Annotated in this window: 114 protein-coding genes and 3 pseudogenes; 59 read left to right on the forward strand and 58 right to left on the reverse strand. The window is 64.9% G+C overall.

All coding sequences use genetic code 11. The features are described 5' to 3' along the window. Positions 1-3 precede the first annotated feature (3 nt). Positions 4-306 (reverse strand): hypothetical protein, encoded by a 303-nt coding sequence (locus D3242_RS30080; protein WP_019859569.1) that lies wholly within the window; start codon positions 304-306, stop codon positions 4-6. A 173-nt stretch (positions 307-479) separates the two neighbouring features. Here D3242_RS30080 and D3242_RS30085 point away from each other — a divergent pair, with 173 nt between their 5' ends. The 4 genes from D3242_RS30085 to D3242_RS30100 all read left to right on the forward strand — a co-directional run bounded on the left by D3242_RS30085 (position 480) and on the right by D3242_RS30100 (position 2,694). Next, positions 480-842, forward strand: coding sequence for a hypothetical protein (locus tag D3242_RS30085; RefSeq protein WP_081296215.1), 363 nt, complete (start codon positions 480-482; stop codon positions 840-842). Positions 843-941: 99 nt separating this feature from the next. After that, positions 942-1,523, forward strand: a complete 582-nt coding sequence (locus D3242_RS30090) for a hypothetical protein (protein ID WP_064985844.1) — start codon at positions 942-944, stop codon at positions 1,521-1,523. Beyond that, complete coding sequence (locus D3242_RS30095) at positions 1,520-2,116, forward strand: hypothetical protein (RefSeq protein ID WP_064985846.1); 597 nt, start codon at positions 1,520-1,522, stop codon at positions 2,114-2,116. The genes D3242_RS30090 and D3242_RS30095 overlap by 4 nt, the downstream gene beginning before the upstream one ends. Beyond that, the gene (locus tag D3242_RS30100) at positions 2,113-2,694 is read left to right on the forward strand and encodes a hypothetical protein (RefSeq protein ID WP_038648300.1); all 582 of its coding nucleotides are present in this window, start codon (positions 2,113-2,115) and stop codon (positions 2,692-2,694) included. The genes D3242_RS30095 and D3242_RS30100 overlap by 4 nt, the downstream gene beginning before the upstream one ends. Positions 2,695-2,893: 199 nt before the next feature. Here D3242_RS30100 and D3242_RS30105 read toward each other — a convergent pair whose 3' ends face one another. After that, positions 2,894-4,159: a hypothetical protein gene (locus D3242_RS30105; RefSeq protein ID WP_064985848.1), complete on the reverse strand. Its 1,266-nt coding sequence runs from the start codon at positions 4,157-4,159 to the stop codon at positions 2,894-2,896. 185 nt (positions 4,160-4,344) lie between these two features. Here D3242_RS30105 and D3242_RS30110 point away from each other — a divergent pair, with 185 nt between their 5' ends. Then, positions 4,345-4,923 carry a flagellar basal body-associated protein FliL gene (locus D3242_RS30110; protein ID WP_223217901.1) on the forward strand — a complete coding sequence of 193 codons (579 nt, stop codon included), beginning with the start codon at positions 4,345-4,347 and terminating at the stop codon, positions 4,921-4,923. Between the two features lie 150 nt (positions 4,924-5,073). On the opposite strand, the gene D3242_RS30115 is transcribed toward D3242_RS30110, so the two are convergent. The 3 genes from D3242_RS30115 to D3242_RS30130 all read right to left on the reverse strand — a co-directional run bounded on the left by D3242_RS30115 (position 5,074) and on the right by D3242_RS30130 (position 8,862). Then, entirely contained in the window at positions 5,074-6,090 is a 1,017-nt protein-coding gene (locus D3242_RS30115; RefSeq protein ID WP_019859575.1) for an ABC transporter permease, read from the reverse strand. Next, a complete protein-coding gene (locus D3242_RS30120) occupies positions 6,087-7,682 on the reverse strand; it encodes a sugar ABC transporter ATP-binding protein (protein ID WP_019859576.1) in 1,596 nt (531 codons plus the stop codon). The genes D3242_RS30115 and D3242_RS30120 overlap by 4 nt, the downstream gene beginning before the upstream one ends. A gap of 232 nt (positions 7,683-7,914) precedes the next feature. Continuing rightward, positions 7,915-8,862, reverse strand: a complete 948-nt coding sequence (locus tag D3242_RS30130; protein ID WP_027047106.1) for a substrate-binding domain-containing protein — start codon at positions 8,860-8,862, stop codon at positions 7,915-7,917. A 340-nt stretch (positions 8,863-9,202) separates the two neighbouring features. Between D3242_RS30130 and D3242_RS30135 the strand changes: the two genes are divergently transcribed. After that, a complete protein-coding gene (locus D3242_RS30135) occupies positions 9,203-9,901 on the forward strand; it encodes a RibD family protein (protein WP_019859577.1) in 699 nt (232 codons plus the stop codon). A gap of 12 nt (positions 9,902-9,913) precedes the next feature. Here D3242_RS30135 and D3242_RS30140 read toward each other — a convergent pair whose 3' ends face one another. Beyond that, entirely contained in the window at positions 9,914-10,798 is an 885-nt protein-coding gene (locus tag D3242_RS30140; protein WP_038648317.1) for an SDR family oxidoreductase, read from the reverse strand. Positions 10,799-10,888: 90 nt separating this feature from the next. Between D3242_RS30140 and D3242_RS30145 the strand changes: the two genes are divergently transcribed. After that, positions 10,889-11,716, forward strand: a complete 828-nt coding sequence (locus D3242_RS30145; RefSeq protein WP_032920671.1) for a helix-turn-helix transcriptional regulator — start codon at positions 10,889-10,891, stop codon at positions 11,714-11,716. Between the two features lie 28 nt (positions 11,717-11,744). Here D3242_RS30145 and D3242_RS34185 read toward each other — a convergent pair whose 3' ends face one another. After that, positions 11,745-11,912, reverse strand: a complete 168-nt coding sequence (locus D3242_RS34185) for an SRPBCC family protein (protein WP_223217965.1) — start codon at positions 11,910-11,912, stop codon at positions 11,745-11,747. Between the two features lie 85 nt (positions 11,913-11,997). Then, a pseudogene (locus tag D3242_RS34190) lies at positions 11,998-12,105 on the reverse strand (SRPBCC family protein); the annotation flags it as partial. 302 nt (positions 12,106-12,407) lie between these two features. Here D3242_RS34190 and D3242_RS30155 point away from each other — a divergent pair. Continuing rightward, positions 12,408-13,034, forward strand: coding sequence for a class I SAM-dependent methyltransferase (locus D3242_RS30155; protein WP_064985849.1), 627 nt, complete (start codon positions 12,408-12,410; stop codon positions 13,032-13,034). Here the strand turns inward: D3242_RS30155 and arsK are convergent. The 8 genes from arsK to D3242_RS30195 form a co-directional block, all read right to left on the reverse strand. Then, positions 12,998-14,293 (reverse strand): arsenite efflux MFS transporter ArsK, encoded by a 1,296-nt coding sequence (gene arsK / locus D3242_RS30160; protein WP_064985851.1) that lies wholly within the window; start codon positions 14,291-14,293, stop codon positions 12,998-13,000. The genes D3242_RS30155 and arsK overlap by 37 nt on opposite strands. After that, the gene (locus D3242_RS30165) at positions 14,290-15,675 is read right to left on the reverse strand and encodes an NAD(P)-binding protein (RefSeq protein WP_064985853.1); all 1,386 of its coding nucleotides are present in this window, start codon (positions 15,673-15,675) and stop codon (positions 14,290-14,292) included. The genes arsK and D3242_RS30165 overlap by 4 nt, the downstream gene beginning before the upstream one ends. Before the next feature lie 44 nt (positions 15,676-15,719). After that, positions 15,720-16,040 (reverse strand): ArsR/SmtB family transcription factor, encoded by a 321-nt coding sequence (locus D3242_RS30170; protein WP_064985856.1) that lies wholly within the window; start codon positions 16,038-16,040, stop codon positions 15,720-15,722. Between the two features lie 65 nt (positions 16,041-16,105). After that, complete coding sequence (arsC, locus tag D3242_RS30175) at positions 16,106-16,528, reverse strand: arsenate reductase (glutaredoxin) (protein ID WP_064985858.1); 423 nt, start codon at positions 16,526-16,528, stop codon at positions 16,106-16,108. Next, complete coding sequence (locus D3242_RS30180; RefSeq protein ID WP_038648338.1) at positions 16,525-17,211, reverse strand: aquaporin; 687 nt, start codon at positions 17,209-17,211, stop codon at positions 16,525-16,527. The genes arsC and D3242_RS30180 overlap by 4 nt, the downstream gene beginning before the upstream one ends. Positions 17,212-17,218: 7 nt before the next feature. After that, entirely contained in the window at positions 17,219-17,551 is a 333-nt protein-coding gene (locus tag D3242_RS30185) for an ArsR/SmtB family transcription factor (RefSeq protein ID WP_064985860.1), read from the reverse strand. Positions 17,552-17,617: 66 nt separating this feature from the next. Further along, positions 17,618-19,531 carry a diguanylate cyclase gene (locus D3242_RS30190; RefSeq protein ID WP_064985862.1) on the reverse strand — a complete coding sequence of 638 codons (1,914 nt, stop codon included), beginning with the start codon at positions 19,529-19,531 and terminating at the stop codon, positions 17,618-17,620. A 159-nt stretch (positions 19,532-19,690) separates the two neighbouring features. Continuing rightward, entirely contained in the window at positions 19,691-20,596 is a 906-nt protein-coding gene (locus D3242_RS30195; protein ID WP_019859592.1) for a LysR family transcriptional regulator, read from the reverse strand. A gap of 93 nt (positions 20,597-20,689) precedes the next feature. On the opposite strand from D3242_RS30195, the gene D3242_RS30200 reads away from it, so the two are divergent. Beyond that, positions 20,690-21,574 (forward strand): aldo/keto reductase family oxidoreductase, encoded by an 885-nt coding sequence (locus D3242_RS30200; protein WP_064985865.1) that lies wholly within the window; start codon positions 20,690-20,692, stop codon positions 21,572-21,574. 24 nt (positions 21,575-21,598) lie between these two features. On the opposite strand, the gene D3242_RS30205 is transcribed toward D3242_RS30200, so the two are convergent. Next, positions 21,599-21,934: an ArsR/SmtB family transcription factor gene (locus tag D3242_RS30205; RefSeq protein WP_038648344.1), complete on the reverse strand. Its 336-nt coding sequence runs from the start codon at positions 21,932-21,934 to the stop codon at positions 21,599-21,601. Positions 21,935-22,146: 212 nt separating this feature from the next. On the opposite strand from D3242_RS30205, the gene D3242_RS30210 reads away from it, so the two are divergent. The 4 genes from D3242_RS30210 to D3242_RS30225 all read left to right on the forward strand — a co-directional run bounded on the left by D3242_RS30210 (position 22,147) and on the right by D3242_RS30225 (position 27,953). Further along, the gene (locus D3242_RS30210) at positions 22,147-23,454 is read left to right on the forward strand and encodes an NAD(P)/FAD-dependent oxidoreductase (RefSeq protein WP_064985866.1); all 1,308 of its coding nucleotides are present in this window, start codon (positions 22,147-22,149) and stop codon (positions 23,452-23,454) included. A 130-nt stretch (positions 23,455-23,584) separates the two neighbouring features. Further along, entirely contained in the window at positions 23,585-23,785 is a 201-nt protein-coding gene (locus D3242_RS30215) for a YgaP family membrane protein (RefSeq protein ID WP_027047108.1), read from the forward strand. 11 nt (positions 23,786-23,796) lie between these two features. Beyond that, positions 23,797-24,759, forward strand: coding sequence for an efflux RND transporter periplasmic adaptor subunit (locus D3242_RS30220; RefSeq protein ID WP_064986100.1), 963 nt, complete (start codon positions 23,797-23,799; stop codon positions 24,757-24,759). After that, positions 24,756-27,953: an efflux RND transporter permease subunit gene (locus D3242_RS30225; protein ID WP_064985868.1), complete on the forward strand. Its 3,198-nt coding sequence runs from the start codon at positions 24,756-24,758 to the stop codon at positions 27,951-27,953. Before D3242_RS30220 ends, D3242_RS30225 begins: the two co-directional genes overlap by 4 nt. Positions 27,954-28,064: 111 nt before the next feature. Here the strand turns inward: D3242_RS30225 and D3242_RS30230 are convergent, their stop codons facing one another. After that, positions 28,065-28,472 (reverse strand): hypothetical protein, encoded by a 408-nt coding sequence (locus D3242_RS30230; RefSeq protein WP_223217900.1) that lies wholly within the window; start codon positions 28,470-28,472, stop codon positions 28,065-28,067. A 194-nt stretch (positions 28,473-28,666) separates the two neighbouring features. Between D3242_RS30230 and D3242_RS33735 the strand changes: the two are divergent. The 8 genes and pseudogenes from D3242_RS33735 to D3242_RS30265 all read left to right on the forward strand — a co-directional run. Then, positions 28,667-28,859: pseudogene (locus D3242_RS33735) on the forward strand (hypothetical protein); the annotation flags it as partial. Between the two features lie 210 nt (positions 28,860-29,069). Further along, positions 29,070-29,405 carry an ArsR/SmtB family transcription factor gene (locus tag D3242_RS30235; protein ID WP_064985872.1) on the forward strand — a complete coding sequence of 112 codons (336 nt, stop codon included), beginning with the start codon at positions 29,070-29,072 and terminating at the stop codon, positions 29,403-29,405. Continuing rightward, positions 29,402-29,896 carry an SRPBCC family protein gene (locus D3242_RS30240; RefSeq protein WP_064985874.1) on the forward strand — a complete coding sequence of 165 codons (495 nt, stop codon included), beginning with the start codon at positions 29,402-29,404 and terminating at the stop codon, positions 29,894-29,896. The genes D3242_RS30235 and D3242_RS30240 overlap by 4 nt, the downstream gene beginning before the upstream one ends. Next, positions 29,886-30,710 carry an alpha/beta fold hydrolase gene (locus D3242_RS30245; RefSeq protein ID WP_019859604.1) on the forward strand — a complete coding sequence of 275 codons (825 nt, stop codon included), beginning with the start codon at positions 29,886-29,888 and terminating at the stop codon, positions 30,708-30,710. Before D3242_RS30240 ends, D3242_RS30245 begins: the two co-directional genes overlap by 11 nt. A gap of 41 nt (positions 30,711-30,751) precedes the next feature. Continuing rightward, positions 30,752-31,141: a VOC family protein gene (locus tag D3242_RS30250; RefSeq protein WP_064985877.1), complete on the forward strand. Its 390-nt coding sequence runs from the start codon at positions 30,752-30,754 to the stop codon at positions 31,139-31,141. Positions 31,142-31,308: 167 nt separating this feature from the next. Further along, complete coding sequence (locus D3242_RS30255) at positions 31,309-31,713, forward strand: OsmC family protein (RefSeq protein WP_019859606.1); 405 nt, start codon at positions 31,309-31,311, stop codon at positions 31,711-31,713. Beyond that, a complete protein-coding gene (locus D3242_RS30260) occupies positions 31,710-32,405 on the forward strand; it encodes a VIT1/CCC1 transporter family protein (RefSeq protein ID WP_019859607.1) in 696 nt (231 codons plus the stop codon). Before D3242_RS30255 ends, D3242_RS30260 begins: the two co-directional genes overlap by 4 nt. Before the next feature lie 133 nt (positions 32,406-32,538). Beyond that, positions 32,539-33,285 (forward strand): pseudouridine synthase, encoded by a 747-nt coding sequence (locus tag D3242_RS30265; protein ID WP_019859608.1) that lies wholly within the window; start codon positions 32,539-32,541, stop codon positions 33,283-33,285. 90 nt (positions 33,286-33,375) lie between these two features. Here D3242_RS30265 and D3242_RS30270 read toward each other — a convergent pair whose 3' ends face one another. Beyond that, positions 33,376-33,645 carry a hypothetical protein gene (locus tag D3242_RS30270; protein ID WP_019859609.1) on the reverse strand — a complete coding sequence of 90 codons (270 nt, stop codon included), beginning with the start codon at positions 33,643-33,645 and terminating at the stop codon, positions 33,376-33,378. A 218-nt stretch (positions 33,646-33,863) separates the two neighbouring features. Here D3242_RS30270 and D3242_RS34315 point away from each other — a divergent pair, with 218 nt between their 5' ends. The 3 genes from D3242_RS34315 to D3242_RS30285 all read left to right on the forward strand — a co-directional run bounded on the left by D3242_RS34315 (position 33,864) and on the right by D3242_RS30285 (position 35,102). Then, positions 33,864-33,992: a hypothetical protein gene (locus D3242_RS34315; protein WP_257784443.1), complete on the forward strand. Its 129-nt coding sequence runs from the start codon at positions 33,864-33,866 to the stop codon at positions 33,990-33,992. A gap of 74 nt (positions 33,993-34,066) precedes the next feature. Further along, positions 34,067-34,603, forward strand: a complete 537-nt coding sequence (locus D3242_RS30275; protein ID WP_342634148.1) for a hypothetical protein — start codon at positions 34,067-34,069, stop codon at positions 34,601-34,603. 97 nt (positions 34,604-34,700) lie between these two features. Further along, entirely contained in the window at positions 34,701-35,102 is a 402-nt protein-coding gene (locus D3242_RS30285) for a VOC family protein (protein ID WP_064985879.1), read from the forward strand. Between the two features lie 167 nt (positions 35,103-35,269). Here D3242_RS30285 and D3242_RS30290 read toward each other — a convergent pair whose 3' ends face one another. After that, positions 35,270-35,851: a histidine phosphatase family protein gene (locus D3242_RS30290; protein ID WP_064985881.1), complete on the reverse strand. Its 582-nt coding sequence runs from the start codon at positions 35,849-35,851 to the stop codon at positions 35,270-35,272. Between the two features lie 251 nt (positions 35,852-36,102). On the opposite strand from D3242_RS30290, the gene D3242_RS30295 reads away from it, so the two are divergent. After that, entirely contained in the window at positions 36,103-37,635 is a 1,533-nt protein-coding gene (locus tag D3242_RS30295) for an alkaline phosphatase family protein (RefSeq protein ID WP_064985882.1), read from the forward strand. Positions 37,636-37,738: 103 nt separating this feature from the next. Here the strand turns inward: D3242_RS30295 and D3242_RS30300 are convergent, their stop codons facing one another. Beyond that, positions 37,739-38,683 (reverse strand): VirK/YbjX family protein, encoded by a 945-nt coding sequence (locus tag D3242_RS30300; RefSeq protein WP_223217899.1) that lies wholly within the window; start codon positions 38,681-38,683, stop codon positions 37,739-37,741. Between the two features lie 360 nt (positions 38,684-39,043). On the opposite strand from D3242_RS30300, the gene D3242_RS30310 reads away from it, so the two are divergent. Together D3242_RS30310 and D3242_RS30315 are read left to right on the forward strand one after the other, a co-directional pair. Next, on the forward strand, positions 39,044-39,493 hold the full coding sequence (locus D3242_RS30310; RefSeq protein ID WP_064985884.1) for a universal stress protein: 450 nt from the start codon (positions 39,044-39,046) through the stop codon (positions 39,491-39,493). Positions 39,494-39,784: 291 nt separating this feature from the next. Continuing rightward, positions 39,785-40,261, forward strand: coding sequence for a sugar O-acetyltransferase (locus tag D3242_RS30315; protein ID WP_223217898.1), 477 nt, complete (start codon positions 39,785-39,787; stop codon positions 40,259-40,261). An 8-nt stretch (positions 40,262-40,269) separates the two neighbouring features. On the opposite strand, the gene D3242_RS30320 is transcribed toward D3242_RS30315, so the two are convergent. Further along, entirely contained in the window at positions 40,270-41,019 is a 750-nt protein-coding gene (locus tag D3242_RS30320; RefSeq protein WP_064986102.1) for a sulfite exporter TauE/SafE family protein, read from the reverse strand. A 10-nt stretch (positions 41,020-41,029) separates the two neighbouring features. Further along, positions 41,030-41,224, reverse strand: coding sequence for a hypothetical protein (locus D3242_RS30325; RefSeq protein WP_038648381.1), 195 nt, complete (start codon positions 41,222-41,224; stop codon positions 41,030-41,032). A gap of 125 nt (positions 41,225-41,349) precedes the next feature. On the opposite strand from D3242_RS30325, the gene D3242_RS30330 reads away from it, so the two are divergent. Then, positions 41,350-42,279: a LysR family transcriptional regulator gene (locus D3242_RS30330; protein WP_064985886.1), complete on the forward strand. Its 930-nt coding sequence runs from the start codon at positions 41,350-41,352 to the stop codon at positions 42,277-42,279. On the opposite strand, the gene D3242_RS30335 is transcribed toward D3242_RS30330, so the two are convergent. After that, positions 42,252-42,980, reverse strand: a complete 729-nt coding sequence (locus tag D3242_RS30335) for an SDR family oxidoreductase (RefSeq protein WP_019859622.1) — start codon at positions 42,978-42,980, stop codon at positions 42,252-42,254. The genes D3242_RS30330 and D3242_RS30335 overlap by 28 nt on opposite strands. 135 nt (positions 42,981-43,115) lie before the next feature. Between D3242_RS30335 and D3242_RS30340 the strand changes: the two genes are divergently transcribed. The 7 genes from D3242_RS30340 to D3242_RS30370 all read left to right on the forward strand — a co-directional run bounded on the left by D3242_RS30340 (position 43,116) and on the right by D3242_RS30370 (position 49,089). Beyond that, positions 43,116-44,012, forward strand: coding sequence for an AraC family transcriptional regulator (locus D3242_RS30340; RefSeq protein WP_064985888.1), 897 nt, complete (start codon positions 43,116-43,118; stop codon positions 44,010-44,012). A 258-nt stretch (positions 44,013-44,270) separates the two neighbouring features. Then, positions 44,271-44,771 (forward strand): Lrp/AsnC family transcriptional regulator, encoded by a 501-nt coding sequence (locus tag D3242_RS30345; RefSeq protein WP_064985890.1) that lies wholly within the window; start codon positions 44,271-44,273, stop codon positions 44,769-44,771. Further along, entirely contained in the window at positions 44,768-45,928 is a 1,161-nt protein-coding gene (locus D3242_RS30350) for a saccharopine dehydrogenase family protein (RefSeq protein ID WP_064986103.1), read from the forward strand. The genes D3242_RS30345 and D3242_RS30350 overlap by 4 nt, the downstream gene beginning before the upstream one ends. 100 nt (positions 45,929-46,028) lie before the next feature. Continuing rightward, positions 46,029-46,817: an ABC transporter substrate-binding protein gene (locus tag D3242_RS30355; RefSeq protein ID WP_064985891.1), complete on the forward strand. Its 789-nt coding sequence runs from the start codon at positions 46,029-46,031 to the stop codon at positions 46,815-46,817. Positions 46,818-46,946: 129 nt separating this feature from the next. Beyond that, positions 46,947-47,618 (forward strand): amino acid ABC transporter permease, encoded by a 672-nt coding sequence (locus D3242_RS30360; protein WP_019859627.1) that lies wholly within the window; start codon positions 46,947-46,949, stop codon positions 47,616-47,618. Next, positions 47,615-48,289: an amino acid ABC transporter permease gene (locus D3242_RS30365; RefSeq protein WP_064985893.1), complete on the forward strand. Its 675-nt coding sequence runs from the start codon at positions 47,615-47,617 to the stop codon at positions 48,287-48,289. The genes D3242_RS30360 and D3242_RS30365 overlap by 4 nt, the downstream gene beginning before the upstream one ends. Before the next feature lie 26 nt (positions 48,290-48,315). Continuing rightward, positions 48,316-49,089 (forward strand): amino acid ABC transporter ATP-binding protein, encoded by a 774-nt coding sequence (locus tag D3242_RS30370; RefSeq protein WP_280948404.1) that lies wholly within the window; start codon positions 48,316-48,318, stop codon positions 49,087-49,089. 157 nt (positions 49,090-49,246) lie between these two features. Here D3242_RS30370 and D3242_RS30375 read toward each other — a convergent pair whose 3' ends face one another. The 4 genes from D3242_RS30375 to D3242_RS30390 form a co-directional block, all read right to left on the reverse strand. Further along, positions 49,247-50,362 carry an alkene reductase gene (locus D3242_RS30375; RefSeq protein ID WP_064985895.1) on the reverse strand — a complete coding sequence of 372 codons (1,116 nt, stop codon included), beginning with the start codon at positions 50,360-50,362 and terminating at the stop codon, positions 49,247-49,249. A gap of 42 nt (positions 50,363-50,404) precedes the next feature. Further along, on the reverse strand, positions 50,405-50,695 hold the full coding sequence (locus D3242_RS30380) for an ArsR/SmtB family transcription factor (protein WP_032931173.1): 291 nt from the start codon (positions 50,693-50,695) through the stop codon (positions 50,405-50,407). 170 nt (positions 50,696-50,865) lie between these two features. Then, the gene (locus D3242_RS30385) at positions 50,866-51,564 is read right to left on the reverse strand and encodes an RES family NAD+ phosphorylase (RefSeq protein WP_064985896.1); all 699 of its coding nucleotides are present in this window, start codon (positions 51,562-51,564) and stop codon (positions 50,866-50,868) included. Beyond that, a complete protein-coding gene (locus tag D3242_RS30390; protein ID WP_064985898.1) occupies positions 51,558-51,986 on the reverse strand; it encodes an MbcA/ParS/Xre antitoxin family protein in 429 nt (142 codons plus the stop codon). The genes D3242_RS30385 and D3242_RS30390 overlap by 7 nt, the downstream gene beginning before the upstream one ends. A 278-nt stretch (positions 51,987-52,264) precedes the next feature. On the opposite strand from D3242_RS30390, the gene D3242_RS30395 reads away from it, so the two are divergent. Beyond that, the gene (locus tag D3242_RS30395) at positions 52,265-52,741 is read left to right on the forward strand and encodes a hypothetical protein (RefSeq protein WP_147377510.1); all 477 of its coding nucleotides are present in this window, start codon (positions 52,265-52,267) and stop codon (positions 52,739-52,741) included. 345 nt (positions 52,742-53,086) lie between these two features. Here D3242_RS30395 and D3242_RS30400 read toward each other — a convergent pair whose 3' ends face one another. From D3242_RS30400 to D3242_RS30435, 8 genes are all read right to left on the reverse strand, one after another. Beyond that, positions 53,087-54,520 (reverse strand): aldehyde dehydrogenase family protein, encoded by a 1,434-nt coding sequence (locus tag D3242_RS30400; protein WP_064985901.1) that lies wholly within the window; start codon positions 54,518-54,520, stop codon positions 53,087-53,089. Positions 54,521-54,694: 174 nt separating this feature from the next. Next, positions 54,695-55,078, reverse strand: coding sequence for an ACT domain-containing protein (locus D3242_RS30405; RefSeq protein ID WP_064986105.1), 384 nt, complete (start codon positions 55,076-55,078; stop codon positions 54,695-54,697). A 28-nt stretch (positions 55,079-55,106) separates the two neighbouring features. Further along, positions 55,107-55,574: a GNAT family N-acetyltransferase gene (locus D3242_RS30410; protein WP_064985902.1), complete on the reverse strand. Its 468-nt coding sequence runs from the start codon at positions 55,572-55,574 to the stop codon at positions 55,107-55,109. A 484-nt stretch (positions 55,575-56,058) separates the two neighbouring features. Then, positions 56,059-56,799 (reverse strand): SDR family oxidoreductase, encoded by a 741-nt coding sequence (locus tag D3242_RS30415; RefSeq protein ID WP_019859638.1) that lies wholly within the window; start codon positions 56,797-56,799, stop codon positions 56,059-56,061. A 17-nt stretch (positions 56,800-56,816) separates the two neighbouring features. After that, the gene (locus tag D3242_RS30420) at positions 56,817-57,806 is read right to left on the reverse strand and encodes an aldo/keto reductase (protein WP_064985903.1); all 990 of its coding nucleotides are present in this window, start codon (positions 57,804-57,806) and stop codon (positions 56,817-56,819) included. A 1-nt stretch (position 57,807) separates the two neighbouring features. Next, positions 57,808-58,182 (reverse strand): DUF2255 family protein, encoded by a 375-nt coding sequence (locus tag D3242_RS30425; protein ID WP_038648412.1) that lies wholly within the window; start codon positions 58,180-58,182, stop codon positions 57,808-57,810. A 4-nt stretch (positions 58,183-58,186) separates the two neighbouring features. Next, entirely contained in the window at positions 58,187-58,525 is a 339-nt protein-coding gene (locus D3242_RS30430) for a carboxymuconolactone decarboxylase family protein (protein WP_038648415.1), read from the reverse strand. Between the two features lie 52 nt (positions 58,526-58,577). After that, positions 58,578-58,973, reverse strand: coding sequence for a (R)-mandelonitrile lyase (locus D3242_RS30435; protein ID WP_064985906.1), 396 nt, complete (start codon positions 58,971-58,973; stop codon positions 58,578-58,580). A 152-nt stretch (positions 58,974-59,125) separates the two neighbouring features. Here D3242_RS30435 and D3242_RS30440 point away from each other — a divergent pair, with 152 nt between their 5' ends. From D3242_RS30440 to D3242_RS30455, 4 genes are all read left to right on the forward strand, one after another. Next, a complete protein-coding gene (locus tag D3242_RS30440; RefSeq protein ID WP_064985908.1) occupies positions 59,126-60,019 on the forward strand; it encodes a LysR family transcriptional regulator in 894 nt (297 codons plus the stop codon). 74 nt (positions 60,020-60,093) lie between these two features. Further along, positions 60,094-60,471, forward strand: a complete 378-nt coding sequence (locus D3242_RS30445; RefSeq protein WP_064985910.1) for an ester cyclase — start codon at positions 60,094-60,096, stop codon at positions 60,469-60,471. A 240-nt stretch (positions 60,472-60,711) separates the two neighbouring features. Next, a complete protein-coding gene (locus D3242_RS30450; RefSeq protein ID WP_081296217.1) occupies positions 60,712-61,773 on the forward strand; it encodes a YeiH family protein in 1,062 nt (353 codons plus the stop codon). Positions 61,774-61,944: 171 nt separating this feature from the next. Further along, a complete protein-coding gene (locus D3242_RS30455) occupies positions 61,945-62,196 on the forward strand; it encodes a DUF1858 domain-containing protein (RefSeq protein WP_027047120.1) in 252 nt (83 codons plus the stop codon). On the opposite strand, the gene D3242_RS30460 is transcribed toward D3242_RS30455, so the two are convergent. Beyond that, positions 62,147-62,842, reverse strand: coding sequence for a Crp/Fnr family transcriptional regulator (locus tag D3242_RS30460; protein ID WP_038648432.1), 696 nt, complete (start codon positions 62,840-62,842; stop codon positions 62,147-62,149). The two genes, D3242_RS30455 and D3242_RS30460, sit on opposite strands and share 50 nt — an antisense overlap. A gap of 153 nt (positions 62,843-62,995) precedes the next feature. Here D3242_RS30460 and D3242_RS30465 point away from each other — a divergent pair, with 153 nt between their 5' ends. The 4 genes from D3242_RS30465 (at position 62,996) to D3242_RS30480 (ending at position 66,234) form a co-directional block, all read left to right on the forward strand. Beyond that, positions 62,996-63,436 (forward strand): pseudoazurin, encoded by a 441-nt coding sequence (locus D3242_RS30465; protein ID WP_038648435.1) that lies wholly within the window; start codon positions 62,996-62,998, stop codon positions 63,434-63,436. 291 nt (positions 63,437-63,727) lie between these two features. Then, on the forward strand, positions 63,728-64,831 hold the full coding sequence (gene nirK / locus D3242_RS30470) for a copper-containing nitrite reductase (protein WP_038648438.1): 1,104 nt from the start codon (positions 63,728-63,730) through the stop codon (positions 64,829-64,831). A gap of 73 nt (positions 64,832-64,904) precedes the next feature. Continuing rightward, the gene (locus D3242_RS30475; RefSeq protein WP_038648440.1) at positions 64,905-65,774 is read left to right on the forward strand and encodes an SUMF1/EgtB/PvdO family nonheme iron enzyme; all 870 of its coding nucleotides are present in this window, start codon (positions 64,905-64,907) and stop codon (positions 65,772-65,774) included. A gap of 25 nt (positions 65,775-65,799) precedes the next feature. Beyond that, positions 65,800-66,234, forward strand: a complete 435-nt coding sequence (locus D3242_RS30480; RefSeq protein WP_019859655.1) for a group III truncated hemoglobin — start codon at positions 65,800-65,802, stop codon at positions 66,232-66,234. A gap of 27 nt (positions 66,235-66,261) precedes the next feature. Here D3242_RS30480 and D3242_RS30485 read toward each other — a convergent pair whose 3' ends face one another. From D3242_RS30485 to D3242_RS30500, 5 genes are all read right to left on the reverse strand, one after another. After that, complete coding sequence (locus D3242_RS30485) at positions 66,262-66,759, reverse strand: GAF domain-containing protein (protein WP_038648446.1); 498 nt, start codon at positions 66,757-66,759, stop codon at positions 66,262-66,264. A 182-nt stretch (positions 66,760-66,941) separates the two neighbouring features. Further along, a complete protein-coding gene (locus D3242_RS30490; protein WP_245314250.1) occupies positions 66,942-67,250 on the reverse strand; it encodes a GYD domain-containing protein in 309 nt (102 codons plus the stop codon). Positions 67,251-67,545: 295 nt separating this feature from the next. Beyond that, on the reverse strand, positions 67,546-67,704 hold the full coding sequence (locus D3242_RS33740; protein WP_167470474.1) for a hypothetical protein: 159 nt from the start codon (positions 67,702-67,704) through the stop codon (positions 67,546-67,548). 140 nt (positions 67,705-67,844) lie between these two features. Continuing rightward, positions 67,845-69,473, reverse strand: coding sequence for a chaperonin GroEL (gene groL, locus D3242_RS30495; RefSeq protein WP_038648449.1), 1,629 nt, complete (start codon positions 69,471-69,473; stop codon positions 67,845-67,847). A 61-nt stretch (positions 69,474-69,534) separates the two neighbouring features. Further along, on the reverse strand, positions 69,535-69,849 hold the full coding sequence (locus D3242_RS30500; RefSeq protein ID WP_019859661.1) for a co-chaperone GroES: 315 nt from the start codon (positions 69,847-69,849) through the stop codon (positions 69,535-69,537). 245 nt (positions 69,850-70,094) lie between these two features. Here D3242_RS30500 and D3242_RS30505 point away from each other — a divergent pair, with 245 nt between their 5' ends. Together D3242_RS30505 and D3242_RS30510 are read left to right on the forward strand one after the other, a co-directional pair. Then, the gene (locus D3242_RS30505; protein ID WP_010910765.1) at positions 70,095-70,349 is read left to right on the forward strand and encodes a hypothetical protein; all 255 of its coding nucleotides are present in this window, start codon (positions 70,095-70,097) and stop codon (positions 70,347-70,349) included. Beyond that, positions 70,346-70,612, forward strand: coding sequence for a DUF1488 family protein (locus tag D3242_RS30510; RefSeq protein ID WP_019859662.1), 267 nt, complete (start codon positions 70,346-70,348; stop codon positions 70,610-70,612). The genes D3242_RS30505 and D3242_RS30510 overlap by 4 nt, the downstream gene beginning before the upstream one ends. Here the strand turns inward: D3242_RS30510 and D3242_RS30515 are convergent, their stop codons facing one another. The 4 genes from D3242_RS30515 to D3242_RS30530 form a co-directional block, all read right to left on the reverse strand. Continuing rightward, positions 70,613-70,837 (reverse strand): DUF6500 family protein, encoded by a 225-nt coding sequence (locus tag D3242_RS30515; RefSeq protein ID WP_010910767.1) that lies wholly within the window; start codon positions 70,835-70,837, stop codon positions 70,613-70,615. It lies immediately after the preceding gene. Between the two features lie 60 nt (positions 70,838-70,897). Beyond that, positions 70,898-71,089 carry a hypothetical protein gene (locus D3242_RS30520; RefSeq protein ID WP_019859663.1) on the reverse strand — a complete coding sequence of 64 codons (192 nt, stop codon included), beginning with the start codon at positions 71,087-71,089 and terminating at the stop codon, positions 70,898-70,900. A 5-nt stretch (positions 71,090-71,094) separates the two neighbouring features. Beyond that, positions 71,095-71,301: a hypothetical protein gene (locus D3242_RS30525; RefSeq protein WP_223217897.1), complete on the reverse strand. Its 207-nt coding sequence runs from the start codon at positions 71,299-71,301 to the stop codon at positions 71,095-71,097. Between the two features lie 588 nt (positions 71,302-71,889). Next, a complete protein-coding gene (locus D3242_RS30530; RefSeq protein ID WP_064985915.1) occupies positions 71,890-72,963 on the reverse strand; it encodes a diguanylate cyclase domain-containing protein in 1,074 nt (357 codons plus the stop codon). Positions 72,964-73,246: 283 nt separating this feature from the next. On the opposite strand from D3242_RS30530, the gene D3242_RS30535 reads away from it, so the two are divergent. The 5 genes from D3242_RS30535 (at position 73,247) to D3242_RS30555 (ending at position 79,554) form a co-directional block, all read left to right on the forward strand. Then, positions 73,247-74,290, forward strand: coding sequence for a LacI family DNA-binding transcriptional regulator (locus D3242_RS30535; RefSeq protein WP_064985918.1), 1,044 nt, complete (start codon positions 73,247-73,249; stop codon positions 74,288-74,290). Between the two features lie 65 nt (positions 74,291-74,355). Further along, positions 74,356-75,561 carry an ABC transporter substrate-binding protein gene (locus D3242_RS30540; protein ID WP_064986109.1) on the forward strand — a complete coding sequence of 402 codons (1,206 nt, stop codon included), beginning with the start codon at positions 74,356-74,358 and terminating at the stop codon, positions 75,559-75,561. A gap of 195 nt (positions 75,562-75,756) precedes the next feature. Then, positions 75,757-76,686 carry a carbohydrate ABC transporter permease gene (locus tag D3242_RS30545; RefSeq protein WP_064985921.1) on the forward strand — a complete coding sequence of 310 codons (930 nt, stop codon included), beginning with the start codon at positions 75,757-75,759 and terminating at the stop codon, positions 76,684-76,686. Then, positions 76,686-77,543 carry a carbohydrate ABC transporter permease gene (locus D3242_RS30550; protein ID WP_064985924.1) on the forward strand — a complete coding sequence of 286 codons (858 nt, stop codon included), beginning with the start codon at positions 76,686-76,688 and terminating at the stop codon, positions 77,541-77,543. The genes D3242_RS30545 and D3242_RS30550 overlap by 1 nt, the downstream gene beginning before the upstream one ends. Positions 77,544-77,565: 22 nt before the next feature. Next, a complete protein-coding gene (locus D3242_RS30555) occupies positions 77,566-79,554 on the forward strand; it encodes a glycoside hydrolase family 127 protein (protein WP_064985926.1) in 1,989 nt (662 codons plus the stop codon). A 69-nt stretch (positions 79,555-79,623) separates the two neighbouring features. On the opposite strand, the gene D3242_RS30560 is transcribed toward D3242_RS30555, so the two are convergent. The 7 genes and pseudogenes from D3242_RS30560 to D3242_RS30590 form a co-directional block, all read right to left on the reverse strand. Next, entirely contained in the window at positions 79,624-80,718 is a 1,095-nt protein-coding gene (locus D3242_RS30560; protein WP_064985928.1) for an acyltransferase family protein, read from the reverse strand. 388 nt (positions 80,719-81,106) lie between these two features. Continuing rightward, positions 81,107-81,498: pseudogene (locus tag D3242_RS30565) on the reverse strand (DUF1801 domain-containing protein). Between the two features lie 34 nt (positions 81,499-81,532). Further along, the gene (locus tag D3242_RS30570) at positions 81,533-81,961 is read right to left on the reverse strand and encodes a DUF1801 domain-containing protein (RefSeq protein ID WP_064985931.1); all 429 of its coding nucleotides are present in this window, start codon (positions 81,959-81,961) and stop codon (positions 81,533-81,535) included. A 10-nt stretch (positions 81,962-81,971) separates the two neighbouring features. Beyond that, entirely contained in the window at positions 81,972-82,193 is a 222-nt protein-coding gene (locus D3242_RS30575; RefSeq protein ID WP_019859676.1) for a hypothetical protein, read from the reverse strand. Positions 82,194-82,230: 37 nt separating this feature from the next. Next, positions 82,231-82,623 carry a VOC family protein gene (locus D3242_RS30580; protein WP_064985934.1) on the reverse strand — a complete coding sequence of 131 codons (393 nt, stop codon included), beginning with the start codon at positions 82,621-82,623 and terminating at the stop codon, positions 82,231-82,233. 78 nt (positions 82,624-82,701) lie between these two features. After that, positions 82,702-83,133 (reverse strand): SRPBCC family protein, encoded by a 432-nt coding sequence (locus D3242_RS30585; RefSeq protein WP_064985936.1) that lies wholly within the window; start codon positions 83,131-83,133, stop codon positions 82,702-82,704. After that, positions 83,130-83,453 (reverse strand): ArsR/SmtB family transcription factor, encoded by a 324-nt coding sequence (locus tag D3242_RS30590; RefSeq protein WP_010910781.1) that lies wholly within the window; start codon positions 83,451-83,453, stop codon positions 83,130-83,132. Before D3242_RS30590 ends, D3242_RS30585 begins: the two co-directional genes overlap by 4 nt. Before the next feature lie 115 nt (positions 83,454-83,568). Here D3242_RS30590 and D3242_RS30595 point away from each other — a divergent pair, with 115 nt between their 5' ends. Continuing rightward, a complete protein-coding gene (locus tag D3242_RS30595) occupies positions 83,569-84,432 on the forward strand; it encodes an NAD(P)H-binding protein (protein ID WP_064985938.1) in 864 nt (287 codons plus the stop codon). Here the strand turns inward: D3242_RS30595 and D3242_RS30600 are convergent. The 3 genes from D3242_RS30600 to D3242_RS30610 all read right to left on the reverse strand — a co-directional run bounded on the left by D3242_RS30600 (position 84,429) and on the right by D3242_RS30610 (position 87,112). Next, on the reverse strand, positions 84,429-85,160 hold the full coding sequence (locus D3242_RS30600; protein ID WP_064985940.1) for a gamma-glutamylcyclotransferase: 732 nt from the start codon (positions 85,158-85,160) through the stop codon (positions 84,429-84,431). The two genes, D3242_RS30595 and D3242_RS30600, sit on opposite strands and share 4 nt — an antisense overlap. 120 nt (positions 85,161-85,280) lie before the next feature. Then, entirely contained in the window at positions 85,281-85,802 is a 522-nt protein-coding gene (locus tag D3242_RS30605; RefSeq protein WP_064985943.1) for an Hsp20/alpha crystallin family protein, read from the reverse strand. A 401-nt stretch (positions 85,803-86,203) separates the two neighbouring features. Continuing rightward, positions 86,204-87,112, reverse strand: coding sequence for a LysR family transcriptional regulator (locus D3242_RS30610; RefSeq protein ID WP_019859685.1), 909 nt, complete (start codon positions 87,110-87,112; stop codon positions 86,204-86,206). Positions 87,113-87,209: 97 nt separating this feature from the next. On the opposite strand from D3242_RS30610, the gene D3242_RS30615 reads away from it, so the two are divergent. The 3 genes from D3242_RS30615 to D3242_RS30625 all read left to right on the forward strand — a co-directional run bounded on the left by D3242_RS30615 (position 87,210) and on the right by D3242_RS30625 (position 91,637). Then, complete coding sequence (locus D3242_RS30615) at positions 87,210-88,433, forward strand: MFS transporter (RefSeq protein ID WP_064985945.1); 1,224 nt, start codon at positions 87,210-87,212, stop codon at positions 88,431-88,433. 82 nt (positions 88,434-88,515) lie between these two features. Further along, positions 88,516-89,208, forward strand: a complete 693-nt coding sequence (locus D3242_RS30620) for a DUF2270 domain-containing protein (protein WP_038648500.1) — start codon at positions 88,516-88,518, stop codon at positions 89,206-89,208. A gap of 215 nt (positions 89,209-89,423) precedes the next feature. Continuing rightward, complete coding sequence (locus D3242_RS30625; RefSeq protein WP_064985948.1) at positions 89,424-91,637, forward strand: cation:proton antiporter domain-containing protein; 2,214 nt, start codon at positions 89,424-89,426, stop codon at positions 91,635-91,637. A gap of 23 nt (positions 91,638-91,660) precedes the next feature. On the opposite strand, the gene D3242_RS33405 is transcribed toward D3242_RS30625, so the two are convergent. Then, positions 91,661-91,840, reverse strand: coding sequence for a hypothetical protein (locus D3242_RS33405; RefSeq protein WP_141700962.1), 180 nt, complete (start codon positions 91,838-91,840; stop codon positions 91,661-91,663). A gap of 363 nt (positions 91,841-92,203) precedes the next feature. Between D3242_RS33405 and D3242_RS30630 the strand changes: the two genes are divergently transcribed. Beyond that, complete coding sequence (locus tag D3242_RS30630; protein ID WP_064985950.1) at positions 92,204-94,468, forward strand: PAS domain S-box protein; 2,265 nt, start codon at positions 92,204-92,206, stop codon at positions 94,466-94,468. 16 nt (positions 94,469-94,484) lie between these two features. After that, positions 94,485-94,853 (forward strand): response regulator, encoded by a 369-nt coding sequence (locus D3242_RS30635; protein WP_019859689.1) that lies wholly within the window; start codon positions 94,485-94,487, stop codon positions 94,851-94,853. Between the two features lie 68 nt (positions 94,854-94,921). Here the strand turns inward: D3242_RS30635 and D3242_RS30640 are convergent, their stop codons facing one another. Beyond that, positions 94,922-95,335 carry a DOPA 4,5-dioxygenase family protein gene (locus D3242_RS30640; RefSeq protein ID WP_064985951.1) on the reverse strand — a complete coding sequence of 138 codons (414 nt, stop codon included), beginning with the start codon at positions 95,333-95,335 and terminating at the stop codon, positions 94,922-94,924. A 447-nt stretch (positions 95,336-95,782) separates the two neighbouring features. Between D3242_RS30640 and D3242_RS30645 the strand changes: the two genes are divergently transcribed. Next, positions 95,783-97,651 carry a putative bifunctional diguanylate cyclase/phosphodiesterase gene (locus D3242_RS30645; RefSeq protein WP_223217895.1) on the forward strand — a complete coding sequence of 623 codons (1,869 nt, stop codon included), beginning with the start codon at positions 95,783-95,785 and terminating at the stop codon, positions 97,649-97,651. A 91-nt stretch (positions 97,652-97,742) separates the two neighbouring features. Beyond that, the coding region (locus tag D3242_RS30650) for an ornithine cyclodeaminase family protein (RefSeq protein WP_147377511.1) at positions 97,743-98,649 on the forward strand (907 nt) is incomplete at its 3' end.

Below are 98,649 nucleotides of genomic sequence, written 5' to 3' on the forward strand. Positions count from 1 at the left end.
CTGTCAAGCCCGCCTCGCCCCCTCCACCAGCACCTCGCGCTCGCTCAGCATCTGTGCCTCGCTGCGCACGCGCTGACGCTCGTCGATGAAGGCGGCCTGGATCGACACCGCCGTCCCCGGCAGCCCGTCGGCGCGGCAGGCCGAGCAGACGATGCGGCCCGAAAGCTCCGCCAGCGGCGTGCTGCCCGTCACCCCGAAACGCCGGAGTTCATCCGGTTTCCACCATCTGTTGCGGCCGCAATCGGCGCACTCGACCGATATCGAGGCGACATGCGCGATGACTGGTTTCCTGCCCGGCAATGCCATTGCCTCTCCACCCCGTTTGTTCCTGATTTGTTCGTATAATCCTGTGTTTTGAGCCGGGAGTCGAGTCGCAGTTTTAACACTTTCCCAAAAGTTTCCCTTTTATCGGTTTTTGAGTTATGCTTTCAAGAACTCGCAAATGTGAGTCGCCTGCCGCATCAGACCCGGGAGCAGTGATGGATGCCGCCGATTTCGCCCGCGCCTGCGGTTACACCGGCGACAGTCCTGCTCTGCTCGAAGCCTTCGAGGTGATCCGCCGCAACGGCATCACGCACGCCCGCCAGGATCATTTCCGGCGCAAGGCCGTCATCGACGAGTTGAAACAATCCGAACCACTGTTCCTGGCGGCAATCGGCCCGGCGCTGTCGGCGCAGGAGGCCATCGAGGACACCGCCCGCTTCATCGCCTGCTGGCGCAACATGCCGCGCTGGCGCCAGGAACGGCGCCTGCCCGATCTCGTTCGGGCCAGGCAGCAGCGTCTCGCAGCCCGCTTCTTCCGCCGCTACGGCCATCGCCTGTGGGCGCTCGAAGCGGCCTGAGGCCCGGCACGCTAGACCAGCCATTTGCGGGTTCCAATCGGTTCCGTTTCTTTCTAGATTGCGCGTGGGTGGCTCTTCGTTCGACGTGCATGATTTGGAATGTTCAGGACTGCCCGCTCAAAAGTTCAAACCTGGATCACGGCCGGCGCGGGAACCATCGCGGCGCTGTTCGTCGCCGGCCTGATGGGCGCCTTCGGCGCCCTCCCCGCCCACGCTCCGCCGCAATTGCCGCTCGACACTGCCATCGATGCCGGACGCTGGCGCGTCCAGCCGGTGCGCGCCTATGTCAGCCACGCCAAGGTTTATGGCGTGCTGATGAAGCCCGGCCAGAAGGCGCTGGTGCTGGAGGCCGACATGACCAATCGCACCGCGCAATCCGACAAGGCCTATTTCGATGTCTTCAAGCCGGACGGGCTCGCCCTGCCCGATCCCATGCCGATGATCGCACTGACGCGGGACGAGACGCTGACGCCGGAACTGCATCCCGGCATGACGGAGCGCATGGCCTATGTCTGGCCGCTGGCCGGCGACGCCATTGTCCCGGCCAGCCTGAGCTTCGGCGTCACCGCCGAGATCTTCAAGCCGCGCGACAACCTCTATGGCATGCCCGGCTGGTTCAATCCCTACCGGCTCGGCACCATCACCTTGCCGGTCGCCGACGTGCCGGCAACCGGCTCATGAGAATCCGCATCCTCGGCAATCTCGTCATCCTCGGCGCGACCGTGGTGCTGAGCTATGGCATGCAGGTGTCAAAGCCGCATTATGCCGACCTCACCGCGCCGATCCCGGCCGATGGCGCCATGCACGACACCATCCGCGCGCGCAGCTTCGATGTCCGGCTCGACAAGGTGGTCTTTGCCCGCGCGCTGAAAACCAACCAGTTCGGCCGGCAAAAGCTTTTGACCACCAGCGGCCTGTGGGCGGTGGTGACGACCAGCCTCACCGCCACCGCTGCCTCCACCACGGTTGCCGACGGCACCTGGCAAGGCCCGACCGGGCTGCGCTATCACCAGACGGAGCGGCTCGGCTACCGCCAGGACATGCCGCCGCATGGCGTCGATCCGGGCCTGGAGAAGCGCGGCCTGTTGGTGTTCGAAATACCGCCCGACCAGATCCGCGGCGCCAGCCTGCTGATAGCAGCGCGCCAGTTCGGCCCGCTCGACGCGCAAGCGCGCATCAGCCTCGATGGGTTGCCGACAAGCGCCGATGGCCAGCCGGCGGATGTGCTGCCGGAATACGACCTCGATGCGCCGCCACCTCAAGGCAAGTCATGAGCGCCGTTTCTACCGCCCCTGGACCGATCGCCAGCGAAGACCGGCAGGCCGAGCAAAAATGGCGGCGGCGCAGCCTTGTGGCGCTTGCCATCCTGCTGCCGCTGACGCTGGCCGAGACCAGCTATGACAGCCTGCGCGAATGGCTGCATGGCGAGGACCTCATCGCCAGGGATGTCGATTTCGGCCAGTCCGTGCCGTTCGGCGGCAGTGACTGGAAACTGGCCGATCTGCGCGGCGGCAAGGCCGGCCGCCTGCCCGACCATGCCTTCGCCGTCATCGCCACGTTCTCGGTCAAGATAGGTGACCCCGACCTGCAAAAGCAGTGGCTGGGCTGCAAGCTGATGCTGACCGACGCCGCTGGGCGCCGCTGGCTGCCGGATGTCATCGCCGGCGTCAGCCTGCCGGCGGGTGTGATGAACTGCACCTCGGCGATCTTCTCCGGCGTCAAAAAGGGCGACACCGTCACCATCGGTGACATCTTCATCGTGCCGGAAGACGCGGTGAAAACCATCCGCCCGGCAGTCGGGCTGAGCAGCGAGCGGCCCTGGTTCTTGCGCTTTCAAAGGCCGCCGAAGTAGCCACTTTCTCCCCGTCACAATACGGGGAGAAATGCCCGGCAGGGCCATGAGGGGCAGCGCCAACGCTCCGGTAAGTGGCTGATTTGCCTAACGTCACGGCCAGCGCCGGCCCTGCGAAATCAAGCTCAATTCTTTCGCGACAGCGCCGCCCCTCATCGGCCTGCCGGCACCTTCTCCCCGTAAACGGGGAGAAGGTAGCTCATCTACCCTTCGACAGCGAAAACGCCGTCTCCAGCACGGCGGCGAGAAAACATATCCTGATCGGTTCGATCAAAATGCCGGTGGAGGAATCCTGGAACGGGCTGCCGAACAGCAGCGTCACGCCGTGCGAGAATATCTGCCAGACATCGAGCTCGTGCGGGCCGATCAGCCGTGTCGCGCCGAGCCACAGCCAGGCGGCGCCCCAGTCGATGAGGCGATAGCCGATGATCAGCGTGCACAGAAGGAGAAGGCTGGAACTCACCGTCAGCCGCACGCCATTGGCGATCGGCAGGTAGCGCGAGCGGTAGCCGGCGATGAAATGCTCGACGAAGTCGCGCAGGAATTTCGGCAGGCCGGCATAGCGCTTGCCGAAGCGCTCCACCCGGTTGTGCACGCGCATCAGCGCGGCATCGTCGCGCACGTCATAGCCATAGATCAGCGCCGCCATGACCAGCCAGATCAGCGGCAGGAGCATGTAGAAGAACAGGTTGATGGCGACCGTCGACGGCGCGATCGAGGTGATCTCGACCGGCACCATCGGGGCCGCCGTCGCCACCGGCACCGGGCTCGCCAGCCCATCGGCCGACGCCTGCACCACCGACCAGAAGGACCGGCTCATCAGCCATTGCAGCGCCGTATCCTTCCAGCGGCTGATCACATACAGACCGACGAAGATCCAGTTGGTCTCGCAGATCACCACGACGATCTGCCAGAACGAGGCGGTCTTGGTTTTCGTCTGCATGAACTTGGCCAGCCGGCGGATCAGCCAGGACACCGCCACCGAGATCAGCAGCCAGCGCGAATCCAGCACGTCGAGCACATTTCCGGCCTGGCCGAAATCGGCCTGGTCGAGCGTGGCGCGCGAATATTGCCGCACGATATCGCCGAGGAACCCCCAGGCCGCGTAATAGGCGAAGAAAGGCAACAGCGCGATGGTGATCATGCGCACCAGCCGCGAGCCGCGCCGGTCGCCAGTGACCTGCTCCTCCGCGGCCTTGTTGGCGCCGCGCTGCGCGGCCAAGAGATGCGGCAGGCCGGGGCGCAGCACATGGAACATCGCCACCGTCACCACCAGTTGCGCCAGCGCCACCAGTGTCAGCATGGCAAGCCCGGCGAAATGATTGGCGAGCGCCACTTTCGCCGCCAGCTGCAGCAGGAGATCGCCGGCCAGCACCCCGGCCAGCACCAGCGCGACAAGCTGCGGCCAGAAGCGTTGCAGCAGCGAAAAACTCAAGCTGATCGGCCTGATGATATCGGCAAACATGAGGTCTCTCACGATGCCACCCGCCCCAGGCCTTTCTAGCAAAGGGCGATCGTTTTGCAACCGGGCCGGGAAATGGCCGCGCATCTCCTTGGTTCAATGCCGGGATGCCGTGGGTACCGTGGCGGCCCTGATTCCGTCGAATTGATACGTTGATTGGTCGGCTCGAAACCCAGGGAAGGACCGCCATGAAACCCCTCGTTCTCGCCGCCCTGTGGGTGATGGCGCTTGCTCTGTCCGCCCATGCCGCCGGCAACAGCACATCAGGGCTTGCCGACGCCACGGTGCTGATCGTGCGCCATGGCGAAAAGCCCGACAGCGGACCCGCTCTGTCGCCCGAGGGCGAAGCCCGCGCGCAGGCCTATGTCGCCTATTTCCAGCCCTTCCTGCTCGACGGTGTCGCCTTCCGGCCCGATATGCTGGTGGCCAGCGCCGATTCGAAGAACAGCGCGCGCGAGCGGCTGACGCTCACCCCGCTCAGCCGGGCGCTGAAACTGCCCATCGACCAGCGCTTCGCCGACAAGGACGTCAAAGTCCTCGTCGCCGCACTCTCCAGTGAAACCCACGGCAAGTCGATCCTGATCGCCTGGCATCACGGCCAGCTCGGAAAACTCATCAAGGCCTTTGGCGCCGACCCGCAGGCGCTGCTGCCGAACGGCAAATGGCCCGGCGATGTCTTCAACTGGGTGGTGGTGCTGCGCTTCGATCAGGCCGGGCATCTGGTGCCGGGCTCGGCGCGGGTGATCGAGGAGCAGTTGCCGGGGTGATGCGCCATCTTCCCTTCTCCCCCTATGGGAGAAGGTGGATCGGCGCGTCAGCGCCGAGCCGGACGAGGGGTGCTCCAGCTTGGCGCCACGCTTGTTCTGCGGCGGGTATATCGGCGCAAAATCATCAACGCCTCGTTCCGTCGAACACCCTCATCTCCGCACCCGCGACTTCAGCCACCGGTCAAACGCCACCGCCAGGATCAGGATCAGCCCGATCACGATGCTTTGCGTGTAGGACGAGACATTGTTGAACTGCAGCCCGTTCTGCAGCACGCCGATCAGCGCCGCACCCACCACCGTGCCGCCGACCGAGCCGATGCCGCCGAACAGCGAGGTGCCGCCGATGACGACGGCAGAAATCACCGTCAGCTCATAGCCGATGCCGGCCACCGCTTCCGATGAGTTGAGCCGCGCCGACAGCACGAAGGCGGCGAGCCCGGCGAAGAAGCCGACGATGACATAGACCGAGACCAGGATGCGGTCGACGCGCAGGCCAGACAATCGGGCCGCCTCGGCATTGCCGCCGACGGCATAGACGGCGCGGCCATAGCGCGTGTAGCGCAGCACGATGTGGCACAGGATCGCGGCGATGGCGAAGATGATGGCCGGCACCGGCACCGGGCCGATCAACCCCGTGCCGAACCAGCGCATAGAGGCGTCGAAGCCCGAGATCGGGCCGCCATTGGAGATGGTCAGCGTCAGCCCGCGAAACACCGTCAACCCGCCCAGCGTGACGACGAAGGGCGGCACTTTCAGTCGGGTGATGGCAAGCCCCTGCACGCCGCCGGCGGCGGCGCCGACGATGACGGCCGCCAGCAGCGCCGCGAACCAGCCATAGCCCTGCGTGCCTGAGGTCGACAGCGACAGCGTGTTGGCCGCACCGCCCTTGGCGACGACGGCGGCGACCATGCCGCAGAAGGCCAGCAGCGAGCCGACCGACAGGTCAATGCCGGCGGTGAGGATGACGAAGGTCATGCCGAGCGCGATCAGCCCGGTGATCGAGATCTGGCGCGTGATGTTGAACAGATTGATCGGGTCGATGAAGCTCGGCTTCAGCACGGTGAAGACGACGACCAGCGCCGCCAGGAACAGCAGCGGCCCGAAACTCATCAACAGCCGCGCGATCGTCGCGCCGCCGCGCTGGCCCTGCTCTTCAGCGATGCTCATCGTGCCTGATCCTCCGCATCCTGCCCAAGCGCGTCTTGCCCAAGAGCATCCTGCTTGTCGAGCGCCATCAGTTCCATCAGTTTTTCCTCGTTTGCCTCGACGGCCGGCATCTCACCGGTGATGCGGCCCCTGCGCATGGTGACGATGCGGTCCGACACCGCCAGCACTTCGGGCAGCTCGGACGAGATCATCATCACCGCGATGCCGCGCGCTGCCAATTGCACCAGGATCTGATGCACCTCCGCCTTGGCGCCGACATCGACGCCGCGCGTCGGCTCGTCGACGATCAGCACTTTCGGATCGCGCGCCAGCCAGCGCGCCAGGATCACCTTTTGCTGGTTGCCGCCCGACAGGCCCTCGATCGCCTGCTCGGCCGAGGCCATGCGGATCGACAGCATCTTCCTGAAACCCGACAGCGCGTCGCGCTCGCGCCGCTCGGCCATGAAGCCGAAACCGTTGCTGAACGTGCCGAGCGACGCGACCGAGAAATTCGGCAGGATGCCAAGCGCGGCAAAGATCGCCTGGTGCTTGCGGTCCTCCGGCACCAGGCCGATGCCGAGCGCGATGGCATCCGCCGGTGAGGCCGGCGCGATCTGTTTGCCGTCGAGCGTGATGGTTCCGGCGGCGATGCGGTCGGCGCCAAAAATGGCGCGTGCCAGCTCCGTGCGGCCCGAGCCGACAAGCCCGGCGACGCCGAGGATTTCGCCGGCCTTGAGATCGATGTCGACGCCGTCGAGCACGATGGCATGCGGCGCCTCGGGGTCGCGCACGGTGCGCAGACCACGCACCGACAGCACGACATCGCCGGCCACCGCGCGCTGCGACGGCCTTGCATAGAGTTCGGAGGCCGCGCGGCCGACCATCTTCTCGATGATCCGCGGCAACTGGATCGGCCGCCCCTTGTCGCGGTCGAGATGTCCGGCCAGCCGCCCGTCGCGCAGCACCGTCATGCGGTCGCAGATGGCGGAGGCCTCCTCCAGCCGGTGGGTGACGAACATGATGGCGACCTTGTCCTGGCGCAACCGGCCCATGATCGACAACAGCCGCTGCACCTCGGTCTCGGTCAGCGCCGAGGTCGGCTCGTCCATGATGATCAGCCGGCTTTTGAGCGACAGCGCCCGGGCGATCTCGACCAGCTGCTGCTCTGCCACCGACAGCGCCGAGACCGGCGTCATCGGATCGATGGAAAGGCCGACACGGGCGATGATGTCGCGCGAGTCGCGCTCCATGCGCTTCCAGCTCACCAGGCCGAACGGCCCGACCGGCGCGCGGCCGATAAAAATGTTCTCCGCCACCGTCAGCGTCGGGATCAGGCTGAGCTCCTGGTAGATGGTGACGATGCCGAGCCGCTTGGCATCCTGCGGGCTGGAGGGCGCGTAATCGGCGCCGTCGAAAATGATGCGCCCGCTGGACGGCGGCATGACGCCCGACAGGATTTTGAGCAGCGTCGATTTTCCCGCGCCGTTTTCGCCGAGCAGGCCGAGGATCTCGCCGGGGTGGATGTCGAGCGAGACGTCGCTCAGCGCGGTGACACCGGCGAAATGCTTGGTGACGCCCTCGACGGCAAGCAGGACAGGTGCGGCTTCAGCCAATGATTGCTTCCTCGATGCGGTTCATGCTGGTCCCGTCAGCGCGTGAACACCCCCCTCTGTCCTGCCGGACATCTCCCCCGCAAGGGGGGAGATTGGCTGTCCATTCGGCTTTCGCTAATCTCCAACGTCGCAAGGAAAGTGCCGTCATCGACACTGCCGATCTCCCCCCTTGCGGGGGAGATGCCCGGCAGGGCAGAGGGGGGTGCTGTCCCGCCGGCCTCATCCAATCAGCCTACTTCGTCTCGCTCAACCTCTCGGCCTTGTCGAGATTGTCCTTGCCGATGACGATCGGCGTCAACAGCACCAGCTTCTCCTTCGGCTCGGTCTTGTTCTTGGCGTAGGCGACAGCGATCTGCACGGCGGTGCGCGATTGCTGGCCGGGGAACTGTTCGACCGTGCCGGCGAGCTTGCCGTCGCGCACGGCAACCAGCGCTTCCGGCAGCGCGTCGAAGCCGTAGATCTTGACGTCGGTGAAGTTGCGCGCCGCGCAAGCCTCGAGCGCGCCGAGCGCCATGTCGTCATTGGCGCAGATGATGGCGTCCGGCTTGCCATTGGCGGCGAGCCCGGCTTCCGTCACCGACAACGCCTCGGCGCGGGCGAAGTTTGCGGTCTGCTCGAAGATGATCTGGTACTTGTCCTTCAGGGGATCGAGCACATTGTGCACGCCCTTGTTGCGGTCGATCGCCGGGCCGGCGCCGGGCTGGCCCTGCAGATGGAACAGCTTGGCGCCGTTGGGGAACGCCGCCACCATGGCTTGCGCCTCCGCCTCGCCACCCTTGACATTGTCGGCGCCGACATGGGCGAGGATGCCCTGGACACCGTCGACGCGGCGGTCGATCGTCACCACGGGAACACCGGCCTTGACCGCTTCCTCGATCGCCGGCGCCAGCGCGTTGACGTCGAGCGGCGAAATCACGATGGCGTTGACCTTCTGCACCAGCGCCGCTTCGATGTCGGCGGTCTGCTTGGTGGCTGAATTCTGGCCGTCGCTTTCGGTCAGGTTAACGCCTTGCGCCTGCGCTTCGGCCTTGATCTCGTTGAGCATGTGCACGAAGAACGGAAAGCCGAGATTGGGCACCGAGCCCAGTATGGTCAGCTTGTCCTCGGCGAACGCCGAAGGTGCTGCAAGCATCATGGCGCCGGCGGCCACGGACGTCATCAGGAATTCACGTCTGTTCATGGTTGATCTCCTCCACAAGAACGCACGCCCCGGAAACCGGGACGGTTTCAGGAAGGATCATGCGTCGGTTCAAAGTGTTGGAGCATCCTCCTTGCGCAGGACAGCGCATGCCGCTCCAGCTGATCGCCGTTGCAAAAACTGCCTCCCATCGGCATCAGCAAGGGAATGCTAACCCAGGGTCAACCATTTGTGCAACATCGATATAACAGTGCTGGAGGCGAATTATCGGAATTGTCGGAATTTTGATCAAACCGACTTGCCTCGGCTTCCATTCCGGGGCTGCGGCCCTAGTTTGAACCCCCGAGTCCTTCTGAAGATCAGTCCGTCCCTGGAGAATTGCATGAAGCCGCATATCATCTGCCATATGCTCGCCTCGCTCGACGGCAGTCTTCATCCGAGCCGCTACACCGCCAGCCGGGACGGAACCCGGGCCGAGTGGTCAGGCCTCTATGAGCAGATCCACGGCGATCTCCGGGGCGACGCCTGGATCGTCGGGCGCGTCACCATGGCCGAGATGAGCAAGGCCGGCGCGCACCCGCCGGCGCATGCCGGCAAGGTCGAGCGGCCGCATCATTTCGCGCAACGCGACGCGGGAACCTATGCCGTGGCGCTCGATACCTCCGGCAAGCTCCACTTCGCCAAGCCCGATGTCGGCGGCGACCATGTCGTGGTGCTGCTTGGGCGTGACGTCTCCGACAGCCATCTGGCCGAGCTCGCCGCCGACGGCGTGTCCTACATCGTGTCGGAAACGGCCGAGATCGATCTCGCCGCCATGCTCGACGTGCTCGGGCGTGAGCTCAGCATAAGGCGTCTGCTGCTCGAAGGCGGCGCCGGCATCAACGGCTCCTTCTTCGCGGCCGGGCTTGTCGATGAACTAAGCCTGCTCGTCGCGCCCGCGCTCGACGCGCGGGCGGGAAACCAGGGTTTTGTCGAGTTCGGCGAAAGCGGCCTCGCCGGCAAGATGCAGCTGTCGCTGACAAGCTGCGAAACGCTGGCGCATGGGCTGATCCACTTGCGCTACGCCGTCAGCCCTGGCTGAGGCCGCAGCGCCTCAATAGCGCATGGCGTCGAGATCAGCGATCAGCGTCGGGCCGGTCGGGTGCCAGCCGAGCCGTGCCTGGGTCAGCGCGCTGGACGCGGGCAGGTCCATGGGGGCGAACATTCCCATCCAGCCGAAATGCTCCGCCGCCTTTTCCGGCGCGATCGAGACGACGGGCAGGTTGAGGCCCCGGCCAAGCGCCTCGGCGATGGCGCGCACCTCGACGCCTTCCTCGCCGACCGCGTGATAGCGCGCGCCCGGCTGGCGCTTTTCGACAGCAAGCCGGTAGAGCCGCGCGGCGTCGGAGAGATGCCCCGCCGAATAGCGATTGCGGCCTTCGCCGACATAGGCCGAGACGCCTTTTTCGCGCGCGACCTCGATGAGCGGCGAGATCAGCCCCTGCTTGACCGGATTGTGCACCTGCGGCAGGCGAACGACCGACAAATTGATGCCGGCCTCCAGCAAGGCATTGCCGGCGAGTTCCGATGCGATGCGCGGATTGGGATGGCTGGCGTTGAAGACGTCCTCGACCGCCAGTTGGCCATGTCCGGGGCTGCCCATGCCGACGCCCGACGTGATGACCAGCGGCCGGTCGGATCCGGCCAATGCCTGGCCGAGTGCCGCGATCACTTGGCTGTCCTTTTCGCAGTTTTCGGCAAAGCGCGAGAAATCATGGTCGAAGGCGGTGTGGATCACGGCGTCCGCTTCGGCCGCGCCGCTGCGCAGGCTTGTCGGATCCTCGAGGGTTCCGCGATGCACTTCGGCGCCCGCCGCCGCCAGCGCCTCCGCGCCTGCATCGGAGCGGGTGACGCCGACCACCTCATGGCCGGCCTGGATGAGTTCGGGAACAAGCGCCGAGCCGATGAAACCGGTGGCGCCGGTCAAAAAGATACGCATGCAAAATCTCCTGCACAGTTGCCTGCGCAATATCTCCGGTCTATTATTCCATTAAAGTAGTGACCTTATCATGGTATAATGGCTACCAGGATGCCCACAAACTCAGCCGGCACGCTCGCAGCCTTCCTGAAAGACCGGCGCACCCGGCTCGATCCCGCCTCGTTCGGCTTCTCCGGGCGCCGGCGCACGCCGGGGCTGCGCCGCGAAGAAGTCGCCCAGCGCGCCAACATCAGCCCGACCTGGTACACATGGCTGGAACAGGGCCGTGGCGGCGCGCCTTCGGCCGATGTGCTGAACCGCATCGCCAAGGGGCTGCTGTTGACCGAGGCGGAGCGCGAACATCTCTTCATGCTGGGGCTCGGCCGTCCGCCCGAGGTCCGCTACCGGGGCGACGAGGGCGTCAGCCCCCGGCTGCAGCGCCTCATCGACACGCTCGAGGCCAGCCCCGCTTTGGTCAAGACCGCCACCTGGGACGTGGTCGCCTGGAACCGAGCCGCCGAGATCGTGCTGACCGACTACGGCACCATCCCCGCCGGCCGGCGCAACATATTGCGCTTCATGTTCCTCACGCCCCACATCCGCGCCAAGCAGCATGATTGGGAAAACCTTGCCCGTTTCGTCGTCGGCGCTTTCCGGGCCGATGCGGCGCGTGCCGGCGCCGTCTCCGAGGTCACCCAGCTGGTGGACGAACTGTGCAGCGGCAGCGCCGAGTTCGCCGCGCTGTGGCAGGAGAATGACGTGCTCGCCCATGGCGACGGGACAAAGCGGCTGAAACACCCGGAACTGGGTGACATCGAGCTGGAATACTCGTCCTTCGCGGTCGACGGCCGGCCGGATTTGAACCTGACGGTCTACAACCCGATCGACAGCAAGGTCGCCGACCGCATCCGGGCTTTGGCGCGGCGTCCAAAGGGGTAAAGGCTGGGCTCATTGCGCGGCGTCTTCGTCAAGGACGCTCGCACACCGCCTTCAGGATCTGCAAGGTCGGCCCCCAGTAGAGATTGGCGTGCGGGCGGATCGCCGGTTCGGCGAAGTCGCAGAGCGTCAGCGTCAGCAGCGTTCCCTGATCCGCCGGCGCCAGGGCGAAACGGACCAGCGTATGGTTTTCGGGCAACGTCCGCCAGGCGCGAGGCCGACAGCGTGCTCCAGTAGCTGTAGGAGAACAGCCGCTCCGGCTCGAACGCCCGGACCGTGCCATGGTTCTCGAACGGCATGCCATGCAGCAGCCCGCGTATCACGATCGCGCCACCGGCATGTCCTTCCAGCCTGACGCTCAGTTCCTCGTCCGACATCCATTGCGGGATCATCGCGGGCGTCGTCAGCACCTGCCAGACCTCAGCCGGCGCGGCGGCAACGGCGATGGTCTTGATGATCGGCGGAGAGGAATCGGCCACCCCCGCATTTACCGCGACTGCCGGGGGAAAGTGTAGCGCAATATCGGTTGGCACTTCCGCGCAATTTCAGCTGGCAGCAATCCGTGCCTAGGCGGGAACAGCCCTGCTGGATCAATCCTTGCCGATCTGAACAATCGTGCTTCCACAATTTGATCACCGGCCGGCGACCGCGACTGATATGCTGGACGGTGTCACCAAAAGTGAGGCCCGGCCCGATGGAGAAAGAGGCATCGCAGTTGCACTGGAACGCAACATATGAATCGAAACGCGAGGACGGCGTCAGTTGGTTCCAAGATAATCCCGAGCCCTCTCTTTCGTTGATAAAAGAGATTGCCGATCGCAGCTCTGCCATCATTGACGTAGGGGGCGGCGCCTCTCGATTGGTGGATAATCTTCAGGAACAACACTTTGAGGACGTCACTGTCCTGGATCTGTCTGCGGCGGCGATCGCGGCGGCTCGCGGTCGACTGGCTGGGACAGGCGGCCAAATCGATTGGATCGTGGCTGACATTCGCACCTGGTCGCCGAGGCGACTTTACGATGTCTGGCATGACAGGGCTGCCTTCCATTTCATGGTCGAAGAAGCGGATCGTGACGCTTACCTCTCAACACTCGGACGGGCACTCGCACCGAATGGCTACGCGATGATCGCGACTTTCGCGCTCGACGGGCCGGAGAAATGCAGCGGCCTGCCCGTTCAACGATACGATGCAAGCAAGCTCGCCCAAGTCCTTGGATCCGGCTTTGCACTGGTTCGCACACTCGACCATCTGCATCTGACGCCATGGGGCTCCTCTCAGTCCTTTCAGTTCAGCGTTTTCAGGCGAGCACCTGACACGTAACCTGGCGCTGCTGCAAAACTGTCCGCGCCCGGCGCCGTCGCATCGGCCGTGCCGCCCTTTTCACCCCTACGCGATTGCCGGCTGATCAGTGCGACGGCGGCGAAGGCGGCGATGCCGAACAGGCCGACCACGACGTTGAGCCACAAGGCCGGGAAGACGCCGAGGCCCGATATCATCAGGGTCAGGCCGAACGGAGCGAAGGCGGAGCTGAACTGGCGGGCCGCCGTGATCCAGCCGACATAGGAGCCGTAGCGCTCCTGGCCGAACAATTCGAGCGGCAGCGTGCCGCCGACAATGCTCATCAGGCCCGAGCCGAAGCCGAAAAGCACGGCAAACAGCATGGCGCCGGGAACGGAGGGCGCCACCATCAGCAGCACCGCAAGGCCGCCGGCCAGTCCGGCGGTCGCACCGAGCGCCAGCGATGTCTGCGACAGGCCGCGGCCGAACAGCATGTTCACCAGCCGGCTCGCCACTTGCGACGGGCCAAACAGGCTGGCGACCAGCACCGAGGCCCCGCCGAGACCGACCAGAGTGAGCAAGGGCACCATCTGCACGAGGATTGCCGAAAGCATGAAACCTTCTATGGCAAAGCCGGCCAGCACCAGGACGAACAGGAGCGACCATCGCCGGTCGGGCGCTGGCCCTGATAGGCCCGCCGTGACCGGGACGACCCGCTCCCTCGCCTTGCCGATGCGGGTGGAAAGCCGGGCCAGCCACCAATGGATCGGCAGGCAGACAAAGGCGTTGAGCGCGGCAAAGAGAGCGAGAACCTCGCGCCAGCCGAGATGCTGGTGCAGGAGCGTCGTCAGTGGCCAGAACAGGGTCGAGGCGAAGCCGGCGATCAAGGTGAGATGGGTGATGCCGCGCCGCGCACCGCCGAGCTGCACGATGGCGACGAAGGCCGTGCTGTAGAGCACGAAGCAGGAGGCGAGTTCCATGGCCAGCACGCCAAGCGCAAAGCCGGCGCGCCCCGGCGCCAGCGCGCACAACAGCAACGCGCCTGCCGCCGCCAGCGACCCCGGCACCATCAGGCACCCTGCCCCGACCCGGTCCGCCAGGCTGCCCGCGAACGGCGCCAGTATGGCGCTTGCCAGCAGCGACACCGACAGCACGGCGAACACCCATTGCTGCGACCAGGCGAGTTCCGCCGCCACCGCCGGCGCCAGGATGCTGTAGCTGTAGTAGAGCGTGCCGTAGCCGACGATCTGCGTGGTGCCCAGCGCCCAGATGGCGCAAGCGGGGATCTTGGCGTCGCTCACTCGGCGGCTTCCATCTTGCCCGCGCAACCGCAACCGCTTTTGCCGGCGGCCTTGGCGTCGGCATCCGCCACGCAGCACGCATCGATCGCCGCCGGCGCCGGCCCGCCGCAGCAGCCCTGCGACGCACGGCCAGCCGGCACCGTGCAGACGCCGGTTTCGGGCAGCACCAATTGCACCGCGTCGGCCGCCGCCATGTCGCCGGCGAGCGCCGCCGCGACCGAGCGCACCTGCTCGTAGCCGGTGAGCAGCAGGAAGGTCGGCGCGCGGCCATAGCTCTTGATGCCGACCGTGTAGAAGCCTGGCTCCGGATGGCTGAGTTCGCGGTGGCCATGCGGCGGCACGTCGCCGCAGGAATGCTCGTTGGGATCGATGAGCGGACCCAGCGCCTTGACGCCTTCCAGCCACGGATCGAGATCGAGCCTGAGCTCCCGGGTCAGCGACAGGTCCGGACGCTGCCCGGTCGCGGCGATGATGCGGTCGACGGGGCCGAGTTGCAGCAATCCCTCCTCGCTTTGCCCCTCGACGATCAGCCTTCCGTCACGCTCGCGGATCGCAAGCGTCGCAAAGCCCGTCACCAGCTGGACGCGGCCGCTTTCGGCGAGGTCGCGGATATCGGCGCCGAGTTCGCCGCGCGCCGGCAATTGGTCGGCGTCGCCGCCGCCATAGATGCGCACGAGGTCGGTTCCGCGCACCGCCCAGATGAAGGCCGTGCCGGGCGCGACATCCGCCAGCCTGGCAAGGTCGAGCAAGGCGTTGGCCGCCGAATGGCCGGAACCGGCGACCAGCGTCGTGCGGCCGGCATAGAGCGCGCGGTCGCGCCCAAGGACATCGGGGATGCCGTAGGCGATGCGGCCGGCAAGCTCCGCCTCGCCTTCGGCCGCGATGCCGCCGGCGCCGAGCGGATTGGGCGTGCGCCATGTCCCCGAGGCATCGATGACCGCGCGGGCGCTGTCGCGCCTGGTGCCATTGGCGGTTTCGACCACGAGCATGAAGGGCCGCGTCCCGCGCTCGCTGCCGCGCACCTTGTCGGCGCCCCAGCGCGATATGGCGACGACACGCGCCTTGGTTTCGATCGCTGGCGCCAGTTCCGGCAGGTTGGCGAGCGGCTCGAGATAGTGCGCGACGAGTTCATCGGCGGTGGGAAAGGCTTCCGCGTCCGGCATCCGCCAGCCATGGGCTTCGAGCAGCTTCCTGGCCGCCTCGTCGACGCAATAGCGCCAGGGCGTGAACACCCGCACATGGCCCCAATCCCGCAGATTGGCCGCGACACCGCTGCCGGCCTCATAGAGCTTCACCGGCAGGCCCCGGGCCATGAGATGAACAGCGGCGGCGAGACCAACCGGACCGGCGCCGATGACGGCGATGGGCAGATCGTTTTGCATCAGCTTCTATCCTTCCGGTACTATCGAAATAACAGGCAAAAAAATCAGGCGGCCGCGTCCCCCGCTGCCGGGCTGCAGGCGGCATCGGCGCAGCATTCGTCGGCCAGGAAACCGATGAGATCGTTCATCACGGGATAGTTGGCGCGGCAGATCAGCGTCGTCGCCTGCCGCTCCTGGCTGACCAGCCCGGTCAGGATCAGCCGGTGCAGATGGTGCGACAGCGTCGAGGCGGCGATGCCGAGGCTCTCCTGCAAATAACCGACCGGCCGGCCCGCTTCGCCGGCCCGCACCAGGATACGATAGAGGTTCAGCCGCGTCGGATTGCCGAGCGCTTCCAGCTGCTTCGCTGCTTGTTCGAGTTTCATGGAAATAGCATGCGGCCGGCGACGGAGACCGTCAAGTCCTATTTCGAAGAATATCGAAATAGACTTCAGACGACCCGCTTGCTGTCGGCATCGATGACGACCTCGCCGTCCTCCTTGATGAACGGGCCGATATCCGGATTGGGCAGGATATCGAGCACCGCTTCGGACGGCCGGGCCAGCACGACGCCCAGCGGGCTCACCACGATCGGCCGGTTGATCAGGATCGGATGCGCCAGCATGAAATCGAGGATCTCGTCGTCGCTCCATTTGGGGTCGCCTAGGCCGAGTTCCGCATAGGGCGTGCCCTTCTCGCGCAGCAGCGCACGCGGCGTCATCGCCATCGCCTCGATCAGTTCGACGAGCCTTTCGCGCGACGGCGGCGTCTTCAGATACTCGATCACCTGCGGCTCTTCGCCGGATTGGCGGATGATCGCCAGCGTGTTGCGCGAGGTGCCGCAATCGGGGTTGTGATAGATGGTGATGGTCATTGCGCGGCTTTCATCTGAGTGAGGGTCTTGGGTTCAGCCAGCAGCCATCCGGCCACGGCCAGCGCCAGCAGCGCGCCCACCAGTTCCGCCGCTATGAAGGCCGGCACATCGGAGGGCCGGATGCCGGCAAACGTGTTGGAGAAGGCGCGCGAAATGGCCACCGCCGGATTGGCGAAAGAGGTCGAGGCCGTGAACCAATAGGCTGCGGTGATGTAGAGCCCGACCAGCCAGGGGATGGCGTCGCTGCGGAAGCGCAAGCCGGCAAGGATGGTGAAGACCAGGCCGAAAGTCGCGACCAGTTCGGCCAGCCACTGCCCCTGCCCGCTGCGCACCGTCGCCGACACCTGCAGCAGCGGCAGCTCGAACATGGCATGCGCGACCAGCGTGCCGGCGAGGCCGCCGAGAATCTGGACAGTGATATAGCCCAGCGCGGCCAGCCAGCCAATGTCGCGCCGCAGGCCGAAAACCAGGGTAACAGCCGGGTTGAAATGCGCGCCGGAGATTGGCCCCAGCGTGGTGATCAGCACCACCAGAATGGCGCCGGTGGGAAGGGTGTTGCCGAGCAGCGAAAGTGCGACATCGCCGGTCAGCCGTCTGGCCATGATCCCCGAACCGACCACCGTGGCGACGAGCATGGCGGTGCCCAAGGCTTCGGCTGCGAGGCGGCGACGAAGATCGGTCATGTCAAGCTCAACATTTGCAGGTCACCGCCTGGAGGATCGGCTGGCAAAGCTCCGGCGCGCCATTGCAGCAATCCTCCATCAGATAGGCCAGCAGATCGCGAAACCCGGTCATGTCGGCCGTATAGCGGATGCTGCGGCCTTCGCGCTCGGCATGGACCAGCCCGGCCTGGCCGAGGATCTTCAGATGCGCCGACATGGTGTTCTGCACCGTGCCGAGCCGCGTCGCGATCTTGCCTGCCGGCACGCCCTCGTCCCCGGCCCGCACCAGCAGCCGGAACACCTCCAGCCTGGTTTCCTGGCCGAGTGCTGCGAGCGCCAGCAATGCTGTTGTCTTGTCCATCAATCCATCTATCCAGATGTATGGATTAGTGGCAGCGGACCATGACAGTGGTGTGACGACCAGGGCTCACGCCTTGTGCCGGGAACCCGTCGTGCGTGGTTCGCTCAGATGCGGGCGCCAGCCATGCACGCGGTCACGCCCGGCGGCCTTGGCGCCATAGAGGGCCTCGTCGGCGCGCCGCAGCAGATCGGCAATCTCGATGTCGGCACTCCCGTCGAAAGTGCCTACCCCGATGCTGACGGTGACGATGCCCTTTTCGCTGCCGGCATGCGCAAGCCGGAGGTCGCGCACCTTGCCTCTAAGGGTCTCGGCGATGACGAAGGCGCCTCTGGCATCGGTCTCGGGCAGGACGATCGCGAACTCCTCGCCGCCATAGCGGGCCGCCGCGTCGGCCGGCCGCCGCGCCGTTGCCTCGATGCAGCCGCTGACGGCGCGCAGGCATTCGTCGCCCGCCGGGTGGCCATAATGGTCGTTGAACCGCTTGAACCAATCGACGTCTATGATGAGCAGGCTGAGCGGTGTGGCGTTGCGCCGGCCGCGGGCGAATTCGCGCGCCAGCGCCTCGTCGAAGGCTCGCCGGGTCAACAGTTCGGTCAGCCCGTCGCGATGCGCCAGGAGGTTCAGCTTCTCGTTGGCGGCCAGCAATTCCGCCTCGACCTGCTTGGCCTCGGTGATGTCGGAAAACACGCTCAGGCTGCCGCCATTGCCGGTCGGCCGGGTCCGCACGTCGAGCCAGCGCCCGTCGGCGAGCCGGATCTGGCGGTGGCTGGCATGCGTTTGCGTGACCATGATCTCGGCAATCCAGCCCTCGACGGCGTCGGGCGGCGTGATGCTTTCGCCGCGTGCGACCGAGGCACGCAATATGTCGCGATAGTCGGTGCCGGGCACCCTGATGTCGGCCGTCTTCGGAAACAGGGCCCGATACTGGGCGTTGCACAGAATGAGCTTTCCGGCGGGATCGAACATCACCAGCCCGTCGGCCATGTGCGTGAGCGCGTCTCCCAGCCTTGCCTGGCTTTCCGCCAGCTCGGTCTCCAGCCGCTTGCGCTCGGTGATGTCGCGATTGTGCGTGATCAGGCCGATGACGGCCCCGGTCCTGTCGCGAAACGGCGCCTTCAGCGTCGCCAGCCAGCCATCGGTGCCGTCCTCGTGGTGAAGATGCTGCTCGATGGTGGAGGCGGTGCCGGATGCCAGGACGGCGAGTTCGTCCTCGCGGAATGCCCGCGCCGTTTCGCTGGGGTAAAAATCGAAATCCGTCTTGCCGATCAGCGCCTTCGCGTTGGCTGCGTGCATCAACTCGGCGGTCGCCGGATTGGCGGCGATGAAGCGTCCGTCGAGATCCTTGACGTTTAGGCAGTCGGGCAATGTCTCGACCACCGCCTTGAAGATGCGCCTCGATTGCAGCGCCTCCAGGCGACGCCGCTCCTGGTAGAGCGCCAGCCCCGACATTGCCACGGAGACAAAGATGAGCAGGCTGGAGGGAAACACCACCTGCGGCAGAACCGTCTGTACGACCGAGCGCGGCAGGACGCTGAGGCCAAGCAGCGAGCCACACGCGGCTGCGGCACCCAGGATCATGATGTCGGCCATGCTGGGCCGGCGGCCCCTGAGTGCAAGATTGCCGGCAACACCCACCAGCATGGTGGCCGCGATCCCGACCGCTCCAGCGAAGGCGCCGATGCCACCCTCGAAAGTCCGGAAAGCACCGGCCATGACCCCGGCGACAATGCCGGCGACGGGACCGCCGAAGAAGCCGGCAATGGCGATCATCGTCGCCCTGAGATCGACCAGCACGCCCGGCTGCAACTGCATGGGAGTCAGCATCAGGACGATGGCGCCGGCGCCCATAAGCAAGCCGAAGGCCGCGGCTTTTACCGGGGCCGGCCTGCGATCCAGCCACACATGCGTGTGGATCCAGACCGAAACGAACATCGCGACGACCGCGAGATTGGCCAGCAATTCGGACCAGGGCGAACCCATTGCGCGCCTTTCCTGTCACCGGGCTTTCGCCGTATCGCCCTCTCGATAGTCCCTCAATGACAACAAAGTGTTACGTCAGGCTTTTGACTCTTTGTCGAAGGAACCAGACAAGCAGGGCCAACGGGCATGGCCATCCGGCGGCGCGATATCGGCTCGAAATCAGCCCCAGCGCATCGTGCCGACGAAATCGATGAACGCCCTGAGCGGCGCCGGTGTGAGGCGGCGGCCGGGATAGTAGAGGAACGGGCCTGAGAATTCCTGCCACCAGGGTTCCAGCACCGGCTCCAGCCGGCCATCGTCGAAATAGGGGCGCAGCCAGTCCTCGAACAGCGAGACGATGCCGCCGCCGGCGACCGCCACTTCGAGCGCAAGCGCCATCGCCGTGCCGGTGCTGACCAGAAGCGGGCCGGTCGGTTCGACGCTCACCACCTCGCCGTCGCGTTCGAATTCCCAGGGCGGCGTCAGGCCGCTGGCGAAGCGGCCGCGCAGGCAGGCGTGATGCAACAGGTCGCGCGGGTGCTCGGGGCGGCCGTGCCGGTCGAGATAGGAAGGTGCGGCGGCGGTGGCGTAGTGCTGCCGGCGCGGGCCGATCGGCACGGCGATCATGTCCTGCTCCAGCCGCTCTTCATAGCGGATGCCGGCGTCGCAGCCGCTCGCCAATATGTCGACGAAACTGTCCTCGGCGGTCACTTCGACGCGAATGTCGGGATAGGCGGCGAGGAAAGGCGGCAACAGGCGCGGCAGCACCAGTTTCGCCGCGACGACCGGAACGTTGAGCCGCAGCGTGCCGGCCGGGCGCCCGCGAAAGCCGTTGACCACGTCTAGCGCCGCCTCGACTTCGCCGAGCGCCGGGCCGAGCCGCTCGAGCAGGCGCGCGCCGGCCTCGGTTGGGGCGACGCTGCGCGTCGTGCGGTTGAGCAGCCGTACGCCAAGCCCGGTCTCCAGCCGCCGCACCGTCTCCGAGAGGCTGGAGGCGCTGACATTGCCCACCCGGGCCGCTTCGCGAAAGCCGCCGGCGCGCGCCACCGCGATGAACGCCTGTAGGTCGCCAAGATCCGCTGCCATTGTTCGCCTTTCCGCACAGGCTGTGCCGATTGCGCCATATTATCGCGCAGGCGCGCTTTGTCTACATTGGGCCGATCCAAAGGAGATGAGACCATGACCGACATCAGCAAGGCCGGAACCTACAAACTCGGCGACCGCACCGTGAAGCGCCTCGGCTACGGCGCCATGCAACTGGCGGGACCGGGCGTCTTCGGCCCGCCGAAGGATCGTGACGCAGCCCTCGCCGTGCTGCGCGAGGCGATCGCCAGCGGCGTCGACCACATCGACACATCGGATTTCTATGGCCCGCACGTCACCAACCAGATCATCCGCGAGGCGCTGCACCCCTACCCCGCCAACCTCACCATCGTCACCAAGGTCAGCGCCCGGCGCGGCGCCGATGCATCCTGGCTTCCAGCAATGTCGCCCAAGGAACTGACCGAGGCCGTGCACGATAATCTGCGCAATCTCGGGCTTGATGTGATCGAGGTCGTCAACCTGCGCTCTATGCATGGCATCCACGGCCCCGCCGAAGGATCCCTCGAGCCGCAGTTGAACACGCTCGCCGAATTGCAGCGCCAGGGCCTCATCCGCCATATCGGCATGAGCAACGTCACATCGACCCAGATCGCCCAGGGACGCAGCATCACCGAGATCGTCTGCGTGCAGAACCAGTACAATATCGCGCAGCGCGACGACGATGCGCTGATCGACGCGCTTGCCGCCGACGGCATCGCCTATGTGCCGTTCTTCCCGCTTGGCGGCTTCACGCCGCTGCAGTCGGACACGCTGGCCAATGTCGCCCGGAAACTCGGCGCGACGCCGATGCAGGTGGCGCTCGCCTGGCTGCTGCGCCGCGCGCCCAACATCCTGCTCATCCCCGGCACCTCCTCGCTCAGTCATCTCCGCGAGAACCTGGCGGCGGCCGAGCTCGACCTGCCGGCCGATGCGCTCAAAGTGCTGAACGGCATCGGCAGTGAAGCCGAGCAAGCGGCATAAGGCATTGCTGCCGTCGGTCGGCAGCTACCGGCTGCCGACCCTGGCGATCCGTGTCTGCGGATCGCAATAGATGCCGTAGAGCGTCTGCAGGATTCGCTCGACCTCCACCGAAGCCAACCGATAGTAGACCTGCTGGGCGTCGCGCCTCGTGTCCACGAGCTTGAGCGCGCGCAACTTTGAAAGCTGCTGCGACAGCGCCGACTGGTTCATCCCAACCAGTTCGGCCAGTTCGTTCACGCTCGTTTCGCCGTCCAGCAGATGGCACAGGATCATCAGCCGTTTTTCATTTGCCATCGCGGCGAGCAGTTCGGACGCTTCGCGCGCCCGCTTGTCCAGTTCGGCTATTTTTATGTTGCGCATATGAACACATTATCATATTAAGATTTACAAATAATATTAGCCTGGCACGGCTGCCTGTCAAGTCGATGGATCGATGCCGATGCTTCGCTCCGTCAACGTCGCTTGATCAGCGTCAAATCGCAGCCCGCCACAATGGCGCAAGATCAACCAATCCCGCAAGGGATCGGCAGTGTCGGCGTTGCGCCAAAGCGACGCCGCAACGGAGGAAGAACATGGCGCATATTGTCGTCCTGGGTGCCGGGCTGGGAGGCACCATCATGGCCTACGAGCTTCGCGACGGACTGGCCGGGGAACACCAGGTCTCCGTCGTCAACAATGGCAGCCACTATTCATTCGTGCCGTCCAACCCCTGGGTCGCCGTCGGCTGGCGCGACAGGCAAGCGGTCGAAATAGACCTTGCTCCGGTGCTGGCACGGCGCAAGATCGGTTTTCATCCGCAGGGAGCTAGGCGCGTCCATCCCGTCGAGCGCACGGTGGAACTCAACGACGGCTCATCCGTCTCCTACGACTATCTGGTCATCGCCACCGGCCCCGAACTCGCTTTCGACGAGATCGAGGGTCTCGGGCCGGAGCACAACACCCAGTCCGTTTGCCACATCGATCACGCGCTCAAGGCCAGGACGGCCTTCGACGCGCTCGTCGCCAAGCCGGGCCCGGTCGTCATCGGCGCTGTCCAGGGCGCGTCCTGCTTCGGGCCGGCTTACGAATTCACCTTCATCCTCGACAAGGCCTTGCGCGACGCCAGGGTGCGCGACCGCGTGCCCATGACCTTCGTCACCTCCGAACCCTATATCGGCCATCTCGGCCTCGACGGCGTCGGCGACACCAAGGGCCTGCTCGAGAGCGAGATGCGCCAGCATCACATCAAGTGGATCTGCAACGCCAAGGTCGACAAGGTCGAGCCCGGCAATATGTTCGTCCAGGAACTCGCCGACGACGGGTCGGTCAGGCAGGCGCATGAATTGCCGCACGCCTATGCCATGATGCTGCCGGCTTTTCGCGGCGTGGCGGCGGTGCGCGGCATCGAGGGCCTGACCAATCCGCGCGGCTTCGTCCTTGTCGACAAGCACCAGCGCAACCCGGCGTTCCCCGAAATATTCGCGGTCGGCGTCTGCGTCGCCATCCCGCCGATCGGCAAGACGCCGGTCCCCGTTGGCGTGCCCAAGACCGGCTTCATGATCGAATCCATGGTCACGGCGACGGCGCGAAACATCGGCCGGCTGGTGGAGGGCAAGCAGCCTGACGCCCAGGGCACATGGAATGCGGTCTGCCTCGCCGATTTCGGCGATTCCGGCGTCGCCTTCGTGGCGCAGCCGCAGATCCCGCCGCGCAATGTCAACTGGTCGTCCTCCGGCAAATGGGTGCACACCGCCAAGGTCGGTTTCGAGAAGTATTTCCTGCACAAGATAAGGGCCGGCAAGTCCGAACCCTTCTATGAGCGCCTCGCACTGCAGGCGCTTGGGATCGATAAGCTCAAGCAGATCAAGGTCGAGGCATCGACCGACGTCCCGGGAGCCTGACCCGCGCTAGCCTTTGCGGACGGTGGTTGGCGGGCGCGGTGCACCGTCAGCGACAAATCTGGCATCGCCTCTTGCGGTCAGTGGTAATATTCATATATTTAGATATCATCATATACAAATGGAGATGACAATGTCCCTCGACCGTTCCGTTCTCGCCTTCGCCGGCGTCATGGTGCTGCTGTCCGTCGTGCTCACCGCCTTTGTCTCGCCGCTGTTCGTATGGCTGACGGTCTTCGTCGGCTTGAACATGCTGCAGTCGGCGTTCACCGGCTTCTGCCCCGCGGCGATGGTCTTCCGCAAGCTCGGCATCAAGCCGGGATGCGCGTTCTGAGGAAGATCCGCATGCGCATGCCTCTTTTGTTCGCCGCGTTGCTGGCGGCCTCTCCGGCGTTTGCCGGCACGCTGACACTGGCGCCGACGACGGTGACCGAATGGAAGGCGGTCTATGGCCGTGTCGAGGCACGCGACACCGTTCCTGCGCGCGCCCGTATCGGCGGCCTTGTCGTCGATCTGGCCGTCACGGAGGGCGAACTGGTCAAGGCGGGGCAGAAGATCGCGACCGTCCAGGACGACAAGATCGCGTTTCAGGTCGCCGCTCTGGACGCCCAGCTTCGTGCCTTGCAGGCGCAGCTTGAGACGGCGCAGTCCGAACTTACCCGTGGCCAGACGCTGGTCGACAAGGGCGTGATGACCGCGCAGCGTCTCGATCAGCTGCGCACCGAAGTCGACGTCGCGCGCAACCAGCTTGCCGCGACCGAGGCGCAGCGTTCGGTGATCGTGCAGCAGGGCGCCGAGGGCGATGTCTTTGCGCCTGGCGACGGCCGCGTGCTGACCGTGCCGGTGACGCGTGGCGCGGTCATCATGGCCGGTGAGGTTGTGGCCACCATTGGCGGCGGCGGGGTGTTCCTGCGGCTTGCCGTTCCGGAGCGTTACGCGGGGTCGCTGAGAGAGGGCGCGGCCATCCGCATCAATGCCGGCGGCAAGGAGGCCCCCGGCCGCCTCGCAAAGATCTATCCGCAGATCGACAATGGCCGCGTCATCGCCGACGTCGAGGTCGATGATCTCGATACCAATTTCATCGATGCCCGTGTCCTGGTCGAGCTGCCGGTCGCCGAGCGCTCCGCGCTGCTGGTGCCGGCTTCGGCAATCCAGACCCGTTCGGGGATCGACTTCGTGCGCGTCGCCGCAGGCGGCGGCAGTGTCGAGCGCGCGGTGGTCGCGGGCGAGCGGACCAAGCGCGCCGACGGCGACTATGTCGAGATCCTGACCGGTCTTGCGGCTGGCGACGTCGTGGTCACGCCATGAAAGGTCCCGCCTCGTTCGGCATTGCCGGCGCGCTGACGCGGGCCTTCATCGCGTCGCCCCTGACGCCGCTGTTCCTGGTCGCCGCCTTCGCCTTCGGGCTGGTGGCGCTGCTCACGCTGCCGCGCGAGGAGGAACCGCAGATCTCGGTGCCGATGGTCGACATCTTCGTGCGCGCCGACGGGCTGAAGGCCGACGACGCCGTCAAGCTGATCACCGAGCCACTGGAGACGATCGTCAAGGGCATCGACGGCGTCGAGCACGTCTATTCGCAGACGCGGGACGACCAGGTGATGGTCACCGCCCGCTTCATCGTCGGCACCTCGTCGGACGCTGCCGTGCTGCGCGTCCACGACAAGGTGCGCGCCAACATGGACCGCATTCCCGTCGGCGTGCCCGAGCCGCTGATCGTCGGCCGCGGCATCGACGACGTCGCCATCGTCACGCTGACGCTGTCGCCGAAGCCGCAGGCAGCCGCGCGCATGACGGCCAACGACCTCACCCGCGTCGCGCGCGAACTCCGCACCGAGATCGCCAAGATCGACAATGTCGGCCTGACCTACCTGGTCGGCGACACCGGTGAGATCATCCGCGTCAATCCGAACCCCGAAAAGCTCGCCCTTTACGGCGTCACCCTGCAGCAGCTCGCCGCCAAGGTGTCGGGCGCCAACAAGGCCTTTCCCGCCGGACGTGTTCGCGACAAGGGCGAGCAGATCGACATCGTCGCCGGCGAGACATTGGCCTCGCCAGACCAGATCGGCAACCTGCTGCTGACCTCGCGTGACAACCGCCCCGTCTATGTCCGCGACGTGGCCGACGTCGCCTTCGCCACCGACGCCGGCGATACGCTGGTGTCGACGGTCACCAGGGCCGGCGTTGGTGTCGAGCGCGTGCCGTCGGTCACGCTCGCCATCGCCAAGCGCGCGGGATCGAACGCGGTCGCCGTCGCCGACGCCATTCTGCACCGGGTCGCATTGCTCCAGGGCGGGCTGATATCAGGCGATATCTCGATCGACGTGACGCGCAATTACGGCGAGACCGCCAACGACAAGGCCAATGAGCTCCTCTACCATCTCGGCCTGGCGACGATCTCGATCATCGTACTGGTCTGGGTCGCCATCGGCCGCCGCGAAGCGATGGTCGTGGCCGTCGTCATTCCGGTGACCATCCTGCTCACGCTGTTTGCCTCGCGCGTCATGGGCTACACGCTGAACCGCGTCTCGCTGTTCGCGCTGATCTTTTCGATAGGCATTCTCGTCGACGATGCCATCGTGGTGATCGAGAACATCTCGCGCCACTGGGCCATGGGCGGCGGCCGCGATCGCCGGCAGGCGGCAATCGAGGCGGTGGCGGAGGTCGGCAACCCGACCATCGTCGCCACCTTGACCGTGGTCGCCGCACTGCTGCCGATGCTGTTCGTCTCGGGAATGATGGGCCCCTATATGAGCCCGATTCCGGCCAATGCCTCGGCGGCGATGATCTTCTCCTTCTTCGTTGCGGTGATGGTGACGCCGTGGCTGATGCTTAAACTTGCCGGGCGGGCGCCGGTGCATGCCCATCAGGATCATGGCAATGGCGGCCCGCTCGGCCGCGCCTACACCGCCGTCGCGCGGCCGATCCTGGCCTCGAAGAAGGCGAGTTGGGCCTTCCTGCTCGTCGTCGGCGTGCTGACCCTGGGCTCGCTCGCGCTGTTCTACACCGAGCATGTCACGGTCAAGCTCCTGCCCTTCGACAACAAGTCCGAACTGTCGGTGACCATCGACCTGCCGGAAGGGTCTTCCGTCGAAGCCACCGATGCGGTGGCGCAGGCCGTCGCCGCCAGGGTTCTCGAATTGAAGGAGGTCCGATCGGTCCAGACACATGCCGCGACGGCGGCACCTTTCAACTTCAACGGCCTCGTCCGCCATGCCGTCCTGCGCACCGAGCCGCAGCAAGGCGACGTGGCGCTCAACCTGTTGCCGAAGGCGAACCGTGCCCGCTCCAGCCATGAGATCGCGCTCGACGTTCGCCAGCGCATCGCCACGATCCCCGTACCGCAAGGCACCAGCCTGAAGGTGGTCGAGCCGCCGCCCGGTCCGCCGGTGATGGCGACGCTGCTGGCCGAGATCTACGGACCGGACGGCGAGACCCGCCGCAAGGTCGCCGCCAGGATCGAAACGGCGTTCCGCTCCGTGCCCTTCATCGTCGACGTCGACAATTCCTGGGGACAGCCGGCACGCCGGCTGCGCGCCACGATTTCCACCGACGACGCGGAGTTCTTCCATGTCGAGGAAAGCGACGTCTTCGACACGCTTGCCATCCTCAATGGGGGCAAGACCGTCGGCTATTCGCATCGCGGCGGTGGCCGCCAGCCGATCCCGATCCGCATCGAGCGGCCGAAGGGCGAAAGGACGCTCGACGAGCGCTTCCTGACCACCCCCATTCCGGCCAATGTCCTGCCTGGCGACCGCGGCGTCGTCGAACTCGGCGATGTCGTGCGGGTGACGCCGGAGCGCGCTTCGTTCCCGGTGTTCAGGCACAATGGCCGCGCCGCCGAAATGGTGACGGCCGAGCTTGCCGGCAGCTTCGAGGCGCCGCTTTACGGCATGCTCGCCGTCAGCAAGGCCATCGACGTGCAGGACTGGACCGGACTGCCGAAGCCCGCGATCTCGCTGCACGGCCAGCCGGAGGATGAAAGCCGGCCGACGCTTTTGTGGGACGGCGAATGGGAAGTCACCTGGGTGACCTTCCGCGACATGGGGGCGGCCTTCGGCGTCGCGCTGCTCGGCATCTACATCCTCGTCGTCGCCCAGTTCGGCTCGTTCAAGGTTCCCCTGGTGATCCTGACGCCGATCCCGCTGACCTTCATCGGCATCCTCGGCGGGCACTGGCTGTTCGGGGCGCCGTTCACGGCCACATCGATGATCGGCTTCATCGCGCTGGCCGGCATCATCGTGCGCAATTCGATCCTGCTGGTCGACTTCATCCGCCATGCGGCGTCGCCCGACAGGCCGTTGAGCGAGGTGCTGATCGAGGCCGGCGCGATCAGGTTCAAGCCGATCCTGCTCACCGCGCTTGCCGCCATGATCGGCGCGGCGGTGATCCTGACCGATCCCATCTTCCAGGGGCTGGCGATCTCGCTGCTGTTCGGCCTGGCCTCCTCGACGCTGCTGACGGTGCTGGTCATCCCCGCGATCTACCGGGTGCTGCGCACGTGAAGGTGACGGGGGGCCGGATTATCACATGGATCACGCGAAATCTCTGCACGCCAAACAGGCGGTCCAGCCAAACCAGGATCAGCACAGCGCCACCGCCAATCGTCACTGACTTCAGAGTGCGTCTCGCAGCCGTTCAAACAGGCGGCGAGGACCTGACAACAGATTTTTGAGCCCAGGATGCACCTGGGCATCCGGAGTGGCTTCCGGCAGCGGTGCGCCGGGGCATCCCTCCTGCACCTTGGTCCAAGACGGAGCATTGAGCACGGTGTCGCAGCGCGCCAGGTGCGTACTGCCGGCCACGACGAGACAAGCAAACCCGCCGCCCGGGATGAACTTGCCGTTGGCCCGGCAAACAGACGTAGCCGCCACGGGTTTCGGCGCGGTGCCGCCTGGGCAATGGTCAAGCACCTCGTTCCAGGACAAGATATCGAGGTTGACCTCGCAGCGAGCCAGGTGGCTCGTCTCGCCGACCCTCAGGCAGGCATATTGCCCGAGCTCAAACCGTCCCATATTGGCCATGCATGCCTCATCTGCCCGCGCCGGCAACGCCGTACCGAGGAGCGCCACGAGGGTACGAAATACAGTGCTCTTCAACGTGTTGGACCCATTGCTGATGCCTGTTCCATCGCATTTCCCGATTGTGGCAACATGAGGTCCAGACAGCGCTTGGCCATCGGAGACGAAACGAGGCACCCCATGCTACCAGCGCGCCGCTGATCGAAGCCGGCGCGATCAGGTTCAAGCCGATCCTGCTGACCGCGCTTGCCGCCATGATCGGCGCGGCGGTGATCCTGACCGATCCGATCTTCCAGGAGCTGGCGATCTCGCTGCTGTTCGGCCTGGCCTCTCCTCGACGCCGCTGACGGTGCTGGCATCCCCGCGATCTACCGGGTGCTGCGCACGTAAAAGGGCCGCCTCAGGGAAAATCTGGCGGCGGCCGAACTGGAGTTGCCGGCCGACGCGCTCGAAGTGCTGAACGGCATCGCGGACAAAAAGACAGGAGCCTGGGGCTTCACGCCGTATTTCCCCGAGCTCTCCCAGTCCCGTAAAGCGCGTTGACGGCTCAGGTAAAACCATTTATAGAACCAATTAGTTCCAGAACTGATTGGTTCCGCAATGGCTTATCAAACCTCCCTCGACGACACATTCGCCGCCCTCGCCGATCCCACGCGCCGGGCGATACTGGCCCGGCTGCTCGACGGCGAAGCGTCGGTTGCCGAACTGGCGCAGCCCTTCGCGCTCACCGTGCGCGCGGTCTCCAAACATGTCGGCGTGCTGGAGCAGGCCGGCCTCGTCACCCGCAGCCGGGCGGCGCAAAAACATCTCAGCCGCATCGAGCTCAAGCCGCTGCGCGACATCGACCGCTGGCTCGACGACTACCGCAAGCTGTGGGAAGGCCGCTTCGACCGCATGGAAGACCTGCTGCGGCGCGGCGCGGACAGGCCGGAATGACCGCGCCCGCAACCGCCGACCGCAGCTTTGCCATCGAGCGCATTTTCAACGCGCCGGTCGAACGCGTCTTCCGGCTGTGGACCGATCCGCTCCTGGTGGCGCAATGGTGGGGCATCAGGGACTGCACCATTCCCCTTTGCGTGCTCGACGTGCGCGTCGGCGGCCGCTGGCGCATCGACATGCTGACCGCCAGTGGCGCGCTCTACCGCAACCAGGGCAGCTATCTCGAAGTCGTCGAGAACGCCAGGCTGAGCTACCACGACGAACCGGATCCTGAAATCCGCGAATGGGCCGGCAAGCCGCCGGGCCGGAGCCACCACACGGTGAGCTTCACGCCCGACGGCGTGCGCACCCATGTCCATTTCGAGGTGACGCTGGCGACTGCCGCCGACCGCGAACGCCTGCTGGCGCTCGGCATGCGCGGCGGCTGGATGCAGAGCTTCGACCGGCTGGAACTGCTGATAGGCAAGGGAGCCGACGATGCTGGCTGAGAACGCCAAACCGATCACGCAAGCCGTGCTGTCGCGGGATGGAACGCCGATCGCCTGCGAGCGGCGCGGCCAGGGCCATCCGCTCATCCTCGTCGACGGCGCGCTCTGCTCGCGCACCATGGGTCCAAGCGGCCCGCTGGCCAAGGCGCTGGAAGGCGGTTTCACCGTCTTTCGCTACGACCGCCGTGGCCGTGGCGACAGCGGCGACACCACGCCTTACACGGTCGAGCGCGAGATCGATGACATCGAGGCCGTGCTGCGGGCGGCCGGCGGCGAAGCCTATGTCTGGGGCATGTCTTCCGGCGCCATGCTGGCGCTGATGGCGGCAGCCCGCCTGCCCGGCATCAGGCGGCTTGCGCTCTACGAAGCGCCGCTGATCGTCGACGACAGCCGCACGACCACGCAAGGCGACTGGGCAACGATCCGCCAAGCCATCGCGGACGACAGGCGCGGCGACGCCGTGAGCGCCTTCCTCAAATCGGTCGGCATGCCCGGCCTGCTGATCGCCGTCATGAAGCTGACGCCGATCTGGCGCAAGCTCAAGGCAGTGGCGCATACGCTGCCTTATGACGGCGCCATCGTCGCCGGCGACCAGCTCGGCAAGCCGCTGGATCCCGCACGCTGGACCACGCTCGGCGTGCCGACATTGGTGACCGATGGCGGAAAAAGCCCGTCGTGGATGCGCCATGGCAACAAGGCGTTGGCACAGGCCCTGCCCAATGCGCGCTACCAGACGCTGGCCGGCCAGAACCACATGCTGAAACCCGCCGCGCATGCGCCGGTGCTGACGGCGTTCTTCAACGGGCGGGATTGAGCGCGGACGCTGACCCGACGCGAACAAAAGGAAATTTGACCATGCGGCTTCGTCATATCCTCATCAAGGTCGATGACCAGGACAAGGCGCTGGCCTTCTACACGTCGGTCCTCGGTTTCGTGAAAAAGCATGATTACGACGGCGGCAAGGCCCGCTGGCTGACGGTGGTGTCTCCGGACGAGGCCGACGGCGCTGAACTGGTTCTCGAGCCAAATCGCGATGCGCCGGCGCGTGCCGCGCAGCAAGCGCTCCATGATGCCCAATTCCCGCCGGCCCTGATCACCAGCCGCGACATCCAGGCCGACTTCGACCGCCTCGCCGGGCGCGGCGTGAAATTTCTCGGGCCGCCCCGGCGCATGGGGCCGGTCAGCGCCGCCTTCTTCGACGACACCTGCGGCAACTTCATCGTCATGGCTCAACAGGCCGGTTGAGGCACTATCGCCTTCACAATGGCGGCTTCGCCCGCAACCAGCGGGGTGCCGTGCACGTGAGCGGGGCCAGCAGGGCCGGATTCTGACGTGGATCAAAACCGGAGTCCTGAAAAGAGGCTAGAAACGCCTGAATGGCGCCCGCCGCGGGCGGCGAAGCAGGTGGCCCCATGTTCGAATACAGCGTCGAAGCCAGACGGACCGATGCACGAGGCAGCGCAGCCACGACCAAGGACGCCGCACTCGTTCTCGACACCAGTCTCGAGGGCCGGGCCGATGCCTTCAATCCAGCCGAACTGCTTCTGGCGGCGATCGCCGGCTGCATGATCAAGGGCATCGAACGAGTCACCCCGATGCTCGGTTTCAAACTGCGCGGCGTCATGGTCGCATTGCATGCCGTTCGGCGCGACAGCCCGCCGGGGATTGCCTCGATCGACTACGAGCTTGTCGTCGACACCGATGAAACCGACCAGCGGCTGGAGTTGCTGCACAAGAATGTCCGCAAGTACGGCACGATTTCCAATACAGTCGCCGCCGCCACGAAACTCGAAGGCAAGATCAGGAGAAAAGCATGAGCCGGCTGCATGTCGAGAACCACCAGGTGTCGCGCATCGGCTGGCTGCGCGCCGCCGTCCTGGGGGCCAATGACGGCATCGTCTCGACCGCGAGCCTGATCGTCGGCGTGGCGTCGGCCGCAGCGCCGGCTTCGCAGGTTCTGGTCGCCGGCATAGCCGGCCTGGTGGCAGGCGCCATGTCGATGGCGGCCGGCGAATATGTCTCGGTCAGCTCCCAGTCGGACACCGAGAATGCCGACCTCGCCCGCGAACGCCAGGAACTCGCGACCCAGCCCGAATTCGAGCGCGAGGAGTTGGCGCAAATCTACGTCAAGCGTGGGCTGGAGACGGACCTGGCCCGCCAGGTCGCCGACCAGCTCATGGCCAAGGATGCGCTGGCCGCGCATGCCCATGACGAACTCGGCATTTCGGAAATGACCACGGCGCGGCCGATCCAGGCGGCGCTGACCTCGGCGGCGACCTTCAGTGTGGGCGCGGCAATGCCGCTGCTCATGGTGCTGGTGTCGCCCGCCTCCATGCTGGTCCTGGCGGTGTCGATTGCGTCCCTGCTCTTCCTTGCCCTGCTGGGCGCCATCGGCGCCAAGGCGGGCGGCGCCAACATCCTTCGCGCAACGTTGCGCGTGACCTTCTGGGGCGCCTTCGCCATGGCGCTCACCGCCGGCATCGGCGCGCTGGTCGGGAACGCCGTGTAAGCGGCCGCCCGACTGTCGGACCGCTTACACGATTGCCTGCCGACCGCGACCTTGATCCAGGACAAGGCCATCGCTTGCGATTCCCGCGCCTCCCATGCCATCTGTCCGATACAAAGGACCGACCCGCAGCAGAATGGCAGCACGACCGACATCGCCCACAACCAAGCCGCCCGGCGTCAGCCTCAACCGCGCGCTGTCGAAACTCGGCCTGTGCTCGCGCACGCAGGCCGAGGTGCTGATCGCGGAAGGCCGCGTGCGCGTCGGCGGCAAGGTGGCGCGCGATGCCGCGCTGCGCGTCGACCTGAACCGCGACCGCATCGTCGTCGACGGCGCGCCTGTCGTTGCCGAACGCAAGGTCTATGTCATGCTCAACAAGCCGCGCGGGCTGGTCACCACCCGCGACGACCCGCAACAGCGCGACACCGTCTATACCTGCCTGGAAGGACTCGATTTGCCCTTTGTCTCGCCGGTCGGCCGCCTCGACAAGGCCAGCGAAGGCCTGCTGCTGATGACCAACGACACCCATTTCGCCAACCGGCTGATGGACCCGGCCTCGCATCTGCCCAAGACCTATCACGTCCAGGTCGGCACGGTGCCTGACGAAGCGATGCTGCAAACGCTGCGTGCGGGTGTCAGCGTCGACGGCGAGACCCTGGCCGCCAATTCGATCGCGCTTTTGCGCAGCGGCGGCCGCACCGCCTGGCTGGAGATCGTGCTGGACGAGGGGCGCAACCGCCACATCCGCCGGCTGCTCGCCGCGCACGGCATCGAGGTCAAGCGCCTCATCCGCATCGCCATCGGCCGGCTGCCGTTGGGCGGCCTCGCCAAGGGCACCGCGCGGCATTTGACGCCGGAGGAGCTGGCGCTGCTGGGCGGCTGAGCAAGCGTCCCGCCGGCCAGACCGCAAGCGGCCCAGGCTCAGTTTTCCGTCGGGAGTTTGCGTTGGAACGAGGAGATGGGCGGCGGCCCATCAAGCCTTGTTGGTGATCCACATGCTTGGCGCGCCGACCACGCCGGCGCTCGCCATCGCCTCCTTCAATTTTGGGTTCTTGATGAAGGCCTGCGCTTCGGCGGCACTGGTGAAATCATGCGTCACGGTGACGTCGTTGGGGTTGTCCGCCGCCTGATAGACGGCCTCGGCCTTCACGCCGTTGGCCTTTTGAACCGGAGCGAACCCGTCATAGACTTTGCGCCAGGCCTTGTAGTCGGACACGGTATGTCTCACGAACAGTGTCGTCATATCCATTCCTCCCAGGTTTTCGTTGCGCCCAAGAGATCGGCGATGGGCCGTCCAGTTTATCGCTCCAATCATGTCCTGGACAAACCGGCGAACGAATGAGAGCCGCCTGATCCGCGCCCGCGAAAGATTTTCGCCGCCCCACCGATGATTTCCGCCCGCCTCCCCTGTCTTCACCTACAGGCGCCGGAATTGTCCGGGCCGGAAAAGCGAGGTGATCCATGGGATCGTTGCAAGGTCAAAATGTCGTCGTGGTCGGAGGCAGCCGGGGTGTCGGCCGCTCGATCGTGGAAGCTGCGCTCGGCGAAGGCGCATATGTGCTTGCCGTCGCCCGCGGCGCGGAAGCCTGAAGGAGCTCGCCTGGGAGGCGTCTGGAGTCAGGACGCTGGCCGCCGACGCCACGCAGGACACGGCGCCCGACACGGTGTTCGCCGCGCTGCAGCCCGACGTGCTGGTGATCTGCGCCGGCGCCTTTGCCCCGTCGGCCTGCATCCAGGACCAGAGCTGGGACGATTTCTCGGCGAATTGGGAGACGGACGTCAAGGCATCGTTCCTGTTCTGCAGGGCAGCACTTCAGGGCCGGTTGAAGGCGGGCAGCCGCGTCGTGCTGATCTCCGGCGGCGCGGCATTCAGCGGCGGACCGCCGAACTCCGGCGGCTATTCCGGCGCCAAGCAAATGCAGATGTTCCTCGCCGCCCACAGCCAGAAGGAGGCCGACCGGCTGGGCCTTGGCCTGCGCTTCATGGCGCTGGCGCCGATGCGCATCATGGCCGGCACCGGCGTCGGCCAGCGCGGCATTTCGAGCATCTCCGCCTATCTCGGCATCAGCCCGGCGGATTTTCATGTCATCGAGCCGGCCTATGGCGCCATCGCCTCACTCACGGTCTATGTCGCCCCGCTCGGCCCCGGCCTGTTCGCCGCCTTCGGCCTGCCGCCGGTCTGGTCCGGACCGGAAGCGTAGCCGTCGCCCACTTCTGCTGACAGAAAGCTGGCGGGAGGCTTGGCCTATAGATCGGCCGGGAAGCCCGGCCGCGGCTTCGACGATCAAGGAGCCAATAATGAATTTCGTCTCTATCCGCATCATCACCTCGGATGTCCAGCGCCTCGTGCGCTTCTACGGCGAGATCACCGGCATGCCGGTGACGGTCTACACCGAGGACTTCGCGGAACTCGCGACCCCTTCCTGCACGCTGGCGATCGGCAGCACGCGCACCTTGATGCTGTTCGGCGGCGACATCGCCCGCCCGGCCGACAACCACACCGCCATCCTCGAATTCCGCGTCGACGATGTCGATGCCGAATTCATCAGGCTGTCGGACTTCATCAGGGACACAACCGTGCAGAAGCCGACCACCATGCCCTGGGGCAACCGCTCGCTGCTGTTTCGCGACCCCGACGGCAATCTGGTGAATTTCTTCACGCCGGTGACGGCCGAAGCGATCCGGAAGTTCGATGAGTAAGAGGTGGACGCGCGGTTTGAGTTGGTTCAGCGCCTGGCGTCGGGAATTGGCCAAAGCCACCCAACACGTCGTCATCCTAGGGTCTCAGCGACGGAGCTGCGCTCCTTGCTCCGCCTGTGGATGACGAAGCGAAGGCGTTTCTCGCTGAGCCAGCGTTCCTGCCACCGCTACTTCAGGTTCCACTTGCGCACGACCGGCTCGCTGAGATCATGCTCGTAGCCGAGCACGCTGATGCTGGCCGTATCGAGCACGAACAGCGCGCCGCCTTCCGGCGGCAGGCCGAGCCAGCGGGCGGCGAGCACGCGCAGGAAATGCGCGCTGGAAAAGATCAGGATCGAGCCGCCGGCTTCGCGAAGCTGTTTGATGATCCGGTCGGCGCGGGCGCCGACATCGGCGGCCATCTCGCCTTGCGGGCAGCCGTCGCGAAACACGTTCCAGCCTGGCCGCTCGGCCAGGATCTCCTTGGTTGTCCGCCCCTCATAGGCGCCGTAGTCCCACTCCTGCAGATCGTCGTTTCTGACGCTTTGCGCACCAAAGCCGGCCAGCACGCTGGTGTTGTAGGCGCGCTGCGAGGGGCTCGACCACACCGCCGAGAACGACTGACCCTTGAGCCGCTCCGCCACGCCTCGCGCGGCGGCCTCGCCCGCCGGCGTCAGCGGCATGTCGGTGCGACCGGTATGCTGCCCCGAAAGGCTCCACGCCGTCTCGCCATGCCGGACCAGATGGATTTGCGGATACGCGCTGCTCATACGCTCGGCCCTTCGTTGATGTCGGGCCAAAGCTGTAGCGGTCGGCGCAAGGGAGCGAAAGACCCGGCGGCCATCGCGGCACTTGAGCGCCGCTTCGCCGCCTGCGTTTCGCAGCTTGGCGGCGGCGGTTCTTGTGCATCACCGCTGGCTTACCAATCCGTAAGGTCCTTTGCCAACGAGTTTTCATGAACCTGTCATGTGCACTCGCCTATCCTTGATCCATCGCGGGCTGCGAGACGAGGGACACTTCAATGAAAACACTATCTCTGGCGTTGGCTGCCGGTACGCTGACGGCGGCATTGGCTGGCGCGCTGTATAATTCCAGCGCCATCGCCGCGCCCTACAAGCACGTACTGCTCATCAGCGTCGACGGGCTTCATGCGCTCGATCTGGCAAACTATGTCGCCGCAAATCCGAAAAGCTCGCTCGCCGCGCTCGCCGATACCGGGATTTTCTATCCGAATGCGCTCGCCAGCGCCCCGTCCGACTCGTTTCCTGGCCTTGTGGCACAGGTAACCGGCGGCACACCCAAATCGACCGGCGTGTTCTACGACGACAGCTACGACCGCACCTATTTCGCGCCGGCTTCGGACTGCAAGGGCGAGCCGGGTGCCGAGGTGGCCTTCGCCGAGAACATCGACGTCGATTCGACGCGCCTTGATGGTGGTGGCAAGCCAGGCGATTACCGCAGCCAGATCGACCCGGCAAAGCTGCCGATGACGCTGATCAACGGCAAATGCTCGGTGGTCTATCCGCATGATTTCGTGCGGGTCAACAACGTCTTCGAAATCGTGAGAGCGCATGGCGGCCGCACGGCCTGGTCCGACAAGCACCCCGCCTATGAATGGCTGAACGGACCTTCGGGCAAAGGCATCGACGACCTCTACGCGTTGGAACAGGACAGCCTGATCCCCGGCACCAAGGTCAAGACGACGGGAAGCTTCAAGGCCGAGCGCGACTTCGATGAAGCGCGGGTCCAGGCGGTGCTCAACGAAATCAAAGGCCTCGACAGCACCGGCTCGCATCCCGCGGCGGTTCCCACGCTTTTCGGCATGAATTTCCAGGCGGTGAGCGTGGGCCAGAAGCTTCCCAAGGCCGGTCCCGGCGACGAGGCCGGTCTGGTGGGCGGCTATCTGGATGCCAGCGGCACGCCTGGCAATGGTCTCGCCGGCCAGCTCGCCTATGTAGATGGCGCTGTCGGCGAACTGATGGCCGCACTCAAGGACAACAAACTCGCCAATTCGACCCTGATCATACTTGCCTCGAAGCATGGCCAGTCGCCCATCGACCCGGCGTCGTTCCAGCCACTGGACGATGATCCCTATACGAAGACACCGGGCTATGCCTTCCACATCGCCGACGACGCCGCGCTGATCTGGCTCAAGCCGGAAGACAGGGTCAAAAACCTCGCGGCCGCGCAGGATTATCTCGAGAAATCGAGCAAGGCTGAAGGCATCGCCCAGATCCAGCCGCCGAATGCCCTTGCTCTCGCCTATCAGGATCCGGCCACCGACAGCCGTACGCCGGACTTCATAGCCACGGTCAATCCGGGTGTGGTCTACACATCCGGCTCGAAGATTGCCGAGCACGGTGGCGCCAATGCGAACGATCGCAACGTGGCGCTTCTCATCAGCGGTCCTTCGCTCAAGCCGAGGTCGGTGCCAGCTCTGGTGCAGACGACGCAGGTAGCTCCCACCATCCTGCGGGCTCTTGGCTATGACGCGAACGAACTCCAGGCTGTGAAGCTCGAAGGCACCCAGGAGCTGCCGGCGGCACCGTTCTAAGCCAAGGATCATACCGTTTCGCGATTGGCCCGCCGGGCATGCTCGGCGAGCTGCCCAGCGCCTGCGGTGGGCCACCTGGCTGGATGCAGGCCCGGCAAGGCGTTCAGCTTCGGAGCAACAGCCTGACGGATTCGCTGACAGAACGCGCGATTTCGACCTCGCGGCGCTGACGCTTGCGTATTTGCGCCCGTTTGTTCGGCTTGTAGTCGGCTGGATCGCGTTGAGCCTTCACCAGGGGCAAGGCATACATCGTCCGACGTATTGGCCTACCCCCGGACTCCACCCAGAAGCTGTCATAGTCCGCGGTGATGCGGCGGCGCAGCGCATAGTCCCTCGAAAAGACGTGGCCTGCGTTTGATGCCGCGACAAGGCCACGCAGTTTGAGTGAGGATGCCAAAGTCTGGGCGACCAGGAGCAGCAGGGTTTTCGGCCGCAGACCTTCCATGGCTTTGGTCAGTATCCGGGAATCCTCGAGACCTTGCACACCGGTCGACGTCGACTTCAGAGCGCCGATATAGAGGATCTTGCCGCCGCCACCGAGACGTAGAAGCGACCGGTCCACAATCGCGAGCGCCATTTCGATGACGGGACGTCCTTCCAGGCGCAGGAGAAGGCGCCATTCCCCCTCTCGGTACAAACCTGCCTGGCCCGTCAGTTCCACCGTGACTTCACCGGCAACGGTCGACATTGCCAGGAGATGACGACCGCGCGTGTGGCTTTCGACCAGGGCGGCCTCGGTCAAAAGACGCGCCGCCGCAGTGTAGTGACCAATGACGGCTGCACAACGATGGATACGCATCAAATTGGCGGCGAGATACGGCCGAACCGGCTTCAGCGCAATGTCGGGATATTGAGCAAGGATTGCAGTGAACGGCTCAGCACCGAGGGCCGATCGAATGGCGGCGATATCGCGCCGGAACATCCACCGAAGCGCCGCCCATTTGCTTTCATGCACCCAATTGTTCAGCTTGCGCCGAAACTTGGAGGGCGACCGTTTTATTGGGCCTGTTGGCCGTAATGGCCGCGGAGCGCCCATGGCAATCATCATTTGCTGTATTCTCGGTGGGACGTGTCAGTCAAAGGCAGCGGATGATCTCAATGTTGGATGTCGTAACTTACCGCCGCCTCGCCGCGGATATACGAATTCGTAAGGTAGCCACTAAGGTCGACCTTCCCGCGCGTGGTCTTCGGCACCCGCTCTTCGTCGCAATAACCTCGGTCGCGGCACAACCGAGCAAAGGCCAACAGGGATACCGGAAGATCGCCGCGGCACGCTTCCTCGCCTGGCCCTGATCCACATGACGCTGGCCCTGTGAGCAGACCGGCGGCGCAACTATATCAGGAGGAGCCGCACCAAGGCTCCCGCCACCCCAAGGGCGCCAGCCCTTGCACAACAGGTCAGATCATCATGTACAAACATCTGCTTATCGCCACCGACGGATCGGAACTGGCCGACAAGGGCGTTGCCCATGGCCTCACATTGGCAAAGGGCATCGGCGCCGCCGTCACCCTCGTCACGGTCTCGGAACCGTTCCCCATCTTCGCCTGGGGCGGCGCAATGGCCGGTTATGCGGCGGGCGACGAACTGGCGGTCTACCAGGAAGAGGCGCGCAAATATGGCAAGGAGGTTCTGGCCAAGTGCAAGGCCTCGGCCGATGCGGCCGGCGTGTCCGCCAAGCTTGTGCATGTCGAGGACAAACGGCCCGCCGAGGCGATCCTGGAACTGTCGCAGGCGCAAGGCTGCGACCTGATCGTGATGGCCTCGCATGGCCGCCGCGGGTTGGGCAAGCTGCTTCTCGGCAGCCAGACGGCGGAAGTGCTGTCCTACACCGCAATCCCGGTGCTGGTCGTGCGCTAAAGCAATTCCAGGAAAAGTGTAAAACGGTTTTGCCGGGAAAAGCGCGAAAGCGCTTTCCCTTGGGAATTGCGTTAAAACAAAGAGTTAGTGTGACCCCGAGAGCTGGAACCGGCTTTCGGAATCATGCTCAAGTAGACAGCCAAGGGGCGCATCCCGGCGCGGCCATCGCGCGCCAACATTCGTTCGACCGGGCCTGTGAGGAAACGACGAATGGCGCATGAGGATCGTACCAGGATAATCCCCGGGAGAACGTCGGAATCGGCGGCCATGCTGGTGGACGTCAAGCGGACGATGGCGATCACCGCCCGTCTCAACCGTCTGACGTTCAACGACGCGGACGAGGTCCGCGCCCTGTTCAGCGAACTGATCGGCAGACAAGTGGACGACAGCTTCCTGCTGATCCCGCCCTTTTACGCGACCGGCGGGGCCGACACCCGGGTGGGGCGCAATGTCTTCATCAATCAGAACTGCACCTTTTATGATCTTGGCGGGCTCGACATTGCCGACGACGTGCTGATCGGGCCGAATGTCAGCCTCATCACATCAGGCCACCCGCTCGAACCGTCACGGCGCCGCGCCTTCACCAACGCGAAGCCGATCGTCATCGAACGCAACGTCTGGATCGCCGCCGGCGCTACGGTGATCGGCGGCGTGACCATCGGCGAAAACGCCGTCGTCGCGGCGGGCTCGGTGGTCACGAAAGACGTTCCCGCGAACACGCTTGTCGGCGGAAACCCGGCGCGGGTTATCCGGTCGATTGCCGAGTGAGACCAACCTCACCGCAACGCCTCCAGCACCAGATAAACTCCCAGCGTCAGCAGCCCGACAAGAAACACCTTTCGAAAAGTCTCGACGCCCATCGCCTGCCGCAGCGCCTGGCCGATGAACATGCCGGCCAGCGCGGGCAGCAGCGCCAGGATCGAGCCTGTCAGTTGCGCCGTCGGCGATGCCAGCGCGCCCGTCCTGAACAGGCCGATGGCAAGGGCCGCCGTCGAGACGGTGAAGGACAGGCCGAGCGCCTGGATGAGATCTTCCTTCTCCAGCCGCAGCGATTGCAGATAGGGCACCGCCGGGATGACGAAGACGCCGGTCGCGCCGGTGACCAGCCCCGTCGCCACGCCGACCAGCGGTGACATCAAGGCCTCGTGGCGCGCCGGCGTGGTGAAGCTGAGCTTGAACAGGCCAAGGATGGCGTAAAGCACCAGCGCCGCCCCAAGCCCCACAGAGGCCGCGCCCGCATGCGCGCCTGTGAGCACCCCTGCCCCCGCGACGGTGCCCAGCATGATGCCGGCCATCATCGTCCACAGCCGCCTGCACAGGCCGCCGAAGGCGGGGCCGGTGAACAACTGCCAGAGATTGGTGACCAGTGACGGGATCAGAAGCAAGGCGGCGGCCTCGGCCGGCGGCATCGTCACCGCCAGCAGGCCCATCGCCACGGTCGGCAGGCCCATGCCGACGACCCCCTTGACGAAACCGGCGGCGAGGAAGACCGCGCCGATCCAGGCGATGGAGCCGGCGCTGAGCATGCCCACGGGATCAATCATGCAGCAGCATGTCAGCGGCATCGGCATCCGGTTTTGCCGGCACGGCATCGTGGCTGGCGGGAACAATCGTCGTGCATCCGCGCGGGCCAGGCTGTGCCTGCGCCATGGCAAGCGAGGCCACGGCGACCGCAAGCACGATCGCCATGCCTTCAAGAATACCGAGCCGGCCCGTCGCTTTTTCGCTCATCGCAAATCTCCATCGCAAAAGATTTGACGGACATCGGGCCCGCGCACAATGTGGAAGTTGCGCTGTCAGCCTTCGTCCAGGACGAAGGCTGAAGCCAACGCCGTGCACCTCGCAGGGAGCAAGAAATGCGCTTCGATCTCACCGATCTCCGGCTGTTCCTGCTGGTGGCCGAGCGCGGCAGCATCACCCATGGCGCCGAGCTTGCCGGGCTGGCTCTGGCTTCGGCGAGCGCCCGCATCAAGGGCATGGAGGAGCGGCTCGGCGCGCCGCTGCTGGAACGCCGCCGCCGCGGCGTGGTGCCGACGGCGGCCGGCCAGGCGCTGCTGCATCATGCGCGCGCCGTGCAGAACCAGATGGAGGCGATGGCCGGCGACCTCGGCGCCTATGCCGGCGGCCTGCGCGCCCGTGTCCGGCTGGTGGCCAACACCGCCGCCACGGCCGAGCTTTTGCGCGATACCTTGCCGGCCTTCCTGGTGGCCCACCCCAGCATCGACATTGATTTGGACGAGCGCCCCAGCCACGAGATCGCCGAGGCGGTGGCAAGCGGTGCGGCCGATCTCGGCATCGCCGCGACCTGGGCCGGCCTCTCGCATCTCGAACAGAAACCGTTCTTCGTCGACCGGCTGGTGGTGATCGCCGCGCGGAACTGGCCGGGGCTTGCCGGCCGGCATAGCGCCAGCCTCGCCGACATGCTGGGCGAATCCTTCGTTGGCCTCAGCCTCGGCCATGCCCTGCAGGAGCACATCACCCGTCAGGCCGCGCGCCTGGGCGGCCATCTGCACATCCGCATTCGCGTGCCCGGCCTCGACAATGTCTGCCGGCTGGTCGCGCAAGGTGCCGGCATCGCCATCGTGCCGGAGAGTGCCGCCCGCCGCTCGGCCCGCACGCTGCGCAGCCTGCGGCTCAGCGACGACTGGGCCACGCGGCAGCTCAACCTCTGCGCCCGCAGCTTCGACGAACTGACACCGCAGGCAAAGCTGCTGGCCGCGGCCCTGGCCGGAGCCGAAACGGGTGGCCTGCCGGGCCGTTACCAGGGCAACGGACCCTCATCGTAGAAATAGCCGCCGGTCGGACCGTTTTCGTCCAGGGTCGCCAAGCGAACAATGATCTCGGCCGCCTGCCCCACGGTGCGGTACCCGCTGTGTCCGTTGAAGTCCGTCGCGGTATAGCCGGGATCGGCCGAATTGACCTTGATACCCGCTGCGGCAAACTCCTTCGAGAAGGCAACGGTGGCGGCGTTGAGCGCCGTTTTGGAGCTGTTGTAGCCAAGGATATTGATCGCATAGAATTCACTGGCCGGATCGGTCAACCCGCCGAGTGACCCCAGCCCGCTGGAAACCATCACCACATTGGCGCGCGGGGCAGCCTTGAGCAGCGGCAGGAAGGCCTGCGTGGTACGGATCGGGCCGAACACGTTGACCTCGTAGACATCCTTGATGATGGCTATGGGCTCTTCACTGGGAGCGAGCATGGAGCCCAGGATGCCGGCATTGTTGACGAGCGCATCGAGGCGTCCGTCCTCCTCAAAAACGCGCAGCGCGGCGGCCTCGACGCTGGCGTCGCTGGCGACGTCGATTTCCAGCATGCGCACATCAAGCCCCTTTTGCCTGAGCTCGGCCGCCGCAGCTTCGCCGCGTTCCCTGTCGCGGCTGCCCAGCCAGATCCTGTAGCCCGCTTCGCCCAGCCGGCGCGCGGTTTCGTAGCCGATGCTCTTGTTGGCACCGGTCACCAGTGCGGTCTTGTCGGTCATGTCCATCTCCAGTTTGATCTGTGGTTGGTCTCCGGCAGAGATGGGGCGGACCGCTGGCCGCCGCGTGCCGAAAACTGGTGAGTTCTTGCCTATTCCTGCCGGGAGCTTGATTGCCGGCCGCTCCGATGCGATCTACAGGCTGTGATGAAATCGCTCGACGACCTCAAAGCGCTGGTGATGCGGCATGCGCGCGGCCGGCTGACCGAAACCGGGATTCCCCGCGTGGCCATCATGAAGGGCGAGGCGACGACCGGGCCGTTGCTGGGGCTCTACGACCCAAGGCTTTGCCTGGTCCTGCAGGGCGCCAAATCCGTCATGATCGGCGATCAGTTGCTGCATTACGACGCCGGCCGCTACTTCATTGCCGCGGTCGAAGTGCCGGCCGTCGGCAAGGTTTTGCAGGCCAGCCCGCAGCATCCCTACCTCTCGGTCAGCCTGGCCCTCGACACCACGCTGATCGCTCCGCTGCTGCTCGACATGCCCCCCGTTGCCGAGGCGCGGATCGGCCATGGCTTTGCCGTCAGCCGGGCCGACGAGGCGCTGGTCGATGCGTGGCTGCGCATGATGGAGCTCATCGATCATCCGGCCGAAATCCCAGTGCTGGCACCCTTGCTCGAACGCGAAATCCTGTTTCGGCTGCTGCAGGGGCCGCAAGGCGCCATGCTGCGCCAGATTGCCGGGGCCGATAGCCGCCTGTCGCAGATTCGCCGCGCGCTGGCCTGGATCCGCGACCACTATGCGGAGCCGTTCCGCGTCGAGGATCTTGCCCGCATGGGCGGCATGAGCGCCTCGGTGTTCCACCGCCACTTCAAGGCGGTCACGGCGATGACGCCGATCCAGTACCAGAAGCGCATCCGCCTCAACGAAGCGCGCCGCCGCCTGCTCGCCACGTCGGGCGATGCGGCCGGCGTCGCCTTCTCCGTCGGCTATGAAAGCGCTTCCCAGTTCTCCCGCGAATATGCCCGCCTCTTCGGCGCACCGCCGGTGCGCGATGTCGGCCGCCTGCGCGCCACGCCGGAGCCCACCGAGCTCGCCTGATCCCCTTGAATTCGAAGATGCAACAGCAAGGCGAAGACCACGCCTTGCCAGCCCATGCGCCGCGCCCTCGAGCGGCCCCTGCGTCGGCTTCGACAGGTCTACCACCAGGCGCTTGATCCCACCTGCCTGCATGGAAGAAGAGATGGTCACAGCCCAGAGGCTATACGGGCCTTGCTGTTATCAAAAATTTCCCATAGTATCTTTTCACATAAGAAAGAAAATAGCGTCTATTTCTCTCATTTGTGAAAGACGGGCACTTTGCGGGAACATCTCGATCTGACCGATCGGCGGCTGGTGAAACAGCTGTCGCAGGACGCGCAGCCGGGCATCAACCGGCTCTCCGAGATCTTGGCGATTTCGGTGCCCACGGTGCGCTCGCGGCTGCGCAATTTGCTCGACCGCAACCTGCTCAAGATCGTCGGCCTGCTGAACCTGACCGAACGGCCCGAGTTGATCTCGGCCATTGTCGGCATCAATGCCCAGGGGCGCGGCCGGGCCCGTGAACTGGCGCAGCGCATTTCCGAACTGCCCTTCGTCAACTCGGCTTCGGTGGTCACCGGGCGCTTCGACATCATCGTCGACGTGACGGTGGCCGGTGACGTCGCCGATCTCTACCGCGTCACCAGCGAACTGATCCCCGGCGCCGGCGAGCCGGGCGAGGTCGTGCGCAGCGAGACCTTCGTCGTCATGGCGTCCTGCAACAAATGGGTCAGCCTGCCGGAAGGCTGCTGGTCGGACGACCGCAAGGAGCCGGCATGAGGATCGCGGTTCTCGGCGGCCTCGGCCTGCAAGGCCGGGCGGCCATCGCCGATCTTGTCGCCAGTGGCGTCGAGGAGGTGATCTGCGTCGATACCACGCCGGACGGCGCGGCCCGGCTGGCTGATCTGACCGACCTTTCCCGCGTGCGCTTCGTCATGCCCAACGGCGCGATCGGGCCGGCGCTGGCCGATGTGCTGGCTGACGCCGACGCCGTCATAGATTTGCTGCCGCAGCCGCTGATGCGCGAGGCGGTGCAAGCCGCCATCGCGACCCGCACGCCGCTGGTCACCACCAATTACGGCAAGGCCATCGCCGATCTGGCGCCGGAAGCCGAACGCGCCGGTGTTTCGATCATGACCGAATGCGGGCTCGACCCCGGCATCGACCTCGTGCTCTACGCCCGCGCCGCAAAACAGTTCGATGCGATCACATCAATCGATTCCTATTGCGGCGGCATCCCCGAGCCGAAGGCGATGGCCAAGCCGCTTTGCTACAAGGTGAGCTGGAACTTCGACATGGTCCTGGTCAGCCAGAACCGCGACAGCGTCATGATCGAGGACGGCAAGCGCGTCGAAGTACCCGCCGCGCGCCAGCATGACAGCCCTTTCATCCATGAGATCGAAGTCGCCGGCCTCGGCCGGCTGGAAGCCTTCCCCAATGGTGACGCGCTGCATTATGTCGAGATGCTTCCCTCCGCAAACGGGCTGCGCCGCTCCGGCCGCTACACGTTGCGCTGGCCGGGATGGTCGGCCTTCTGGGCGCCGTTGAAGGAGCTTGGTTTTCTCTCCGAGGACAAGGTGCCCGGCACCTCCAGCAGCCCGCGCGAATTCCTCGGCCGGCTGCTCGGCCCGCAACTGCAATACGGCCCCGGCGAGAAGGACCTTTGCGTGATGCGCAATGTCTTTTCCGGCCTCGAAGGCGGCCGCGCCAAGACCGTGACATCGGACCTGATTATCGAGCGCGACCTGACCTCGGGCCTGTTCGGCATGAGCCTCGGCGTTGGCTATCCCGCCAGCATCGTAGCGCAGATGCTCGCGCGGCGCGAGATCACCACGCCGGGCCTTTTGAACCCGCTGCTCGACGTGCCCGACGAACCCTTCTTCGACGAACTGGCCAAACGCGGCATCAAGGTTGCCGAGACGGTGGCCTGGGACTGAGGATTTTCGAACGGTGGCCGCCGCCGGCAAACGGCGCCGCCGCTCAAAAAAAGCGCCCAAGGGAATCCGCGGGCAAACAACAACTGGGAGGAATGCCAGAATGAAGATTGCCAGACTTTTCATTGCCGGACTTGCGCTCGCGGGCTTGACCGCTGCCGCCAGCGCCGGAACGCTGGACGAGATCACCAAGCGCGGCGAATTGCGCGTCGCCGTGCAGACGCAAGGTCCGCCCTTCTCGCTTGTCGGCGCCAATGGCGAACGCACCGGCAGTTCGGTCGAACTCGCCGAGCTGATGGCCAAGGAAATGGGTGTGAAGATCACCTTCCTCGACTTCGACTGGGACGGCCTGATCCCGGCGCTCTTGTCGGGCAAGGCCGATCTTCTGGTCGCCGACATGACGCCGACGCTGGCGCGCGGCATGAAGGTCGCCTTCACCACGCCTTACATGTACACGGGCAGCACCGTCTTCACCAAGGCCGACAGCAAGTTCAAGACCACCGAGGACTGCAAGGCCAAGGGCACCAAGATCGCGGTGCTGCTCGGCGCCACCGGTGAGAAGGAAGCCAAGGCCGCCTTCCCCGATGCCGACATCAAGAGCTACAAGGGCGGCGGTCCGCTGCTGCTCGACGCGGTCAACAACGGCCAGGCCGATTGCGGCGTCAACGACGTCTCGGCGGTCAAGGGCCAGTCGACCGCCTATCCGGCCGGCACCTTCACCATCATGCCGGAGCTGCTGTCGAAGGAGCCGCTTGCCTTCGCCACCCGCTATGACGAGCCGGACCTGCTTATCTGGATGAACCTGTTCCTCAATCAGGTCACCATCGACGGCCGCCTGCAGAAGAACCTCGACTACTGGGTGAATTCCGACGCCTGGAAGAAAGACCACTGAGGAATTAGCGAATAGGAATTAGGCAGTAGGGAATAGTGAGTGGTGAATAGCCATTCCATTCCGACACACTCCCCTACTGCCTACTGCCTACTGCCTACTGCCTACTCACTACTCACACCGCTGCGCGCCATGCTCGAAAATTTCAGTTTCCGCACCATCGTCGAATACCTGCCTTTGTTCGGCCAGGGCCTGGTCACGACCGTCTGGCTGTCGGCGCTGTCCTTTGTCGGCGCGCTCGTCGTCGGCATCGTGCTGTGCGCCATGAATTTGCAGCGCGGCTGGCTGTTTCGCGCGCCGGCCAAGGCCTATATCGACGCTGTGCGCGCCACGCCCTTGCTGGCGCAGCTCTATTTCCTCTATTTCGGCCTGCCGCGACTCGGCTTCGTGCTGCCGGAACTCGTCGTCGGCATCCTCGCTTTGTCCTTGAACAGCGGCGCCTATATCTCTGAAATCATTCGCGCCGGCATCCTGTCAATCCCGCGCGGCCAGGTCGAGGCCAGCGTCGCCTCGGGCATGACCTACACGCAGCGCATGCGCCTGGTCGTGCTGCCGCAAGCCTTCAAGGTGACGATCCCGCCGCTGCTCGGCCAGGCGATCGTGCTGGTCAAGGATTCCGCCCTGCTGTCGCTGATCTCGGTCGCCGAGCTGACGCGCGCCGGGCAACTGCTCGCCTCCGACCGCTTCATGCCGGCGGAAGGCTTTCTCACCATCGCCGCCTTCTATTTGCTGCTCTACTACGGCCTGAAGGCACTGGCCGTTCTCTCCGGCCGCTGGCTCGGCACGGCGGGGGCGCGCGCATGATCTGGCAACAATTCCTCAGCCTCGCCGGCTCCTATCCGCTGGCCCTGCGCGGCCTCGGCATGACCGTGGTGCTGTCGCTGATCAGCCTGGTGCTCGGCACCTTGCTCGGCTTCGGTCTCGGCATCCTGCGCACCGGCGGCAACCGGCTGATCTCCAGCATCATCGGCGCCTGGGTCGACCTCATCCGCGGCACGCCGTTCCTGGTGCAGATCTTCCTGATCTTCTTCATCCTGCCGGAGTTCGGCATCGAGCTCGACGCCTTCACCGCCGGCATCATCGCGCTGACCAACCTTGCTGCCTGCTTCATCTGCGAGATCGTCGCCGCCGGCATCCGTTCGGTGCCGACGGGCCAAGTCGAGGCGGCCCTTGCATCCGGCCTGTCGCGCTGGCAGCGCATGCGCCAGGTGGTGCTGCCGCAGGCGATGCGCATCGTGCTGCCGCCGCTGGTCGGGCAATATGTGCTCTTGATCAAGGATTCCTCCGTCGTCTCGGCCATCGGCCTGACCGATCTCACCCGCGTCGGCTGGCTGGTGGTGCAGCGCGTGCCCAACGGCCTGCTGGTCTTCTTCCTCGTCGGCGTCGGCTATTTCATCGTCTGCTATCCCCTGATCATGCTGGCGCGCCGGCTCGAACGCCGCATGGGCGCGGCGCATGGCGAGGTGCAGCTGTGACATCGAACCCCGAAGGGCCAACGACTATGACCAAAGCGGGCATGATCCAACCAGGCCTGACCAAGACCGGCATGATCGACTTTCGCGGCGTCAACAAATGGTTCGGCGCGCTCAACGTGCTCAGGGATATCACGCTCAGCGTCGAGCCGCGCGAAGTGGTCGTCGTCTGCGGCCCGAGCGGCTCGGGCAAGAGCACGCTGATCCGCTGCATCAACGGCCTGGAGACGATCAAGGATGGCGACCTCGTCGTCGACGGCCAGCGCGTCGGCGACCCCGCCACCAACATGACGCAGCTGCGCACCGAGATCGGCTTCGTCTTCCAGTCCTTCAACCTCTACCCGCACAAGACCGCGCTCGAAAACGTCACGCTCGCTCCAATCCATGTCCGCAAGATCCCGCGCGCCGAGGCCGAGCATGCCGGGCGCGAACTGCTGGCCAAGGTCGGCCTCGCCGACAAGGTCAACGCCTATCCGGCGCAGCTCTCCGGCGGCCAGCAGCAGCGCGTGGCGATCGCGCGCTGCCTCGGCATGCGGCCCAAGATCATGCTGTTCGACGAACCGACCTCCGCCCTCGACCCCGAAATGATCTCGGAAGTGCTCGACGTCATGGTCGCCGTCGCCGAGGAAGGCATGACCATGATGGTGGTGACGCATGAGATGGGCTTTGCCCGCAAGGTCGCCCAACGCGTTGTGTTCATGGACGCCGGCGCCATCGTCGAAAGCGGCACGCCCGACGAGTTCTTCTCACACCCCAAGACCGACCGCAGCCGCGCCTTCCTGAGCAAGATTTTAAGGCACTGAGGGCGGCGAAAGGCCGTCGATCAGTCCGGCGGCCGTTAGCGTTGCGGTGCAACGGATCTGTACGCCGTTCGGGTCAAATATTCAGTCCGATCATGGACCGGGCGAGCGGCTGCCCTTCCGCTGGAAGCGAAAGGGCAAACCGTCTGAGATGGGCGGCTCAGGCCGCCGTCGGGTAATCCGTATAACCCCTGGCATCGCCGCCATAGAACGTCGCCTTGTCGGGAGCGTTCAGTTCGGCATTGCGCTTCAGCCGGCTGACGAGGTCGGGGTTGGCGATGAACAGCTTGCCGAACGCGACAAGGTCGGCATAGCCGTCTCCGACGGCCTTTTCGGCCAGTTCCTTGTCGTAGCCATTGTTCACCAGCCAGGCGCCGGTGCCGCCGGCCTTGCGATAGGTGGCTTTGAGCTCCGCATAGTCGAACGGTCTGTCGCCTTGGCTGAAGTCGCGCGCGCCGCCGGTCGCGCCTTCGACGATGTGGATATAGGCGAGGCCCCTGCTGCCGAGGCCCGTCACCACATGGTTGAACAGCGGCTGCGGATCGCTATCCGAAGCGTCGTTGGCGGGCGTCACCGGCGACAGCCTGATCCCGGTCCTGCCGGCGCCGACAGCGCCCGTGACCGCGTCGACCACCTCGAACAGGAAGCGCGTCCGGTTCTCGATCGACCCGCCATACGCATCGCTGCGATGGTTGGTGCCCGAACGCAGGAACTGGTCGATGAGATATCCGTTGGCGCCATGGATCTCGACGCCGTCGAAACCCGCCACCTCTATCGCCGCCTTGGCGGCGCGGCGGAAATCATCGACGATGCCGGGAAGTTCGGCCGTTTCGAGCGCGCGCGGCTCGGAAGTCTCGGCGAACTCGCCGCTGCCATCCGGCTTGACCAGGAACGTCTTGGAGTTTGCTCGGATCGCCGACGGCGCCACCGGCTTGCCGCCGCCGGGCTGCAATGTGTTGTGCGAGATGCGTCCGACATGCCAGAGCTGCACCACGATCTTGCCGCCGCCCCTATGCACGGCATCGGTGACACGCTTCCAGCCGGCAAGCTGATCCGCGCCATAGAGGCCGGGCACGTTGGCGTAGCCCTGGCCCTGATGGCTGATGGCGGTGGCTTCCGTCACGATAAGACCAGCCGTGGCGCGCTGGCTGTAATAGGTCACCGAGAGGTCGCCGGGCACCGCATTGGGCGAGCGATTGCGCGTCAGCGGCGCCATGACGATGCGGTTCGCCAGCGTCAGGTCGCCGGCCCGCAAGGGATCAAAGAGGGTAGTCATGAGAAATGCCTTTCATGCATTCGGGGGATCGGGGGAGGATCGTCAGAGATCGGACAAGGCGGCCTGAAAGGCGGCGATGGTTTCTTCGTTGCGCTTGTAGAACACCCATTGGCCGACCCGACGCGTCGTCACGAGGTCGGCCGATGCCAGCGTCGCCAGATGCGCCGAGACGCTGGACTGCGCCAAGCCGCGATGGTCGAACTGGCTGGCGCAGACACCCATCTCGAGCGGATGCGCCTGCGCGGCGAAGTGCTGTTCAGGCTCCTTCAGCCACGCCAGGACATCGCGTCGAAACGGATGCGCCAGTGCCTTCAATATGATGTCGCGGTCCATCTTCACCTCGCATCGATCTCTCTCGATATATAGATCGGGTAGAGCCGATATGGCAGGAAATCCATACCATTTTCGAAGGCAATCGGAGCAAACTGGTCCCTGGACACGGCACGATGCCGGAAATAGCGCGGCCGGGCGCCAGCCTCCGCGGCGAATGCGCCGCCATCGCGTCAGGTGACCGCCAGCACCTTGCCCGTATCGTGCTGGCGCACGAAATCGACGCGCTTGCCGTCCCAGTGGTAGGAGTAGTGCCGGCCTTGCACCGGCACGGGGATGACGTCGGGCCAGAAGATGCCGATGCATTGCCCGTCCGGCATGCGCACGCTGTTCCAGACAAGCCCGTCGCTGCCCCCTGCCCGCAGCGCCCGCCCCGCCGCCTGCGAGGCGGTGTAATCGTCCGGGTCGAGCACGCCGGGCACGCCGTTGACGTCATCGAGGTCGCGGTCGACGCTGCCGATCAGCACACGAAAGTCAGCCGTCCAGCCGGGATCCTCATTGGTGGCACGCATGAAATTCTGGTGGTGGTGGATGGTTTCGGCCAGCGCCACATCCTCGCTGTCGCCGGCATAATAGAGGCCGTAGCTGCCATCCGAGAAGCGGCCGGGCCGCAGCGTCGAGCAGTGCACGAAGGGCGCCATGACGAAGCTGGCGCCGGGGCCGGAAACCCGTCTTGCCGCGGCGACCTTGCCGAGGTCGCCGATCTCCAGCCTTATGCGCGGATTGGTCTTCTCCTCGACGGCGGCCAGCGCCTCCCAGTCGCGCGGATCGGCAATGTCCTCGAACAGGTCGATCGGCGGATGGATGGAGCGGATGATGCGAAACGTCTGGGGCCAGTGGACGCGGCGCCGGACCGCAAGCCCACTCACCATGCACCACGCTCCGCGTCGAGCCATTCGCGCATGGCGGCGAGATCGGAGATTTCGCCGCGCAGCATCAGGTCGAGCGCCGACTGGCCGCCGAACGTGGCATTGGGCTTGCGGATCCAGGCATAGCCGCGCGCCGGCTCGGTGAAGAGATAGCGCAGGCCCTTGTGGATGCCCATCAGATGCGCCATGCGGGTGCGCAGGTCACGGTCGATCCGGCCGATGCCGCCTTCCTTCCAACGTGCCCCAGTCTTCCAACGTGCCCAAGTGCGCGCCGACATGCCGCCGAGCAGGATGCAGGCCTCGAGGTCCGTCAGGTTCCACGCCTTGAACAGATTGACCGTGGTGCGCGCCAGCGCGCCCGCCTCTTCATCCGAAATGGCTGACCCGACCGCGGCCGGCGTGGTGACGATGGACTGAAGCTGCATGTTGCTCACCCTGCTGTTGGCAGAGATATAGCATATATTTGCCAATTGGCAAGGATGAGAGCTGCAACATACTTGGGTTCCTCTCCCCACGCAGCTCGGCGACGCCCAGAAGGAAAGGGGATGACTCGGCTCTTGGAGAATTCAGCGAGACCTAGGCCGGGAACTCATAAATGCGAAGTAGAAGCCGAGGGTTACGCTGCAAGCGCCCGTTCTGCCAAAAATTTGGGGATGCTTCTGGGTGTCCTATCTATTGTTCGACCAGACATGGAGATGAGTTGGTGAGTGCGCTTAATTCCGAGGCTCCCAGATGTGAATGCGGGGCACTTGAAACGCTTTCCAAGGAACCGTCGATTCCCATCGTGTTCGATGCTGAGCTCAATGAGTATCACATCGTTGGAACTGGTCAGCAGCAGGTCTTGATCTATCACTGCATCTTCTGCGGCGGACAAACGCCAGACTCACGCAGGGACGAGCTTTTCATGCATGTGACCAAAGAAGAATTTGAAAAGCTTAGGAAGGCGACAAACGGCCTGAAGACGGTGGACGATGTTGTGGGGGCTTTTGGGCCACCGGACTTCGACCATCCAGCCGGAATCAGTTCCACCGAACCCGTCGGTCTCGGTCCGCGCAGAACCACCGACTTTAGACAGATGACTTTCAGTTCCCTATCAGACACCGCAGATGTCCACGTCGCCATAGGTTTGAACGACAAGGTCCAATTCAGCTTTACGCCCAAGCCCGTAGCGCGAGACTGACGGCAAGATGCAGATGATCGACGCCGCCATTGCTCGCGTCCATCAGGAATCCACGCCTGCAGACTCGGCGCGAGATACTCTACTCCCCCAGCACCTGCGCCTTGCAGGCCGGGCTCAGATCCGACAGATGCTTCTTCAGGCATGGGCCGGCGCTACCGTTCGGAAAGTGCGGGCAGAGCCGCTGCCGGTCGCGCACTGCGAGGCACAGAATTGGAGCTTCAATAATTTTGTGAAGTATAAAGACAAGGCCGCCACGCCAACTATTCCTGCGTGGCGGCCTTGGATGCCAACAAATGAACCGTTTCAGCCGGCGTTGCGTTGCCGCCGGCCACATTGTGTCGTGCCCTACTCCGCCGCCTCATACCCGGCGATGCCCTTGATCTCGAGGAAATCCTCCAGCCCGTATTCGGCATATTCGCGGCCGTTGCCCGACTGCTTGTAGCCGCCGAAGGGCAGGCCGGCGTCCCAGGTCGGGTAGTTGATGTAGACATTGCCGGAGCGCATGCGTGCCGCAACGTCGCGCGCCTTCTGGATGTCCTTGGCCTGGATGTAGGAGGCAAGGCCGTAGACGGTGTCGTTGGCCTGCTCGACCGCCTGTTCGACCGTGTCATAGGGCAGGATCGCCAGCACCGGCCCGAAGATTTCCTCGCGCGCGATGCGCATGTCGTGGGTGACGTCGGCGAACACCGTCGGCCTGACATAGTAGCCGCGGTTGAGTTCGGCCGGGCGGCCAGGGCCGCCGGCGACCAGCGTCGCGCCTTCGTCGATGCCGGCCTGGATCAGGTCCTGGATCTTGTCGAACTGCACCTGGCTGACGACGGGGCCAAGCTTGGTGTTGGCGCCGTCGGCCGGGCCGACCACGAACTTCTCAGCCGCCGCCTTGGCGTAGCCGGCGGCCTCGTCATGGCGGTCGCGCGGCACGAACATGCGGGTGGGTGCATTGCAGGACTGGCCGCTATTGCCGAAGCAGCCGGCGACGCCCTTGGTGACGGCGCGGGCGAGGTCGACATCCGGGAACAGGATGTTGGCCGACTTGCCGCCCAGTTCCTGGTGCACGCGCTTGACCGTGTCGGCGGCGGCCTTGGCCACCAATATGCCGGCCCGGGTCGAGCCGGTGAACGACATCATGTCGACGTCGGGGTGGCTGGACAGCGCCTGGCCGACGCCGGGGCCGTCGCCATTGACGAGGTTGAACACGCCCTTCGGCACGCCGGCCTCGTCGATGATCTCGGCGAAGATGATGGCATCGAGCGGCGCGATCTCCGACGGCTTCAGCACCATGGTGCAGCCGGCGGCAAGTGCCGGGCCGACCTTGCAGGTGATCTGGTTCAGCGGCCAGTTCCACGGCGTGATCAGGCCGACGACGCCGATCGGCTCCTTGACGATCAGCGAGGAACCTTTGGCGTGGCGGAACTGGAATGTCTTCAGCGTCTCCGCCATCTTCTCAAGATGCGCCAGGCCGACGCCGACCTGGCTGTCGAGCGCCATCTGGCGCGGCGCGCCCATTTCACGCGACACGGCAAGCGCCAGGTCCGTGGAGCGCTTCTTGTAGACCGCGATGACGCGGTTCAGGATATCGAGGCGCTCCTCCACCGAGGTGAAGCCGAACGAATTGAAGGCGCGCTTGGCGGCGGCCACCGCCTTGTCGACATCGGCCTTGGAGCCGAGCGAGATCTGCGCGAAAACATCCTCATTCGACGGATCGATGACATCGAGTGTGTTGGGCACGACAGGATCGACCCACGCGCCGTCGATATAGAACTGCAGATTGTGTGACATGGTTTCTCCTTGGGGTGCCGCAGGGCCGGCCCAACCGTGATATCCAGCTAGAAATAACGATGCGCGAACCGCACCGTCAAAGGCAACCCCCGAAGTGGTTGAGCCAGCGCGCCAGTGATTGAGCCAGAGGCGTTGGGCCAGAGAACCCAGCCGTTTTCGACGGCATGGGATGGATTACAGCAGCGTGTGTCCTGCCCCGACCAGATGCTGTCGCGCCGCTTCCTGGTCCGCCGCTTTCACCAGCAGGTGATCGCCGTCGAAGGTGGACACCAGGAAGATGCCCAGCTCGTTTTCCGACAATGGCTGGATGACCGACAGCACGATGCCGGTTTCGTCGAAAGCAAAGGGTCCCTGCAGTTTGAAGGCGACCCAGTCGCCATCGTGCTTGACCGTGCCTGGAACACGATCCTGAAGGCAGGTGATCGAAAGCTCGTCGTCGGTCCTGGTCATGCTAACGAAGCCCGGCCCGTCCGCCCAGCCGGGAATGCCGTCACCCGCCCCGAGCCGCGAAATCGCGTACGAGCCGGGAAGTTGCCTCAATTTGACCCTGGCAGCCATCGTCTTGTCCATGCCTCCGATTTGCCGGCTATCGCATCAATTTCTTGCTCATATAGACCGTCATGCCGCCCATGAACGGCTCCTCCCGGTCGATCGTATAGCCATGCCTTTTGTACAACAACACATTGGCCTCGAAGGCGCCATTGGTCAGCAGGCGCAGCTCAAGGCGGCCTGCTTCGAGCGCCTTCCGCTCGGCCCGCTCCAGCAGCAGCCGGCCGATCCCCTTGCCCTGCGCCTGCGGCGCGACGCAGACATTCTCGATCCACAAATGATCGCCGGCCAGCATGGTTTCGATCATGCCGACGATGCGGCCGTCGGCGACAGCGAGCTCGAACGGATGCTCGGCAACGGCCTTCCCGTAGTCGGCGCGCATCGGCAGCGGCTCGCGGCCGATCACCGGCACCCATTTGCCATAGGCTGATCGCACGATGTCCCTGATCGCGGCGGCGTCAGCGGGTTCGGCCGGCCGAAACCGGATGGAAGAATTGATGGTCATGACAATGCTCCAGACATGAAAACCCCCGCCGGCGGTGTCGCGGGCGGGGCTGGAAACGAACGAACCGGATCTATCCTGCCGGCCTTTGTCGTCGCGCAATCAGCTCGCCGCTCCGCACTGTGCAGTGGCGGCGTCGCTGTGTATTTGTGGGCGCGAGGGCGAACATGACGCCAAGCTGGAGCATGAGGCGCGGCGCGTCAAGATGTCGGGATTGGCCCAAGCCCCCCGCCTTCGTCATCCACCGGCGGAGCGAGGGGCGGCAGCGGCGTCGCGGAGACCCGAGGGTCCATGCCGCGACCTTGCTGACAGGCGCAGCGGAGCAGGATTCCGAACCGTAGTGGCGCGTTGGAGTCCCGGCATGGATCCTCGGGTCTGCGCCGCGTCGCTTCGCTCCTTGCTCCGCCCGTGGATGACGAAGTGTTGGTGCTTCAGCCAATCGCCAAAGGCGTGATGCGAACGAGCGTCAGACGTCCCCGTCGCGCGCCTAATACTCCTGCGCCGTCGGCCTGAACAGGATCTCGTTGATGTCGACCTCGTCGGGCTGGCTCATGGCGAACACCACCGTCCTGGCGAAGGAATCGGCGGGGATGGCCACCCGGTCGTAGAGCGCGCGCACGCCCTGGGCGACATCGGGCTCGGTGACGCTGTCGGGCAGTTCCGTCGCCACGGCGCCGGGCGAGATGATGGTGGTGCGGATGTTGTAGGGTTTCACTTCCTGCCGCAGCCCTTCCGAGATGATGCGCACCGCGTGCTTGGTGGCGGCATAGACCGCGCCGCCCGGCCCGACCTTGTGGCCGGCGACCGACGATACGTTGATGATGTGGCCGCTCTTCTGCGTCTTCATGTGCGGTAGCGCCGCGGCGATGCCGTAGAGCACGCCCTTGATGTTGACATCGATCATCCGGTCCCAATCCTCGACCTTGCCACGTTCCAGCGGCGAATGCGGCATCAGTCCGGCATTGTTGATAATCACGGCGACGCGGCCATGCGTCTTCACCGCATGGTCGACGAGCCGCCGGACCTGGCCGACATCGGTGACGTCGGTCTGCATGATGGCGTCCTTGCCCAGCGAAAGCTCGGCGGCCAGCGCCTCGAGCCGGTCGAGGCGGCGCGCGCCCAGCACCAGCTTCGCGCCCTCCTTGGCCAGCAGCCGCGCGGCGGCTTCACCCAGCCCGCTGCTGGCGCCGGTGATGACGACGACCTTGTTCTTGATGCTGTCTGTCATGGGATTTTCCTTCCGCCTCAGCGATCGATCCTGGCCGCCTGTTGCGGCGAATAGCGCTCGCCTTGCACGGCAATCGCCGAGACCGCGTTTTCGATGTCGGCAAGATCCTCCGCCGTCAGCGCGACGGCCGCCGATCCGATGTTCTCCTCGAGGCGATTGAGCTTCGTCGTGCCGGGGATCGGGACGATCCAGGGTTTTTGCGCCAGCAGCCAGGCGAGCGCGACCTGCGCCGGGGTCACCTTCTTCTGCGCAGCAATCGCGACGATCGCGTCGACCAGCGCCTGGTTGGCTTTGCGCGCCTCCTCCGCGAAGCGCGGCACGGTGTTGCGGAAGTCGCTGCTGTCGAACCTTGTATCGGCATTGATGGCGCCGGTGAGGAAACCCTTGCCCAGCGGGCTGAAGGGCACGAAGCCGATGCCCAGTTCTTCGACCACTGGCAGGATCGCCTCCTCGGGTTCGCGCCACCACAGCGAATATTCGCTTTGCAGCGCGGCGACCGGCTGCACCGCATGGGCGCGGCGGATGGTGCGCACGCCCGCTTCGGAGAGGCCGAAATGCTTGACCTTGCCTTGGCCGATCAAGTCCTTCACCGTCCCCGCCACCTCCTCGATCGGCACGACCGGATCGACGCGGTGCTGGTAGAGAAGATCGATGCGGTCGGTCCTCAGCCGCTTGAGCGAGGCCTCGACGACGTCGCGAATATGCTGCGGCCGGCTGTCCATGCCCTCATGTCCGGCCGTGCCGGCGATGTCGATGCCGAATTTGGTGGCGATCACCACCTGGTCGCGGATCGGCCGCAGCGCCTCGCCGACCACCTCTTCATTCTTGAACGGCCCATAGACCTCCGCTGTGTCGAAGAAGGTGATGCCGCGCTCGAACGCGGAGCGGATCAGGCGAACGGCATCCGGCGTCTCCATCGGCTGCCCGTAGGAATGGCTCATGCCCATGCAGCCGAGGCCGATGGCCGAGACTTCGAGACCGTTCTTTCCAAGTGTGCGCTTTTGCATTTCAATTCTCCTTCGGTGTGATCCGCACTGTGGCGGCGCGGGCGCGCGCCGCGATCATCGGTGCGAGATAAGGGCTGGCTGCGTATTTCGCCCGGTAGGCGTCGTCGATGCGGGCGTTGACGGTTCCCTCGACTGCTTCGAAGGCAACGTCCCTGGTCAGGCCGGCGGCAGTGATGCGTCCGGCCTTCTGCCTGATCGCGGCCCGATACCAGCGCGACTGCTGACCGTTGTAGCCGCGCACATAAAGCGCGCCGTCGGCAACGACCGACCAGATCCAGGTCGGCGTGCCCAGGGTCACGCCGTCATCGCGCAAAGGCGAAATATGCAGATCGTCGGTTGCCGCGATCCTCTCGAGTTCGTCCTTCGACCAAGGCATTTTCCTATTCCTTTTTCTCGGCATCCGCCTGCTCGAAAACCTTGCGGGCAACGCCGATCGCCGTGCTTGCAACCGGCCATCCGGCGTAAAAGGCGAGATGTGTGATGGTTTCGATGAGTTCGTCGCGGGTGACGCCATTGTCGAGCGCCCGCTTCATGTGGAAAGGCATCTCGTTGACCCGGTAGTTCGAGATCAGGCTGCTGACGGTGACGAGGCTGCGGTCGCGCGGCGAAAGGCCGGGCCGTTTCCAGACATCTCCGAACAACACATCGTCGGTGTATTTGCCGAGCGCGGGCGCGATATCGGAGAACGGATTCCTGTGCGGCACTGGTTTATCGATCATTTTGGTTTCCTTCGTTGCGGTATCGGTTCGAGCGCAAAGCGCTGATGCCTGCTCAAACCGCGTATTGCTCGTCGGTGACATGCTCCATCCAGTCGACGACCTTGCCGTCGAGGGCCTCGGCGATGGCAATGTGGGTCATCGCCGTGGTCGGTGCCGCGCCATGCCAGTGCTTTTCGCCGGGCGCGAACCAGACGATGTCGCCGGGGCGGATAGGCTCGACCGGGCCGCCCTCACGTTGAACCAGGCCGGCGCCCGACAGGACGATCAGCGTCTGGCCGAGCGGATGCGTGTGCCAGGCGGTGCGCGCGCCGGGTTCGAAAGTCACGGTGGCGCCGCCGACGCGGGCCGGCTCGCTGCCCTTGAATGGTGCGTCGATGCGCACCGTGCCGGTGAAGTAGTCGGCTGGACCTTTCTCGGAAGGCTGCGAACCGCTTCGCTTGATATCCATGGTTTCTCCTTCTAGACGCCGGACAGCACGCTGCCCCAGGCCTTCAGGGCCGCCGATTCCGACAGCCCGATTGTGATGGCCTCTATTTAGCGCCTGCGATTGGCGTGGATTAGGTGCTATATCCGGCATGTACTTATGAGGAGAGCTCATCAATGCCGCGAGACAATCTGAACGAGCTGACCGCCTTCCTCGCCGTCGCGCGGGAAAAAAGCTTCACCCGGGCGGCGGCACAGCTCGGCGTCTCGCAATCGGCGCTCAGCCACACGGTGCGCGCGCTGGAGGAGCGGCTGGGCGTGCGGCTGCTGACCCGCACCACGCGCAGCGTGGCGCCCACCGAGGCCGGCGAGCGACTGGTGCGCTCCGTCGGGCCAAGGCTCGACGAGATCGAGGCCGAGCTCGCCGCGCTGAGCGCCCTGCGCGAAAAGCCCGCCGGCACCATCCGCATCACCGCCGGCGAGCACGCCGCCGAGGCGGTGCTGTGGCCGGCGATCGCGCGGCTTTTGCCGGACTATCCCGACATCAAGGTCGAGATCATCGTCGATTACGGCCTGACCGACATCGTCGCCGAGCGCTATGACGCCGGCGTGCGGCTTGGCGAACAGGTGGCGCACGACATGATCGCGGTGCGCATCGGCCCGGACATGCGCATGGCGGTGGTCGGATCGCCCGCCTATCTCGCCCGACAGCCGAAGCCGCGCACGCCGCAGGAGCTCACCACCCACAACTGCATCAACCTGCGCCTGCCGACCTATGGCGGGCTCTATGCCTGGGAATTCGAAAAGGCCGGGCGCGAACTGAAAGTGCGCGTCGAGGGCCAGCTGATCTTCAACACGGCGAGGCTACGCATGAACGCGGTGCTGGCCGGCCTCGGCCTTGCCTATCTGCCCGAGGACCAGCTGCGCGCGCATCTGGCCGACGGCCGGCTGGTGCGGGTGCTGGCAGACTGGTGCCCGCCCTTCCCCGGCTACCACCTCTATTACCCCAGCCGTCGCCAGGCGACGCCGGCCTTCTCGCTGCTGGTCGATGCGCTGCGCTATCGCGGCTAGAACGACTGGACTGCGCTCGCAGCCGTTCTATCTTCCTGCCGGAACGCGATTGAAGAAAACCCGGAGCCGTCGCCGTGACCGAGACTGACCTCTACCGAGGCTATATCGACTGCCTCAACAACCAGGATTGGCAAAGGCTGCATCGCTTCGTCCACGACGAGGTCCACTACAATGGCGACCGTGTCGGGCTGTCAGGTTACCGCGCCATGCTGGAGCGGGATTTTCGCGAAATCCCGGATCTCTATTTCGACGTCCAGCTGCTGATTGCCGACCCGCCCTTCATCGCCGGCCGCCTGCAGTTCAACTGCACGCCCAAGGGAACCTTCTTCGGCCTGCCCATCAACGGCAAAAAGGTCTCATTCAGCGAGAATGTGTTTTATGAATTTCTGAACGACCGGATCAGGAACGTCTGGTCGGTCATCGACAAGGCGGCGATCGAGGCGCAGCTCTGACGCGGCCAGTTCCCTTCTCCCCGTTGTACGGGGAGCTGAGGACTGATCCGCACAGCGGACAAAAGCCAATTGCTTGGCTTTTCGAGAGACGAACGGCAGGCAGGCGGATGAGGGGCAGCGCCAACGCTGGTCAATGATTGCTGATCGTTCGTAAAAATCGATCATTATGACCATAACAATTCGTTGGAAAGATCGTTTCAGGAATGGCATTCCTCCGGAATACCAGCCTGGAGCATTGCATTGTCTTCCGCCACCCACATCGCGAACGATATTCCGAAAAGCCTGATATCGGCAGACCTGGCCGCAGGCCGCAAGCGGCTCGATTCGGTGTGGAACGGCATTATCCCCGGCATTGTGCTGGTGGCGATGATCACGGCCGTGGCCTTCTCGGCGCACAATGTCTCCGGCTTCGCTTTGTTCAGCCCGATGATCCTGGCCGTCGTCGCCGGCATGGTCTATTCCAACGTGCTCGGCACGCCGGTGCACGCCAAGGCCGGCATCGCCTTCTCGCAAAAGCGCCTGCTGCGCTTCGCTATCGTGCTGTTCGGCTTCCAGCTGACGCTCGGCCAGGTCGTCTCGATCGGCGCCGGCGGCGTCGGCATCGTGGCGGCGACGCTTGGCGCCACCTTCCTCTTCACCGTCACGCTCGGCCGGCTGATCGGCGTCGACCGCAAGCTGGCGCAGTTGATTGCCGCCGGCACCTCGATCTGCGGCGCCTCCGCCATCGTCGCCACCAACATCGTCACCGATGCGCGCGACGAGGACGTCACCTACGCCGTTGCCTCGATCACGCTGTTCGGCACCGTCGCCATGCTCGGCTTCCCGCTGCTGGCGCCACTGCTCGGCCTCGACCAGCACGCTTTCGGCCTATGGGCCGGCGCCTCAATCCACGAGGTGGCGCAGGTCATCGGCGCCGGCTTCCAGAACGGCACCCAGTCCGGCGAGATCGCCACGGTCGCCAAGCTGACCCGCGTCGCCATGCTGGCGCCGATGGTCATCGCGCTCGGCCTGATGGCGCGGCGCGGCAGCCGCGACCAATCGGCGGCACGGCCGCCCATGCCGTGGTTCGTTGCTGCCTTCATCGCCGTCGTGGCTCTGAACAGCCTGGTCACCATGCCGGCCGAAGTAAAATCAGCGATGGCACTCGCCACCACCATCATGCTGACCATGGGGCTTGCCGCCATGGGCCTGCAGGCCGACATTTCGCAGCTGCGCTCGCGCGGCCTGCGCCCGCTGGCGCTCGCCTTCTGCGCCTTCCTGTTCATCGGCTGCTTCAGCCTGATGCTGGTGAAGTTGGCTTAGCTCGGCAAGCTTTCCACGAGGTTCGCATACCGGCGTTCGCAGGGACGTCGGCTGTTCGCCTGGCCGCATCTCATTCCATTTTCCGACGCGCTCCTTCCTTGCGCCAGCACAACGACCGGCCAAACGCCTCTGCTACGATCGACGGATGGGAGAACCACGAAGGAGACGCCCATGCGGATCGATCCGAACATGTCCATGGATGAGGTCATGAGACGATGGCCGGCAAGCATCGCCGTGCTGATCCGGCACGGCATGCACTGCGTGGGCTGCCACATCGCCCCGTTCCATTCGATCGCCGAGGCCTGCCGGGATCATCGAATTGACGAAGCCGATTTCCTGAAAGGCCTTGAACGCGCCATCGCCGGCGGGCCGGTCAGCCGTCCCGATGCTCCGCCAGCATCACCAGGCGATGCGCGTCGGTGATGGTGACACGCTGGCGGCCGCTGACGATGATCCCGCGTTCCTCCCAGGCGCTCAGCAGCCGGCTCACCGTATGCAAGGTCGTCCCCGTCATCTCGGCGATGTCCTGGCGAGAGATCGGGAAGTCGATCTCGATGCCGGCATCGGTCTTGCGCCCCGTCTGCTTCACCAGCCGCAGCAGCGCGCTGGCAACGCGTTGCTCGACCTGCTCGGTGGCCAGTTCCATGACGCGCGCCTGCGTGTCCTGCAGCCTCGCGCCGACCGTCTTGAACGTTCCCGCGGCAAGAACGGGAAACCGGGATGACAGATCCGGCCACACGGCATTCGGCCAGACCAGAACCACGCAGTCGACCGCGGCGATCGCGGTTGCCGGATAGGTCAGCCGGCCGAGTGCGGCGGCAACGCCGAATATCTCGCCTTCACTGATGTAGCGGGCGATCACCTGGCGCCCGTCGGGCGTGGTCCGCACGACGCGAATATGTCCCGCCAAGAGCACGTAGAACGAACGCGCCTCGGCCTCCTGCTCGAAAATTGCAGTTTCCTTGGCAAAGCGCACGGACCGGGCATCCCGCAGAATGCTGTCCAGCTCCGCGGGCCCCAGGCCCTCGAACAGCGAAAGCCTCGCGATGATCGACCGGTCAAGCGGCAACCCCAAACCCTCGCTGCCCACGGCTCCAGATGACGCCGGCACCCAGTCTATATTTCGTGCGCCAGTTTGCGCCAGCGCAAATCGCCTGTCCGTGCGGTCGGCTAGAAGGCTGCAACGGTTTGAGCCGTGATGCACCCAAGAAAGGACTTACCCATGAAATTCCACCTGATCGCCGCGGCCGCCGCCCTGCTTGCGCTTGCCGGCGTCGCAAACGCCGAAGAGCACGTCGTGCAGCTGCTGACCAAGGGAGACAAGGGGTCCATGGTCTTCCAGCCTGATTTCATCAAGGCGGCTCCCGGCGACACGATCAAGTTCGTGCCTGGCGACAAGACCCACAATGTCGAAACCATCAAGGGAATGGCCCCCGACGGCGCCCAGGAAATCAAAAGCAAGATGGGTGAAACGACCACTGTCACCATGACGCAGGAAGGCGTCTACGGCGTCAAGTGCAGCCCGCATTACGGGATGGGCATGGTGGCTCTGATCGTGGTCGGCAAGCCCGTGAACCTCGACGCGGCGCAGGCGGTCAAGCAGGTCGGCAAGGCCAAGACCGTGTTCCCCACGCTGTTTGCCCAGGTGACGAAGGCGAACTGATCGAGGCCGAATGCCGGGCGGACAGACAGGTTTTGTCCGCGCTCGACATCGGAATTGCAAAGTCCTGTGGGAGTGGCGGCTTCGGCGCCGTCACTCCCACACGACGTTTTGGCGCCCGGCGCCGTGCGGGCATTTCCATTCACCGGCAGTTGCCGGTCTCCCGAACAGGCATCGCTCCCCCGGCAGAACCAGATCAAGACAAATGAATCTCAAGTTTGCGCCAGCGCAAAGAAGTCCTCGTGGAAAGGCTTATTCTCCAAGCATCGAACGGTTCAAAAAAAGGAGCGGGAAATGCTTACGAGACGCGAAGCCCTGTTAGGGTCTGTTCTTGCGGCTGCGGCCGTCGCGACGGTCGGCTCGATGCCGGCTATGGCCAGCGCCAAGGAAGTCGCTGGCTTGCCGCGGGAGAAGGTGACATTGGTCGCGCCGCCTTTCGTCCATGCCCACGACCAGGTGGCCAAAAGCGGTCCCAAGGTCGTCGAATTCACGATGACCATAGAAGAGAAGCCGATGGTGATCGACGCCGACGGCACCCAGCTCAACGCCATGACCTACAATGGCTCGATCCCGGGACCTCTGATGGTCGTGCATGAGGGTGACTATGTCGAACTCACGCTGATCAACCCCGACACCAATACGCTTGCCCACAACATCGACTTCCATGCCGCCACCGGAGGGCTTGGCGGCGGTGCGCTGACCCTGGTCAATCCCGGCGAGCAGACGACGCTTCGCTTCAAGGCGACGCGCTCGGGGACCTTCGTCTACCACTGCGCGCCCGGCGGTCCGATGATCCCCTGGCATGTCGTTTCGGGCATGAACGGAGCGATCATGATCCTGCCGCGCGACGGGCTCAAGGACGACAAGGGCAAGCCGGTCCGCTATGACCACATCTATTATATCGGCGAAAGCGACTTCTACATTCCCCGCGACGAGCAGGGTAAATTCAAGAAGTATGACTCGGCCGGCGACAATTACGACGACACGGTGAAGGTCATGCGTGGCTTGATCCCCACCCACGTCGTGTTCAACGGCAAGGCAGGATCGCTGACCGGCGAGAACGCCATGAAGGCCAAGGTCGGCGAGACTGTCCTGATCGTCCATTCGCAGGCCAATCGCGACACACGTCCGCACCTGATTGGTGGACATGGCGACCATGTATGGGAACAGGGCAAGTTCGCGAACCCGCCGGCAAAGGACCTCGAAACCTGGTTCATTCGCGGGGGTTCGGCCGGCGCTGCCCTTTACACATTCCTGCAGCCGGGCGTCTACGCCTACGTCAACCACAATCTGATCGAGGCGGTGGAACTCGGCGCGACCGCGCATTTCACGGTCGACGGAAGCTGGGACGACGACCTGATGATGCAGGTCGAAGCCCCAAGGGCGATTGCGTCCTAGCTGCCGCCTCGGGTCCTAAGGTAGACGCGGCCTTGCGACATTCCTGCAGGGCCGCGAACGCGGGAAAACTGCCATGCCCCTCAACCCCATCCTGGCTCTCGGAGGTCTGGCTTGCGCGCTGTTCACGCTGGGCGCGACAGGCGCCGTCGGCTGGCTCCCGGTGCCGGATCGGGAGTTCCTGGCGCGCTCCGAACTCGTCACCCTCGCGCCCGGATCGTTCGCCCATCCGCTGCCCGGGGAATTCCTCAGGCAGAACCACCCCGTCAGTGCTCCCGTGGTGCGGGCAACGGTGGCAGAGCCCTTCGAGATCATGAAATACCAGGTAAGCGCTTCGGACTACCGGCGCTGCGTCATGGCCGGCGCCTGCAAGCCGGCCGATGGCCGCGGCAGCGGCAATGTTCCGGTTACGGGCGTGAGCCATATCGATGCCGAGGCCTATGCGGACTGGCTCTCGGCCGAGACCGGATCGGCATGGCGCCTGCCGACGGACGTGGAATGGGCCTATGCGGCGGGCGAACGCTTTCGCGGCGACATCGAGGCTGGCGAGACCGACCCCAACAACCCGGCGCAGCGCTGGCTCGTCCAATATCGCACCGAGGCTTCACTCGGGCGGCAACCGGACCCGCAGCCGAGGATCAGGGGCGGATTTGGACCCAACTCCAAGGGGGTGGCCGACATTGCCGGCAACGTCTGGGAGTGGACTTCGACCTGTTACGTCCATACGACGGAAGCCGCCGACGGCGCCGGCATAGCAAGCTCGATCGACAATTGCGGCGTTCATGTCGTGGAAGGTTTCCATCGCACCTATATGTCGAACTTCATCAGGGACGGGAAAAGCGGCGGTTGCGCCGTCGGCACGCCGCCCGACAACCTGGGATTCCGCCTCGTGCGCGACCGGCTCAACCTCGTGCAAGCCGCCATCCGCTGGCTTCGGCTTTCCTGATCACGACAACAACAGGACTTCTGCAATGACATTGAAATCGTCGCTGGCGGATCATGCGCGTCCGGCCCCGGAAAAGCCGTTGCATCATGCAGGCGTCGATCGCGCTGCGATCGGCAGGCTCGTTCGCGAATTCTATGCGCGACTGCGCAAGAACGAACGTCTCGGACCGATCTTCGCGCGCGAGATCCCCGGCGACTGGGAACCGCATCTCGAGAAGATGACCGACTTCTGGTGCTCGGTCATCCTCAAGACGGGCGACTATCATGGCCGCCCGGTCCCGGCGCACCTGAAGCTCGGGGACGTGACCGAGGCCGATTTCGACATCTGGCTGGCCATGTTCAGCCAGACGGCGGCCGAACTCTTTGGGCCGGAAATCGCCGCGGTGTTCGTCGACCGGGCCGAACGGATCGCGACGAGCCTGAAGCTGGCGATGTTCTTCCGCCTAGGGGATCGTGCCTAGACAGCCGGCCCGGAAAAAAATGCGCGCTCAATCCTCGAACGAACTCGCGGCCGCATAGATCGCCGCGAGCGTTTCGATGCCGGCCTGGTCGGCCTTGTCGAAGCGGCCGGGCAGCGGGCTGTCGAGATCGAGCACGCCGAACACGCCTTCATCGTCCTCGAGCAGCACGACCAGTTCCGAACGTGAATCGGCATCACAGGCGATGTGGCCGGGAAAATCATGCACGTCCTTGATCAGCATCGAGGTGCCGAGTTCGACCGCGGTTCCGCACACGCCCTTGCCGACCGCGATGCGCACGCAGGCCGGCTTGCCCTGGAACGGTCCCAGCACCAGCTCCTCGTCCGAGGCCAGGAAATAGAAGCCGGCCCAGTTGAGGTCCGGCACCATCTGGAAGATCAGTGCCGCGGTGTTGGCGGCATTGGCGATCGAGTCGCTCTCGCCGTCGAGCAGTGCCTTCAGCTGAGCGGCGAGGTCGCGATAGAACGCGGCCTTGTCCGAGGTGTCGATGGCCTTGGCGGCAAACATGGCTTGTCTCCGTGTTCAGAATCGCGGTTGCGTTTCCGCAAGCTCTCTGCACCAAACGACCACCGGACGATACTAGCTTGAATTCCAGTCGCCGCGAAAGTCGCAAGAAGATGCCCTGTCCGTCAGTCGGCAGCACGGCACGTCCATCGAACCGTGCTGCCTTGATCAAGCAGGCAAGTCCATCAGCCGGCGGGTTTGTAAGCGCCGGCAGCCTTTTTGGCGGCTGCGAGCACTGCCTTCATGTCGAGTTCTTCCAATACAACCATCTCGGTCAGTGAGCCGCTCGCTCGCACGGCAAGGGACATGCCAATCCCCGCTGATTGGTCCGGCACCTCGCCATTGACAACGACGTCGTAGATGCCGCGCGTGAACATCACGCTGCTCACCTTGCCGCCAACGCTTTCGAAAAGCGCCTTGACCGCAGCCTGCCTGTCGGAGCCTTGCATCAATCCTTTGGCGGCATGAGGCGCATAGTTTGCCAAGATAGTCACTTTCATGGGTATTTCCTCCAAATGTCATTGTCTCGTGCGGCTCCATAATTCGAGCGGCACGGAGTGATTTATTTTTCGGAACAATTGCAGGCGCCCTGGGACGCGTTGGCGGCCAAGGGCCTACTGCCAGATGAATATGCGCTTAGGCTAATATAATGACAATACCGGACGCGCCGATACTGCCGACAGGAAGGTGTCTGGCTGGACCACGCTCGGCCAACGGCATCGAGCTCGCGCCGTTGACGCGCGATGTGTGGTGCTGAGGTTGAACGGCCAGTAGCGGCGCGGTGCAACCTTACATCGGGCGCTTGGGTTCGCCCTTTTGTGGCGTTGCCGTGTCGGAATCCGATTTCCTGTGCTTGTCGGCGGCAATCCTGCGGATGCGGTCGAAGCGGCTTTCCTCGGTGGTTTCGGTCGTGACGACCGTCTGTGGCTTCTGCGCGAACACGATCATGGATCGATCTCCTGGGCTAGAGGCCTGTGCGCCGGGAGAGATCCCCCGGCGATCGTATCCGGCTGCAAAAACCGGCGTGGATTCAGCTCAGACCTGGAAGACGGCTTCGATGAAGCCGCCCCCGCAGGCAGGCCGAGTTCTTAGTAACCGCCCATGCCGCCGCCGCCACCGGCAGGCGCGGCATCTTTCGCCGGAACGTCGGTGATCATGGCTTCAGCGGTGATCAGCAGAGCCGCGATCGAGCCGGCGTCCTGCAGTGCGGTGCGCACCACTTTCGCCGGATCGACGATGCCGGCCTTGATCATGTCGACATAGGTCTCGTTCTGGGCGTCGAAGCCCTGATTGTGGTCCTTGCTGTCGGCGAGCTTGCCGACGACGATCGAGCCCTCGACGCCGGAATTCTCGGCGATCTGGCGGATCGGCGCTTCCAGCGCCCTGAGCACGATCGAAATGCCGGCGGTGACATCGGCATTGGCGCCGTTGAGGCCCGACAGCGCCGACCGGGCGCGCAGCAGAGCGACGCCGCCGCCGGGCACGATACCTTCCTCGACCGCCGCGCGCGTCGCGTTCAGCGCGTCGTCGATGCGGTCCTTCTTTTCCTTCACTTCCGACTCGGTGACGCCGCCGACGCGGATGACGGCAACCCCGCCCGACAGCTTGGCCAGCCGCTCCTGCAGCTTCTCCTTGTCGTAGTCGGAGGTCGTCTCCTCGATCTGGCCCTTGATCTGGGCGACGCGCGCCTGGATGGTCGCCTTGGTGCCGGCGCCGTCGATGATCGTGGTGGTATCCTTCTCGATCAGCACGCGCTTGGCGCGGCCGAGCATCTCGATGGTGACGTTTTCGAGTTTGATGCCGAGATCCTCGGAGATCATCTGGCCTGAAGTCAGCACCGCAATGTCTTCCAGCATCGCCTTGCGGCGATCGCCAAAGCCCGGCGCCTTGACGGCCGCGACCTTGAGGCCGCCGCGCAGTTTGTTGACGACCAGCGTGGCAAGCGCCTCGCCCTCGACGTCCTCGGAGATGATCAGCAGCGGCCTGCCGCTCTGCACCACCGCTTCGAGGATCGGCAGCATCGCCTGCAGATTGCCGAGCTTCTTCTCGTGAAGGAGCACATAAGGCTCTTCCAGCTCGACACGCATCTTGTCGGCATTGGTGACGAAATACGGGCTGAGATAGCCACGGTCGAACTGCATGCCCTCGACGACGTCGAGCTCGGTTTCGGCGGTCTTGGCTTCCTCGACGGTGATGACGCCGTCATTGCCGACCTTATCCATCGCCTTGGCGATCATCTCGCCGACGGTTGCGTCGCCATTGGCGGCGATGGTGCCGACCTGCGCGATCTCGGCCGACGACTTGACCTTCTTGGCTTTCGCCTTGATTTCGACGACAACTGCGGCAACCGCCTGGTCGATGCCGCGCTTCAAGTCCATCGGGTTCATGCCGGCGGCAACCAGTTTGGCGCCTTCGCGCAGGATCGAGGCGGCCAGCACGGTCGCGGTGGTGGTGCCGTCACCGGCGAGGTCGTTGGTCTTCGAGGCCACTTCGCGCACCATCTGCGCGCCCATGTTCTCGAACTTGTCGGCAAGCTCGATTTCCTTGGCGACGGTGACGCCGTCCTTGGTGATGCGTGGCGCGCCATAGGCCTTGTCGATGATGACGTTGCGGCCCTTGGGGCCGAGCGTGACCTTCACGGCATTGGTGAGGATCTCGACGCCGCGCAGCATGCGGTCACGCGCGTCGGTGGCGAATTTGATTTCCTTGGCAGACATTTTTTCAATCCCGTTCGAATTTGGAGTGGACGAACCCCGCGCGGAAGGCGCGGCGCACCAGTCAGGCGGCCTTCTTGGCTTCGACGCTCTTCTCGATGACGCCCATAATGTCGGCTTCCTTCATGATCAGAAGGTCCTCGCCATCGATCTTGACCTCGGTGCCCGACCATTTGCCGAACAGGATCAGGTCGCCGGCCTTGACGTCGAGCGGCACAAGCGCGCCGTTTTCGTCGCGTGCACCGGGTCCGACGGCGATGACTTCGCCTTCCTGCGGCTTTTCCTTGGCATTGTCGGGAATGATGATGCCGCCCTTGGATTTGGTATCGCCTTCGGCGCGCCGGATGACGACGCGGTCGTGGAGTGGCCGAAACTTCATGAAAACTTCTTTCTGGGGCCGGCTTAGGCGGCCGCTTCCCCCATATAGGCGCTTTGGCACTCGATAGATAGGAGTGCCAAAAATTATTCGCGGACCCGATAAATATTGAAAAGTATTATTTCGCCTTGCCGTTTCGTGATATCCGAAGGCGGTCAAATAATTCAAAAAATTGAATTTTGCCGGTCGAGTGCCTATTTATCGGACAAGTTCATTTTCACGATTCCAGCACCAAGGAGATTTATGCGATGGCCGACGGCAACCAGACGATCATGGAAAAAGCTGAAGCCCGCTTCGTCGACAAGCAGAAGAAGACGGCGGAGCGCAACAAGGCAACCGCCGAGTACATGTCCGAGGCGAAGGCCAGGGAGATCAAGACCGCAAAGCTCAGGACATTGCGCCTGGCCAAGGAAGAGGCAGACCGCGTCGCCGAAGCCCTGAACCCGACGCCGAAGAAGAAGCGGGCGACCAAGAAGGCCGCCGCAACGGAGGCAAAAACATGAGCCTGACCTTCCCCAACCGCAGCCGAAGCTATGACGAAGCCGGCAAGCGCATCCGCTTCGTCGGCCATGACGGGATGTTCCAGATTTCCTTCTCGGTCGCCGCCGATGCGATGACCAAGATCCAGCCGCGAACCAGCGCCGATGAAGCGGGCTACCTCGCAACGTTCGACACCGAGAGCAGCGTTATTCGCGATGTTGCGTCGAAGGCCTACGGCCGCACGCGCAAGAGCATGTATGTGCTGACATCAGACGACTTCGGCTGATCAGCCGAGGTCCATGTCCTCGATCATCGTCCGTATCTTCGCGGCTTTTTCGAAATGGTCGAGGCGGTGGGTCCTGATCCACCATTCCGCTGCTTCCATCAGCAGCTCGGGATCGTCATTCCTGTTGGCGAAAAACGCGTAGAACGACACGCCCACGGCAGGCCCTTTCTCGGAAATCTTGCGGTCGCAGACCTCCAGTATCTTTTGCCTCAGGCTCGCTCTCACGGGAATCCTCTTGGTTTTGGTGTTGCGGGCCTTGGTCCTGTGGGCCGGCGGCCGGAACGTTCAACCCTTGCGCTCCGCCCTCTCCCGGCGCCTGATGTCGCCGACATTCATCTGCACGACCATGTCCTCGGCCTCGCGCGGGCTCATGCCGACCATCACCTTTTGCCTGATCACGGCTGGCTGGCCAGTGAACACATCGACGATGGCCCAGCTCTGGGGCAGATCCATGCGCAGCGCGTAGCGGTTTGCCATGATCCTCAGCCCTGCAACATGAAAAACACCGTACCCAGGACCAGAATCGTCCACGCGATCACCGACAGCTTCAGCGCCATGCCGCCATGCGCGGCCACAACCTCCCGCAAGCGCGGCACGATGCCTGCCGAGGCGGCGGGCGCCGCCACGACGGCGACGGATGGCTTGACGCCGAGTTTTCCAAAGACCGGCAGCGATGGCGGTTCACGCACGAAAATGACCTCGAATGTCGGGGAAGATCGGAGCGAGCAGGCTCGCGCTCCTGCCATAGCACTCTTTTCGCGAGCGCCCTGCATGCCAAATGCAGATGGGTGGTTTTAACGTCGGCCCTACATCTTCGTGGCCATGATCGTCGGATGCGACAATGGCCGCAACCGCGCAAATCGGCCGCGACAAGAGGTCGGGCACAGGGTCTCGGCGATAAGATTTTTGGAGGCCTCGCCTCGGGATCGAACCGAGGCTTCAGAGATTTGCCGTCTCCAGCGTAGCCGCTCCGCCACGAGGCCATTGCAACCGACCTAACGGGGAAATGCTTGCGGAAACGTTAAGTCCCACGGCTGTTCTGTCGGCACTTTGCAAAATGTCGCCTGGCGTCGCTCTTCGGCAGACTCTGTGCCCCGAAATCCCGAAGGTGCGAGCGGTGCCACTGGGAGGTGAGTATCCAGGTTGCGCGGACAATAAATGACCGACACGCAGTGTGCCGTCAGGCGATTCAGAGCTTCAAATCACAGCCATATCTCTTTGTTCGCAAACAATTCCAAGGGGAAGCCATCCAGGCCTTCCCTGAAAAACTCAGGCCTTTACGCCGCAGCGCTGCGGCCTTTCCCGCCGGCCTCGGTCTTGAAGATGCGGAACGTGTTGCGCCCTGCCGCCTTTGCGGCGTAGAGCGCGGTGTCGGCCTGCGCGAACAGGTCGCAAGGCGCGCCTTGCCCGGCAAATGCAATGCCGACCGAGGCGCCCAGCCGCAGCGACTGGCCGCGGACCGCGACCGGCTTGCCCATCCTCTCGACGATCTCGCGCGCCACGCCGGAGACGGCAGCCCGGTCGAGATGCGAGCCAAGCAGCACCGCGAACTCGTCGCCGCCGACGCGCGCCACCAGATCTGCCTCGCCGCAGCCTTCGGCGAGGCGCTCGGCCGCCGCCTTCAGGCACTCGTCGCCGACGACATGGCCGAACGTGTCGTTGACCGCCTTGAAGCCGTCGAGATCGATCAGCAGCAGCGCGCCCAGTGGACGGCTGGCATCCACCTGCGCCAGCCGCGCCTGGAAGCGGGCGCGGTTGGCAAGCCCGGTCATGGCGTCGAATTCGGCGAGATAGCGCATCCGGTCCGACTGGATCTTTTCCTCGGTGATGTCCTGCTTCATGCCGAAGATGCGCACCGGCACGCCTTCCTCGCACTCCACGGTCGCGGTGATGCGGATCCATCGGCTGTGGCCGGCGAAGGTGGTGATCTCGGCGTCGAGGGTGAAGCCGCTGCGCTCGGCGATCGCGCGGCTGCGCAAACTGTCCAGCGCCTTGCGCGACTCCGCAGGATAGCACTTGATGATCTCCGAGCGGTCGAGTGCCGTGCCGCGAGGCAGGTCGAACAGGTCGTAGACCACATCGGTCCAGTGCAATTGTTCGCCGGGCAGGCTGCATTCCCACACGCCGATGCGCGCGGCGACCGAGGCGCGGTCGAAGATCTTGCGGCTGTGCGCCAGCGCAACCTCCTGGCCGGCGATCAGCGCCGCCTGCGCGGCGAGTTCGGCGTTGAGCTTGGAGATGTCGGCATCGCGGCGACGCTCGGCCCGACGCGCATCCTGCCCACCCTCCCCGTTTCGTGCCGAAGCGACGGGCCGCGCCGGACCTTTGGGATTGTAGGGTGTGTCGGACATTGCGGGGCTCTGCTGTCTTGGCGGACAGCCACCATGGCGCAGGAGCGATTAACACTTCGCTGACACTTCCGGAGCGGCAGCGGAATCTCCGGCGAAAATCCGTCGATGCCAAGCTTGCGGTGAAGCGATCGCCGACGTCAACTTTCCCCTTGAACGATCCCCCGATCTGGCTTAGCCTCGACTTGAGAAAAGGTTTTTCCAAACAGTTTCGATCGGGCTCGGCCATTGGCCGGGCCTTCTTCCGGCCTGTAAGAGAAAACCTTTTCCCAACTAAGGATACTCGATGGTATCGGACGATCAGCCTGTTCCGGTTTTCCCCAAGCCCGTCACCTTGCGTGACGTGGCGGCGCGGGCCGGCGTCAGCGTTGCCACCGCATCGAAGGCACTCAACGACCAGGGGCGCATGACCGCCGAGACGCGCGAGCGCATCCGCGAGACGGCGCGCAGCCTGGGCTTCCGGCCCAACAGCCTGGCGCAGAGCTTGCTCAGGCGCCGCTCCTTCACCGTCGGCCTGCTCACCAACGATACTTATGGCCGCTTCTCGCTGCCGCTGATGTCGGGCATTTCGGACGCGCTCGTCGACAATGGCGTCTCGGTTTTCCTGTGCAATGTCGAGGAGGACCCGCGGCTGGGCCAGCTGCATGTCGAGGCCATGCTCGACAAGCGCGTCGACGGCATCATCGCCACGGGAAAACGCATCGACCGCCATCTGCCCGTCGATCTCGCCAATCTGCGCATCCCGGTGATCTATGCCTTCACCCAGCCCGATCCCGACGCCGTCGCCTTCGTCTCGGACGACGCCGGCGGCGCGCGGCTGGCGGTCGAACATTTCTACCGGCTCGGCCGCAGGCGCATCGCCCATGTCAGCGGACCGGCGAGCTTTGCCGTGGTGCACGCCCGCGCCCAGGCCTATCGCGACGTGCTCGCCGAAAACGGGCTGCCGGTCACCGATCCGCTGCTCGGCGCCTGGTCGGAAGCCTGGGGACATGAAGCGGTGGCGCACTTGTTCGACGGCAAAAGCGAACGGCCCGACGCCGTCTTTTGCGGCAACGACCAGATCGCGCGCGGTGTCATCGATGCCTTGCGCGAGCGCGGCCTCGACGTTCCCGGCGATGTCGGCGTCATCGGTTTCGACAATTGGGAGATCGTCGCCGAAGCGACGCGCCCGCCGCTGACCTCGGTCGACATGAACCTGGTCGCCCTCGGGCGCGAGGCCGGGCTGACCCTGCTTTCCCTGGTCGGCGGTCAGCCCGCCGCGCCGGGCATTCGAAAACTGCCGTGCCGGCTGGTGGTGCGTCAGTCCTGCGGCCGCTCACCGGACGGCTGAAAACGAAAGCGCCGCGTGACCGGCGCCAAGCCGCGCACAGCGGCCAACCCTTGGAGGAGGAAAACATGAGGAACCTGATTGCCAAACTGGCCCTGGCCACTGCCGTTCTCGGCAGCGGTCTCGGCACCGCCGCCGCCGACACCGCCAACATATGGGTGCGGGCCGACGGCTCGAATTTCATGCCGCGCATCGTCGACGCCTACAACAAGGCGCATAAGGACCAGATCAAGCTCGACATCATCCCCAATGCCGAGATCATCCCGAAATATGGCGCCGCCGCCGCCGGCGGCACGGCGCCCGACGCGCTGTCGCTCGACCTCATCTACACCCCCTCCTTCGCCGCCGCCGGCCAGCTGGAGGACATCACCGACTGGGCCAAGTCCCTGCCCTATTTCGCCAGCCTGTCGCCGGCGCATGTCAAGACCGGCACCTACAAGGACCACATTTACGGCCTGCCCTTCTCGGCCGACGCCTCGGTGCTGATTTGGAACAAGAAGCTGTTCAAGCAGGCCGGCCTTGACCCTGAAAAAGGCCCCACCAACTGGGCCGATATCGCCGCCGACGCCGAGAAGGTCAATGCGCTCGGCGGCAACATCTTCACCTTCACGCCGCTGATCTGGGCCTCTGGTGGCGACATCCTGAGCACGGACGGCTCCAACGCGACGCTGGACAGCCCGCAATTGCGCGGCGCCATCGATCTCTACCGCTCGATGGTCAAGAAGGATCTGGTGCCGGCAGGCGCGCAGACCGACACCGGCGCCAACTTCTTTGCCGCCTTCGCCGCCGGCAATATCGGCATCTCGCCCTCCGGCGCCTTCGCCATCGGTGCGCTCAACACCCAGTATCCCAATGTCGATTACGGCGTCACCTTCCTGCCGGGCAAGGATGGCGGCTGGTCGTCCTTCGCCGGCGGCGACAATTTCGTCGTCACCAAGGGCACCAAGAAGCTCGCCGTGGTGAAGGAATTCCTGGATTTCGCCTATTCGCTGGAAGGCCAGACCATCCTCGCCAAATATGGCAGCCTGCCGGTGCGCGGCGACATCGCCAAGGATGCGCTGAAGGATCTCGATCCGCGCTACCAGATCGCCGCCGAGGCCATGGCCAAGGGCAAGACGCCTTATTCGGTGGTGTTCAACGATCTGATCAACTCCGCCAACGGCCCGTGGACGCAGATGATCAACGAGGTCTTCTTCGGCGACGATGTCGATGGCGCCATCGCCAACGCGCAGGAGACCATGCAGTCGATCATCGACCAGGCGCCGCAGAAGTAGCGGCCGCCTGCCGGCCGCCCGCCTTTCTCCCTGGGCGGGTGGCCGGCAATTCCTTACCCTCCCGTTGTGGGGAGGGTCGCTGCGAAGCAGCGGGGTGGGGGTCAGCGCCAGTCCCGCACCCAGACCTGCGGTCCGACCTCCCCACAAGGGGGAGGTAGGGCGTCCAATTGGATCCGACGTAAGAACAGGCAAAGCATGACCACCATCGCCGCAAGCACCGCCGCCCCGCCCCGCGCCCGAAAACTCGTCGGCGCCGGACGCCGGCAATGGATCGGCCTCATCTATGTCGCGCCGGCCGTGGCGCTGGTCATGGTGTTCTTCGTCATCCCGCTCGGCATGACGGCGTGGATGTCGCTGCACAACTGGCCGCTGATGGGCGAGCATGCCTTCATCGGCCTCGACAATTACTGGGCGATTCTGCGCGACACCAGGTTCTGGAATGCCCTGAAATTCACCGGCTACTACACGGTGATCGTCACCATCGCGATCTTCGCCGTCGCCTTTCCCCTAGCGATCTTCATCGAAAAGCCGCGGCCGCTAACCAACCTCTACCGCACGTTCTTCTTCATGCCGGCGGTGGTTGGTTTCGCTTCGGCGAGCCTGCTCTGGTCATGGCTGCTCAACGTCGATTCCGGCCTGTTCAGCCCGGCCGCCTACGACCTCGGCCTCATCGACAGGAAGTTCAACCTGCTCGCCACCTTCCAGCCGGCCTTCTGGTCGATCATCGCCATGGTGGTGTGGAAGGTCGCCGGCTTCACCATGATCATCCTGATGACCGGCCTGCAATCGATCCCGCAGGACCTGCAGGAGGCCGCCGTGATCGACGGCGCCGGGCCGTTTGCGCGGTTCCGGGCGATCACGCTGCCGCTGATGCGCCGCACGCTGGCGCTGGCGCTGATCCTGTCGGTCGCGGGCTCGATCCTTGCCTTCGACCAGTTCTACATCATCCTGCGCGGCGGGCCGCGCAACCAGACGCTGACGGCGGTCTACTGGATCTTCAACCAGTCCTTCGTGTCGTTCAAGCTGGGCTATGGCGCGGCACTCTCGATGGTGCTGCTGGTCATCCTGGTGGCGCTCAGCCTGATCCAGCTGTGGCTGCTGCGCAAGCCCGAGGGGCTCGACTGATGGCGCAGGCTATTTCAGCCCGGGGCAAGTTTGCCGCCCGCCTCGCCAGGCACTCCACCGGCATCATCGCCTCGGTGTTGTTCGTCGCGCCGATCGTGTGGACGGCGCTGTCGGCCTTCAAGCCGGCGGCCGAGGCGCGCCTGCCGCCGCTGCCGCCATGGCCGACCACGGGCTTCTCGCTGGAAAACTATGCCACGCTCAACTCCTTCGGCGACGGGCTCTGGGCCTCGGCGCAGAACAGCATCTATGTCTCGGTGATGACCGTCCTTTTGTCGGTCATCGTCAGCGTGCTGGCCGGCTACGGCTTTTCGCGCTTCCGCTTTCCGTTCAAGGACCTGTTCTTCGTCCTCATCCTGTCGACGATCATGATCCCGTTCCAGTCGATCCTGACGCCGATCTTCCTGGTGCTGACCAAGCTTGGCCTGCACAACACGCTGACCGGCCTGGTCGGCGTCTATGTGACACTGCAATTGCCGTTTTCGATCTTCATGATGCGCAACGCCTTCGACGCCGTGCCGCGCGAGATCGAGGAGGCTGCGCGCATGGACGGCGCCGGCAACGCCACCATGCTTTTGAAGGTGATGCTGCCGCTGGTCTGGCCGGGCGTCGTCACCATCGCGCTGTTCGCCTTCCTCGGCGCCTGGAACGAGTTCCTCGCCGCGCTGGTGCTGATGACCGCCCAGTCCAAATTCACGCTGCCGGTGATGATGACGGCACTGCAGTCGGGCCGCTTCGGCGCCATCGACTGGGGCGCCGTGCAGGCGGGCGTCACCGTGATGATGGTGCCGTGCCTCATCCTGTTCCTTGCTTTGCAGCGCTTCTACATCCGCGGCCTGATGGCCGGGGCCGTTAAATAGACAGACTGAATGGAGTGAGTTCATGACCGCATCGCCATCCCCCCGCCCCGCCACGAAGGAAAAGCCGAAACTCGCCTTCCGGCCGCTGCCGGTGCCGCAGGTCGATGTGCACGGCTTCTGGGGCGACCGCGCCGACGCGGTGGCGACCCGCACCGCCGACATCCTTTACGAGCGCTGCGTCGAGGCGCGCATGCTGGAGCAGATCGATCCGGACCGCCCCTCGCCCGGCATCGTCATCCCCTTCCACTCGCCTTCGCCCGATGAAGCGGACCGCCAGGGCGCCGAATTCACCGGCTCGACGGTGACGACGCAGATGTTCTGGGATTCCGATCTCGGCAAGACGATCGAGACCGCAGCCTATTCGCTCTACCGGCGCAAGAACCCCGAACTGGAGAAGAAGATCGACGCCGTCATCGACATGTACGGCAAATTGCAGCAGGAGGACGGCTATCTCTCCAGCTGGTACCAGCGCATCCAGCCCGGCAAGCGCTGGACCAACCTGCGCGACTGCCACGAGCTCTATTGCGCCGGCCACCTGATCGAAGGCGCGGTCGCCTACTACCAGGCGACGGGCAAGCGCAAGCTGCTCGACATTATGTGCCGCTACGCCGACCACATCGCCTCGGTGCTCGGGCCTGAGCCCGGCAAAAAGAAGGGCTATTGCGGCCATGAGGAGATCGAGCTGGCGCTGGTCAAGCTGGCGCGGGTGACGGGCGAGCAGAAATACATGGATCTGGCGAAGTACTTCATCGACCAGCGTGGCCAACGGCCGCATTATTTCGACGAGGAAGCGCGCGCCCGTGGCGCCGACCCCAAGGCCTATCATTTCAAGACCTATGAATACAGCCAGTCGCACAGACCGGTCCGCGAACAGGACAAGGTCGTCGGCCATGCGGTGCGGGCCATGTACCTCTATTCGGGCATGGCCGACATCGCGACCGAATATGGCGACGATAGCCTGCGCGTCGCGCTCGACCGGCTGTGGGACGACCTCACCACGAAAAACCTCTACATCACCGGCGGGCTCGGCCCGTCGGCGCACAATGAGGGCTTCACCAGCGACTACGACCTGCCCAATGAGAGCGCCTATGCCGAGACCTGCGCGGCGGTAGGCCTCGTGTTCTGGGCAAGCCGCATGCTCGGCATGGGGCCGAACGCCCGCTACGCCGACATGATGGAGCGCGCGCTCTACAATGGCTCGATCTCCGGCCTGTCGCTCGACGGCTCGCTATTCTTCTACGAGAACCCGCTGGAAAGCCGGGGCCGGCACAACAGGTGGAAATGGCACCGCTGCCCCTGCTGCCCGCCCAATGTCGGGCGCATGGTCGCCTCGATCGGCAGCTATTTCTACAGCCTGGCGGACGATGCGCTGGCCGTGCATCTCTACGGCGACTCCACCGCCCGCTTCGACATTGCGGGTACGCCGGTGCAGCTCACGCAGGCGAGCCGCTATCCCTGGGACGGCGCGGTCGAGATCACGGTCGAACCGCAAGCGCCCTTGGAGTTCACGCTGCATCTGCGCATCCCGGCATGGAGCAGCAGCGCGACGCTTGAGATCAATGGCGAGGCGGTCGACCTCGAAGACATGACCAGCGACGGCTATGCCGCGATCCGGCGCAGTTGGAAAAAGGGCGACCGCGTCCGGCTCGACCTCGAAATGCCGATCGAGCGGCTCTACGCCAATCCGGAGGTCCGGCAGGATGCCGGCCGCGTCGCGCTGTCGCGCGGGCCGCTGATCTACTGCGTCGAGGCATCGGACAATGACAGCCGGCTGCATCGCCTGACCCTGCCGCGCACGGCAGGCATCGAGGCGCATGAAGCGCCCGAACTGCTGGGCGGCGTGGTGACGCTTTCAGCCACGGCGCGGGCCGATGCCGGCGACGGCTGGCAGGACGGGCTCTACCGACGTGAGCCGCCGGCCAGCGTCGAGACGCGCCTGACCGCCATCCCCTATTACGCCTGGGACAATCGCGAGCCCGGCGAGATGCTGGTGTGGCTGCGGGACGGCTGAGGCTCTTGTTTTGATGCAATTCCGGACGGAAAACCGCTTCACACTTTTCCTGGAATTGCTCAGGCTCGGCTATGTCCGGCTTGATTGAGCGGCGGCAGCAGGCAGCGCCGCGCTCGGTGCCGCCAGCGGCGCGCTGTTGTCGATATGCGCCCAGGCCGGCCGCTCGAACAGGAACATGCCGAAGCCGACGCGCTGGATGATGAGATAGAGTACGACGGGGCTGATGATCGAGACCAGCAGTACCGCCAGGCTGAGCATGCCGGTGTCGGTCAGCAGGCCGCTTGCCAGTGCGGCGCCGCGGAAGAGCGACATCGGAATGGTGAAGGCGACATAGACGACCAGCGAATGTTCGCCGAGCCAGCGCAGCCATTCCATCGAGGCGAATTGCGACAGCAAGCCGCCAAGCACGCACAGCGCCACCGCACCGGCGACGGCCAGAGTAAGATGCAGCGGCGGCCACGCCGCCAGCCCCATCTGCATGCCGACCGGTTGCATGGCATAGCCCGGCGAATAGACGAGCAGGCCGTTGACGACAGCCCACAAGAGCAGACCGGCGACGGCCAGCATCGGGCGGGGCTGTGTCCATTCGACGAGCCGGAACACCAGCGGCGCCATGACGAAGCCGACATAGAAGAACACGAAATAGGCCGCGAACTGTTCGACCGCATAGCTGTCCGGATGCGGAGCCCACATCTGCAATGCGGCAGCACACGGGATGACAATCCAGGCGGGCACGCCGAACTGCCGCAAGAGCTTGGCCACAAGGCCGAACACCGCCAGCATGTAGATGAACCACAGCACGCCATAGGGCTGGACGACGGCCATTGCCAGATCGTGCAGCATGCCTGCGGGATCGCGGCTGAAGATGCCGATCTTGAGCCCGATCGAGATGATCGCCCACAGCACGTAGAAATAGAGATAGTGGACGACGCGCCGGTCGATGTAGCGCCGCCACGGCCGGTCGATCACCTGCGACAGGAACAGGCCGGAGATCAGGAAGAATTCCGGCATGCGGAACGGCGTCGCGAAGCCGATGACATAGTGCAGGAAGCCGACGCCGCCCGTGTACTCGCCTGTGTTGTAGGCCGCGTACATCATGACCACGAGGATGATCGAGAGGCCTTTGGCCGTGTCCACCCACGGCATGCGCATCGGGCTGTTCATGGCAAATCCATCCGGGGGCCGGCCAAGGCGGCCAGCCATCATCCGGCGCTATCTAGCACCGTCAAGCTTCCCAGATCGTAAACACGGCTGGTTTGCGGTGTGCGAGGCGATATCAGCAGCTGCCTTCCGGCAGATCCCATGGTCGCGTGGGCGTCGAAATCGCCACAACTTCCAACGCCGGCGCTGCCCCTCACCTGCCTGCCGGCATCCTCTCCCCGTAAACGGGGCGAGGGACGCTGTTGTGGCCGATTTCGCCAATCGCCAGCGTTGCAGAAAATGCGCCGGCGTTGCGGCCAGGCCCTCTCGCCCCGTTTACGGGGAGAGATGTCTGGCAGGACAGTGAGGGGCAGCGCTAACGTCGACCGTAGGATAACTGCCAATGACGCAGTTACTTTCGAGCCTTGGAAGTATTCAGCGCCACGGCGGCCCGCACGAGCGCCTTCAACGCCTCTTCATTGACCTCCTCACCCTTCTGAAAATCGATGGCCCGCCGCGTATTGCCGTCGAGGCTGGAGTTGAACAGGCGCGCGGGATCGGGCAGCGCAGCACCCTTGGCGAAGGTCAGCTTGACGATGCTCTTGTAGGTCTCGCCGGTGCAGATCATGCCGTCATGCTCCCAGACGGGAACCCCGCGCCATTTCCAGGTCTCGATCACATCGGGATCGGCCTGATGGATGAGTGCGCGCAGCCGGGCCAGCATGTCGCCGCGCCAGTCGCCGAGTTCCTGATCCTGCCGTCGATCAGTTCGGAGGCAGTTTTGCTCTCCTGCGATCCGGTCATGCTGTTTCTCCTCAAACCATGAACAATAGCGCGCTCACATGCGCTCGCCAGGCAATTGGCTGGCCTGCTTCACCCAGGCGCTGAATTGCGCCTCGTCGAACGCGTCGTCCTCGTGGATGTCGAGGTAGCGCGTGTCCCGGCTCCGGGATTCGCCCGGCGGCACCGGATCCAGCGACAGGCCGCGAAAGAAGGCCACCTTGATGTATCTGGTGAAGCAATGGAAGCTGACGAACCAGCCTTCGCCTTCGACGCCGTAGAAAGGCGAATTCCATTTGACCGCCTTATGCACGCCGGGCACGGCGCGCTCGATGAGCGCATCGAGCCGCCCGCCCATCTCGCGCTTCCAGCCCGGCATGGCCGCGATATAGGCCCGCACGGGAGCATCGCCGTAGCCCTTGGCGATCTGCGGATTGCCGCCCGAAAGCAGCTTCGGCTCAGCCTTGGCGGCCGTCGACTTGGCCATGCGCTTCCTCCTATCCGTTGGCCCGCTGTGCGCTGCGTCCTTTCGCGACATAGGGCAGCACGAACATATAGAGGCCGCTGAACAGCATAAGGAAGAGCGGCGGCAGTGGCGAATAGACCACCCAGGCGGGCGGCTGTCCAAACGCCATGGTGACGAAATTGGCGACGACGGTCGCCGTGAAGATGATCGACAGCCAGCGATGCGCCTGCCTGATCCATTTGCTCCAGTCCAATTTTACCTCCCGTGAAAATGTGTGAAAACCGGGCGCGCTACCAGCGCGCCAGCTGCGTGATCTGGATGAGATTGCCGCAGCCATCGTTGAGCTTGGCGATGGTCGAGCCGGTCACCTCGGTCGGCGCCATGGCGAAATTGCCGCCGCGCGCCTTGATGCGCTCATGATCGCCCTTGATGTCGTCGGTGAAGAACATCACCGCCGGCTGACCCTGCTCGAACATCGCGTGCTGGTAGGCCTTGGCCGCCGGTTTGTCGTTGAGCGCCAGCTGCAGCTCTGTGCCCTCGGGCTCGTCCGGCGAGGCGACCGTCAGCCAGCGGAACGGCCCATTGCTGAAATCGGCCTTCTTGGTCAGGCCGAGCACGCCGGTGTAGAAGGCAAGCGCCTTTTCCTGGTCGTCGACATAGATGCTGGTCAGTTTGATCTTCATCGTCTTTCTCCATAGGTTTTGCTGGCGGTGGGCCGCCCGGTGAAGTCAGCTTCGGTTTTTCAAATCGGCCGGTGGATTTCAGTCCGTCCGGTCGAGAAGCTGCTCCAGCTTCTCGAAGAATCGCGGCCAACCCATCTTGGCGCCGCCATAGGCGCGCCGCTGCTCGGGCCGGAAGCCGGATTGCTCCATGCGCAGATGCGTTCCGGTTGGCGTCGGGGTGAGCGTGAAGGTCACCACGCTCCTGAGATCGAACGCCGGATCCTGGTGCGCAAGGTTCCAGGTGTAGGACAGCGTCTTGTTCGGCTCGACCGCCAGCACCTCGCAGTCGAGCACGCCGCCCCAATCGGCGCTGATGTTGAAGCGGTGGCCGACAGCGGGCTTGAAATCGTTCTTCATCAGCCACTCCTCGATCAGATGCGGTTGCGTCAGCGCGCGCCAGAGTTTTTCCGGCGGATGGGAAATCTGCCGCTCGACGACGACAGTGCGGTTTTCAGTGGCACTATCGTTCACTGGTCCATCCTTTTGAGCAAATCCTCGAGATCATCGAACCGAGCCTCCCAAAACCCGGCCATCTCGCGTGTCCAGTCCATCAGCGGCGCCAGCGCGCCAAGCTGCGCGCTGTAATGCGTCTGGCGACCCTCGTGGCGGTCGCGCACCAGCCCAGCCTGCTTGAGCACGCCCAGATGCTTCGACACGGCCGGCTGCGAGACGCCGGACTGGCTCGTCAGCGCTCCCACCGTCTGCTCGCCCTGGCGGCACAGCCGTTCGAAGATCGCCCGCCTGGTCGGGTCGGCGAGCGTCCTGAAGAGCATGTCATGGGTATCCGGCATGTCAGATCGATAACCCGTTGGCTATTGGTTGACGTATAACCGCAGGGATATATGTTCGTCAAGTGCAAGATTGGACTGGCACAAGACTGGACTGAGCAGAAGATGGAGCACCCTGATGATCCTCGTCACCGGAGCCGCCGGCCATGTCGGACGCGCGGTCGTCTCGAGGCTGGTGTCATCAGGCCACGAGGTGGCCGCGCTGGTCCGCAAGCCTGAGGCCGCGCAAGGGCGCCTGCCCCGGGAAACAGCGCTGCGCGTCGGCGACTATGAGGATGCCTCGGCGCTGAAGACAGCCTTCACCGGCATCGACGAGCTGGTCCTGATTTCAAGCGATGGCGCTGCGGAGGCGGTCATGTGCCATCACGCCAACGCCATCGCGGCCGCAGCGGCCGCCAGTGTCCGCCACATCACCTTCACCAGCATCGTCGATATCGGTGAATCCTCGCCCTTCTACTACGCGCCCGCCTACAGCGACGCGGAGCGCCGGCTGGCCAACTGCGGCGTGCCCTCGACTATCCTGCGCTGCGGCCTCTACAGCGATTTCATTCTCGACACCTGGCTTGCGCCCGTCTCGGGGGAATTGGTGCTGCCTGCCGGACAGGGGCTGGTCGCGCCGGTTTCGCGCGACGACGTGGCGGCGGCCGTCGCCGCTGTGGCGGCAAAGACCGACACATCCCGCACCCTCTACACAATCACCGGAGACCGGGCGCTGGGCTTCGACGCGATCGCTGCCTTCTATGCCGAGGCGACAGCACGGCCCCTGCGCTATCGTCCCTGCGCCCTCAGCGACTATCTGGCTTCGGCGTCGGCGCGCCTCGACACTCCCTGGCCACAGGCTTTCGCCACACTATGCGCCTCGATCGCCGAGGGCCCTTACACCTCGACCTCCAGCGATTTCACCACGCTTACGGGTAAGCCGCCGGAAAGCTTTCGGGATTTCCTGGTTCGCACGGTCCCCGGTAGACCCGCGAACGGCTAGACAGCCGCATGGTCGCGCCCAATCTCCTGCGCCACCAGTTCCTGCAACTGCCACAGATTGCGGTCGCGTATGCCGCAGGCGTCGAGGTGGCGGATCGTCTCGAACAGATATTGCGCGCCCGAGCCCCAATGGCCGACGGCCTTGGCCAAAGTCGCCGCGACCGCGGACTTGTCGAGCTTGCCGGCATAGCGCGGATTGGCGGGATCGACGACGAAGCCGAGCGCCTGGCCCACCCCGCTCTCGGTCCTGACTTGCAGCCAGCGCGGCACGTTGACGGTGGGCAGGATGGTCATCTCGCGGCGCAGCAACGCTTCGAGATTGGCGGCAACCGGCTCGGCGATTTCGAACACCATGCCCTGGCATTGGCCCCCGCGGTCGAGCGCCATCATCAGGCCGGGCTGTTCGAGCGTGCCGCGAAAGCGCTGCACCGTGAAGCAGAACGACCGGTGCCAGCCCCGCGCCACCGCGCGTTCGCCACCCCGCACCTCGCCGGCCGGCTTCCACAGCAGCGAGCCATAGGCGAACAGCTTCACTGGTCCGGGCGGCGCCGAGGCCAGGATCTCGTCGCGAAACCGCGCGTAGTCGGCGTCCGTCATGTGGACCATGCCGGGCGTCGGCCCGGCATCCGCGACCACCCGCATGGTCCGCGCCACCAGCGTTTCGGTCAGCGCCATCGGCGCCTTGCGCGGTACGGACTTGCCCGGTGCTGCGGAAATGGCCTTGCTCATTCTTGCGCTCCCAGCCTTGCCGCCATGTTGCCGAAGGCTGGGGGATTCTCAAGGGCGACCGGCGCGAAATCCGCCGGTCAATGCCGGGCGTGCGCGGCACGCGCGCCCGGCAGGTCTGTTCTAGTGCTTGGTGCTCTTGCCGCCGATGGGGACGCGCTTTGCCTTGCTCTGCGCCTTCTCGGACTTCGGCAAGCTCACGGACAGTACGCCGTTGCGGAAGTCGGCGGCGACCTTGTCCTCCGCGACTTCGAAGCCGATCGGGATGCGACGTTCGAAGCGGCCATAGAACCGCTCGGTGAACTGACGCTCCTTGTCGTCGGTCTCGGAGTGTTTTTCGCCGCGCAACGTCAGGACGCCGTCATCGAGCAACACCTCGATGTCCTTCTCCTCCATGCCGGGTATCTCGGCTGTCACGCGGATCTCCTTGTCCGTTTCGGAGATTTCCACGCTGGGCCAACCGGTGCCGGCCAAAGAGAACCTGCCCATGGACGGAAGCCGCGACTCGAAGCCGCGGAACATGTCGTCGACCAGGCGGCTCATCTCGCGATGCAGGCCCATGAACGGGTCCCGATCGCCTTCGCGAAAGAGGGTCGGAGACTGGCTGGTGTCGCGGCTCCACGGCATGAGATCACGAATGGTCATTGCACTTTCTCCTTCTTGATCCTGTTTCTGGCACGTTTGTATGCTGTGGCTGCCATGCTCCGGAGGACAACGCGCCGTCTGAAGCCGGCATCGCTCCCCGCCCCATCTGTGCTGCTTTTTTGGCTCTGCTTCTGGTCCGATCCGCTCAACCTTTGGGAACGCCCTCGCCCGGTCGCGGGTCTCCTGTAACGCTCCGGCACATGATGCCCGAGTTCGACGGTCACAAGACCGCCGCCCATGGAGCTGACGCCCGAGTCTGCACCGGCTCATCTGGCGGCGGCATGGTCGATCTGGGGTTCGTTGCGGAGGGGTCAAGACCTGGTAATGCAAAGTGATCGTCGGCGATGTCGACCGTCATTGCGACTGGTAGAAGGTGCACATCCAGTTGGTCGTCAGCCTCCCTACGACACCAGCGGCATCGGCACCTTCAGCCCGTCGATCAGCGCATCTCGAAACAGCGCGATCGGACGGGCGAGCCGTCCCGCCGGCGGGCGGTGCAGCAGCCAGGCGCGCACTTGCGGTTTGAAGTCGGGGCAGTCGATGACCTCCACCTTATCGCGCCAGCGGCTGTCGGCAAAGGCGCCGGGCGTGACGATGCCGATGCCATGGCCGCGTGCCACCAGCGACATTCTGAGGTCGACGCTGAGCGCCTCTACCCCGACCTGGAACGGCAGTCTGGCCGCCTCGAAACTCTGACGGATGAAGGCACGAAACCCGCAGCCGTTTTCGTTCATCACCCAGGCAAAGCGCGACAGGTCGGCGAGATTCGCCGGCTTCGGCACGCCGAGGCTGGGGGATGCGACCAGCAGCACCGATTGCACGCCGAGATCGTCGCAGACCAGCTCGTCCGGCGGCGCCAGGCCTTCGGCGAGGCACACCGCCACGGCGTCGAGTTCGCTGCGCGCCACCTGCTCCACCAGCCTTGGCGACCAGCCCGAGGTGATGCGCAGCGTCAGTTGCGGAAAGGCGGCGCGCAAAGTGTCGAGCGGCAGCGCAAGTGCCGCGTCGGAGAGATAGGGCATGACGCCCAGGCGGAACTCGCCCTTGACCTCGCCTTGCGGCGACACGCCCGCCCTGAGATCCTCCAGCGAGCGCAGCACGCGCCTTCCATGCTCATAGGCCTCGCGCCCGGACGCCGTCGGCTTCAGAGGCTTCGACTGGCGGTCGAGCAGCGCTGTCGCCAGCCCATCCTCGAGATTCTGGATGCGGCGCGTGACGCCCGGCTGCGTCAGGTTGAGCCTAGCCGAGGCGCCGACGATCGAGCCGGTTTCCACCACGGCGATGAAGGCTTCGAGGTCATGGATATTCATGCACATCTCGCATAATCATTATCGAATTGATTGAATTGTAGCATGATATTGCTTCGGCATAAAGTCCTCCCACAATATGCAACTTCCTGAGGACTCCATGCCTGATACCAATGATGGCCAGCTGTGCGAGCGGCTGCCCGCCGGCACCATCACCGGCCCGCAGACGCTGCTCTTCGCCGCCTCCACCGGCATCATCGTCACCAATCTGTTCGCGCCGCAGACGCTGGTCGGGCTGATCGGCCGGTCGCTCGGCGCCAGCGCCGCCAGCGTCGGCCTTGTCGCCATGGCCACGCTGCTCGGCTATGCCGCCGGCCTGTTCTTCCTGGTGCCGATGGCAGACCTTACCGAAAATCGCGCCCTGATCCTGCGCATGCTGGCCGCGGCCGCCCTTGCGGCGGGCGTCGCTGCCTTCGCGCCCACCATCGCCTCGCTGCTGATCGTCCTGTTCATCCTCGGCGCTGCCTGCTCGGCGATCCAGATCCTTGTGCCGATCGCCGCCTCGATGGCGCCGCCCGGCGAGGCCGGCCGGGTCATCGGCGATGTGATGAGCGGGCTGATGATCGGCATCCTGCTGGCGCGGCCGCTGGCCAGCCTCGTCGCCGACGCGTGGGGTTGGCGCGCCTTCTACGGCCTCAGTGCTACCGCGCTCGTCCTGCTCGCCGGCGTGCTCGCCTTCACCTTGCCGCAGCGGCGACCGGAGGCGAAATCGACCTATGGCGCGCTGATTGCCTCACTGTTCGGGCTGCTGCGCGACGAGCCGGTGCTGCGGCGGCGCGCACTGACCGCGGCGCTGGTGATGGCGGCGTTCAGCCTGTTCTGGACGGCGGTCGCCTTGCGCCTCGCACAGCCGCCCTTCGGCCTTGGCCAGCGCGGCATTGCCCTCTTCGCGCTCGTCGGCGCCGGCGGCGCCGTGGTCACGCCTTTGTTCGGCCGCGCCGGCGACCATGGCTGGACGCGATCCGCCACCATCGTCTGTCACCTCGTGCTGATCGGCGCGATGGCACTCGCCGCCTGGGCCGGCGCCTCTCAGTCCGAAGCGTCATGGCAATTGCTGGCGCTGATGGGCATCAGCGCCGTGCTGCTTGACATCGGCGTCACCGGCGACCAGACGCTCGGCCGCCGTGCCGTCAATCTGCTTCAGCCCGAGGCACGTGGCCGGCTCAACGGCCTGTTCGTCGGCATCTTCTTCATCGGCGGCGCCATCGGCTCCTTGCTGGCCGGAGTTGCCTGGACTTGGGGCGGCTGGACTTGCGTGTGCGCCATCAGCGCAGTCTTTGGCGCCGCCGCCCTGCTGGTCGACTGGATCGGCGGGCCGGAATGACCGGGCGTTCTTACAATCACGCCAGGTGACCCAGGGGAACAATGTTGCCGGCAAACTGTTTTAGTCCTTGCCGGAGGATGCCATGAACGATGCGTCGGCGACGCCCGCGGGTCCCGTCCTTTCATCGACGGAGCGCGTGAACACGCTGTCGCATTTCCATCGCGCCGAAATCGCGCGCATGGCGGGCTGGCGCGATCGGCTCGACAGGACCACGAACTGGGCGATCACCGTGGTGGCAGCGATGCTCTCGGTCTCACTGTCGACGGCCAGCGCCCATCATGGCGTCTTGTTGTTCGCCATGCTGCTGATCCTGCTGCTTTTGTGGATCGAGGCGCGCCGCTACCGCTTCTTCGACTTCTACCGCGCCCGCGTGCGCCAGTTCGAGCGCCACTATTTCGCGCAGATCTTCTCCCCGCAACCCGACTTCGCATCGGATTGGCTGCTTATCGTCGGCGAAGGCCTGCGCGCGCCGAAATTCCTGCTGTCGCAACGCGCCGCCTTGGCGCGGCGCCTGCGCCGCAATTACATCTACCTCTTCCTGATCCTGCTCTTGGCATGGGTGCTGAAAATATCGACGCCCAGCCTTCAGGTCGGGGGTGCCGGGACCGGCTTCGTCGGCTCGCTCCGCTATGCCGTCGACAGCGCCGCCCTTGGCCCCATTCCTGGCATGGTGATCGTGGTCGGCGTGGCTGCATTCTATGCCTGGCTGTTCGCCATCGTCCTTTTCGCGTCCGGCGGCGACGGCGAGCTCACCTTCGGTGATGTCCACGTCTGACCTCGATAACTTCCAAATGCGGCAACGGGCGGCTGCAACGCAAAGGCCGACCATGCGTTGTCATGGTCAGTCCGCCGCGACGCTTGAGGGAACCCATGAACCGGCAACCGGCAACGACGTCAGGCCGTCTCGCGGCCACCCTCGTGCTGGCTACCCTTGCCCTGGCACCGGCAAGCCGCGCTTTCGCCGCCCAGCCGCCCGGACATGCCTCGGGCATGGGCGGCTCGGCCGAGGGCCTGTTCGTCGCGGAGATCGTGCTTCTCCTGCTGGTCGGCCGCGGCCTCGGCGAAATCTTCCAGCGCTACGGCCAGCCGGCGATCATGGGTCAGCTGATCGGCGGCATTCTGCTCGGCCCCTCGCTGTTCGGCTGGATATGGCCCGACGCCCAGCACCTGATCTTCTCCAGCGATCCGGCGCAGAAGGGCATGATCGATGCGGTGTCCCAGCTCGGCATCCTGCTGCTGCTCCTGCTGACCGGCATGGAGACGGATCTGCGCCTGGTGCGCCGCGTCGGGGCGGCCTGTTTTTCGATCTCGATCACCGGCGTCGTCGTGCCTTTCGCCTTCGGCTTCGCGCTGGCGCATTTCCTGCCGGACTCGTTGCTGCCCGACCCGCGGCAGCGCGTCGTCGCGGGACTGTTCCTCGGCACGGCCCTGTCGATCTCCTCGGTCAAGATCGTCGCCATGGTGATGCGCGAGATGAACTTCATGCGCCGCAATCTCGGCCAGGTCATCATCTCCTCGGCCATCATCGAGGACACGATCGGCTGGCTGGTCATCGCGATCACCTTCGGCATAGCCACCCATGGCAGCCTGCAGGTCGTGCCGCTCATCACCACCGTGGTCTCGGTGGCGCTGTTCATGGTGTTCTCCTTCACCGTCGGCCGCCGGCTTGTCTTCACGCTGATCCGCTGGAGCAACGACTCTTTCCGCAGCGAATGTGCCGTCATCACGGTCATCCTCATCATCATGGGCGTGATGGCGCTGATCACCAACCTGATCGGCGTCCACACGGTGCTCGGCGCCTTCGTCGCCGGCATACTGGTCGGGGAATCGCCGATCCTGTCCGACCACATCGAGAGCCAGCTGCGCGGCGTCATCACCGCGCTGTTCATGCCGGTGTTTTTCGGCATGGCCGGCCTGTCCGCCGACCTCACTGTGCTCACCGATCCGACGCTGGCATTGCTGACTGTGGCACTGGTCGCCATCGCCAGCATCGGCAAGTTCGGCGGCGCCTTCCTCGGCGGCCGGCTGGCCGGCATGTCGCTGAAGGAAGCCACCGCCGTCGGCAGCGCCATGAACGCCCGCGGCTCGACCGAGGTCATCGTCGCCAGCATCGGCCTGTCGATGAACATCCTGTCCCACAATCTGTTCACGATGATCGTCACCATGGCCGTCATCACCACGCTCGCCATGCCGCCCATGCTGCGCTGGGCGCTCGGCCGCCTGCCGGTCGGCCATGCCGAGAAGCAGCGCGTCGAGCGCGAACTGCTCGACGAGCGCGGCTTCGTCTCCAGGCTGGAGCGCCTGCTGCTGCTGGTCGACGACAGCCCGGTCGGCAAGTTCACCGCCTATCTCGCAGGCCTGGTCGGCGGCGGCAGCGGCATGCCGACCACACTGCTTCATCTTCAGGACGGCGAGCTCGCCGGGCAGCTCGGCGACAAGGGTTCGGAGCGGGCGTCGAGGGAGGTCAAGAAAGGCGCGGCCAGGAGTGCGAGGGCCGTCAGCAAGGCCGAGGACACGCTTGTCGACAAGGTCCATCTCACCGCCCGCACCGAGCTTCAAGCCAGCGCCGAGACAATCGCCGCGGAAGCCCGCAAGGGCTACGGGCTTCTGCTGGTCGGACTGGAGAACACGCTGACCGACAAAGGCACCTTCAGCGGCGCGCTGAAGGACATCAGCAGTGGTTTCGACGGCCCGCTCTGCCTGGTGCTGAACGGCGCCAAGGCCAATGGAAAGATGCCGGCGCTGCGCGCCGGAACGACGATACTGGTCCCCGTCAACGGCACCGAAGTCGCGCGCCGCGCCGCCGATTTCGCGCTGGCGCTGGCGCGGCCGCACCGGGCCCGCGTCAAGGTGCTCTATGTCTCGCAAGCCAGGCAAGGCAGCGGGCCGGGCACGGTCTCGCACCGGCGGGAGGAAGCCGTGCTCAAGGATGTCGCCGATCTCGCGGACCGCTACGGCGTCGCCGTCGACACCGCGATCCGCACGCGAGCCACGGCGGACAGGGCGATCGCCAGGGAGGTGGCCAAAGGGGCCGCGATGGTGGTCATGGGTGTCACCCAACGGCCGGGCGAAGAGCTGTTCTTCGGCGACACGGCGACAGCCGTGCTCGCCGCGGTCGCCTGCCCGGTCGTGCTGCTGGCCAGCGAACGCGTCAAGCGGGCCGATGCCAATGCCGAGGACGCGGCAGCCGAAATCAGTGGCTGATATTTCGGCCGAGCGATCGGAACCTACAGGCCGAAGAACTGTCGCCCGATCATGTATCCCAGCGCCGCCGCGACGAGCGGAAACAGCGCTGGGGCCACCTTGCCGAAGAAGGAAACCTTCATGTCCTTGGGCGGCACATAACGTGCGTTGCCGAGATTCTTGGTCATTGCGTACCCCGCGCCAAACCAATCAGTTTCGCGCATGCCGTTATCCCAAACCGCTACGCGGTCCCGGCCGGCATGCATTAGCAAACGCTTATTGACAGCATGGCCAAATTAACGGGTTGCAAAGAAATTCGGTAGAATCGCCGACCATTGCGCGGCGAGGCCCTGTATTCCAAGGAAATTTCCGCGCGTCGGGAACCGATCGGCCCCGTCCCGGGTTTTGCAGGTCGGGGCATGCATGGTCACAATCTCATCGAACGCGAGACAGTTCGGCGGCGCGCCGGTGGCGCGAAGTCACGTGGGTGTGACGACCGATGGCGGGCAATCGTTGACGGCGATGCCCGAAATCCTAGCGACGACCCGACTGAACCCGAATAAACGCCGACCGATCCACGAGACGCCATGCCAGCGACCAGTACACACGCGATAGGAGATCGTCATCATGCCTTCCTCGCCGGCGGCGGAGAGCTCGGCCGGCTGATCGCGGCTTTCGACTGGGCTCAGACCTCGATCGGACCGATCGAGGTCTGGCCGCAGAGCCTGAAGACGGCGGCCTCGCTGATCCTGCGCTCCAGGGTGCCGATCGTCATGCTGTGGGGTGAGGATGGCGTCATGATCTACAATGACGGCTATTCGGAATTTGCCGGCGGCCGCCATCCGCAATTGCTCGGCTCGAAAGTGCGCGAAGGCTGGCCCGAAGTCGCCGACTTCAACGACAACATCATGAAGGTGTGCCTGGGCGGCGACACGCTGGCCTATCGCGAGCAAGTGCTGACGCTCAACCGCACCGGCAGGCCCGAACAGGTCTGGCTCGATCTCGACTATTCGCCGGTGCTCGACGAAAGCGGCGAACCGGCCGGCGTCGTTGCCATCGTCATCGAGACCACCGCCAAGGTTGCCGCCGACCGCTGGCGCGCCGGAGAGCGCGACCGCCAGCGCCAGATGTTCGAACAGGCGCCGGGCTTCATGGCCATGCTGTCTGGCCCGCAGCATGTCGTCGAACTGACCAATGCCGCCTATATGCAGCTCGTCGGCCACCGCGACATCATCGGCCTGCCGATCCGCCAGGCCTTGCCCGAGGTCGAAGGCCAAGGCTTCTTCGAACTGCTCGACCAGGTTTTCAACTCCGGCGAGGCATTCGTCGGCCACGCGCTGAGGGCCGAGTTGCAGCGCACGCCGGGTGCGGCGATCGAAGACCGCTTCATCGACCTCGTCTATCAGCCGGTGCGCAATCCCGCTGGCGAGGTTTTCGGCATCTTCGTGCAAGGTGTCGACGTCACCGACCGGCTGCTTGCCGAACAGGCGCTGCGCCAGAGCGAGACCCAGTTCCGCACCTTCGCCGAGGCGATGCCCAATCACGTCTGGACGGCGACGCCGGAGGGGCTGCTCGACTGGTTCAACCCGCGCGTCTACGATTATTCCGGTGCAACACCGGGCGAGCTTGACGGTCATGACTGGGCCGACATCGTGCACCCTGACGACATCGTCGCGGCCGGGGAAAAGTGGCAGCACGTGCTGGCCGCCGGCACCTTCTACGAAACCGAGTTCCGGCTGCGTCGGCATGACGGCATCTATCGCTGGTTCATTGCCCGCGCCGTCCCGATCCGCGATGCCGATGGCGCCATACTGCGCTGGATCGGCACCAACACCGATATCGACGGCCAGAAGCAGGCGGCACAGGCCCTGCTGCAGAGCGAGCGCCGCTTGCAGCTGTCGCAGAATGCCGCCGGCATCGCGGCCCTCGAACTCGACATCGCCAGCGGAACCGTGGTCGGCTCCGAGGGCTTCTGGGGTCTCTGGGGACTGTCGCCGCGCGACAGCGTGCACATCTCGGTGCTGGAAGACATCGTCATTCCGGAGGACAAGGATGTCCGCTCCAACCCGCGTACGCGAGAAGAAGGCACCGCCGTGCCCGCCGTGGAATACCGCATCCGGCGTCCCGACACGGGCGAATTGCGCTGGCTGTCGCGCCACATCGATTTCGTCCATGACGAGACCGGCAAGCCGGTCAAGATGTTCGGCGTCATGCAGGACGTCACCGACCGGCGCGAGGCGCAGGCGCGGCAGGAGCTGCTGACCCACGAGCTCGAACATCGCATCAAGAACATACTGGCGATGGTCGCGGCCATCGCCTCGCAGACGCTGCGCAACACCGATATCGCCACCGCGAGCGCGACCTTCAACGAGCGTTTGCGCGCACTGGCCAACGCCCATGACATACTGAACAAGACCCGCTGGACCAGCGCCTCGATCCGCGAAGTGGTCGACAACACCATCGCCACCTTCCCGCTCGAACAGATCTCGATTTCCGGCCCGACCCTGCCGATCAACCCGAAGATGGCGCTGACGCTGGCGCTCGCCGTCAACGAGCTGGCCACCAACGCGCTGAAATATGGCGCGCTGTCGACCCCGCAAGGCAAGGTGGTCATCGAATGGTCGCTGCAGCCATCGCACGAGAGTTCGGGCGGCATCAGGCTGATCTGGCGCTGGCGCGAAAGCGGCGGGCCGCCGGTGACGCCGCCGAGCCGGCGCGGTTTCGGCCGGTTCCTGATCGAGCGCGTCTTCGGCACCGACTTCGGCGGATCGGTCAAGATCGACTACCACCCCGACGGCGTCGAATGCGTGCTGAACGCACCGGCACCCCAATTGCCGACAGCACCGTACTGACTACATAAGGCATGCCATGACCATTCAGACGCCTGTCACCGTCCTCGTCGTCGAAGACGAAGCCTTTCTGCTGTTCGCCATCGCCGACGAGCTGCGCGAGGCGGGGTTTGGCGTGCTGGAGGCGAGCAATGCCGACCAGGCGATCCAAATACTGGAAAGCCGTCAGGACATCGCCATCCTGTTCACCGACATCGACATGCCCGGCTCCATGGACGGCCTGCGCTTGTCCGCCGCGGTGCGCGACCGCTGGCCGCCGGTCAAGATCATCATCACCTCAGGCAAGCAACAGCCGACCCGGGACGCCATGCCGAGCGGCGGCGTCTTCCTGCCCAAGCCGTACGCGCCGCAAGCCGTGGCGGCCACCATCCAGGGGCTCCTCGGTTAGGCACGGTGCCTTACTTTGTCGGCTTTTTGCGAACGCCCGATCCCGTGCGACGGATAGCTGGCCAGGCCCTACGCCGGCAGCGTCGGCTCGGTGTTCGGCTCCAGCGCCTCTTCCGCCTCATGCTCGTCCGGAAGCACCTCGCCATGCACCCCCAGCGGCCGGCCGATCCAGACCGGATCGACCAGATGGTCGCGCTTGGGGTTCTGCGTATTCGGGTGGATGAGGATGCTCAGGCCGCCATGGTTCAGCATCAGCCACGGAACCAGCGCGCCGAAAATCTCGTTGGCGAAGGAGACCTGGTACATGGCCTGCTCATGCGGGCCGACTTTCCCATCGTGCCAATTGCCCAGGCGCACGCGGAAACGCTCGCCGATGCGAAGACGCAGCCATTCGGCATGCCGCCGCTCGGCCTCTCCGCCGAAGTAGATATGGGCATGATAGCTGGCGATCTCGGCAAGTGGTCTTGGACTGTCTTGGGTCATCTCGATACCCTCCCTCGCAGCGTGGCTGCGTTCCGCCATTCAGCCCAAGAACAAGGGTTTAAGCAAGGTCCGCTGCCCGGGGTCGTTTGCGCGGCCGGGAACATGGCTCTCGATAGGCGCTCGAGCGCAGGGGCCGCGAGGTCGGCGCGCTGGAAGGCCTGATCCGCCACCAGCCGGTGCCGGAAAACGACCGCATGACCCAGCGCTACCGAGGGGGGCATTGCGAACCTCGGCCGCGGAACGGCGTCTGTCTTTATTTGCAAGGCAAGCCGTAAACCGCTGAAATCCTTAACACGATTTTCATTCCGCTGTCCTAACCACGATGCCATGGCAAGGCATTTCGAGCGCTTGTTTGCTGGCCCCCCTCCCAAGGGGCAGAGCGAAGCCGTGGCAACGGGGATCCTGCGCGATCAGTTCGCTGATCTGAGGAAAGGAATCTTCATTTCCATGCCTGTGGGCACGGTGCTGTCGGCGCTGGTCCTTCTCGTGCAGTTGCTTTCGCATGGCGGCCTTGACGCGGTGCTGTGGTTCGCGACGGTCAGCATCATCAACGGCGCGCGCCTTGTGCTTGCCGTCTCCCGGCCGAACATTTCCGACGGTGACCCTAGGCGGGTCGGCGCCTGGCTGTCCCTCTACGGCGCATTGGCCCTGCTGTCGGGAATAGCCTGGTCTTTCCTGGCCTTGCTGGCGGACGGATACACCACGGCCCAGGCGCCGCTCTATCTGATCGTGCTCTCGGGGCTGTCGGCGGGCGCGGTCACCTACTCGGCCTCATACGCGCCGGCGCCGATCAATTTCATGACAATGCCGCTTCTGGTCGCCGCCGGATGCGTGGCGGCCAAGGGCGGCATCGAGAATTATGTCCTGGCTTTCACCATCGTGCTTTTCCTCTGCGGAATGGTCAGGAGCGCGCTGATCGGGCAGGCCAGCTTCCGCGAGGCCAGCCGCCTCAAATACGAGGCGACGGAATTAGCCGCCGAGATGGACCGCAATTCCAGGCGCGACCCGCTGACGAACTTGCTCAACCGGTACGGGCTCGAGCAGGCGATCCGTGAGCTCGGGCCTTCCGACGGCCCGTTCGTGACCATGCTGATCGACCTCGACGGCTTCAAATCCGTCAACGACACCTACGGCCACAACATCGGCGACGATCTGCTGGTCAAGGTCGCGCGCAGGATCGAGGACAATGCGCCGCAAGGCGCGACGATCGCGCGCATAGGCGGCGACGAGTTCGTGCTCTTGTTCCCCGCCGCGACATCCTGGCAAGCGGCCGGCGCGCTCGCCTCAGCCCTCATCGCGGCCATCGCGCAACCGGATCCGCAGTTGAACTCCGTGCGCGTCGGCGCCTCGATCGGCATCTACATCTCGGAAAAACCGCGGCTGACGGAAATGCTGCTGCGGGCCGATTTCGCGCTCTATGCCGCCAAGCGCAAGGGCAGGAACGAATACTGTCTCTTCGATGCCGGGCTCGACCAGGCGCTGGAGCGCAAGCACTGCATCGAGCGCGACCTGCGCGGCGCCGCCGAGGCCGGCGCGCTCAGCTCATGGTTCCAGCCGCTGGTGCGCCTGGACACCAACGCCGTGGTCGGCTTCGAGGCGCTGCTGCGCTGGCAGCACCCGCTCCATGGCGCGATCGCGCCGCCCGAGATCGTCAACGCGGCGCGCGAGACCGGCCTGCTTCCGCTGCTGACGGAAACGGTGTTCCGCAATTGCTGCGCCATGATCGAGGCCCTGGTGAAGAACGGCCGCGGCGATGTGCGGGTCGCCATGAACCTGTCGCCGCGCGAGCTCGAGGCCGGCAATGTCGACGACATGATCCTGGACATGCTGAGGGCGAGGAACCTGCCCGCGGCGATGCTCGAGATCGAGATCACCGAGGAAGCGCCGGTCGACCGCGAACGGGTCGACGAAAAGATCGGCCGCCTCGCCGACGCCGGCATCTCGATCGTGCTCGATGATTTCGGCACCGGCTTTTCGACCCTGGTGGCGCTGAAGGACAGCCGCATCAGCAAGATCAAGATCGACAAGCATTTCGTGCGCGACCTGGCCAAGTCCGTCGAGGACCAGGCGCTGGTCAAGACGGTCATCGATCTCGGCCGCACACTGGGCATAGAGGTCATGGCCGAGGGGGTCGAGACGGACGCCGACCGCCTGATCCTGCGCTCGCTCGACTGCATGGTCGCGCAAGGCTTTCTCTTCTCGCCCGCCCTCCCCGCGCCCGAGGCGCTTGCCTACGAAGCGGCCCATTCCAGCCAGACGCTGGCGGCGGAAGCCCTGTTCGACCCCGCCACGAGGCGCCTGAGCGGCGCGGCCTGACCTTGCGTGCCGCGACACCGCTCGCGGCGCGAGGCTTTCGGCCCCGAGCGCATCGTGTAGTCTGACGGTTTCCCTGGGGAAACATGACACGATGAACACTGCCGAAACCCTGCCCTATCTGTCATCGGCGGTTCTCGATCGCCTGGCGATCTCCACGCCTGAAATCGTCGACGAGATCGAACGCCAGATCGTCGGCCAGCGGCAGGGCGAAGTCTGGTGTGCGCCGAAGGCGGCCGTGTGGCCGGGCGACGACCGCTACTTCATGGCCACGCTGGGCGTCGCCACCGTGCCATCCGTGCTGGCCACCAAGTCGCTGGTGGTGAACCCGCGCAACGCCGCGCGCGGACTGGCCACGATCAACTCGCTGATCACGCTGCTCGACGCCGAGACGGGCCTGCCGCTGGCCCTGGTCGACGGTAATTGGGTGACGGCCAAGCGCACGGCGGGCCTCAGCGCCGTCGCCGCCAGACGCATGGCGCGCGCCGATGCGTCGTCCGTCGCCTTCATCGGCTGCGGCGTGCAAGCGCGCGGCCACCTCGAAGCCTTCGCGGACCTCTTTCTCCTGCGCGAAATCCGCGCCTTCGGCCGCGGCAAAAGCAATCGCGACGCACTGTGCGAATTGGCGCGGTCGCGCGGCCTGCAGGCAATCCCCTGCGACACGGCAAGGGCCGCGGTGGAGGGCGCCGACATGGTGGTCTCGACGGTGACGCTGGTGCCCGAACCCGAACCGTTCCTCGACGCGAACTGGCTGAAGCCGGGAAGCTTCACCGCCATCACCGACCTGGTCCTGCCCTGGCTGCCCGAAACCATGCGCCACCTCGACCGCATCGTCGTCGACGATCTGGAGCAGGAGAAAAAGATGCCCAAACCCATGGTCGACCCCGCGCTGGTCACCGGCGACCTGACCGGCCTGGTCTGCGGCGATTTTGCGGGGCGGCAGGGCCCAAGCGAGGCCACGGCGTTCGTGTTCCGGGGGATGGCCGTGGGGGATCTGGCGG

The organism is Mesorhizobium jarvisii (assembly GCF_003601985.1).
Taxonomy (GTDB): domain Bacteria; phylum Pseudomonadota; class Alphaproteobacteria; order Rhizobiales; family Rhizobiaceae; genus Mesorhizobium; species Mesorhizobium jarvisii.

Coding starts and splice junctions, on each gene's coding strand:
- D3242_RS30195 (WP_019859592.1), bottom strand. CDS start 20,596: ATGGCAGCGGATCTTGGCGACCTACAGGCGTTCATCGCGGTGGCGCGC.
- D3242_RS30155 (WP_064985849.1), top strand. CDS start 12,408: ATGGAGAAAGAGGCATCGCAGTTGCACTGGAACGCAACATATGAATCG.
- D3242_RS30255 (WP_019859606.1), top strand. CDS start 31,309: ATGTTCGAATACAGCGTCGAAGCCAGACGGACCGATGCACGAGGCAGC.
- D3242_RS30215 (WP_027047108.1), top strand. CDS start 23,585: ATGTCCCTCGACCGTTCCGTTCTCGCCTTCGCCGGCGTCATGGTGCTG.
- D3242_RS30615 (WP_064985945.1), top strand. CDS start 87,210: ATGCCTGATACCAATGATGGCCAGCTGTGCGAGCGGCTGCCCGCCGGC.
- D3242_RS30265 (WP_019859608.1), top strand. CDS start 32,539: ATGGCAGCACGACCGACATCGCCCACAACCAAGCCGCCCGGCGTCAGC.
- D3242_RS30595 (WP_064985938.1), top strand. CDS start 83,569: ATGATCCTCGTCACCGGAGCCGCCGGCCATGTCGGACGCGCGGTCGTC.
- D3242_RS30600 (WP_064985940.1), bottom strand. CDS start 85,160: ATGAGCAAGGCCATTTCCGCAGCACCGGGCAAGTCCGTACCGCGCAAG.
- D3242_RS30375 (WP_064985895.1), bottom strand. CDS start 50,362: ATGACTACCCTCTTTGATCCCTTGCGGGCCGGCGACCTGACGCTGGCG.
- D3242_RS30300 (WP_223217899.1), bottom strand. CDS start 38,683: ATGATGATTGCCATGGGCGCTCCGCGGCCATTACGGCCAACAGGCCCA.
- D3242_RS30410 (WP_064985902.1), bottom strand. CDS start 55,574: ATGACCATCAATTCTTCCATCCGGTTTCGGCCGGCCGAACCCGCTGAC.
- D3242_RS30235 (WP_064985872.1), top strand. CDS start 29,070: ATGGCTTATCAAACCTCCCTCGACGACACATTCGCCGCCCTCGCCGAT.
- D3242_RS30405 (WP_064986105.1), bottom strand. CDS start 55,078: ATGGCTGCCAGGGTCAAATTGAGGCAACTTCCCGGCTCGTACGCGATT.
- D3242_RS30625 (WP_064985948.1), top strand. CDS start 89,424: ATGGGCGGCTCGGCCGAGGGCCTGTTCGTCGCGGAGATCGTGCTTCTC.
- D3242_RS30205 (WP_038648344.1), bottom strand. CDS start 21,934: ATGCGCAACATAAAAATAGCCGAACTGGACAAGCGGGCGCGCGAAGCG.
- D3242_RS34315 (WP_257784443.1), top strand. CDS start 33,864: ATGGGATCGTTGCAAGGTCAAAATGTCGTCGTGGTCGGAGGCAGCCGG.
- nirK (WP_038648438.1), top strand. CDS start 63,728: ATGCTTACGAGACGCGAAGCCCTGTTAGGGTCTGTTCTTGCGGCTGCG.
- D3242_RS30645 (WP_223217895.1), top strand. CDS start 95,783: ATGCCTGTGGGCACGGTGCTGTCGGCGCTGGTCCTTCTCGTGCAGTTG.
- D3242_RS33740 (WP_167470474.1), bottom strand. CDS start 67,704: ATGATCGTGTTCGCGCAGAAGCCACAGACGGTCGTCACGACCGAAACC.
- D3242_RS30560 (WP_064985928.1), bottom strand. CDS start 80,718: ATGAACAGCCCGATGCGCATGCCGTGGGTGGACACGGCCAAAGGCCTC.
- D3242_RS30360 (WP_019859627.1), top strand. CDS start 46,947: ATGCTCGAAAATTTCAGTTTCCGCACCATCGTCGAATACCTGCCTTTG.
- D3242_RS30270 (WP_019859609.1), bottom strand. CDS start 33,645: ATGACGACACTGTTCGTGAGACATACCGTGTCCGACTACAAGGCCTGG.
- D3242_RS30145 (WP_032920671.1), top strand. CDS start 10,889: ATGCCCACAAACTCAGCCGGCACGCTCGCAGCCTTCCTGAAAGACCGG.
- D3242_RS30310 (WP_064985884.1), top strand. CDS start 39,044: ATGTACAAACATCTGCTTATCGCCACCGACGGATCGGAACTGGCCGAC.
- D3242_RS33405 (WP_141700962.1), bottom strand. CDS start 91,840: ATGCGCGAAACTGATTGGTTTGGCGCGGGGTACGCAATGACCAAGAAT.
- D3242_RS30430 (WP_038648415.1), bottom strand. CDS start 58,525: ATGATCGATAAACCAGTGCCGCACAGGAATCCGTTCTCCGATATCGCG.
- D3242_RS30590 (WP_010910781.1), bottom strand. CDS start 83,453: ATGCCGGATACCCATGACATGCTCTTCAGGACGCTCGCCGACCCGACC.
- D3242_RS30105 (WP_064985848.1), bottom strand. CDS start 4,159: ATGTTTGCCGATATCATCAGGCCGATCAGCTTGAGTTTTTCGCTGCTG.
- D3242_RS30440 (WP_064985908.1), top strand. CDS start 59,126: ATGCCGCGAGACAATCTGAACGAGCTGACCGCCTTCCTCGCCGTCGCG.
- D3242_RS30630 (WP_064985950.1), top strand. CDS start 92,204: ATGCCAGCGACCAGTACACACGCGATAGGAGATCGTCATCATGCCTTC.
- D3242_RS30465 (WP_038648435.1), top strand. CDS start 62,996: ATGAAATTCCACCTGATCGCCGCGGCCGCCGCCCTGCTTGCGCTTGCC.
- D3242_RS30260 (WP_019859607.1), top strand. CDS start 31,710: ATGAGCCGGCTGCATGTCGAGAACCACCAGGTGTCGCGCATCGGCTGG.
- D3242_RS30505 (WP_010910765.1), top strand. CDS start 70,095: ATGGCCGACGGCAACCAGACGATCATGGAAAAAGCTGAAGCCCGCTTC.
- D3242_RS30605 (WP_064985943.1), bottom strand. CDS start 85,802: ATGACCATTCGTGATCTCATGCCGTGGAGCCGCGACACCAGCCAGTCT.
- D3242_RS30380 (WP_032931173.1), bottom strand. CDS start 50,695: ATGGACCGCGACATCATATTGAAGGCACTGGCGCATCCGTTTCGACGC.
- D3242_RS30135 (WP_019859577.1), top strand. CDS start 9,203: ATGAAGCCGCATATCATCTGCCATATGCTCGCCTCGCTCGACGGCAGT.
- D3242_RS30210 (WP_064985866.1), top strand. CDS start 22,147: ATGGCGCATATTGTCGTCCTGGGTGCCGGGCTGGGAGGCACCATCATG.
- D3242_RS30320 (WP_064986102.1), bottom strand. CDS start 41,019: ATGCTCAGCGCCGGCTCCATCGCCTGGATCGGCGCGGTCTTCCTCGCC.
- D3242_RS30425 (WP_038648412.1), bottom strand. CDS start 58,182: ATGCCTTGGTCGAAGGACGAACTCGAGAGGATCGCGGCAACCGACGAT.
- D3242_RS30315 (WP_223217898.1), top strand. CDS start 39,785: ATGGCGATCACCGCCCGTCTCAACCGTCTGACGTTCAACGACGCGGAC.
- D3242_RS30240 (WP_064985874.1), top strand. CDS start 29,402: ATGACCGCGCCCGCAACCGCCGACCGCAGCTTTGCCATCGAGCGCATT.
- D3242_RS30510 (WP_019859662.1), top strand. CDS start 70,346: ATGAGCCTGACCTTCCCCAACCGCAGCCGAAGCTATGACGAAGCCGGC.
- D3242_RS30100 (WP_038648300.1), top strand. CDS start 2,113: ATGAGCGCCGTTTCTACCGCCCCTGGACCGATCGCCAGCGAAGACCGG.
- D3242_RS30390 (WP_064985898.1), bottom strand. CDS start 51,986: ATGCAGCTTCAGTCCATCGTCACCACGCCGGCCGCGGTCGGGTCAGCC.
- D3242_RS30455 (WP_027047120.1), top strand. CDS start 61,945: ATGCGGATCGATCCGAACATGTCCATGGATGAGGTCATGAGACGATGG.
- D3242_RS30385 (WP_064985896.1), bottom strand. CDS start 51,564: ATGGTGAGTGGGCTTGCGGTCCGGCGCCGCGTCCACTGGCCCCAGACG.
- D3242_RS30550 (WP_064985924.1), top strand. CDS start 76,686: ATGGCGCAGGCTATTTCAGCCCGGGGCAAGTTTGCCGCCCGCCTCGCC.
- D3242_RS30290 (WP_064985881.1), bottom strand. CDS start 35,851: ATGAGCAGCGCGTATCCGCAAATCCATCTGGTCCGGCATGGCGAGACG.
- D3242_RS30130 (WP_027047106.1), bottom strand. CDS start 8,862: ATGAACAGACGTGAATTCCTGATGACGTCCGTGGCCGCCGGCGCCATG.
- D3242_RS30080 (WP_019859569.1), bottom strand. CDS start 306: ATGGCATTGCCGGGCAGGAAACCAGTCATCGCGCATGTCGCCTCGATA.
- D3242_RS30635 (WP_019859689.1), top strand. CDS start 94,485: ATGACCATTCAGACGCCTGTCACCGTCCTCGTCGTCGAAGACGAAGCC.
- D3242_RS30500 (WP_019859661.1), bottom strand. CDS start 69,849: ATGAAGTTTCGGCCACTCCACGACCGCGTCGTCATCCGGCGCGCCGAA.
- D3242_RS30555 (WP_064985926.1), top strand. CDS start 77,566: ATGACCGCATCGCCATCCCCCCGCCCCGCCACGAAGGAAAAGCCGAAA.
- D3242_RS30220 (WP_064986100.1), top strand. CDS start 23,797: ATGCGCATGCCTCTTTTGTTCGCCGCGTTGCTGGCGGCCTCTCCGGCG.
- D3242_RS30535 (WP_064985918.1), top strand. CDS start 73,247: ATGGTATCGGACGATCAGCCTGTTCCGGTTTTCCCCAAGCCCGTCACC.
- D3242_RS30580 (WP_064985934.1), bottom strand. CDS start 82,623: ATGAAGATCAAACTGACCAGCATCTATGTCGACGACCAGGAAAAGGCG.
- D3242_RS30365 (WP_064985893.1), top strand. CDS start 47,615: ATGATCTGGCAACAATTCCTCAGCCTCGCCGGCTCCTATCCGCTGGCC.
- D3242_RS30610 (WP_019859685.1), bottom strand. CDS start 87,112: ATGAATATCCATGACCTCGAAGCCTTCATCGCCGTGGTGGAAACCGGC.
- D3242_RS30485 (WP_038648446.1), bottom strand. CDS start 66,759: ATGTTTGCCGCCAAGGCCATCGACACCTCGGACAAGGCCGCGTTCTAT.
- D3242_RS30180 (WP_038648338.1), bottom strand. CDS start 17,211: ATGACCGATCTTCGTCGCCGCCTCGCAGCCGAAGCCTTGGGCACCGCC.
- D3242_RS30250 (WP_064985877.1), top strand. CDS start 30,752: ATGCGGCTTCGTCATATCCTCATCAAGGTCGATGACCAGGACAAGGCG.
- D3242_RS30330 (WP_064985886.1), top strand. CDS start 41,350: ATGCGCTTCGATCTCACCGATCTCCGGCTGTTCCTGCTGGTGGCCGAG.
- D3242_RS30325 (WP_038648381.1), bottom strand. CDS start 41,224: ATGAGCGAAAAAGCGACGGGCCGGCTCGGTATTCTTGAAGGCATGGCG.
- D3242_RS30110 (WP_223217901.1), top strand. CDS start 4,345: ATGAAACCCCTCGTTCTCGCCGCCCTGTGGGTGATGGCGCTTGCTCTG.
- D3242_RS30350 (WP_064986103.1), top strand. CDS start 44,768: ATGAGGATCGCGGTTCTCGGCGGCCTCGGCCTGCAAGGCCGGGCGGCC.
- D3242_RS30480 (WP_019859655.1), top strand. CDS start 65,800: ATGACATTGAAATCGTCGCTGGCGGATCATGCGCGTCCGGCCCCGGAA.
- D3242_RS30415 (WP_019859638.1), bottom strand. CDS start 56,799: ATGACAGACAGCATCAAGAACAAGGTCGTCGTCATCACCGGCGCCAGC.
- D3242_RS30085 (WP_081296215.1), top strand. CDS start 480: ATGGATGCCGCCGATTTCGCCCGCGCCTGCGGTTACACCGGCGACAGT.
- D3242_RS30475 (WP_038648440.1), top strand. CDS start 64,905: ATGCCCCTCAACCCCATCCTGGCTCTCGGAGGTCTGGCTTGCGCGCTG.
- D3242_RS30640 (WP_064985951.1), bottom strand. CDS start 95,335: ATGACCCAAGACAGTCCAAGACCACTTGCCGAGATCGCCAGCTATCAT.
- D3242_RS30530 (WP_064985915.1), bottom strand. CDS start 72,963: ATGTCCGACACACCCTACAATCCCAAAGGTCCGGCGCGGCCCGTCGCT.
- D3242_RS30115 (WP_019859575.1), bottom strand. CDS start 6,090: ATGAGCATCGCTGAAGAGCAGGGCCAGCGCGGCGGCGCGACGATCGCG.
- D3242_RS30285 (WP_064985879.1), top strand. CDS start 34,701: ATGAATTTCGTCTCTATCCGCATCATCACCTCGGATGTCCAGCGCCTC.
- D3242_RS30165 (WP_064985853.1), bottom strand. CDS start 15,675: ATGCAAAACGATCTGCCCATCGCCGTCATCGGCGCCGGTCCGGTTGGT.
- arsC (WP_064985858.1), bottom strand. CDS start 16,528: ATGACCATCACCATCTATCACAACCCCGATTGCGGCACCTCGCGCAAC.
- D3242_RS30420 (WP_064985903.1), bottom strand. CDS start 57,806: ATGCAAAAGCGCACACTTGGAAAGAACGGTCTCGAAGTCTCGGCCATC.
- D3242_RS30400 (WP_064985901.1), bottom strand. CDS start 54,520: ATGTCACACAATCTGCAGTTCTATATCGACGGCGCGTGGGTCGATCCT.
- D3242_RS30370 (WP_280948404.1), top strand. CDS start 48,316: ATGACCAAAGCGGGCATGATCCAACCAGGCCTGACCAAGACCGGCATG.
- D3242_RS30335 (WP_019859622.1), bottom strand. CDS start 42,980: ATGGACATGACCGACAAGACCGCACTGGTGACCGGTGCCAACAAGAGC.
- D3242_RS30540 (WP_064986109.1), top strand. CDS start 74,356: ATGAGGAACCTGATTGCCAAACTGGCCCTGGCCACTGCCGTTCTCGGC.
- D3242_RS30225 (WP_064985868.1), top strand. CDS start 24,756: ATGAAAGGTCCCGCCTCGTTCGGCATTGCCGGCGCGCTGACGCGGGCC.
- D3242_RS30620 (WP_038648500.1), top strand. CDS start 88,516: ATGAACGATGCGTCGGCGACGCCCGCGGGTCCCGTCCTTTCATCGACG.
- D3242_RS30200 (WP_064985865.1), top strand. CDS start 20,690: ATGACCGACATCAGCAAGGCCGGAACCTACAAACTCGGCGACCGCACC.
- D3242_RS30520 (WP_019859663.1), bottom strand. CDS start 71,089: ATGGCAAACCGCTACGCGCTGCGCATGGATCTGCCCCAGAGCTGGGCC.
- D3242_RS30090 (WP_064985844.1), top strand. CDS start 942: ATGTTCAGGACTGCCCGCTCAAAAGTTCAAACCTGGATCACGGCCGGC.
- D3242_RS30230 (WP_223217900.1), bottom strand. CDS start 28,472: ATGGCCAATATGGGACGGTTTGAGCTCGGGCAATATGCCTGCCTGAGG.
- D3242_RS30545 (WP_064985921.1), top strand. CDS start 75,757: ATGACCACCATCGCCGCAAGCACCGCCGCCCCGCCCCGCGCCCGAAAA.
- D3242_RS30190 (WP_064985862.1), bottom strand. CDS start 19,531: ATGGGTTCGCCCTGGTCCGAATTGCTGGCCAATCTCGCGGTCGTCGCG.
- D3242_RS30355 (WP_064985891.1), top strand. CDS start 46,029: ATGAAGATTGCCAGACTTTTCATTGCCGGACTTGCGCTCGCGGGCTTG.
- D3242_RS30095 (WP_064985846.1), top strand. CDS start 1,520: ATGAGAATCCGCATCCTCGGCAATCTCGTCATCCTCGGCGCGACCGTG.
- D3242_RS30435 (WP_064985906.1), bottom strand. CDS start 58,973: ATGGATATCAAGCGAAGCGGTTCGCAGCCTTCCGAGAAAGGTCCAGCC.
- D3242_RS30570 (WP_064985931.1), bottom strand. CDS start 81,961: ATGGCCAAGTCGACGGCCGCCAAGGCTGAGCCGAAGCTGCTTTCGGGC.
- D3242_RS30170 (WP_064985856.1), bottom strand. CDS start 16,040: ATGAAACTCGAACAAGCAGCGAAGCAGCTGGAAGCGCTCGGCAATCCG.
- D3242_RS30295 (WP_064985882.1), top strand. CDS start 36,103: ATGAAAACACTATCTCTGGCGTTGGCTGCCGGTACGCTGACGGCGGCA.
- D3242_RS30185 (WP_064985860.1), bottom strand. CDS start 17,551: ATGGACAAGACAACAGCATTGCTGGCGCTCGCAGCACTCGGCCAGGAA.
- D3242_RS30245 (WP_019859604.1), top strand. CDS start 29,886: ATGCTGGCTGAGAACGCCAAACCGATCACGCAAGCCGTGCTGTCGCGG.
- D3242_RS30140 (WP_038648317.1), bottom strand. CDS start 10,798: ATGCGTATCTTTTTGACCGGCGCCACCGGTTTCATCGGCTCGGCGCTT.
- groL (WP_038648449.1), bottom strand. CDS start 69,473: ATGTCTGCCAAGGAAATCAAATTCGCCACCGACGCGCGTGACCGCATG.